The organism is Erwinia sp. AC075, from assembly GCF_979253995.1.
On the sequence record NZ_CEEDEU010000001.1, the window covers coordinates 1,251,123 to 1,366,465 of the forward strand.

At 52.7% G+C, this 115,343-nt stretch carries 102 protein-coding genes and 1 pseudogene (1 of these 103 only partly in view); 34 read left to right on the plus strand and 69 right to left on the minus strand.

Features of this window, described 5'->3' with window-relative positions:
* From AC0IXH_RS05930 to AC0IXH_RS05955, 6 genes are all read right to left on the minus strand, one after another.
* Positions 1-429: the 5' portion of a GMC family oxidoreductase gene (locus tag AC0IXH_RS05930; RefSeq protein WP_471720157.1), read on the minus strand. The gene continues 1,206 nt to the left of window position 1, outside the view; 429 of the gene's 1,635 nt are visible here — the first part of the coding sequence; it begins with the start codon at positions 427-429; the stop codon falls past the left edge of the window.
* Positions 426-962 carry a sugar dehydrogenase complex small subunit gene (locus AC0IXH_RS05935; RefSeq protein WP_471720158.1) on the minus strand — a complete coding sequence of 179 codons (537 nt, stop codon included), beginning with the start codon at positions 960-962 and terminating at the stop codon, positions 426-428. Before AC0IXH_RS05935 ends, AC0IXH_RS05930 begins: the two co-directional genes overlap by 4 nt.
* Positions 946-2,337 (minus strand): cytochrome c, encoded by a 1,392-nt coding sequence (locus AC0IXH_RS05940; RefSeq protein ID WP_471720159.1) that lies wholly within the window; start codon positions 2,335-2,337, stop codon positions 946-948. Before AC0IXH_RS05940 ends, AC0IXH_RS05935 begins: the two co-directional genes overlap by 17 nt.
* Positions 2,338-2,411: 74 nt before the next feature.
* The gene (locus AC0IXH_RS05945) at positions 2,412-3,116 is read right to left on the minus strand and encodes a hypothetical protein (protein ID WP_471720160.1); all 705 of its coding nucleotides are present in this window, start codon (positions 3,114-3,116) and stop codon (positions 2,412-2,414) included.
* A gap of 63 nt (positions 3,117-3,179) precedes the next feature.
* The gene (locus tag AC0IXH_RS05950; protein ID WP_471720161.1) at positions 3,180-4,328 is read right to left on the minus strand and encodes a lactonase family protein; all 1,149 of its coding nucleotides are present in this window, start codon (positions 4,326-4,328) and stop codon (positions 3,180-3,182) included.
* A gap of 56 nt (positions 4,329-4,384) precedes the next feature.
* On the minus strand, positions 4,385-5,698 hold the full coding sequence (locus AC0IXH_RS05955; RefSeq protein ID WP_013202258.1) for an MFS transporter: 1,314 nt from the start codon (positions 5,696-5,698) through the stop codon (positions 4,385-4,387).
* A 237-nt stretch (positions 5,699-5,935) separates the two neighbouring features.
* On the opposite strand from AC0IXH_RS05955, the gene AC0IXH_RS05960 reads away from it, so the two are divergent.
* A complete protein-coding gene (locus AC0IXH_RS05960) occupies positions 5,936-6,973 on the plus strand; it encodes a LacI family DNA-binding transcriptional regulator (protein ID WP_105758922.1) in 1,038 nt (345 codons plus the stop codon).
* A gap of 7 nt (positions 6,974-6,980) precedes the next feature.
* On the opposite strand, the gene AC0IXH_RS05965 is transcribed toward AC0IXH_RS05960, so the two are convergent.
* Entirely contained in the window at positions 6,981-7,682 is a 702-nt protein-coding gene (locus AC0IXH_RS05965; RefSeq protein ID WP_471720162.1) for a molybdate ABC transporter substrate-binding protein, read from the minus strand.
* Positions 7,683-7,700: 18 nt separating this feature from the next.
* The gene (locus AC0IXH_RS05970; protein ID WP_151037398.1) at positions 7,701-8,942 is read right to left on the minus strand and encodes an alpha-hydroxy acid oxidase; all 1,242 of its coding nucleotides are present in this window, start codon (positions 8,940-8,942) and stop codon (positions 7,701-7,703) included.
* Positions 8,943-9,170: 228 nt separating this feature from the next.
* Between AC0IXH_RS05970 and AC0IXH_RS05975 the strand changes: the two genes are divergently transcribed.
* Positions 9,171-9,839: an aspartate/glutamate racemase family protein gene (locus tag AC0IXH_RS05975; protein ID WP_471720163.1), complete on the plus strand. Its 669-nt coding sequence runs from the start codon at positions 9,171-9,173 to the stop codon at positions 9,837-9,839.
* An 11-nt stretch (positions 9,840-9,850) separates the two neighbouring features.
* Here AC0IXH_RS05975 and AC0IXH_RS05980 read toward each other — a convergent pair whose 3' ends face one another.
* Positions 9,851-10,330, minus strand: a complete 480-nt coding sequence (locus tag AC0IXH_RS05980; protein ID WP_013202253.1) for a MarR family winged helix-turn-helix transcriptional regulator — start codon at positions 10,328-10,330, stop codon at positions 9,851-9,853.
* Positions 10,331-10,394: 64 nt separating this feature from the next.
* Here AC0IXH_RS05980 and AC0IXH_RS05985 point away from each other — a divergent pair, with 64 nt between their 5' ends.
* Positions 10,395-11,348 carry a quinone oxidoreductase family protein gene (locus AC0IXH_RS05985; protein ID WP_471720164.1) on the plus strand — a complete coding sequence of 318 codons (954 nt, stop codon included), beginning with the start codon at positions 10,395-10,397 and terminating at the stop codon, positions 11,346-11,348.
* A gap of 73 nt (positions 11,349-11,421) precedes the next feature.
* Here the strand turns inward: AC0IXH_RS05985 and uilS are convergent, their stop codons facing one another.
* From uilS to AC0IXH_RS06005, 4 genes are all read right to left on the minus strand, one after another.
* Positions 11,422-12,282 carry a UilS family quorum-quenching N-acyl-homoserine lactonase gene (gene uilS / locus AC0IXH_RS05990; RefSeq protein WP_471720165.1) on the minus strand — a complete coding sequence of 287 codons (861 nt, stop codon included), beginning with the start codon at positions 12,280-12,282 and terminating at the stop codon, positions 11,422-11,424.
* Between the two features lie 313 nt (positions 12,283-12,595).
* Positions 12,596-13,075 (minus strand): Hcp family type VI secretion system effector, encoded by a 480-nt coding sequence (locus AC0IXH_RS05995; protein ID WP_471720166.1) that lies wholly within the window; start codon positions 13,073-13,075, stop codon positions 12,596-12,598.
* 239 nt (positions 13,076-13,314) lie between these two features.
* Positions 13,315-14,004: a hypothetical protein gene (locus AC0IXH_RS06000; protein ID WP_134824187.1), complete on the minus strand. Its 690-nt coding sequence runs from the start codon at positions 14,002-14,004 to the stop codon at positions 13,315-13,317.
* Between the two features lie 266 nt (positions 14,005-14,270).
* Complete coding sequence (locus tag AC0IXH_RS06005; RefSeq protein WP_471720167.1) at positions 14,271-14,939, minus strand: SDR family oxidoreductase; 669 nt, start codon at positions 14,937-14,939, stop codon at positions 14,271-14,273.
* A gap of 175 nt (positions 14,940-15,114) precedes the next feature.
* On the opposite strand from AC0IXH_RS06005, the gene acuI reads away from it, so the two are divergent.
* The 4 genes from acuI (at position 15,115) to lanM (ending at position 19,874) form a co-directional block, all read left to right on the plus strand.
* Complete coding sequence (gene acuI / locus AC0IXH_RS06010) at positions 15,115-16,098, plus strand: acrylyl-CoA reductase (NADPH) (RefSeq protein WP_471720168.1); 984 nt, start codon at positions 15,115-15,117, stop codon at positions 16,096-16,098.
* A 510-nt stretch (positions 16,099-16,608) separates the two neighbouring features.
* Positions 16,609-16,776: a hypothetical protein gene (locus tag AC0IXH_RS06015; RefSeq protein WP_013202247.1), complete on the plus strand. Its 168-nt coding sequence runs from the start codon at positions 16,609-16,611 to the stop codon at positions 16,774-16,776.
* 93 nt (positions 16,777-16,869) lie between these two features.
* Positions 16,870-17,028: a hypothetical protein gene (locus tag AC0IXH_RS06020; RefSeq protein ID WP_013202246.1), complete on the plus strand. Its 159-nt coding sequence runs from the start codon at positions 16,870-16,872 to the stop codon at positions 17,026-17,028.
* Between the two features lie 62 nt (positions 17,029-17,090).
* Positions 17,091-19,874 (plus strand): type 2 lanthipeptide synthetase LanM, encoded by a 2,784-nt coding sequence (gene lanM / locus AC0IXH_RS06025; RefSeq protein ID WP_471720169.1) that lies wholly within the window; start codon positions 17,091-17,093, stop codon positions 19,872-19,874.
* 100 nt (positions 19,875-19,974) lie between these two features.
* Here lanM and idnD read toward each other — a convergent pair whose 3' ends face one another.
* From idnD to AC0IXH_RS06045, 4 genes are all read right to left on the minus strand, one after another.
* The gene (gene idnD / locus AC0IXH_RS06030) at positions 19,975-21,018 is read right to left on the minus strand and encodes an L-idonate 5-dehydrogenase (RefSeq protein WP_134824183.1); all 1,044 of its coding nucleotides are present in this window, start codon (positions 21,016-21,018) and stop codon (positions 19,975-19,977) included.
* A gap of 9 nt (positions 21,019-21,027) precedes the next feature.
* The gene (locus AC0IXH_RS06035) at positions 21,028-22,389 is read right to left on the minus strand and encodes an MFS transporter (RefSeq protein ID WP_346595234.1); all 1,362 of its coding nucleotides are present in this window, start codon (positions 22,387-22,389) and stop codon (positions 21,028-21,030) included.
* Between the two features lie 22 nt (positions 22,390-22,411).
* Entirely contained in the window at positions 22,412-23,701 is a 1,290-nt protein-coding gene (locus AC0IXH_RS06040) for an MFS transporter (protein WP_346567317.1), read from the minus strand.
* An 86-nt stretch (positions 23,702-23,787) separates the two neighbouring features.
* Positions 23,788-24,555 (minus strand): SDR family oxidoreductase, encoded by a 768-nt coding sequence (locus AC0IXH_RS06045; protein WP_134824181.1) that lies wholly within the window; start codon positions 24,553-24,555, stop codon positions 23,788-23,790.
* 362 nt (positions 24,556-24,917) lie between these two features.
* On the opposite strand from AC0IXH_RS06045, the gene AC0IXH_RS06050 reads away from it, so the two are divergent.
* Together AC0IXH_RS06050 and AC0IXH_RS06055 are read left to right on the plus strand one after the other, a co-directional pair.
* Positions 24,918-25,625: a FadR/GntR family transcriptional regulator gene (locus AC0IXH_RS06050; RefSeq protein ID WP_013202240.1), complete on the plus strand. Its 708-nt coding sequence runs from the start codon at positions 24,918-24,920 to the stop codon at positions 25,623-25,625.
* Positions 25,626-25,709: 84 nt separating this feature from the next.
* Complete coding sequence (locus AC0IXH_RS06055) at positions 25,710-26,963, plus strand: enolase C-terminal domain-like protein (RefSeq protein ID WP_013202239.1); 1,254 nt, start codon at positions 25,710-25,712, stop codon at positions 26,961-26,963.
* 3 nt (positions 26,964-26,966) lie between these two features.
* Here AC0IXH_RS06055 and AC0IXH_RS06060 read toward each other — a convergent pair whose 3' ends face one another.
* Positions 26,967-27,491: a GNAT family N-acetyltransferase gene (locus tag AC0IXH_RS06060; RefSeq protein ID WP_265910530.1), complete on the minus strand. Its 525-nt coding sequence runs from the start codon at positions 27,489-27,491 to the stop codon at positions 26,967-26,969.
* Between the two features lie 343 nt (positions 27,492-27,834).
* On the opposite strand from AC0IXH_RS06060, the gene proX reads away from it, so the two are divergent.
* Positions 27,835-28,833 (plus strand): glycine betaine/L-proline ABC transporter substrate-binding protein ProX, encoded by a 999-nt coding sequence (gene proX, locus AC0IXH_RS06065; RefSeq protein ID WP_346567313.1) that lies wholly within the window; start codon positions 27,835-27,837, stop codon positions 28,831-28,833.
* Positions 28,834-28,903: 70 nt separating this feature from the next.
* Here proX and AC0IXH_RS06070 read toward each other — a convergent pair whose 3' ends face one another.
* The gene (locus tag AC0IXH_RS06070) at positions 28,904-30,373 is read right to left on the minus strand and encodes a catalase (RefSeq protein WP_013202236.1); all 1,470 of its coding nucleotides are present in this window, start codon (positions 30,371-30,373) and stop codon (positions 28,904-28,906) included.
* 100 nt (positions 30,374-30,473) lie between these two features.
* Complete coding sequence (locus AC0IXH_RS06075) at positions 30,474-31,280, minus strand: DUF1460 domain-containing protein (protein ID WP_471720170.1); 807 nt, start codon at positions 31,278-31,280, stop codon at positions 30,474-30,476.
* A gap of 240 nt (positions 31,281-31,520) precedes the next feature.
* Between AC0IXH_RS06075 and AC0IXH_RS06080 the strand changes: the two genes are divergently transcribed.
* Positions 31,521-31,730 (plus strand): DUF2767 family protein, encoded by a 210-nt coding sequence (locus AC0IXH_RS06080; protein ID WP_041692010.1) that lies wholly within the window; start codon positions 31,521-31,523, stop codon positions 31,728-31,730.
* Between the two features lie 101 nt (positions 31,731-31,831).
* Here AC0IXH_RS06080 and AC0IXH_RS06085 read toward each other — a convergent pair whose 3' ends face one another.
* Positions 31,832-32,464, minus strand: a complete 633-nt coding sequence (locus AC0IXH_RS06085) for an HD domain-containing protein (RefSeq protein WP_471720171.1) — start codon at positions 32,462-32,464, stop codon at positions 31,832-31,834.
* Between the two features lie 114 nt (positions 32,465-32,578).
* Here AC0IXH_RS06085 and AC0IXH_RS06090 point away from each other — a divergent pair, with 114 nt between their 5' ends.
* Together AC0IXH_RS06090 and AC0IXH_RS06095 are read left to right on the plus strand one after the other, a co-directional pair.
* A complete protein-coding gene (locus AC0IXH_RS06090) occupies positions 32,579-33,577 on the plus strand; it encodes a GlxA family transcriptional regulator (RefSeq protein WP_471720172.1) in 999 nt (332 codons plus the stop codon).
* A gap of 89 nt (positions 33,578-33,666) precedes the next feature.
* On the plus strand, positions 33,667-34,692 hold the full coding sequence (locus AC0IXH_RS06095) for an LLM class flavin-dependent oxidoreductase (protein WP_471720173.1): 1,026 nt from the start codon (positions 33,667-33,669) through the stop codon (positions 34,690-34,692).
* 88 nt (positions 34,693-34,780) lie between these two features.
* Here the strand turns inward: AC0IXH_RS06095 and AC0IXH_RS06100 are convergent, their stop codons facing one another.
* Positions 34,781-35,749: a hypothetical protein gene (locus AC0IXH_RS06100; protein WP_346594569.1), complete on the minus strand. Its 969-nt coding sequence runs from the start codon at positions 35,747-35,749 to the stop codon at positions 34,781-34,783.
* A 165-nt stretch (positions 35,750-35,914) separates the two neighbouring features.
* Positions 35,915-36,616 carry a GNAT family N-acetyltransferase gene (locus AC0IXH_RS06105; protein WP_471720174.1) on the minus strand — a complete coding sequence of 234 codons (702 nt, stop codon included), beginning with the start codon at positions 36,614-36,616 and terminating at the stop codon, positions 35,915-35,917.
* A gap of 139 nt (positions 36,617-36,755) precedes the next feature.
* Between AC0IXH_RS06105 and AC0IXH_RS06110 the strand changes: the two genes are divergently transcribed.
* Positions 36,756-37,646, plus strand: coding sequence for an SDR family oxidoreductase (locus AC0IXH_RS06110; protein ID WP_471720175.1), 891 nt, complete (start codon positions 36,756-36,758; stop codon positions 37,644-37,646).
* A 72-nt stretch (positions 37,647-37,718) separates the two neighbouring features.
* On the opposite strand, the gene AC0IXH_RS06115 is transcribed toward AC0IXH_RS06110, so the two are convergent.
* From AC0IXH_RS06115 to AC0IXH_RS06125, 3 genes are all read right to left on the minus strand, one after another.
* Positions 37,719-39,191, minus strand: a complete 1,473-nt coding sequence (locus AC0IXH_RS06115; protein WP_134824171.1) for a pyridoxal phosphate-dependent decarboxylase family protein — start codon at positions 39,189-39,191, stop codon at positions 37,719-37,721.
* A 14-nt stretch (positions 39,192-39,205) separates the two neighbouring features.
* Positions 39,206-40,591, minus strand: a complete 1,386-nt coding sequence (locus tag AC0IXH_RS06120) for a diaminobutyrate--2-oxoglutarate transaminase (RefSeq protein ID WP_013202226.1) — start codon at positions 40,589-40,591, stop codon at positions 39,206-39,208.
* Positions 40,592-40,912: 321 nt separating this feature from the next.
* The gene (locus AC0IXH_RS06125) at positions 40,913-42,034 is read right to left on the minus strand and encodes a Fic family protein (protein ID WP_471720176.1); all 1,122 of its coding nucleotides are present in this window, start codon (positions 42,032-42,034) and stop codon (positions 40,913-40,915) included.
* Positions 42,035-42,462: 428 nt separating this feature from the next.
* Between AC0IXH_RS06125 and AC0IXH_RS06130 the strand changes: the two genes are divergently transcribed.
* The gene (locus tag AC0IXH_RS06130) at positions 42,463-43,404 is read left to right on the plus strand and encodes a beta-1,6-N-acetylglucosaminyltransferase (protein WP_241199503.1); all 942 of its coding nucleotides are present in this window, start codon (positions 42,463-42,465) and stop codon (positions 43,402-43,404) included.
* 75 nt (positions 43,405-43,479) lie between these two features.
* Here AC0IXH_RS06130 and AC0IXH_RS06135 read toward each other — a convergent pair whose 3' ends face one another.
* On the minus strand, positions 43,480-44,079 hold the full coding sequence (locus AC0IXH_RS06135; RefSeq protein ID WP_013202223.1) for a pentapeptide repeat-containing protein: 600 nt from the start codon (positions 44,077-44,079) through the stop codon (positions 43,480-43,482).
* Positions 44,080-44,137: 58 nt separating this feature from the next.
* Here AC0IXH_RS06135 and AC0IXH_RS06140 point away from each other — a divergent pair, with 58 nt between their 5' ends.
* Complete coding sequence (locus AC0IXH_RS06140; RefSeq protein ID WP_013202222.1) at positions 44,138-44,557, plus strand: GNAT family N-acetyltransferase; 420 nt, start codon at positions 44,138-44,140, stop codon at positions 44,555-44,557.
* On the opposite strand, the gene AC0IXH_RS06145 is transcribed toward AC0IXH_RS06140, so the two are convergent.
* From AC0IXH_RS06145 to AC0IXH_RS06155, 3 genes are all read right to left on the minus strand, one after another.
* Entirely contained in the window at positions 44,554-45,855 is a 1,302-nt protein-coding gene (locus AC0IXH_RS06145) for a glycoside hydrolase family 10-like protein (protein ID WP_471721124.1), read from the minus strand. The two genes, AC0IXH_RS06140 and AC0IXH_RS06145, sit on opposite strands and share 4 nt — an antisense overlap.
* 117 nt (positions 45,856-45,972) lie before the next feature.
* Positions 45,973-46,377, minus strand: a complete 405-nt coding sequence (locus AC0IXH_RS06150) for a GFA family protein (RefSeq protein WP_134824167.1) — start codon at positions 46,375-46,377, stop codon at positions 45,973-45,975.
* Positions 46,378-46,400: 23 nt separating this feature from the next.
* Positions 46,401-47,435, minus strand: coding sequence for a substrate-binding domain-containing protein (locus AC0IXH_RS06155; RefSeq protein ID WP_206401119.1), 1,035 nt, complete (start codon positions 47,433-47,435; stop codon positions 46,401-46,403).
* A gap of 218 nt (positions 47,436-47,653) precedes the next feature.
* Between AC0IXH_RS06155 and AC0IXH_RS06160 the strand changes: the two genes are divergently transcribed.
* From AC0IXH_RS06160 to AC0IXH_RS06175, 4 genes are all read left to right on the plus strand, one after another.
* A complete protein-coding gene (locus tag AC0IXH_RS06160) occupies positions 47,654-48,682 on the plus strand; it encodes an ABC transporter substrate-binding protein (protein ID WP_471720177.1) in 1,029 nt (342 codons plus the stop codon).
* 95 nt (positions 48,683-48,777) lie between these two features.
* Positions 48,778-51,012, plus strand: coding sequence for an ABC transporter permease (locus AC0IXH_RS06165; protein ID WP_471720178.1), 2,235 nt, complete (start codon positions 48,778-48,780; stop codon positions 51,010-51,012).
* Positions 51,009-52,070: an ABC transporter ATP-binding protein gene (locus AC0IXH_RS06170; RefSeq protein WP_471720179.1), complete on the plus strand. Its 1,062-nt coding sequence runs from the start codon at positions 51,009-51,011 to the stop codon at positions 52,068-52,070. Before AC0IXH_RS06165 ends, AC0IXH_RS06170 begins: the two co-directional genes overlap by 4 nt.
* Before the next feature lie 21 nt (positions 52,071-52,091).
* Entirely contained in the window at positions 52,092-52,895 is an 804-nt protein-coding gene (locus AC0IXH_RS06175; RefSeq protein WP_471720180.1) for an inositol monophosphatase family protein, read from the plus strand.
* A gap of 128 nt (positions 52,896-53,023) precedes the next feature.
* Here the strand turns inward: AC0IXH_RS06175 and AC0IXH_RS06180 are convergent, their stop codons facing one another.
* Entirely contained in the window at positions 53,024-54,310 is a 1,287-nt protein-coding gene (locus AC0IXH_RS06180) for a methyl-accepting chemotaxis protein (RefSeq protein WP_013202214.1), read from the minus strand.
* Between the two features lie 465 nt (positions 54,311-54,775).
* Between AC0IXH_RS06180 and AC0IXH_RS06185 the strand changes: the two genes are divergently transcribed.
* Entirely contained in the window at positions 54,776-55,237 is a 462-nt protein-coding gene (locus AC0IXH_RS06185) for a GNAT family N-acetyltransferase (protein WP_471720181.1), read from the plus strand.
* 146 nt (positions 55,238-55,383) lie between these two features.
* Here the strand turns inward: AC0IXH_RS06185 and AC0IXH_RS06190 are convergent, their stop codons facing one another.
* The 10 genes and pseudogenes from AC0IXH_RS06190 to AC0IXH_RS06235 form a co-directional block, all read right to left on the minus strand.
* Positions 55,384-55,956, minus strand: a complete 573-nt coding sequence (locus tag AC0IXH_RS06190) for a GrpB family protein (protein WP_471720182.1) — start codon at positions 55,954-55,956, stop codon at positions 55,384-55,386.
* Positions 55,957-56,211: 255 nt separating this feature from the next.
* Positions 56,212-56,625 (minus strand): hypothetical protein, encoded by a 414-nt coding sequence (locus AC0IXH_RS06195; RefSeq protein ID WP_346567289.1) that lies wholly within the window; start codon positions 56,623-56,625, stop codon positions 56,212-56,214.
* 339 nt (positions 56,626-56,964) lie between these two features.
* Positions 56,965-57,261 carry a hypothetical protein gene (locus AC0IXH_RS06200; protein WP_346567287.1) on the minus strand — a complete coding sequence of 99 codons (297 nt, stop codon included), beginning with the start codon at positions 57,259-57,261 and terminating at the stop codon, positions 56,965-56,967.
* Between the two features lie 65 nt (positions 57,262-57,326).
* Complete coding sequence (locus AC0IXH_RS06205) at positions 57,327-57,518, minus strand: hypothetical protein (protein WP_471720183.1); 192 nt, start codon at positions 57,516-57,518, stop codon at positions 57,327-57,329.
* Positions 57,519-57,633: 115 nt separating this feature from the next.
* Entirely contained in the window at positions 57,634-58,011 is a 378-nt protein-coding gene (locus AC0IXH_RS06210; RefSeq protein ID WP_471720184.1) for a CDI toxin immunity protein, read from the minus strand.
* 318 nt (positions 58,012-58,329) lie between these two features.
* Entirely contained in the window at positions 58,330-59,187 is an 858-nt protein-coding gene (locus AC0IXH_RS06215; RefSeq protein ID WP_471720185.1) for a polymorphic toxin type 50 domain-containing protein, read from the minus strand.
* Positions 59,188-59,248: 61 nt separating this feature from the next.
* Positions 59,249-59,761, minus strand: a complete 513-nt coding sequence (locus AC0IXH_RS06220; protein WP_471720186.1) for a hypothetical protein — start codon at positions 59,759-59,761, stop codon at positions 59,249-59,251.
* A gap of 196 nt (positions 59,762-59,957) precedes the next feature.
* Entirely contained in the window at positions 59,958-60,197 is a 240-nt protein-coding gene (locus tag AC0IXH_RS06225) for a hypothetical protein (protein WP_013202207.1), read from the minus strand.
* A gap of 4 nt (positions 60,198-60,201) precedes the next feature.
* Positions 60,202-65,103: pseudogene (locus tag AC0IXH_RS06230) on the minus strand (hemagglutinin repeat-containing protein); the annotation flags it as partial.
* Between the two features lie 15 nt (positions 65,104-65,118).
* The gene (locus AC0IXH_RS06235; RefSeq protein ID WP_471720187.1) at positions 65,119-66,051 is read right to left on the minus strand and encodes an NmrA/HSCARG family protein; all 933 of its coding nucleotides are present in this window, start codon (positions 66,049-66,051) and stop codon (positions 65,119-65,121) included.
* A 100-nt stretch (positions 66,052-66,151) separates the two neighbouring features.
* On the opposite strand from AC0IXH_RS06235, the gene AC0IXH_RS06240 reads away from it, so the two are divergent.
* Positions 66,152-66,502: a winged helix-turn-helix transcriptional regulator gene (locus AC0IXH_RS06240; protein ID WP_013202203.1), complete on the plus strand. Its 351-nt coding sequence runs from the start codon at positions 66,152-66,154 to the stop codon at positions 66,500-66,502.
* Between the two features lie 34 nt (positions 66,503-66,536).
* Positions 66,537-67,091, plus strand: a complete 555-nt coding sequence (locus AC0IXH_RS06245; protein WP_013202202.1) for a DUF2867 domain-containing protein — start codon at positions 66,537-66,539, stop codon at positions 67,089-67,091.
* Positions 67,092-67,182: 91 nt separating this feature from the next.
* Here the strand turns inward: AC0IXH_RS06245 and fabF are convergent, their stop codons facing one another.
* From fabF to AC0IXH_RS06305, 12 genes are all read right to left on the minus strand, one after another.
* A complete protein-coding gene (gene fabF, locus AC0IXH_RS06250) occupies positions 67,183-68,472 on the minus strand; it encodes a beta-ketoacyl-ACP synthase II (RefSeq protein ID WP_471720188.1) in 1,290 nt (429 codons plus the stop codon).
* On the minus strand, positions 68,459-71,560 hold the full coding sequence (locus tag AC0IXH_RS06255) for an efflux RND transporter permease subunit (protein ID WP_471720189.1): 3,102 nt from the start codon (positions 71,558-71,560) through the stop codon (positions 68,459-68,461). The genes fabF and AC0IXH_RS06255 overlap by 14 nt, the downstream gene beginning before the upstream one ends.
* Complete coding sequence (locus AC0IXH_RS06260) at positions 71,557-72,663, minus strand: efflux RND transporter periplasmic adaptor subunit (protein WP_471720190.1); 1,107 nt, start codon at positions 72,661-72,663, stop codon at positions 71,557-71,559. Before AC0IXH_RS06260 ends, AC0IXH_RS06255 begins: the two co-directional genes overlap by 4 nt.
* 66 nt (positions 72,664-72,729) lie before the next feature.
* On the minus strand, positions 72,730-73,350 hold the full coding sequence (locus tag AC0IXH_RS06265; protein WP_134824148.1) for a TetR/AcrR family transcriptional regulator: 621 nt from the start codon (positions 73,348-73,350) through the stop codon (positions 72,730-72,732).
* 195 nt (positions 73,351-73,545) lie between these two features.
* Positions 73,546-81,732 carry a two-partner secretion domain-containing protein gene (locus AC0IXH_RS06270; RefSeq protein ID WP_471720191.1) on the minus strand — a complete coding sequence of 2,729 codons (8,187 nt, stop codon included), beginning with the start codon at positions 81,730-81,732 and terminating at the stop codon, positions 73,546-73,548.
* Between the two features lie 21 nt (positions 81,733-81,753).
* Positions 81,754-83,484, minus strand: a complete 1,731-nt coding sequence (locus AC0IXH_RS06275; protein WP_471720192.1) for a ShlB/FhaC/HecB family hemolysin secretion/activation protein — start codon at positions 83,482-83,484, stop codon at positions 81,754-81,756.
* 35 nt (positions 83,485-83,519) lie between these two features.
* Positions 83,520-84,515, minus strand: a complete 996-nt coding sequence (locus tag AC0IXH_RS06280) for a fimbrial protein (RefSeq protein ID WP_471720193.1) — start codon at positions 84,513-84,515, stop codon at positions 83,520-83,522.
* Positions 84,505-87,060, minus strand: coding sequence for a fimbria/pilus outer membrane usher protein (locus tag AC0IXH_RS06285; protein WP_013202194.1), 2,556 nt, complete (start codon positions 87,058-87,060; stop codon positions 84,505-84,507). The genes AC0IXH_RS06280 and AC0IXH_RS06285 overlap by 11 nt, the downstream gene beginning before the upstream one ends.
* A 6-nt stretch (positions 87,061-87,066) precedes the next feature.
* Positions 87,067-87,822, minus strand: a complete 756-nt coding sequence (locus AC0IXH_RS06290) for a fimbrial biogenesis chaperone (protein WP_346567692.1) — start codon at positions 87,820-87,822, stop codon at positions 87,067-87,069.
* Positions 87,823-87,894: 72 nt separating this feature from the next.
* A complete protein-coding gene (locus AC0IXH_RS06295; protein ID WP_013202192.1) occupies positions 87,895-88,458 on the minus strand; it encodes a fimbrial protein in 564 nt (187 codons plus the stop codon).
* Positions 88,459-88,960: 502 nt separating this feature from the next.
* Complete coding sequence (locus tag AC0IXH_RS06300) at positions 88,961-89,377, minus strand: hypothetical protein (protein ID WP_013202191.1); 417 nt, start codon at positions 89,375-89,377, stop codon at positions 88,961-88,963.
* An 8-nt stretch (positions 89,378-89,385) separates the two neighbouring features.
* Positions 89,386-90,105, minus strand: coding sequence for a winged helix-turn-helix domain-containing protein (locus AC0IXH_RS06305; protein ID WP_471720194.1), 720 nt, complete (start codon positions 90,103-90,105; stop codon positions 89,386-89,388).
* Between the two features lie 564 nt (positions 90,106-90,669).
* On the opposite strand from AC0IXH_RS06305, the gene iolE reads away from it, so the two are divergent.
* Genes iolE through AC0IXH_RS06320 form a run of 3 tightly spaced genes read left to right on the plus strand, consistent with a single transcriptional unit; the run spans position 90,670 to position 93,816 of the window.
* Positions 90,670-91,587: a myo-inosose-2 dehydratase gene (gene iolE, locus AC0IXH_RS06310; protein WP_471720195.1), complete on the plus strand. Its 918-nt coding sequence runs from the start codon at positions 90,670-90,672 to the stop codon at positions 91,585-91,587.
* The gene (locus tag AC0IXH_RS06315; RefSeq protein ID WP_471720196.1) at positions 91,584-92,759 is read left to right on the plus strand and encodes a Gfo/Idh/MocA family protein; all 1,176 of its coding nucleotides are present in this window, start codon (positions 91,584-91,586) and stop codon (positions 92,757-92,759) included. Before iolE ends, AC0IXH_RS06315 begins: the two co-directional genes overlap by 4 nt.
* 25 nt (positions 92,760-92,784) lie before the next feature.
* On the plus strand, positions 92,785-93,816 hold the full coding sequence (locus AC0IXH_RS06320) for a Gfo/Idh/MocA family protein (protein ID WP_346567702.1): 1,032 nt from the start codon (positions 92,785-92,787) through the stop codon (positions 93,814-93,816).
* A 69-nt stretch (positions 93,817-93,885) separates the two neighbouring features.
* Here AC0IXH_RS06320 and AC0IXH_RS06325 read toward each other — a convergent pair whose 3' ends face one another.
* Positions 93,886-94,896, minus strand: a complete 1,011-nt coding sequence (locus AC0IXH_RS06325; protein WP_471720197.1) for a Gfo/Idh/MocA family oxidoreductase — start codon at positions 94,894-94,896, stop codon at positions 93,886-93,888.
* Positions 94,897-95,009: 113 nt separating this feature from the next.
* On the opposite strand from AC0IXH_RS06325, the gene AC0IXH_RS06330 reads away from it, so the two are divergent.
* The gene (locus tag AC0IXH_RS06330; RefSeq protein WP_455864512.1) at positions 95,010-96,029 is read left to right on the plus strand and encodes a LacI family DNA-binding transcriptional regulator; all 1,020 of its coding nucleotides are present in this window, start codon (positions 95,010-95,012) and stop codon (positions 96,027-96,029) included.
* A gap of 41 nt (positions 96,030-96,070) precedes the next feature.
* On the opposite strand, the gene AC0IXH_RS06335 is transcribed toward AC0IXH_RS06330, so the two are convergent.
* The 6 genes from AC0IXH_RS06335 to AC0IXH_RS06360 are packed head-to-tail and all read right to left on the minus strand — an operon-like array spanning position 96,071 to position 102,396.
* On the minus strand, positions 96,071-96,949 hold the full coding sequence (locus tag AC0IXH_RS06335) for a ribokinase (protein ID WP_455864511.1): 879 nt from the start codon (positions 96,947-96,949) through the stop codon (positions 96,071-96,073).
* A gap of 2 nt (positions 96,950-96,951) precedes the next feature.
* The gene (locus tag AC0IXH_RS06340) at positions 96,952-97,809 is read right to left on the minus strand and encodes a MurR/RpiR family transcriptional regulator (RefSeq protein WP_013202183.1); all 858 of its coding nucleotides are present in this window, start codon (positions 97,807-97,809) and stop codon (positions 96,952-96,954) included.
* The gene (locus AC0IXH_RS06345; protein ID WP_471720198.1) at positions 97,809-98,780 is read right to left on the minus strand and encodes an ABC transporter permease; all 972 of its coding nucleotides are present in this window, start codon (positions 98,778-98,780) and stop codon (positions 97,809-97,811) included. Before AC0IXH_RS06345 ends, AC0IXH_RS06340 begins: the two co-directional genes overlap by 1 nt.
* 31 nt (positions 98,781-98,811) lie before the next feature.
* Complete coding sequence (locus AC0IXH_RS06350; protein WP_346567708.1) at positions 98,812-100,311, minus strand: sugar ABC transporter ATP-binding protein; 1,500 nt, start codon at positions 100,309-100,311, stop codon at positions 98,812-98,814.
* A 16-nt stretch (positions 100,312-100,327) separates the two neighbouring features.
* Complete coding sequence (locus tag AC0IXH_RS06355; RefSeq protein ID WP_013202180.1) at positions 100,328-101,368, minus strand: sugar ABC transporter substrate-binding protein; 1,041 nt, start codon at positions 101,366-101,368, stop codon at positions 100,328-100,330.
* 44 nt (positions 101,369-101,412) lie between these two features.
* On the minus strand, positions 101,413-102,396 hold the full coding sequence (locus AC0IXH_RS06360; protein WP_471720199.1) for a TIM barrel protein: 984 nt from the start codon (positions 102,394-102,396) through the stop codon (positions 101,413-101,415).
* A 229-nt stretch (positions 102,397-102,625) separates the two neighbouring features.
* Here AC0IXH_RS06360 and AC0IXH_RS06365 point away from each other — a divergent pair, with 229 nt between their 5' ends.
* On the plus strand, positions 102,626-102,961 hold the full coding sequence (locus tag AC0IXH_RS06365) for a hypothetical protein (RefSeq protein WP_013202178.1): 336 nt from the start codon (positions 102,626-102,628) through the stop codon (positions 102,959-102,961).
* 13 nt (positions 102,962-102,974) lie between these two features.
* Here AC0IXH_RS06365 and AC0IXH_RS06370 read toward each other — a convergent pair whose 3' ends face one another.
* Positions 102,975-103,757: a glucose 1-dehydrogenase gene (locus AC0IXH_RS06370; protein WP_471720200.1), complete on the minus strand. Its 783-nt coding sequence runs from the start codon at positions 103,755-103,757 to the stop codon at positions 102,975-102,977.
* Between the two features lie 129 nt (positions 103,758-103,886).
* Between AC0IXH_RS06370 and AC0IXH_RS06375 the strand changes: the two genes are divergently transcribed.
* Positions 103,887-104,801, plus strand: a complete 915-nt coding sequence (locus tag AC0IXH_RS06375) for a LysR family transcriptional regulator (RefSeq protein ID WP_471720201.1) — start codon at positions 103,887-103,889, stop codon at positions 104,799-104,801.
* A 1-nt stretch (position 104,802) separates the two neighbouring features.
* Here the strand turns inward: AC0IXH_RS06375 and bdcA are convergent, their stop codons facing one another.
* Complete coding sequence (gene bdcA, locus AC0IXH_RS06380) at positions 104,803-105,531, minus strand: SDR family oxidoreductase (RefSeq protein ID WP_134824131.1); 729 nt, start codon at positions 105,529-105,531, stop codon at positions 104,803-104,805.
* A gap of 51 nt (positions 105,532-105,582) precedes the next feature.
* Positions 105,583-106,746, minus strand: coding sequence for an MFS transporter (locus tag AC0IXH_RS06385; RefSeq protein ID WP_471721125.1), 1,164 nt, complete (start codon positions 106,744-106,746; stop codon positions 105,583-105,585).
* 175 nt (positions 106,747-106,921) lie between these two features.
* Between AC0IXH_RS06385 and AC0IXH_RS06390 the strand changes: the two genes are divergently transcribed.
* A complete protein-coding gene (locus AC0IXH_RS06390; RefSeq protein ID WP_471720202.1) occupies positions 106,922-107,545 on the plus strand; it encodes a TetR/AcrR family transcriptional regulator in 624 nt (207 codons plus the stop codon).
* On the opposite strand, the gene AC0IXH_RS06395 is transcribed toward AC0IXH_RS06390, so the two are convergent.
* Positions 107,507-108,391, minus strand: coding sequence for an AraC family transcriptional regulator (locus tag AC0IXH_RS06395; protein ID WP_471721126.1), 885 nt, complete (start codon positions 108,389-108,391; stop codon positions 107,507-107,509). The genes AC0IXH_RS06390 and AC0IXH_RS06395 overlap by 39 nt on opposite strands.
* Before the next feature lie 157 nt (positions 108,392-108,548).
* Here AC0IXH_RS06395 and AC0IXH_RS06400 point away from each other — a divergent pair, with 157 nt between their 5' ends.
* Entirely contained in the window at positions 108,549-109,298 is a 750-nt protein-coding gene (locus tag AC0IXH_RS06400; RefSeq protein WP_471720203.1) for a glucose 1-dehydrogenase, read from the plus strand.
* 19 nt (positions 109,299-109,317) lie between these two features.
* On the opposite strand, the gene AC0IXH_RS06405 is transcribed toward AC0IXH_RS06400, so the two are convergent.
* From AC0IXH_RS06405 to AC0IXH_RS06415, 3 genes are all read right to left on the minus strand, one after another.
* Positions 109,318-110,073, minus strand: coding sequence for an SDR family oxidoreductase (locus tag AC0IXH_RS06405; RefSeq protein WP_471721127.1), 756 nt, complete (start codon positions 110,071-110,073; stop codon positions 109,318-109,320).
* Between the two features lie 151 nt (positions 110,074-110,224).
* Entirely contained in the window at positions 110,225-111,133 is a 909-nt protein-coding gene (locus tag AC0IXH_RS06410; protein WP_471720204.1) for a LysR family transcriptional regulator, read from the minus strand.
* A gap of 4 nt (positions 111,134-111,137) precedes the next feature.
* Positions 111,138-112,079, minus strand: coding sequence for an AraC family transcriptional regulator (locus tag AC0IXH_RS06415; RefSeq protein WP_471721128.1), 942 nt, complete (start codon positions 112,077-112,079; stop codon positions 111,138-111,140).
* Between the two features lie 129 nt (positions 112,080-112,208).
* Between AC0IXH_RS06415 and AC0IXH_RS06420 the strand changes: the two genes are divergently transcribed.
* Together AC0IXH_RS06420 and AC0IXH_RS06425 are read left to right on the plus strand one after the other, a co-directional pair.
* Positions 112,209-112,613, plus strand: coding sequence for a VOC family protein (locus AC0IXH_RS06420; protein WP_346567725.1), 405 nt, complete (start codon positions 112,209-112,211; stop codon positions 112,611-112,613).
* Positions 112,610-113,593: a saccharopine dehydrogenase family protein gene (locus AC0IXH_RS06425; protein ID WP_471720205.1), complete on the plus strand. Its 984-nt coding sequence runs from the start codon at positions 112,610-112,612 to the stop codon at positions 113,591-113,593. The genes AC0IXH_RS06420 and AC0IXH_RS06425 overlap by 4 nt, the downstream gene beginning before the upstream one ends.
* A 95-nt stretch (positions 113,594-113,688) precedes the next feature.
* On the opposite strand, the gene AC0IXH_RS06430 is transcribed toward AC0IXH_RS06425, so the two are convergent.
* Positions 113,689-114,426: an SDR family NAD(P)-dependent oxidoreductase gene (locus AC0IXH_RS06430; RefSeq protein ID WP_471720206.1), complete on the minus strand. Its 738-nt coding sequence runs from the start codon at positions 114,424-114,426 to the stop codon at positions 113,689-113,691.
* 81 nt (positions 114,427-114,507) lie between these two features.
* Here AC0IXH_RS06430 and AC0IXH_RS06435 point away from each other — a divergent pair, with 81 nt between their 5' ends.
* Positions 114,508-114,891 (plus strand): winged helix-turn-helix transcriptional regulator, encoded by a 384-nt coding sequence (locus AC0IXH_RS06435; RefSeq protein WP_013202165.1) that lies wholly within the window; start codon positions 114,508-114,510, stop codon positions 114,889-114,891.
* Positions 114,892-114,962: 71 nt separating this feature from the next.
* On the opposite strand, the gene AC0IXH_RS06440 is transcribed toward AC0IXH_RS06435, so the two are convergent.
* Complete coding sequence (locus tag AC0IXH_RS06440; protein WP_013202164.1) at positions 114,963-115,268, minus strand: YdgH/BhsA/McbA family protein; 306 nt, start codon at positions 115,266-115,268, stop codon at positions 114,963-114,965.
* Positions 115,269-115,343: the final 75 nt, after the last annotated feature.

Here is a 115,343-nt window from a genome sequence, read left to right on the forward strand (position 1 = left end):
GCCGTACCAGCTTTCCAGCTCGTCATAACCAAACGGCCAGTCCCGACCGCGGCCATACAGACTTTGCAGCCGGAAGTCGTTAGGGATCATCCGCCACAGGGCGGAACCGAAGTGCCAGGTAGTGCCGCCGACCACCCGCAGGTATTTGGTCGGGTACTTCACCGGACCGGTTTGTTGCAGATACTCGCCATAGGTGGACGGCACATGCGGCAGATCGGGATAGGGCGAACCGACCCCTTGCAGCTTCATATTGGTCAGCGACATTTTGAACGGCGAATTGCGGAAGCGTTCGACAATGTCCTGGCGCTTAATGCGCGGACCGGCCTCAACGATGATCACCGATTTTCCCGCCTTCGCCAGTTGGGTTGCCACCAGACCGCCCATCACGCCGGAGCCAATAATGATCACATCGGCATCGACTTTATTCATGCTGTTGCTCCTTTCTCTGTCTGCGGGTCAACGGGCTTGCTACCCCAGGAATCCGGGCCGCCGCCATAGGTCGGGACCACCAGAATCCCCTGGGTGGGCAGGTACATCATCGCCCCGGAATAGGCGATCAGCTCGCTGTCCGCGCCTTCGCCGACCACGCCGGTATACCAACTGCCGATAATCAATGCCGCCGTTTGGTACAGGGCATCCTCCGGCTTAATCACCTGTAAAAAGTCATCCACATGGGCGAAATTATGCGTTTTCAGGGCGTCCGAAAGCGTAGCCAGCCGTGGCGGGAAGTCAGGATAGTGACGTTGTAACGCTTGATAATAGCGTTGGCTGAGAATTGGGCTGGTTGGGCGGCTGACTAAAAAGGCCGACAGGCCCGCAAAGCCGCTGTCGACGGCCTGTTGTGCTGCGGCCATTTGGGCCGGAAACAGCGAGGCGCAAACCGCGCTGGCAGACAGCACCGCCATTCCTTGCAGCAAGCGGCGACGGCTAATCCCGGCAGGTGTATTACGGTTTGCGGGCATGTTGCCTCCTGTTTCTGATCCAAACACCCATCACGCCGAGCAACAGCACAACTCCCACCGCGCTCCCCAATACCGCAGGGCGCGTCAGCCTGACCAGCAGCGGCGTGTCACCGCCTTCACGCAGGGTTTTCACCCGCGCCTCGGTCACTGTCAGCTGAGGATTGCCGTAATTTTTCAGCACATAATTGCTGACATCGGCAATCTGCCTGTCGCTCAGGCGGGTAGTGAAATCGGCATCCGGTCCAAAGGCCGGCATGGAAATGCCTTCGCCGTTCACCGTCCTGTGCACGCCATACAGGATGGCGGAAACCAGGTTATCCGGATTTTCAGCACCGGTGGCGGTGTTGTGGAACAGCGACGGGTAACGCGCGTTGCCCTGACCATCAGGCTGATGGCAGTTGGCGCAGCTGCCGCTGAACACCGCCCAGCCCGCATCGGCCGTGCCGCTCTGGCCACGAACCTGTTGCTCAGTTTCTGACGGCGCGCCGTAGCTGTCCCTCGGCATCACCGCGCCGTTGCTGACGGCGGGGATCTGGCGCAGATACGCCACCATTGCCTGGATATCGCTGTCAGAGAGGTATTGCAGGCTGTGTTCCACCGCTTCCGCCATTGGACCGGCGGCCTGCGCTTTGCCGGCAACATGCCCGGTTTTCAGGTACTGAGCCAGCTCGGTAGCTGACCAGTTTCCGATCCCGGATTGCGGATCGGGGGTGATATTGGGCGCGTACCAACTGCCAAGGCTGCCACCCGATAAGGCCCGATCGTTTTGCTGACCCATCAGCACATTGCGCGGCGTGTGGCAGGTATCGCAGTGCGCCAGCGCGTTGACCAGATAGTCACCGCGATTGACCTCAGCCGAGGCGCCAGGCGTCGGCGTCCAGGGTTTGTCTCCGGCAAACATCAGGTTCCACACCGCCATCGAACTGCGGATGCTGAACGGGAAAGGCAGCGCAGTGTGGGTTGGGGCGACATCAACCGGTGCCACGCCATGCATAAAATACGCGTACAGCGCGTTGATATCGTCATCGCTGATTTTTGCATAAGAGGGATAGGGCATCGCCGGGTAGAGATGTTGCCCTTGCTTGTTGATCCCTTGCCGCACGGCGCGGGCGAAATCCGCCTCGCTGTACTGGCCGATGCCCTCGCTCAGTGAAGGGGTGATGTTGCTGGCATAAATACTGCCCATTGGGGAGGAGATTGCGACTCCGCCCGCCATCGGTGCACCCTGGTGAGGTGACGTGTGGCAAGCCCCGCAGTCGGCTGCGGTCGCGAGAATTTTTCCTTTCGCTATCAGATCGGGCGACGGCGGCGCAGCAACGCTGGCGGCCGACAGCAGGCTCAGACTGATGGCGAAAGGCAGACATAATCGTCTCACCTGACATGCTCCTTAAAAAAGAAAACGGTTTTTTTATACAGGGTGCAAAGGGCGCCTCTGCGTGCGCCTCTGGGTTAAAGCAGTTCGTAATCGTTAAAAATCAGCGGGGTCTCGCCGCCGTTGGTTAACTCGATTTTGCCAGGCTGGGTCAACATCGCATCACCGCGATGGATCCACTGTTCTTTGTTGCGATTGGGCTGGCCGGGCACGGCGGTTAGCAGGCGGCCTTCGGTGAAGAAGACCCTGACGCCAGGGCCATGCTGGGTATACAACGTGGTGCTTTCACCGGGTTGCAGCGTGACCTTCCAGCCTCTTACCGTTTTCTGATCCAGCACCTGCTGGAATAACGGCAAGGCGGGACGGGTCGCGCCGCCAAAATTCAGCGGACCGGCCTGTTTGATCTCAAAAGAAACCTGATGATTCAGGGTGGTGCCGGTATTGGTGACCTTATCGGTCTCGGATTTACCCTGATGCGCGCCAAACTTGACGTTGCCGCTTTTCATCTCGGTATCTTTGGCCGGTTTGTCCGGGTAGGAGATATTCACCAGGCTGCCGTTAACGTGGGTATTCACATAATCGAGATGCTGTTCATGAAACATCGTCGACTCGCCCGGACGCAGCATCACCCGCATCACGGTGACATATTGGTTCTCAAGGATAACGTGATGGAGCGGCTCAAGATTGGTGGCAATCACCTGTTCGGCGGCCTGGCTGGTTGGGATAGCGCAAAGCGCCAGCGAGCCCGCAGCGAGCAGGGCGGAAAGGGATGAACGTTTCATAATGACTCCAGTTAGTGCAGACGCAGCCCGGCCAAAAACAGCGCGCCGGGCCCCAATGAATGTTTATTGTTCGACCATGGTCACCCAGTTGGCGCCTTTCCCGGTCGGATAGCGCCCGACCAGCGTCAGCTCACCGGTGGTCCCATTGATGGTGTACAGCGAAAGCTGGGTGGATTTCTGACCCGACTCGATCAGGAAACGCCCGGTTTTATCGATGGCAAACCCGCGAGGCTGCTGCTCGGTCTTGATGCTGGTGAGATAGCTCAAATGCCCGTTTTCAGCATCGACGGAGAAGGATGACAGGGTGCTGCTGGTGCGCTCGGTCGAGTAGAGATAGCGGCCATCCGGCGTCAGGTGCAGGTCGGCCTGCCAGATGCGCGGTTTATGCGATGGCGGCAGGTCGTCATCACCGGTTAACGGACGCGCTTCGCCACGCTGCAGCTCTTCTTTTGGTGACACCGAGCTGACGTCTTCCACCGGCGTCGCGGTGCCATCCTTATTCAGCGTCAGGCGGGTGATGTTGCCCGCCATCTCGGTCAGGATGTACATATTCTGCTTACCTTGCCCGTCCCGCTTCGGCGCGAGGACAAAGTGGCGCGGGCCGGTGGCGGCTTCACTCTGAATATTGATAAACGGCGGCGTGTTTGGCGTGACGTGGCCGGTTGCCGCATCAAAATGGTACTGAAGCAGTTGGTCAGCGCCCAACAGCGTGACGTACAGATAATGATTGGTCGGGTCGACCTGAATGGCATGGGCGCGTTTACCGGTATGCACCACCTGCACCGGCTTAGCCTCGACCTGGCCGTTGCTTTGGATGCGGTTGATGCTGAACAGATCGCCACCGTACGAGGCGCTCAGCAGATAGTGCCCGGTTTTATCCATCGACAGATAGGCCATGCTTTCCGGCAGCGGCGACTGTCCCGCTTTGATCAGCTTGCCGTCCGGCTGGATATCGAACACCACCACGCTGTAAGGTTTGCTGCGCACCGAGACATAGAGCTTTTTCTTATCCGGGGAAACCACGGAAGACATCGCTTTACTGCCCACCGGGAAGGTTCCGGTCGGCAGCAGTTTCATCTGCTGTTTATCCAGCTGATAGCCGGTTACCGTGCCGCTGTCGGCATTGGAAACATACAGCAGGCTTTCCGCCTGAGCGCCTGAACTGACCGCCATCATTGAGACCAGTGCGCCTGCGTAAATAGTGCGTTTCATGATCAATCCTTGCCTTTGTAGGGGAGAGCGAAGCCGCCGTCGTTAGAGTTATGGGATCAGGCCTGACGGTCGGCAGGGATAGCGTTAGTCACCTCGGGCTTTTTTTTCAGCTCGAGCGGCTCAACCTTGCCCATGATGAACAGGAAGTTAAAGGCGCCGAACAGGCAAATCCCACCGGCAACCAGCAACGGGATGACAAAGGAGCCGTGGCTCAGCGTCAGCATCAAACCGGTGAAGGACGCGGTGACGATGCCCGCCAGATTACCGGCAAAGTTCTGGATGCCGCCGAGGGTGCCCACGTAACCGGAGCTTGGCGCCACATCGGCCGGTAAGGTCCAGATATTGGCGGCGGTAAAGGCCAGTCCGGCATAGGTCAGCGAGAACAAGGTGAGGATCACCGCAATGCTGTCGGTAAAGGCGGCAAAGGCGATCACCGATGACAGCAACATGCCGGCAATCAGACAGGTTTTACGCGCGGTGGTCAGCGAGTAGCCTTTGCGGTACATCCAGTCGGAGGCCAGCCCACCCAGCAGGCTGCCGGGGATCCCCATCAGGGCCGGGATCGCGCCCAGCGTACCCAGCTCTTTCAGAGAGAAGCCGTGCGCCATGGTCAGATAGGTCGGGAACCAGGTGACGAAGAAGTAGGTGGCGAAGTTCATGCAGAAGAAGCCGATCATCATTCCCCACACCGTTCTGTAACGGAACAGGGCGCCGATGTGCACTTTTTCGCTCTTGTCGACCACATGCACGCTGCGATCTTCCAGCAGATTCTGGCGCTCCTGCTCGTCCAGACCTTTCATCTCTTCCGGTTCGCGGTAGAACGCCAGCCAGACGCCGACCCAAATCAGCCCCAGCGCACCGGTAACGATAAACGAGGTTTCCCAGTTCCAGGTGCTGATCAGCCAGGCCACCAGCGGCAGGGCGATGGCGCTGCCCGCACGCGGACCGGCATCGAAGATCCCGCTGGCGGTGGCGCGTTCCTTTTTAGCAAACCAGGAGTAGACCACTTTTGCGCAGCCCGGATAGCCACCGGATTCACCGAGGCCGAGCATCAGGCGTGAGGCGAAAATTGAGGTGAAGCCTTTACCAAAGGCGGTAAACACGGTGAACAGTGACCACCAGCCCACGGCAATCGCCAGGCCGGTACGGGCACCCACGCGGTCAATCAGACGACCAGCCGGGATTTGCATCAGGGCATAGGTCCAGAAAAAAGCCCCGAGGATCAGACCCATACTGGTGTCATCCAGCCCCAAATCCGCTTTAATGTGAGGTGCCGCGATGGCCAGGTTAATGCGGTCTATATAGTTGATGGCGATGGCGAGGAAACAAAACGCGATCATCAGCCAGCGGACCCGTGGGTATCTACGCATGGTGAATTCCTTTATTATCTCGGTGCTTTTAAGGGCGAGGCCGGTGTCAGAGGAGGGTGCTCCGGCACGGCTCGTTGTTATCATTTGGTGAAACCAGACGCTATATTTGATAATATGATGTTAAAAGTAAGCGATTACAAAAATCAGTCAAGCTAAAAGTAAGCGCTTTCAAAATGAATCTTTGCCTGTCTGCAAACTTTGTGGACGACGTCACTAATTTCAGCCTGGAGTCCGATCATGTCCGATAAGCCTTTACCTCCGTCGAGGGTTTCACTGGAAGATGTTGCGCTGCGTTCGGGGGTTTCCACGGCGACCGTTTCCAGGGTGCTGAACGGCAGTACCACCGTCAGGCAGTCGCGCCGCGAGGCGGTCGAGCAGGCATGTGAAGAGCTGGGCTATGTGATCAACCGGGCCGCACGAACGCTGGCTTCGCGCCGCAGTATGACCATCGGCGCAGTGGTGCCGACGCTGGCCACAGAGACCTTTTCCCGCCCGCTGGCGACTTTTCAGCAGCAGATCCACCAGTCGGGTTATACGATGCTGCTGGCGAATTCTGACTTCGATCCGGACACCGAACTGAAGGAAGTGAACAAGCTGGTGGAGTACGGCATTGATGCGCTGATGCTGGTGGGGAATTCGCACCATCCTAAGTTGTGGGATCGGATCACCCAGCAGAACATTCCCTGTATTCAGACTTTCTCGGTCGACCAGCGCTATCCGAGCGTGGGCTATGATAACGAGCTGGCGGCGGGCGAGCTGACCGCCCATCTTCTGGCGCTGGGGCATAAAAATTTCGGCGTGATTGTCGGTACGCCGCCGTCCAACGACCGCGTTTCCGACCGGATCACCGGCACGCGTCAGGCGCTGGCGGCGGCGGGCCTGAGCCTGGACGATCGCAATCTGTTTAACCGCGCGTTTTCAATGAACGATGCGCGTCAGGCGATGTTCCAGTTGCTGGATGGTCCCAATCCGCCAACGGCGGTGATTTGCGGTAACGATTTGCTGGCGTTTGGCGCGATGCGAGCGGCGGGCGAGCGCTATTTGCGTATCCCCAACGATATTTCGATCACCGGCTTTAATGACTATGAATACTCCGAGCATCTGGAGCATCCGCTGACCACCATGCGGGTGGAGCTGGATGAGATTGGCGTGCGCGCCGCTGAGTTTTTGCTGGCGGAATTAAATGGCGAGACCGGCGTGCGCCAGACGATATTGAAACCGGAATTGATTGTACGCGGCAGCACCGGCTCGGCGCCCCGCGTGGTAAGCAAGTAACGGTCGGCTAGTTACGCCACTGCAGTCCAAAACCTTCAAACGCCTCGCGGGCCGCCCCGGTCCGCAGGCTGTTCAGCAACAGTGCAGCACCCTCTGGATTGGCGGCATCAGTAAACACGCCGCCGGAAAACGACAGCACCTTTTCAGCGCCTGCCGGCAGCGGTCCAATCACCTTAATGCCTTTCACCATCAACAGCTCGCTGATTTGCTGCACGGCGATATCCGCTTTGCCTTCCAGCAACAGGCTGGCGGTAAAGCCTTCCGGTATGGTGGTCGCTTTCGCGTTCACCTGCTGTTCTATTCCCAGGGTTTTCAGCAGCGTCTGGAAATAAAGCCCACTGGCACCGGCCAGCGAATAGCCCACCGAGCGTGCATTCAGCAGCGCCGTTTTTAGCGCCGCAACGCTGCTGATGTCTGGCACCCTGGCTTCGGGCAGCATCGCCAGCCCAACCTGCGAATCCACCAGTTCTACCCGGCTGGCGGGCACAATCCGCCCGTCGGCGATCAGCTTGTCCATCGCCGGTGCGGTCACAATGGTGGCATCGGCCCGTTCGCCGCGGGCCACCTTCTCCTCAATCACCGTGGTCGGGTTCCAGTCAATCAGCAGCGGTTTATCAGGATGCTGTCGTTCCCACTCAGCCTGCAGTTCAACAAAGGGGGCGCGGATCGCCAGCACGTTGAACAGGCGGATCGGAAGTGCAGAAGTCATGGTCAATTTCCTTACAGGTCAGGGCATACGACGGAGGTAGCTGCTGTCCAGCTCGCCAGGGGTGCGCACGCCGATGAGCGCCAGGTCACGGTCAATTTCATCGCGCAGGATATGCATTGCATGTTCGACGCACGCCTGGCCGCCAATCACCGCGCCATACAGGAACGGTCTGCCAAGAAACACAAAGTCTGCACCGAGCGCCATCGCTTTCATCACGTCGGTACCGCGACGAATGCCGCTGTCGATAATCACCTTCATCGCGCCTTTTTTCGCGGCAATTTCTTCCAGCGAATAGAGCGGTGGGAAGGTGTAATCCAGCTGACGCCCGCCGTGGTTCGACAGGATCACCGCATCCGCGCCGAGGTCACGGGCGATAAAGGCATCTTCTGGCGACATCAGGCCCTTAACCACCAGATTACCGCGCCATTTTTTACGGATTGCTTCGACGTTTTTCCAGTTCAGCTTGTCTCGTGCCTGGGTATTTCGCACTTTACTCGACATCATCGGTGGCCCGCGTTCGGCATCGGTATTTTCGAAGTGCGGCGCGCCGTGGCGTAAAAAGGTTTGCGCCACGGTTCCCAGCAGCCAGCGAGGGTTCATGGCGCTTTCGAACGCCACTTTTGGCGTGATTTTAATCGGCATGCTGAAGCCGCTGCGGGTGTTGTGTTCACGGTTGCCCAACATCGGCGTATCACCGGTGACGACCAGCGTTTTATAGCCTGCAGCGGCAACCCGATCGACCAGACGATCGATGCGCGGCTGATCGCCGGCCAGATAGGCCTGGAACCAGGCATCGGGGTTGGCCGCATGAACATCTTCCAGCTTCACCAGCGAAGACGCGCTGAGGATCATCGGCACATTCATCTCGCGGGCGGCTTTCGCTAACGCCACATCCGCCTGATAGGCGACAAACGACGCGCCGCCCAACGGCGCCACGCCAAAAGGGTGCTGATACGTATGGCCGAACAGGGTGGTGCGCTGGTCGCGTCCGGAGACGTCGCGGAACATGCGGGGCAGGAAGGCATAACGCTGATACGCCTCAAAGTTGCCGGCGATGCCCCGGCCAGTTTCCACGCCACCGGCGACATACTGGTAGATCATATTCGGTAAACGGCGGCGGGCGTGGCGCTCAAAGTCATCCAGCGCCAGCAGATCGCGGAAGTGGCGCGGCAGTTTTTTTACCGCCGGGTTGCTGTCAGCCTTTGCCGGACTGGCGGCAGCGACATTGGGTAAAGATGAAGAGTTGGCAGGTGATGTCATAAGGCGTTCTCACACTCCGTCAGTAGCGTCCCGGCAGACAGGAGGAGCCTGCCTTGCCGGAGTGGAATTTATTTTGTAAGCGCTATCAATTCTGGTCAATACTAACTAACATTTCAATAACGCCTTATCGCTAACCGCGTGCTTTTATGTGATCCACTTCACTTTACAGAAACATTTGTAAGCCCTTACATTAGTATCACGCTTACAGATGCCAACCCGGAGTCAGTCATGACCACACGAATTGTATTACTGCATGCCACCCCCGTCGCCATGGAGCCCATCCATACGGCTTTCGGTGAAGAGTGGCCAGAAGCCGAGCTGGTAAACCTGCTCGACGACGGCCTGTCTTTGGATCGTTCCAGAGCGTCGGATCTGAGTGAATCCATGATTGAACGCTTTGTCCGCCTGGGCCAGTACGGCTATGACATGCAGGCCGACGGAATTTTGATTACCTGTTCGGCATTTGGTCCGGCTATCGACAGGCTGGCAGACAGCGTGCCGATCCCGGTGCTGAAGCCCAATGAAGCGATGTTTCATGAAGCGGTGGCGCAGGGGAAAAATATTGGCATGCTGGCCACCTTCGGCCCGTCAGTTGAGACCATGACCGAAGAGTTTAATGACTATGTCGCTGAACATGGTTCATCAGCGACGCTGACCACGCTGCTGGTGGCGGATGCCATCGATCTGATGAAAAAAGGGGATGCGGAAGGGCATAACCGGCTGGTGGCGGCCCGAGCCAACGAGCTGGCTCACTGTGATGTGATTATGCTGGCGCACTTCTCCACATCACGCGCCGCGGCGGACGTCCGTGCACAGGTGACGGTGCCGGTACTGACCGCGCCGCATGCGGCGGTGAAAAGAATGAAGGCCAGCGTGCTGGCGCAACACAACCGGTAAAGGGGGGCCGGTCAGGCAATCTTGCTCTTCAACGCCGTGGCGTACTTGCTCATCAGCCTGACCAGCTGTTCAACATCTTCTTCCTGCCAGCTGGCGAAGATCTCCTTCGCCATTCTTTCCCTCGCCGCATCAACATGATCGGTCATGGTTTTGCCTTTAGGCGTGATAACCGCTTCTCGGACCCGACGATCGGCTTCGCTGGGGCGACGCTCTACCAGTTCACTGTTCTCTAACTTGGCCACCTGGCGACTGACGGTGGTGTAATCGCGCCCAACCCGTTCCGCCAGTTCCACCACGCCAATTGGCCCAAAGCGTTCAATTCCCACCAGTAACGGGAACAGGGCGCGTTCCAGATTGATCCCGGCTTCTTTAATCAGCACCTCATCGCCCTGTGGGCGGTTGATCACCGCGACAATTTCCAGTATCGCCCGATGCAGCTTATGCAACTGCTGGCTGATATGTGTATTTTGCACATTATTGCTTGACGACATACGACCTCCAATTTAATGTGTGCATTATACACCTAATTATTCATGCACCGACAGAGGGAAATTCATGAAAGCAGCCATAGTAACAAAAGCAGGGCAGTTACCGGTTTACGGGGACTTTGCAGAACCGGTCGCCACGGACAATGCTCAAAGGATCGTGGTGAAAGCCGCGGCGTTGAGTCATCTGGTAAAAAATCGCGCGTCAGGCAACCATTACAGCGCCAGCGGGCAATACCCGTTTATCGCCGGTATTGATGGCGTGGGTATTCAGGACGATGGGCAGCGGGTCTATTTTATCAAGCCGGTAGCGCCTTACGGCAGCATGGCAGAGCAGACCTTAGTGCCGGCCGCTCAGTGCATCGCGCTGGCGGATGATCTGGACGACATAACTGCGGCCGCGATTGCCGATCCCGGAATGTCTTCCTGGGCGGCATTAACGGAACGGGCGCAGCTGCAGATCGGCGAAACGGTGCTGATCAATGGCGCAACCGGCATATCGGGCAAGCTGGCGGTGCAGATTGCCCGCTATCTCGGGGCCAAAAAGATTATCGCTACCGGACGCAATCCCGCCGTGTTGGAGCAACTGATGCTGTTAGGGGCAGATGTGGTGATCCCGCTGACGCAGGAAGAGGAAGCGTTAAACGCACAGTTCGGCGAACAGTTTGCGCAGGGTGTCGATGTGGTGATCGATTATCTGTGGGGCAAGTCCGCCGGGCAGTTGCTGACATCCGCCGCAAAAATGGCGGAAGACGGCAAGCCAGTGCGCTTTGTGCAGGTCGGGTCAATGAGCGGCAATGAGATCACCTTATCCAGCGCAATTCTGCGCTCAAAGGCAATCGCCCTGATGGGCAGCGGATTGGGCAGCGTGTCCGATCGGGGATTACTGCGTACGCTGAAAGGATTGCTGAAAGCCGCCGTACCGGCTGGATTCCAGCTCGCCACCAACCCAGTGACGTTGTCACGCGTAGCGGAGGTCTGGGAAGCGGATGACAGCGCTGCACGCACGGTGTTTACGGTTTAACGTTGGGCTTCAAATTGCGATACGTTTTCAACGCGGCGGGTGATGTTCATCCCGCCGTGCGATTTCAGCGGTATTACAGGTGGGTTTTAAACCATGAGGTTTGAACGTCGATTACCTGCTTAAAGTGCTCGCCGGTATAGATGTCGTAATGACGGGCATCGGCTTGCTCATATAACCTTTTTTCTTTAGCACCGACCGCTTCAAACAACGCGCGCCCCTGCTCAGGTGGATTAACCCGGTCCTCGCCGGCGATAACTACCAGCGTCGGGCAGGTGACCTGTGCCGCATTCAGGGCAGGTTTATACAGCAGGGTTTCTCGTACGGTAAGAAAGGGTATTTTGATATCCATCCTGGGATACTGCGACCTGTTTTCTTCAAAGAAAGCTTTTGACTCATCATCACTCAAAACGCGGTTAACGCTAACAAACATCTCTTTTCCGGTAATCTTCTGCTTTTCAGCCATCTTATTCAGGGTTAACAGAAACGCCTCTTTATCTGAGTCATTCATTTTTCCTGTAACGATCTCTTCTCCATCCGCAAAGGCCATCTGGCTGACAATGCATTTTATGGCCGGTTCTCTGGCTGCGGCGCCAAATACATGACAGCCACCAAATGATGTTCCCCACAGGCCAATACGCTGTGCGTCCAGCGAGGGCTGCGCTTTGGCCCAATTCACAACAGCAATAATATCGTCAATCTGCATGGCGGGTACCAGACGTCCGCGTTCACCATCGCTATCGCCGAAACCGCGATAGTCGAAGGTAATGGTCGCGAATCCGGCGCGGGTAAATGCTTCTGCAAAATCAGGCAGTAAAATATCCCTGATACCGCAGAAGCCATGGCACAGAATAATCACCGGAGTGTTGTGGCTGTTCGCAGGAGAGCGAAGCGTCAGGACAATGCCGTCAGAAAGCGTGTGTGTAGAAGTTTCCATTACAAACTATCCTTATAGAATTAACGTGAGCGAAGCGCCAGGAAGAAATTAGCCGTCCTGCCAGAGCGAATTTATTTATTGGATAATAAAATCTGCCATAATGATTACCAATATAATTAATACACCGACAATGGCAATAGTCAGTGTATAAAAGTAGTATCCAATAAATAGCGCTATGAAAACTATTAACAATATTGGTGCAAGAATACAACTTAAAAATACCATTTTTTCTAAAAACCACTTTAAGTCGATTTTAGTCATATTTATTTAATTCGACTGTAATTTTAATTATACCGAACAGCCTGAGGTGTTCTCATGCACAGACACGCTGGTTCCAGGTGTCACGATAGATGATATTGGAGTCCGTGTACTTCCAGGTAATCGCTTCATAACGAAGTTCGAGCGTTTCCTGATGAGTGCTGCTCATGCCGCCGGGAGCCAGGTAAGGTGAAACCGTGGTGATTTTGACATTTTCCAGAATGATATTGAAATATTCAGCCTCAATACCCGACTCAAGGATTCGATACATCCTGATCGTGGCCTTTTTCAGCGTGCGTCCCTCACATACTGCGCGATATAGAATTGGCGTTGCCTGGTCAAATTCTTTCACAATTTCAATAGCCCGATGGACGCGTGTGCCGGTGAGTTTTCCCCAGTTTGGATCGACAGGAATGGTGACGCCGTGAGAGAAAGACTTTAGCTCAATAGAGCCTGAACGCAACGGCATTAAACAACCGCCAATGATTGGCGAACCATTTTCATCTTCAAGCCATAAATGCGCAGGAGTAGACATGTTATATCCTTATAAAGTTAATTTAATGTTATGCTGAACGTTAGAACCTTACCCTTTCACGTTTCGGGTGAAAACATATACCATCACCAGGAAGAAAATGGGTATCAGCCAGAGTGGGCTATTAGGAAATAAAAACTCCTTAACTAGTGCAAATATGATTGTCAGCACGGAGGGGCCATAATCAGTAAGTAGTGACCTTGATATCCGAAAAAATAGTCTTTTGATTAGATTATTCATGGTTATCGAATCATCCTGATGATGAGGTTTGCAATCTCTTCATCTGACGCTGATTGCCAGTAAGCATTTGCCCGTTCGAACAAGGGTTCGATCAGGAAGTACATCATTTCCAAATTTTGAGAGTAAAGTGATGCGTAATAAGCAGGGTGGGTATAATGAAGTTTATTGGCACTCTCCGCCGCTTTCTGAACGACGCCATACATCCCAACGCCTTCCAGTAAACCCGCCATCCTGTAACCGGTTAAGGCGCTGACATTGAAACTTAATTTTGTACCGACGGCGACAATTGAGGCAACCGCAAATGCGAATCCTGCCTTTGTAAGTGAGTTTGCAGCTATGTGCACATTTACTGCCATTAACCTTTTTTTTATACGTTCTAATTGATCAGATGTTTTATCTCTAAATATTATTTCAAAATATATTTCCAGCATTGCATAGATCACATCACCATGCAGTATAAGGTAAAAAACAGCTTTATTAAATCGGATATCTTCGGTCATCTGACGCTGACAAACATCTTGATACTCCTCAGTAAAACAAGATGTATAGAACAAGGCACGTTTCGCACCTGCCCCTATCAAATGAATCTTATTTGATACGGCACTACCAACACCTGACATTGCGTGGTCCAGCTTTAATGCGAGAATATTATTAGACTGCAAATAACGTATAACTTCATCTCTGTAGTACATCACTAAATCCCTCAGTTAATGACTCCATCACTCGGTAGAATACACTCCTTTTCTACCGGCAGTCAGCTCCGCTGACCTGACCGTTTCCAGTCATTAATCACATCAAACTTAAATAACTGTGCACATCCCAGCTTAAGACCCAGGAAAAATCCAGGAGTTCAAATTAAACGTGATGGTTTGTAATGCCGAAGTTATTAAACTTCGGCATTACAAACTAATAACATTACGAATAGAAAGAAAGACGATTATTCAGAAAACGTCATTGGCTACCAGCTAAGCTGTTTGCCGGCGTAATCAATATAATGATGGCCGCCTTTTCCTGACCAGAGTTGCAGCTGATCGACGATACCGCTGGTGCTCTCGTTAACGGTCAGGGTAGCGTTTTCACCGCCCATATCCGTTTGCACCCAGCCCGGATGAACATTTAACAGCGTCTGACCGGTACTCAGTTTGGCCGCTAACGTGCGGGACAGCATATTCAGCGCCATCTTGCTGGCGGAATAGAGCGGGTAGGTCGCGCTGGTATTTTCGTTCAGGCTGGCTAGCTGAGAGGTCATCAACGCCAGTACGCCGGTTGAAGAGAGCAGCGGCTGTAATTCCATACCGCAGCGCACCGGGGAGATGGCGTTAGTCAGGAACAGTGCGGCCAGCTCATCATCTTTGGCCTGTTCGATATCCTGATGATCCGGCCCAAATACACCGGCGTTGACGAAGATCAGGTCAAAGCTTTGCTCTTCAATGGCATTCTTCAGCGTCTGCCGTTGGGTGGGCTCGTTGATATCAGCGGTCAGCCAGTAGATGCCTGAATCGGAAAGGGGTGCGTTATTTCGGGTGGTGGCCGTCACTCTCCAGCCGCGCTGCGCCAGGGTGTTGGCCAGACCCAGCCCAATGCCGCGTGAAGCACCGATAATCAGCGCCTGTTTTGAGGTTTCCATATGCTTTCCCTTTAGTGAAGAAAAAAACCGGTGCCCCAACTGTAGCAGATCGGGGTAGCATTCAGTGACTGGCAGCAGATAATGCAGAACTGTCTTGTTTATTCATCACTTTCTGGCAGGCCTGGCCTGCTGAGTTTTCTGATTAAAACAGACCCACGGTCTGAAAGGAGTCAGTATGTTTAAAGCACTTATGGTCCGTAAAGATGACAAAGGCTATCGGGCGCGCATCGAAAACCTTGAGCTGTCGGCCTTTCCGGCGGGTGACGTGGTGGTTGACGTTGAATACTCCTCGCTGAATTACAAAGACGCGTTAGCCATCACCGGGCGCGGCCCAATCCTTAAATCCTTCCCGATGGTGCCGGGTATTGATCTTGCCGGCACGGTTAGTGAAAGCGACAGCGCGGATTTCAAACCGGGCGATAAGGTGCTGCTGACCGGCTGGGGCGTCGGCGAAAGCAGCTGGGGTGGCCTGGCGCAGAAAGCAAAAGTCGCCAGCCAGCATCTGGTGCTGCTGCCATCTTCTTTATCGACGCAACAGGCGATGTCGATTGGCACCGCAGGTTTCACTGCCATGCTGTGTGTGGAGGCGCTGGAAGCCTGTGGCATCACTCCCGAGCAAGGTCCGGTGCTGGTAACCGGCGCGTTGGGTGGCGTGGGCAGTTTTGCCATCAGCCTGCTTGCGGCGCTGGGCTACACCGTTGAAGCCTCGACCGGGCGTGTTGAGGAAAATGACTGGCTGCTGAAATCGCTGGGGGCCTCTGCGGTCATCAACCGCGATGAGCTGAACGCGCCCGGCAAGCCGCTGCAAAAATCCCGCTGGAACGCGGCGGTGGACACCGTTGGCAGCCATACGCTGAGTAACGTTTGTGCCAGCCTGAATTACGGCGGCGCGGTTGCCGCCTGCGGCATGGCTCAGGGGATGGATCTGCCTGCCAGCGTTGCGCCCTTTATTCTGCGTGCCGTGACGTTGAAAGGCGTCGACAGCGTGCGTTATCCGGCTGAGCGTCGCGCAGCCGTCTGGCAAAGGCTGGCGTCTTTACTGTCACCACAACAGCTGGCCGGTCTTGCCGGTGTTTGTAGGCTGGACGAGGTGGCGGAGAGAGCCGTTGAGCTGCTGGACGGAAAGGTGCGCGGCAGACTGGTGGTGGATTGCCGCTAAAAAAATAAGGCAACATATATAAAAATGCCCTGGATGGCGATCCCGGGCAGATATCAATAATCTATGGGCAATTAGCCTTTAACTTCCATTTTTCTCGACATCCAAATCCTCCGAGTGAATCGCCGTATATAGCTGACTGGCTAATCTCCCCCCTTTATCCTGCCCGATCGTAATCTGAGTAATTATCTTTTACCAAAATAATGGATGAAATAAGCCAGATCATCACCCGTTAAATCAAAATGAGTTATCTCCAAGTCGGCGACCGAAAGAAACACCTCAGGGATGTGGTTAGGGCGGGAGAAGATAACTTATTGATTTTAGGTGCATTGTTCTCATGAAATTTTCATGAAACTCTCATAAAAAAATCATTCGGATTTTAAATATCATAAATTTCTCATTAATGGATTTTGCCATGGATTTTTTCATTTGAGTACATTAAATTCTCTACAAGAAATGAGTTCGCTACTGATTAATCATCAGTCCAAATTGATAAAATTAGAGGATAGCAATATGAACCCTATCTATTTCATAACGGCTCAAACGTGCACCATCATCAGCCGGTTAGCGCCGAAGGTTAATGAGAATGATCAACGGTTGTCTGAACTTTTAGAAAAAAACTTCGATGATGTATATGCGGTTATCGAGAAAAAACTTACTGAAAAGCTGAATGCAAAATAAAGGAGGTATTACTTTCATTTTTTACATGATGAGGTTAATAGAAGCCTTTAAATAACCACGTTTTTTAAAAACCAACCACTACTGGAGATTATTATGGAACAAATTAACGCAGAGACCAATGAGATTTTAGAGTGCAATCTTGAAGAATTCGGTAATGTAGAAGACTCATTAGAGTCAGTCAAGCATCATCAGGAAAACTTCATGTGTACCGAACTGGGTTGTTGTAGCATCATTACTTCAACGCTTTATTAATTGTTGAAATTAAATGGGGTTGATTAATCCAACCCCATTTTTATAAAATGGCGCCTGAAAATATGAATGCATATACGAAAACATTAGAAGCCATCCTCAAAAAATATCCTGAAGCCAAAGATATTTATAGTGAGGTAGTAGGGGGGGTATTTGAATGCGAAGAGACTATTCACCCTGAGACTTCATTTGTTAAAGCCAATAGAGAAAGAATTCGCGATCGATTTTATCATTATGATCTTTCTCTAAATAATGCTAATGATTTCTTATGTGTTTTTAAAGATACTTTAACAAACGCAATAGCCGATGAGGTAAAATCTTTTCTTTATCAATTTAGGGATGTTTGCCATAATTTAGATGCGTTAGAAAATGATTTTTATAATCAGATTAAAATTAAATTGCCTGAGGATATTCGGCAGTTGTGCCTTTTCATCTCTAAAATGAATGCATCAACTAAAAATAAGATGGATAGCTGGGATAAGTTATTTACTACCTATCCTTCACTGCTTGATAAAGTCACATCTTATGCTGGGCATATGATGTATTCTTTTACCGATGTTTTGCATAACCTTGCTTCTGATAAAGAAATCGTTGCCAGAAATTTTGATATGGCAGATTACAGAGTATCAAAAATCGACATTTCAATGGGTGATTACCATTCTTTTGGCCAATGCGTCTCAAAGATAGTGTTTACTAACTCACTTGAGATTATTTATAAACCACGGACTGCAAAAAATGAACTCATTGTTTGTGAGCTTTTGGATTTATTAAAGCATGATTTAGGATATTTGAAAATTGGCATTCCTAAATGCATTGATAGTGTTACACATAGTTGGCATGAAAAGATAACCTTTAAAGACAGTTTGTCATCTGAAGAAATTTCACGTTTTTATGAAAACATTGGTGCAGCCGTAGGGCTATTCCATATGCTTAATGCAGGTGACTTTCATTTCGAAAACATTATATGTTCAAATGATATTCCCTTCTTTGTAGATTTAGAGTGTATTTTTTCTGGCGTAATAAAGACCAGTGATTTCTCAAATTCAGTCCTTACTACCTGCATTCTTCCAGGCCTTTCTGGAAGTACAGTTGATCGCTTCACTTGCGGTATCGGTGAAAGAGATCTCAATGGTGAGGTTGAAAAACAGGTTTTGTACATTGATGAAGATAATGAAATCATCAAGGGCAAGCAAACTGTTAAGATCCCCAACTTCCATAACAGGCCTGTAAGATATCGGTCTGACATATCAAATTGTGAGTTAAGAAAATCCGTTGCCAAAGGATTTGAGTGCATGATGAATGCTTTTAGTAAAAACATAAAAATTATAAGCATTCTAATCAATAAAAAAGAGTTACCTGGACGTCTCCTTTTGAGATCGAGCAAATACTACGGTGATGTGATTAATTTTTCAAGTCATCCCAGATACACGCTTTTCCCTAAACTTAGATCGCTCTTTATAGCATGTGCAGTGTATGATAAAACAAAGCCCATAGAGATTATTAAATATGAGTTTCAGTCTATTTATCAAAATATAATTCCAATTTTCTATTATGACATACTTAATGGCGAGTTTTTCCTTGGGGACAAAACGAAAATTGAACTTGATGAAAATTCGGAATTTTTCAAAAAACTATATACCTTCAAAGAACTTAATGAAAAACATCTTAATAATGAAGCCTCCACTCATGCAATGTTGTATCAGCGGCATCTTTTGAATATGTCCTTATGGTCACTGCTACCATCAGTAAAGCCTCTGAATACAAATAGTAACGATAATCAGGAATATATCAACTTCCTTAAGGGGAGTGCAGTCAAACATAACGGCAATGATGTATGGCTGGGTGTTAAAAAAGACTACTTTGGCGCAACAACGATCCTTAAAAGGAATGATGATCTTTATGACGGCCTTGCTGGCCCAATGATAATTCAGTTGTGTGATTTTATAGAATCCCCAACGCTTTTGAAAGAAAATGCTTTATTCAATCTTTATGAGAAAGTGGATGCGCAAAGGGAAGGCGATACTTATGGTATCTTCGAGTCCAATGGAGGGCTTTTATACATTGACTATCTGTTTGTAAAAAACTTTGGCACGGAACACGTTGAACGCTTTATGAAAAGATTAGAAAATGTCATTTCATTGTTTAATAGGAATAAAAAGTTTGATGTTATTAGTGGTGCTTCTGGGATCCTAATATTATGTTGTAGAGTATATTCTAAATTCCCTAATAACAAATTGCTTTCCATTATATCATATTTAGCAGGGCAAATATTAAGTAGTTCAAAAAAAATTGATGATGAATGCATTACATGGGGGAAGAAATGGACGGGTTTCTCGCATGGTAATTCAGGCATTGCTTATTCGCTTGTACTTGCAAATAACATGTTGAATCGCAAGGACATAAACACGTTAATTCTTAAGTCTCTTAATTATGAAAAATGCTTCAAAATAAAATCGGGTTGGAAAGGGGTTGAGTTTCATGATAATGATACTGACTTCAATGCTTGGTGTAATGGGGCCCCAGGAATATACATGTCCCGCCAGGCAATAAGAGCAGAAGGCCTGAATATTTCAGGTGAAATTATGGATATTTTAGAATCTGATATTAGTCATTATTTTAAAACTGCCGACGCCCGAGGTGTTAATAGTGCTAAATCCTTATGTCATGGGATTTATGGAAATACTATAATACAACGAGAAGATTTCTCGTCTCGGTTCCCTGTTGACCTGGACTTGAATAACCTTAGCGAAGAGAAGTCCTTAATGACCGGTGCTATTGGTGCAGTTTATGCTAATTTCATGCTTAAAAATAATCACTGCGACATGCCAAATATTTTACTTTTAAAATAAAATGATATATCGAGAATTTCAAACATAGTTAGAATTCTGTGAGAACGCGTATTTCATGCCTGCAGAGAGTGCCCGGGATGGCGATCCCGGGCAGTCAGCATTAACTAAAGGTCAGCTGGACTTTGGCGGCCTGGCTTTTATCGCTGGCCATCTCCAGCGCTTTCACCACGTCCTGCTGCGGGAACACCGCAGAAAGCAGTGGCAGAGGATTAATGCGACCACTCTCCAGCCAGCGCACGGCAATGTCGAACTCATTGATAAAGCGGAATGAACCGACCAGCTCAATCTCTTTCACCAGCATCAACCCCAGCGGGAAGTCAACCGTCGCGGCACCCATGCCGAGCTGAACAATCCGACCTTTCGGACGGGTAAAGCCCACGGTGGAAGCAATGGCCGCCGGCGCGCCAGATGCCTCAAAGCAGACGTCAAAATAGCCGCTGTTTTCCTGCCATTTACCGGTGACCTCGCCATCGGTGGGATCGGCCGCTTTCGAGGCGCCCATTTCTAACGCCAGCGCACGGCAACGATCGCTCATATCGGTGGCGATAATCTCTGAAGCGCCTGCCGCAAAGGCTGCCGCAATCACCAGACAGCCAATCGGCCCGGAACCGGTCACCAGCACTTTTTTGCCGACCAGGTCACCCGCCTGATGTACCGCATGAATTGCCACGGCCAACGGTTCGGCAAAGGCGATCACCTTTGCATCGGCCTTATCGGAATAGGGCACACATTGCGCCGGGCTGACCGCGACAAAGCTGGCAAAGCCGCCCTGAACGTGCGGGAAGAACTGCGCGCTGCCCATAAATTTCATGGTGCGACACAGGTTCTGCTTACCCGACAGGCAAAATTCACAGGCGTTACAGGGTTGGGATGGATTCACCGCCACGCGCTGACCGACCTTCAGCCCGCTGTCTGCCGGGGCTTCCGCAATGCGACCAACAAATTCGTGGCCCAGCGTCATTGGCTCTTTCAGCACTGACATCCCCGCACGGCCATGCTGGAAATAGTGAATATCCGAGCCACAAATCCCGCCGCGTTCAACCTGTACCAGCACCTGGTCATCCGCGCATTCAATGGTGCGCGACTGGTTGCTGACGTCATGCGCGGCACTGACCACGCTGGCAACTATCTCTTTCTGCTTCATAACAAATCCTCAGGCTTTGGACGGGTTTTTGAACGGTTTCTGCGGCTCTTTTTCTTGCCCCCGATCGTCCGGTAGCGAAATCACCTCAATTTTACCCACCAGTAATAAGTAGGCGAGAAAACCGATCAGCGCCACGGCGGCGATATACCACATGGCGTACTGGAAGTTTTGCGTGCGTTGCAGGATCACGCCAATCACGATCGGGCTGATAATCCCGGAAAGGTTACCGAAAATGTTGAGAAATCCACCGATGGTGCCAATCAAATGACGGGGGATCACATCACTGCATACCACCCAACCCAGATTGGAAAACGCATTGGCAAAGAAGGCCACCGACAGGATGGCAATAGCGATGGTCGGGCTGTGCTGGAAGAAATTCACCAGCGCGATCGACGTCGTCACCAGCAAACCGGCCATCACCGGCAGCTTGCGGGCAAAGGTGCGGCTGTGGCCTTTTTTCAGCAGCATATCGCTCAGGGTTCCACCGCACAGCACCCCAGCCATCGCCATCAGGTAAGGAAACATCGCGCCGATACCGGCTTTGGCAATCGATAAGCCCAGTCCTTTCTCCAGATAGACAATAAACCACGTCAGGAAGAAATAGAGTGTGGAGGAGGCCGCAAACTGGGCAATAAACAGTCCCCAGACGGTGCGCTGACGCAGAATGTGCTTCACGCTGGCCCAGTTTACTTTGCCATTCCCCCCTTGCTGATTGGCCGAGCCGTAACCGCCACCGTCACGTATGTAGGCCAGCTCGGCGTCGTTAACCTTTTTACTGTCCTGCGGATCGCGGTAGGCAATCAGCCAGTAGATGCCAAAAATAATTCCCACGCCGCCCGACAGATAGAACGAGGCTTCCCAGCCGTATTCGGCCACGATAAACGACAGTAACGGCGTCAATAAGGCCAGGCCAATGTACTGCGCGCTGGAGTAAAACGCCGTGGCGCGCGCCCGTTCATGGTCCGGGAACCAGCTGGCAATGATCTTAGTATTGGACGGGAACGAGGGCGCTTCCGCCACGCCAATTAACGCCCTGCAGACCAGCAGCATCGCAAAGGATGCGGTCGCGGTGGCGAAGATATGGTGAGACGCAAAGCCCATCACAAAGGTGAAGACGCTCCACAGCACGATAGCGCTGCCATACAGGATCCGGGAGCCTACCCGGTCGAGAATATAGCCCACCGGGATCTGGCTCATGGCATAAAACCAGGTAAACATCGAGAACAGCAGTCCGAGCTGCGTCGGGGACAGCTCAAATTGTCCCTGAATATGGGAACCGGCCACCGAGAGATTGGCGCGGTCCATATAATTTATCGCGGTCACCACAAACAGCATCATCAAAATGCTCAGGCGTGAACGGGTCGGTTTCATGATCATTTTTACCTCCCTGTGGTCAGTAAGCTGACGTGGTTTTCGCCACGACCGGCGTCTGACTGCTGAACCGGGTCAGAGCGGTCAGCAGCACTGCAAACACCAGCGATCCGCCCATAAAGACATAAGACGCATCCGGGCTGCCGGTGACGCCATTCAGATAACCGACAATCCACGCGCCGACGAAGGAACCCAGCGCACCAAAGCACACCACAAAGGACATGGCGCCAGCGACCACGTTGCGCGGGATCATTTCAGGGATGGCGGCAAAAAACGGACCGTACGGCGTGTACATTGCGCCGCCGGCAATCACCAGCAGTGCCCAGGAGAGCCAGAAGTGCGACGCACCAATGCTGAACGAGGCGATAAAGCAGACGGCGCCCAGCCCCAGGAACAGCACCACGATCAATTTACGTTGCTGGAATTTATCGGAGAACCAGGATGCGGCGAGCATCAGCGGAATGGCAAGCACATAAGGGGCGGCAGAAAGCCAGCCGGTAGCGACGATGCCGAGGCCGGACGCGGATTTGAGCATCGACGGCAGCCACATAATGAAACCGTACATGCCGATATTCCAGAAAAAGTGGATAAAGGCCAGCGCCAGCACTTTCGGTGAACGAAACGCTTCACGGTAGTTTTTAACCGGTTTGATATTTTCCTGCTCAGCCGCCAGCGCTTCTTCAATGGATCGCTTTTCGCTGTCGTTCAGCCATTTAGCATCGCGCGGCCGGTCGGCGTACACCGCCCACCAGATAAAGGCCCAGAGGATAGCGGGCACCCCTTCGATAATAAACATTCCGCGCCAGCCAAAGGCATTAACCAGGTAACCGGAGAGGATCGACATCCACAACACGGTAATCGGGTTGCCGAGGAACAAAAAGGTGTTGGCTTTGGAGCGTTCCGCGCGGGTAAACCAGTGGCTGAGGAAGATCAGCATCGCCGGCATCACCACGCTTTCCGCCACACCCAGCAGGAAGCGGATGGCCGCCAGCAGGGCGATGTTGTGTACCATGCCGGTGGCCGCAGCCAGTATCCCCCAGAGGATCAGGCTCCAGAAAATCAGACGCTTTGCCGAATGCTTTTCCGCATAAATCCCGCCAGGCACCTGAAAGAAGAAGTAGCCGAGGAAGAACAGGGCGCCCAGCAGGGAAGAAATGCCTGGGGTGATATTCAAATCTTCTGCCAGTCCGGCCGCCGCACCAAAGCCATAATTGGCGCGGTCCAGATAGGCAAGACTGTAAGTGATAAAGGCGATGGGGATCAGTTTCCCCCAGCGGCTGGCGGGCAATGTCCCTGCACGGGTCTGGTTCATGGTAGTACCTCGGCGTTTTCGAACGGTAGGGCACGAGGCCAGGTCTTATTGCCTGGCGGGATTATTATGTTGTGCTCGTGAGACGGTTACAGCGTGGCCAGCCAGCCACCATCGACATAGATGATCTGGCCGTTGACGTAATTAGAGGCGTCAGACGCCAGGTACACGGCGGTGCCAATCAGTTCATCGGGTTTTCCCCAGCGGCCGGAGGGGTTGCTGTTGCGCACCCATTGATCGAACTCAACGTTATCGACCAGCGCCTGGTTCATATCGGTAAGGATGTAGCCGGGACCAATTGCATTACTCTGGATGTTGTACTGTGCCCATTCAGCGGCCATTGATTTGGTCAGCAGCTTGATGCCGCCTTTCGCCGCGGTATAAGGCGCCACCGTGGCGCGGGCGGCCTCGCTGGTCAGCGATCCGATATTGATAATTTTGCCGCCGGTTTTGCGGGATACCATACGTCGGGCGGCGGTTCGGCCGATCAGAAAGGCGCTGGTCAGGTTTACGTCCAGCACGCGCTGCCAGTCACTTAACGCCAGCTCAAGCATCGGCTGACGGAACTGAATGCCGGCGTTGTTGATCACGATATCGACATGAATATCCCGATCGTCGAGCTCCTTAAACACCGCTTCGACCGCGTCTTCATCCGCCACGTTGAACAGGAAGCCATGCGCATTGGCGCCCTGTTCCTTCAACGTGGCCAGCGCCGTCTGCATATGGCTTTCCTGCGTGCCGTTCAGAATGACCGTTGCACCGGCAGCGGCCAGTCCCTGTGCGTAGGCCAGTCCCAGACCGCGAGTTGAACCGGTAATCAGCGCGGTTTTGCCGCTGAGAGAGAACAGTGAAGACATAATCACTCCTGAAAAACTTCATGTAACATGACTAACAAGTTGTGTTTTTAGATCTACGTGAGGCGAGGTAGTTGAGCAATCTACAGGTTAAGAAATTGTAGCCCCGATCACAATAATCTGTGGTGTGGCCACTTTATGCCTTGAATATAGCCTGTAAAAACAGGGTGATGAGGCGGTTTTGTGATTCACTTCACAGTCTGGCACAGTGAAAAACTATTCCTTGCCAGAGAGATATTGGGAGTGCTAAAAAGAGATTCGGACTTGTAGGACAAGCTGATGGTCGACGTCAATCATGCTGTTTTGCTGGTATCAGCAAGCCAGCAGAATAGAATGGCGACATTAACCAGCAACAGGGGAAAGACGTGACACTGGAAAGCGTGCAGAAGCATAACGTGGTGAACGTTATCTACGAGCAAATGAAAAAGAATATCCAGGACGGCGTCTGGGAGCCCGGCTGCAAGCTGCCTTCCGAGTCAGAGCTGACGCAGACCTTTAACGTCAGCCGCGTCAGCGTTCGCAGTGCCGTGCAGAAGCTGCGCGATCTGGGCGTGGTGATCACCCATCAGGGCAAGGGCACCTACGTCACCCGTGAGATCGCCCGCTATGGCGCGTTCAGTGACAACCAGCCGATCCTGCACCTGTCGCAGGAAGAGTTTGATGATATGCGGGTGTTTCGTCAGACCGTGGAATTCCGCTGTATGGACCTGGCGGTAGAGAAGGCGACGGATGAGGACATCCGCCAGCTGGAGCAGGCCTTAAACCGCATGCTGGTCAGCAAAGACGACTATAAGAAATATTCGCAGGCCGACTATGATTTCCACCTGGCAATCGTTAAGGCGTCGCATAACAAGGTCTTCATCCATGTGATGGAGTCGCTGAAGAACATTTATATCCATTACCTTGAAGAGTTAAACCGGGTACTGGGGATCACGCTGGAAAGTGTTGAAGCACATATCAAAGTGTTTATGGCACTGAAGAATCGCGACGCGACCACCGCCAGCGAGACGTTAAACAATGCCATGGCCCACAACGTGGACGCGATTACAGAAGTGAAGCTGACAGAGAAATAACCTTAAGAAAACCTCGTCATGAGGTTTTTATTTACCTCTAACATGTAGGACATCATACATCATTGCGGTGATCCGGAGAGACTTATGGAAACGTTGAAAATTACCAACATTAAAACGCTGCTGACCGCCCCGGGTGGTATCGACCTGGTGGTGGTGAAAGTGGAAACCAATCAGCCGGGATTGTACGGCCTCGGCTGCGCCACCTTTACCCAGCGCATTTTTGCCGTGGAAGCCGCAATTGAAAACTATATGAAGCCGTTCCTGATTGGTAAGGATCCGCTGCGCAATGAAGATATCTGGCAGTCGGCGGCGGTCAGCGGTTACTGGCGCAGCGGCCCGGTGATGAACAATGCGCTTTCGGGCGTGGATATGGCGCTGTGGGATATCAAAGGGAAAGTGGCAGGCCTGCCGGTGTACCAGTTGCTGGGCGGACGTTGCCGCGACGGCATTCCGCTCTACCGCCACTGCGATGGTGCCGATGAAGTCGAAGTGGAAGATAACATTCGCGCCAGAATGGAAGAGGGTTATCAGTATGTTCGTTGCCAGATGGGCATGTACGGCGGTGCCGGCACAGACGATCTCAAGCTTATCGCCGGCAAACTGGCGAAGGCGCGCAATATTCAGCCGAAGGTCTCACCGCGTTCGCAGACGCCGGGCATTTATTTCGATCCGGATGCTTACGCCCGCGCGGTTCCGCGTCTGTTCGACCATCTGCGCAACAAGCTTGGCTTTGGCGTCGAGTTTATCCACGATGTGCATGAACGCATCACGCCGGTCGCGTCAGTGCAGCTGGCCAAGAGCCTGGAGCCCTATCAGCTGTTCTTCCTCGAAGATCCGGTTGCGCCGGAAAATATCGACTGGCTGAAAATGATCCGCGCACAGAGCAGCACGCCGATCTCGATGGGTGAGCTGTTTACCCACGTCAACGAGTGGAAACCGTTGATTCAGCAACAGCTGATTGATTATATCCGTTGCCACGTCAGCACCATTGGCGGCATTACCCCGGCGAAAAAACTGGCCACCTATGCCGAGATCCACGGCGTGCGCACGGCCTGGCACGGACCGGGCGATATCTCGCCGGTGGGCGTGGCAGCCAATTTGCATCTGGATATGAGCGTCACCAACTTCGGTATTCAGGAATATACGCCGGTGAATGATGCGCTGATGGAGGTGTTCCCGGGTTGTCCTGAAATCGATCGCGGCTATGCCTACCTGAGCGATCGTCCGGGACTGGGCGTTGATATTGATGAAGAGAAGGCGAAACGCTTCCCGGTGACCGGTGGCTTGCCGGACTGGACTAACGCACGTTTGCCGGACGGCACCGCCGCCCGACCATAACGCTTAGCGATCCTGAGGTATCGTGGTGTCGCCTTCACCCAGCGTGCATTGCATCATCACGGTATCTACCCAGCGGCCATGCTTAAAGCCCACGGATTTCAGTACGCCGGTCAGCTCAAAACCCAGCGAGCGGTGCAGGGCCAGTGAAGCCACATTTTCACTGTTGCCGACGACGGTCATCACCTGCCGGAATCCGGCTTCCTGCGCCTGGCGCAGGCCTTCACCGAGCAACGCGCGGCCAATACCGCGTCCGGCGCAGTCAGGATCGAGATAGATCGAATCCTCCAGCGTAAAGCGATAAGCATAACGCGGGCGATAGGGCGCCAGGTAGCAGTAGCCGACAACCCGGTGCTCTTCTAATGCCACCAGCCAGAATCCTCCGCTTTCCTGTACTTTCGCAAGCCTTGCCAGCATCTCTTCAGCAGTAGGCGGTTCGGTCTCAAAAGTGGCCAGTCCATTAAGGACGTGCCACGCATAAATCTGCTGTATTCCTGCAACATGAGCGGCTTGCGCCGTAACAATTTCCATGAGTTTCTCGTCGGTTGGCTGGTCTGCTGACTATCGTAACGCTGATCGGTTTTTTCCGGCAGAGGTGGCATTCATAGGAAATTCTTATGACGTGGATCGGGCTAAAGACCGGGGTCCGAGAGCCGGACATTTCCGGTTGCCTCAGAATTTCACTGTGGTAGGGTATACCCCGTTAAATATATTGCGGCACTCCCTGATACGTTATTCATGAAATAACCCTCACTCAGCGCAGCAAATATTTACCCAAAAACTGCCAGAGTGGCTGTTGTTATTTGTAAGAGAGTGGCGTGATTTTTTCTTCTATTTTTAGTGTTAACACCTAAAAAAATAAAAAGGACTCATCATGCGAACCAGCGGAATTTTGACGTTAGCCATTACAACCCTTGCCAGTGCATCCCCAGCGTTCTCGGCAACGTTACCAGGCAAAGGTGTAGTGGTTAACGCCGTACAGAGTAGCTTGCCGGAAGAAACCTTCCAGACCGAGCTGGTTAACCGGGCCTTACAGGCGTTAGGTTACGACGTTCAACCGATCAAAGAAGTGGATTACAACGTAGCCTACACGGCGATTGCCAGCGGTGACGCCACCTATATGGCGGTCAACTGGGATCCGCTGCAAAAGGACATGTACGCCTCAGCAGGTGGCGACAATAAATTCTATCGTCAGGGCACCTATATTTCCGGTGCAGCGCAGGGCTATCTGATCGATAAAAAGACCGCAGATAAATATCACCTTCACGATATTTCGCAGCTAAAAGATCCCAACATCGCCAAATTATTTGATGCCGATGGCGATGGCAAAGCTGACCTTGCCGGCTGTAATCCAGGCTGGGTATGTGGCTCGGTAATCAGCACCCAGATTGAAGCGTATGGCTTGAGTAATACGGTGGTGCAGAACCAGGGAAATTATTCCGCTATTATCGCCGATACGCTCACCCGATTTAAGGCAGGCAAGCCGGTCCTTTATTACACCTGGACGCCATACTGGGTCAGCGATGAACTTAAGCCTGGGAAAGATGTGGTGTGGTTAACGGTGCCGCATTCTGCCAATCCGGGTAGCCAGAAAGATCTGGATACCACTTTACCGAACGGCAAGAATTACGGCTTCCCGGTGAATAACGAACATATCGTCGCCAACAAGGCCTGGGCCCAGGCGAATCCGGCCGCAGCGAAGCTGTTTGCGGTGATGAAGCTGCCGCTGGCGGACGTGAATGCGCAAAACCTGCGGATGCATGAAGGACAGGGCAGTTCCGACGATATCGACCGTCATGTGGATGGCTGGATTGCCTCCCATCAGGCGACATTCGATGGCTGGGTGAAACAGGCTGCTGCTGCTGCCAAATAACGCCGTTTCGCGTGCGTTAAGACAAAAAAAATGGCCTTCATTGCGAAGGCCATTTTGTTATTTAAGACGATTAGCTGCGTTTCGCCCGTTCGTCAGTGACCTGCTGGGCAATGCGGTCGCCGATGGTCTGGTCGATATTGCGCCAGTATTCAAAGGCGCGCGACAACACCGGTTCCTCAACGCCATTCAGCAGATGGCCGGTAACGTTACTCACCAGACGATCGCGTCCCGCTTGATCCATCACCTTATTGATCAACGTATTGGCCTGGCCAAAATCGTCATCATCGCGGCGCAGGGTGTATGGCGCGCGCACCATCTCGCCGCTCGACGGCCAGGTCGAGTCAGTCGGATAACGATCGCCATCCGCCACCGGGCCACCTTTGGAGTTAGGCGCATAGACCGGATCGGACACCGGATTCATGCGCATGGCGCCATCTTTGCTGTAGCTGTTCACCGGCGAGTGTGGCGCATTGACCGGGATCTGCTTGTAATTGACGCCCAGACGCGCACGGTGCGCATCAGCATAAGAGAATACGCGGCCAATCAGCATTTTATCCGGGCTCAGTCCAATGCCGGGCACCAGGTTGTTGGGCTCAAAGGCAGCCTGTTCAATCTGCGCATGGTTATCCGTTGGGTTACGGTTAAGGGTTAATTTGCCCACCGGGATCAGCGGATAATCGCTGTGCGGCCAGATCTTGGTCAGGTCAAACGGGTTAAAGCGGTAGGTTTCCGCTTCGGCAAACGGCATGATTTGCATATGCAGCGTCCAGCTTGGGAACTGGCCGTTTTTGATCGACATGAACAGATCGCGGGTATGGTAATCACCGTCTTCACCCGCCAGCTTATCGGCTTCTTCCTGAGTCAGGTTCTCAATACCCTGATCGGTATGGAAATGGTATTTCACCCAGAACTTCTCGCCCGCCGCATTCACCCACATATAGGTATGGCTGGAGTAGCCGTTCATATGGCGCCAGTTTTTCGGAATGCCGCGATCGCCCATCAGATAGGTCACCTGATGCGCTGACTCGGGTGACAGCGACCAGAAATCCCACTGCATATCGTTATCGCGCAGGTTGTTATCCGCCCGACGCTTTTGCGAGCGAATAAAGTGCTGGAACTTCATCGGGTCACGAATAAAGAACACCGGCGTGTTGTTGCCCACCATGTCGTAGTTGCCTTCGGTGGTATAGAACTTGATCGAGAAACCACGCGGATCGCGCCAGGTATCCGGGCTGCCGCGTTCACCGGCAACGGTAGAGAATCGCATCACCAGATCGGTTTTGGTTCCCGGCTGGAAAACGGCGGCCTTGGTGTACTGGCTGACATCATGGGTCACTTCAAAGTGGCCAAAGGCACCGCTGCCTTTCGCATGCGGCTGGCGTTCCGGAATGCGTTCACGGTTAAAGTTCGCCATCTGTTCAATCAGATAGTGATCGTGCAGCAGGACCGGGCCATCCGGCCCGACTGATAATGAGTATTCATCGCTGGCAACCGGGATGCCAGCATCAGTGGTGGTAGGTTTACGTGGATCATTGCTCATTGTTGTCTCTCCGACTTATCGTTTCATCTTGCAGATAAAGATAGAAGAGATAAACAGGAATGCACATCCACAGACTGATTAAGGGCATTCGCTGCGCAAATCAGTCAGACCGCAGCACAACGATTCCCGGTTTCGACTGCATATATTCGATAAAAGGCGAATCCACGACTTTTCTGTTTGCGGCCAGCGAAGAGGCATTTCTGAACCACACCTTACCGTCGTGGCGAACCACAATCCCGACATGTGAAACATCCAGTCCGCTGAGTCGGGAGAAGACACCGACATAATCGCCGGGTTTCAGCCGGTTGAGCAGGTGTTCATTAATGGCCTTGCCGGGAACATAGTTGATTTTACGTGGATGAACGCCAAGGCCGGCAATGTATTCGCCACCGTCGGCTTTGCGGTTAAGTTGCTTGTTAGCGACGAGAAAGTCCGGGCTGATCTCGGGCGTGACGTCGCGGGCATTGCGTGGGACGGTAGCGAACCAATCAGTAAAGAAGTGCCGGCGGCTGAGGTAGTCGACGTGCCCCCCGGCATAGCGGATTTTGACAAGGTTATTCAGGAAGGATTTTTGGTCGCGGCTTCGGGTCAGGGCTTCCACGTAGTCGATCAGGGTAAAGCAGTCTACATGGTTGAAATTGGCGACAAGCACTTCCGGGGTATCAGCTCCGCCAATCAGCGTGTCGGCCTGATAGGGCGTGCCGAGAAAGGCTGATGATACCCGGCTGATGACTTCACCGTGGCTTTCACCGGTTGAGGGAATAACGTCTGATTGGAGTATCCGCTGCATGTTTTCAGACGTGACGTTATCGATGAGGGTAGGATATTTTGCTGTTTCTGAGCCGGCACAAGCGGTCAGGAATAATGATATAACGAGAACTGCCCCTGTATTTATCTTCATTTTCATGTCCTTGAAAAGTAAAAAACGCCTTACCTTCACAGCAAATGCTTTGCGTGGCGAAAGAAAAACAACACTGGTTGAGTTTTCGTTGATAAATCACGGCACTGATGCTGAAAAATGCGATGTTCATCACCTGGCGAGACTGCATTAAGTTTTTACAAAGTATGTCTCAACTTGTTTTGCATCTGATTGTTTGCCAGGTTTAAGCCATTAAGTTCTAACCGAACCAGCGACAGGAAATGAATGATGAAACGCGATGTGCTGAGTGAAGAGTATTACGATGAAGTGTGCCGGGTGATTGGCGATGCGGTGATTGTGCTGGCAGAAGGGGGTTTCGACACCGATCGTAAGGTGTTGTCGAATCTGCTGTTAAAGACCCGGCAGGGCCGATCGGATGCCGACCGTGATGAACAGAAGGTGCTGGAACACGCTATCCGGCTGGTGAAGCCGGACTGATCACCGCCCGCCGAGACTGACCTGCCCTCTGCTGCAAGACAACGTTTACGTGAAATCCCCCTTTTGACTGAAAGCGACTTCACGTAGCGAGCGCCGTGCCGTTAACCTCTCCAGCGCGACTGGCGGATCACCTGACAGAAATTCCCCGGCGTAAAGCCTGCTTCCTTATCTTTAATCACGTCCGCTTTCACGTTGCCGAAGGTGGTTTGCGGCTTGTGCTTAATGCCGTCATAAAAGGCCTGAATGATCGCTTCTTTAAAGGCCTCAGGGCGCGGATGCAACGCGGTGACCGCCGCAATTTCCTGCTCGCTGTAATTCTCATATCCCATCCCCAGCACATCCATCTCCACGCCGGCAGTGACCAGTGCGATCTCCGGCGCCATAAATTCCGGGATACCTGGCGTGGTGTGCAGGGCAATCGCCGTCCAGACCTTATCAATATCGGCCTGTTCAATGCCGTGGCGCTGCAGGAAGTCCCGCGCTGCGTTAGCACCGTCCACTTCAAAACGTTTGTCGCAGCTACAGTGATCGTGAGTTAACCCCACATCGTGGAACATGCAGCCGACGTACAGCAGCTCGATGTCGACCTTTAGCCCGCGCTGTTGTCCCGCCAGCGCGCCCCAGTAGTAAACGCGGCTGGAATGGTGAAACAACAGTTCGGATTCGGTATCGCGCACCAATTCGGTGACTTCTTTCGCCATCTGACTGTCTGGAACGTTAATTGACTGGTTCATGATTTTCTCGCCTTGGGATTGTGTTTAAGCAGTATGCTGTGCATCATAAATGACTTAAAGCGACTGATTAAGACGATACGGGACATTCCGGCAAACCCGGACACCGGAGGAATAATGAACAGTGACATTGCCATTCTCGCCGTGCCTGGCGTACAGATGCTGGATGTCTGCGGCCCGCTGGACGTGTTTGCCGAAGCGAACCGCATTCTGCAACGCCAGGTGTATACGCCGGTAGTGATGTCATTTTCCACGCCGGTGCTGCGTTCCTCTTCCAGCGTCCGCCTGACCGCCGATCGGCTGCTCAGTGAATCCGCGGATTACTCGCCGCAGACCTTCTTAGTGGCTGGCGCACCCGGTATCACCGACATCATTGCCGAGCCTCAACAGCTGGACGCGATTAGCGGGCTGTGCCGGCGAAGTCAGCGATTTGGTTCGGTGTGCAGCGGGGCATTATTGCTGGCACAAACGGGTCTGTTGCAGGGCAAGCGGGTGACCACGCACTGGGCCTGCGCCAGCGAGCTGGCCAGCCGTTTCCCGCAGATCAGCGTCGATGCTGATGCGCTGTATGTTGCCGATGGCCCGATCCGCACCGCAGCGGGCGTCACTTCAGGTCTCGATCTGGCGCTAAGGCTGGTGGAGGAAGATTTGGGGCGGGACGTCGCGCTGGAGATCGCCAGTAACCTGGTGATGTTCTTCCGCCGACCGGTGAGTCAGAATCATTTTATGCGCGGTGACAATGTCACTCTTTCCGGCCGTTCATCCTTTCAGGAGCTGCTGCGTTGGAGCGCCAGCCATCTCGATAAGGTGAAAAATGTCGCGGTGATGGCAGAGCATATGAACGTCAGCGAGCGCCACCTTTCCCGGTTGTTTCGTCAGACGTTGGCCGTTTCCCCGGCGCAATGGCTGGAAAGGGAGCGCGTGGCAAGAGCGAAACAGCTGCTGGAGCAGGGGATGGCGAGCAAAACCCTGGCCGGAGAGTGCGGCTTCGCCAGCGTCGATGTTTTGCGCCGAGCCTTTGTCAGAGTCACCGGCATGACGCCGGGTGTCTATGGACGGTTGTTTACGCGGGCTGAGGCCCAGGTGCACGAGAATGGTTACCCGATAAAAGATTGATACAGTCAAAAGCTTGCAAGCTAAGGGTATTCAGCTTCATTCTGTCGGACGCATTACCACTTTTAACTCTGAAACAAGGCACTCCGGTCATGAAAAAAATTGGATTTCTGTCATTTGGACACTGGACGCCATCACCGCAGTCGGCGACGCGATCCGCTGCTGATGCGCTGTTGCAATCCATCGATCTGGCGGTGGCAGCAGAAGAATTAGGCGCTGACGGTGCCTATTTCCGCGTTCACCATTTTGCCCGCCAGCTCAGCGCACCGTTCCCGCTGCTGGCTGCGGTCGGCGCGAAAACCAAACGTATTGAGATTGGTACCGGCGTCATTGATATGCGCTACGAAAATCCGCTGTATATGGCCGAAGATGCCGGCGTGGCGGATCTGATCAGCGGCGGCCGTCTGCAGTTAGGTATCAGTCGTGGATCGCCGGAACAGGTAATTGAAGGCTGGCGCCATTTTGGCTATGCGCCGCAGGAAGGGGAAAGCGATGCGGATATGGGGCGTCGTCATACCGAGCGTTTGCTGGAAGTGCTGAGCGGCGAAGGCTTTGCGAAACCTAATCCACAGCCAATGTTTCCTAATCCGCCTGGCCTGTTACGGCCGGAGCCCTTCTCCGAAGGACTGCGTGAACGCATCTGGTGGGGATCCGGTTCTAACGCCACCTCGGTATGGGCGGCGAAGCTGGGTATGAACCTGCAAAGCTCGACGCTGAAAGATGATGAAACCGGCGAGCCGTTCCATATTCAGCAGGCCAGACAGATCCGCGCCTATCGCGCCGCCTGGCAGGAAGCAGGGCACACGCGTGAGCCACGCGTTTCCGTCAGCCGCAGCATCTTCGCCTTGATGAATGCGACAGATCGCGCCTACTTTGGTGCCAGCTGCGAAGGTGGCGATCAAATCGGTTATCTGGATGAGAAAACCCGCGCCATCTTTGGCCGTAGCTATTCAGCCGAGCCGGAAGCGCTGATTGCGCAGTTAGCGAAAGATGAGGCGATTGCGGAAGCGGATACGCTGCTGTTGACCATCCCGAACCAGCTGGGCGTCGACTATTGTGCGCATGTGATGGAGTCGATTCTGAAACATGTCGCGCCCGCGTTGGGCTGGCGCGACTAGTTCGAACAAATCAGAGAAAGGGTGCGTGCTGAAGGCCATCGCCTTCAGCGAGCCTTGCCGGATCAACAATACCGACACCGTGACCGAATTATCCGTTAGTAGAGGACTCAGTGGTCTCGACTGGCGTGGTGGTTGAGCTGCCAGAGCTTTGCGCGTTTTCCGTATTGCTGGTCGCTGAATGCGTTGTCTCGCTATCAGTACTCTTCGACGTTTCGGTGGTGGTCGTTGCCGGTTTGGCTGACGATTCCGTTGCGCTTTGCGTGGTGGTGGTTGTCGTGGTCGCAGGCTGACTGGTTGTTGCCGCATTCTGCGTGGTGGTGGTCGACGTGGTTGCGGGCGCCGTGGCTGTCGTACTCTGCGTGGTGTCAGTTGAGGTCGCAGCCGGTGTTGCCGCCGAACTCTGACTGGCCGTTGCAGGTGTAGTGGTACTTTCAGTGGTTGTTGCAGGCGTTGACGTGCTCTGAACGGTAGCAGCTGGTGTGGTCGTCGCCGCGGTGGTGCTTTGCGTCGCTTGGGTACCTGTCGTGACTGGCACCGCAGCGGGTGGCGTGGCGGCAACCGTTGGGATGGTGGCTGAGGTTGCTGTTGCCGCAGTCTGGTCGGTCTGCGCTGGCGCAGCCTGTTCTGCCGGCGCTGCAGCCGGCGCCGCAACCGGTTTAGGCGGCAGCTTGGTGACACCTTCTTTCGCAAACACCGGTTTGTCGCGGGTGACCGAATAGGCCAGCTGCGTCACTTCTCCCGGTTTGGTTGTCACATCGACAGACTGAATCGTCACGCGCCCCAGGCCAAGCAGCGTCTGAGCATAACCCCCGACTTTGTGCTTACCGGCCGGAATATGCAGCTCGGTGTTTTTCCCGGCAACCAGTGGGCCCGCGTCATTACCGTCAACCGTCAGGAAAATGGCGGAACCATCGTCCGCACGGGTCACAACATGCGACACATTGATTTGGGTCGGGCCATTGAAGAAATCTTCTGGCGCGCCGGGCTTCTGTTGTTTGGCGCAACCGGTGAGCGTTATGGCGGCCGTTACTGCGGCCAGGGTGAAACGATAAGACATTATACCTCGCTATCCAGCGTTGCTTTAAGACGGCCATTTTAACGCTACTGGCCGGAGTAATACAGCAGCGTAGCGTTAGGGTTCGTCTCAAAAATTAACAGCAAGTATGTCAAGCGGGCGATCTTTGTTCGCAATCCACGCGTCCTGAAAACTCAGCTCGCGCATTTATCCGTTTTTGAAAAAAGCCGATAACGGCAGTCTCTGCTGGCCATCAGCAGTGAAGTTTGCGACTGAGAGCCAGCCAGACAGTGCGGCCGCGATCGCCGGCCATTCGCCATCGATGATCGACAACCAGTCGGTGTCACGGTTGCGCTGCTTGCGGGTCATCGCCTGACGGAAACAGCCCTCGAAGGTAAAGCCGATCCGCTCAGCCGCGCGGCGTGAGGCGAGATTGGTGGAATCACAGCGCCAGGCCACGCGGCGATAGCCGAGGGAAAAGGCCTGGGTCAGCAGCAGCAGCAGGGCGTCGGTGCCGAGTACCGTGCGCTTCATAAGCTGCGACCAGGTAACGTGACCGATTTCGCAGGCGCCGTTGACCGCATCGATATTGGCGAAGCACACCGCGCCAACGGCTTGCCGGGTGCTGTTATCGACCACGGCATAGCTCACCAGCCCCTGATCCAGGCATTTATGCGTTACCCACGCGATCATCTCCGACAGTGAGGCCGGTTTTTGCGCTCCCAGCCAGGTCCAGTCGCGATCGTCTTCCGCCAGCGAAAAGGCCTGAAACAGGGCGTCGCTGTGCTGCGGATCAAGCGGTTCGAGCGTGCAATACCGTCCGGATAGCGAACCGCGCGGAAAAGGGCGCGCGGGCTGCCAGTCGGGTAACGCCACGCCCACCTGTTGACCGTAATGATTGATATTCACCTGCCTCTCTCCTGTTATCGTCAGCGCGTTGCGGTGTTCTGAATCGAACCTGTTAGTTTCTATACTACGATAAAGTCACTACTTTTCTGCGTTGAGCTTAAGCGCAACACTGGTGCTCACACAACCAGGAGGCTATCTGATGCTTGTATTTCTCACTGGCGCGACAGGGTTTATCGGCTCGCGCATTGTTTCCGAATTGCTGGCTGCCGGACATCAGGTCCTTGGCGTCACCCGCTCTGACGCCGGGGCGGAAGCGTTAACCGCAGCGGGCGTGGAAGCGTATCGCGGCACGCTGGAAGATCCGGACAGCCTGCGTGCCGGGGCGGCCCGTGCGGATGCGGTGATCCATACCGCGTTCGATCATAACTTCGATAACTTTGTCGCCAACTGCGAAAAGGATCGCCGGGTGATCGAAGCGTTGGGGGATGCGCTGAAAGGCTCTGACCGCCCGCTGATCATTACCTCGGGCACCGGTATCGGCGATGCCGGCGACGGTCAGCCGGCGTCTGAATCGGTATTTAATCCTCAGCACGCCAACCCGCGCATTATGTCCGAATTAACCGGCAATACGCTGCTGGACGCGGGCGTGAATGTGCAGGTGGTCAGGCTGCCACAGGTGCACGATACGGTGAAGCAGGGACTGATCACGCCGTATATCGCCATCAGCCGGGAGAAGGGCGTGGCGGCATATGTCGGCGAGGGCACTAACAGCTGGCCGGCGGCGCACGTGCTGGACGTGGCGAAGCTCTATCTGCTGGTGCTGGAAAAGGGCGAGAAAGGCCAGCGCTATCATGCGGTGGCTGAAGAGGGCGTGTCTGCCAAAGAGATCACCGACGTCGTCGCCGCCGGTCTGGGTGTTCCGGTGGTGTCGTTGCCGCCGGAAGAGGCAGCGGCGCACTTTGGCTGGTTTGCGATGTTCGCCAGCATGGATCTGCGTGCCTCAGGCAAATGGACGCAGCAACAGCTGGGTTGGCAGCCCAGGGAACGGGGATTGATCGCCGACTTGCAGGCGATGGATTACCGCCAGTAAAACTGCCATCCATGACGCAATAAAAAAGCCGGTAACATCACTGTTACCGGCTTTTCTGTTAATGCTGCGAAATTACGCGGCGATTAACGTCTGTGCCGTGCTCTCAACCAGCGCCAGCAGGATTTTGATGTCCTCAAGCGTTACGGTCGGGTTCAGCAAGGTCATTTTCAGACAGGTGACGCCATTCGACTCGGTCACACCGACGTTGGCGCGGCCTGAATCCAGCAGCGCATCACCAATCTTCTGGTTCAGCAGCGCAATGGCCGCATCCGTGGCGAACGCAGACTGCTGCGGACGATAACGGAACAGCACGCTTGCCAGCTGTGGCTTCATCACCAGCTCCAGCGCAGGCTGCTCAGCAACGTAGCTTGCCACCTGTTGCGCCAGCGTCACGCCGTGATCGATGATCTCCGCGTACTGCTTCTGTCCTAATGCTTCCAGACCCATCCACAGTTTCAGCGCATCGAAACGGCGGGTGGTTTGCAGCGATTTGGACACCAGATTTGGCACGCCCTGAGCTTCATCGAACTCGGAGTTCAGGTAAGCCGCCTGATAGCGCATCAGCTCATAGTGACGCGCCTCTTTCAGCAGGAAGGCGCCGCAGCTGATGGTCTGGAAGAACTGCTTGTGGAAGTCCAGGGTAATGGAATCCACCAGCTCAATGCCGTCCAGATAATCGCGATACTTCTCAGACAGCAGCAGCGCACCGCCCCAGGCCGCATCAACGTGCACCCAGATCTGCTCTTCAGCGGCAAGCTTCGCAATCGCGCGCAGCGGATCGATAGCACCGGCATCGGTGGTGCCAGCGGTGGCGACAATCGCCAGCACCTGCTCACCGTTGGCTTTCGCCGCCGCCAGCTTCTCAGTTAAATCGGCCAAATCCATACGGGCAAATTCGTCGGTTTTCACCAGGGTAACGGACTGATAACCCAGACCCAGCAACGCCATGTTCTTCTGCACCGAGAAGTGCGCATGCTCAGAACAGAACACTTTGATCTTCTTCAGGTTGCCAACCAGGCCATCCTGCTGAATTGAGTGTCCCTGACGGGCAAAGAAGGCATCACGCGCCAGCATCAGGCCCATCAGATTGCTCTGGGTACCGCCGCTGGTGAACACGCCCGCATCGCCAGCCTGATAGCCAACCTGAGTACGCAGCCATTCAATCAGCTTCATCTCGATGATGGTGGCTGACGGGCTTTGATCCCAGGAGTCCATGCTCTGGTTGGTGGCATTGATCAAGACTTCCGCCGCCTGGCTCACCACCAGGCTCGGGCAGTGCAGGTGCGCCACACACTGTGGGTGATGCACCGACAGGCTGTCTTTTAAGAAGAACTCAATCGCACGCTCAATAGCGGCCTGGTTACCCAGGCCCTGAGGATTAAAATCCAGCGTAATGCGTTCGCGAAGCTCAGCAACAGTTTTCCCCTGATACATCTCAGGTTGTTGCAGCCATTGCACAACGGCCTGGCTGCTCTGCTCGATCGCCTGCTTATATGCTTCTGTGCTCTGCGCAGAAGCCGCCAGAATAGGGTTTAATCCGGACATCAACTTCACTCCACTCAGACGGGTTTTACGCCAGCAGCTAACAGGGCGTTTTCAAATTTATCCAGGAACACGGTCAGCTCTTCCTGAGAAATCAACAGGGAAGGCAGCAGACGCAGCACGCAACCGTTACGCCCGCCGCGCTCCAGGATCAGACCCGCCTGGAAGCATTTCTTCTGCAGCAGTGCAGAAAGTTCCGGATCGGCAGGGTAGCAACCCATATGATCCTGTGCTTCGCCTGGCTTCACGATCTCAATACCGATCATCAGGCCCAGACCGCGAATGTTACCGATCACCGGGAAACGTTTCTGCATCTCAGCCAGCTGGCCTTTCAGCCATTCGCCCTGTGCAGCCACTTTCCCGGCAATGTTGTTTTCGGTCAGGTGCTTCAGCGTGGTCAGGCCGGTCGCCATCGCCAGCTGGTTGCCACGGAAGGTGCCGGTGTGGTGACCCGGTTCCCAGGCATCAAATTCTTTCTTAATACCGAGCACCGCCAGTGGCAGACCGCCACCCACAGCTTTAGACATCACGATGATGTCTGGCTCAATACCCGCGTGTTCGAAGGCGAACAGCTTGCCGGTACGGCAGAAGCCAGCCTGAACTTCATCGATGATCAGCAGGATGCCGTGCTCTTTGGTGACTTTACGGATGCGCTGCAACCACTCAGCCGGCGCCGGGTTAACGCCGCCTTCGCCCTGAACGGCTTCGAGGATCACCGCCGCAGGTTTGCGCACGCCGCTTTCCACGTCGTTGATCAGGTTTTCGAAGTAGTAGGTCAACGCTTTCACGCCAGCTTCACCGCCAATACCCAGCGGGCAGCGGTAGAGGTGCGGATACGGCATAAACTGCACTTCAGGCATCATGCCGTTGACGGCTTCTTTCGGCGACAGGTTACCTGTTACCGCCAGCGCGCCATGGGTCATGCCGTGATAGCCGCCGGAGAAGCTGATCACGCCAGTACGACCGGTGTGTTTTTTCGCCAGTTTCAACGCCGCTTCGACGGCATCCGCGCCAGAAGGGCCGGTGAACTGCAGGCAGTACTCTTTACCCTGACCAGGCAGTAAAGAGAGAAGATAAGCAGAGAACTCATCTTTTAATGGCGTGGTCAGGTCCAGTGTATGTAACGGCAAGCCGCTGGTAATGACACTTTGTATGCTTTGCAGGACGTCAGGGTGGTTGTGGCCAAGAGCCAGGGTTCCCGCGCCAGCCAGGCAGTCAAGATAGTGATTATTCTCAACGTCGGTAATCCAGACGCCCTGTGCTTTTGCTATAGCAAACGGCAACTTGCGTGGATAACTCCTGACATTTGATTCAAATTCAGCTTGTCTCGCCAAATAGGTTTCATTGTTTGCATGTGAAGACTTTGCACCTAAAGTATCAATACGGACTTTATCCGTCATCATATCTCTCCTACAACCGGGGGCATCGTTGGCACCCTGATTGAAACTGGTTAAAAAAGTAGCGACTCTGTATAAAAGCGCGCCCAATATAGGGCTTTTCCCCCCCGAGCTCAATGATTAATTTTGTTAAGATTTGTTTACTATTTTTCTTTATGAATCATACCGTTGCAGTGTCCTTTTACTGTGTGTGGTTATCATACAAATGTGACGTTTTTGTTAAACAGCACAAAAGGGAGTTTGAGACCGGCTGAGAAGAGGGTTGTTTAAGCATAAAGCGGCCAAAAGATACGCAAACGCTTACCTCGCGTAACATGTGTTTAACGTTCATTTATTCACTAACACCTGATAACGGGTGCTGCGTCCGCCGCCCGGCAGTTTTTCAATGCAGCCTTTGTCCAGCAGGTCCGCTAAATGGCGGGTTGCGGTGGCCTTACTGACTTTGGCCACCTTTTGGTACTGTCTGGCGCTGATGCCCGCTTCAAAGCCCTGATCGCCGCCATCCAGCAGGCGGTTCAGCACTTTAATTTGTTCCTTGCTTAGCGCGTCATGGTGATGGCGCTGCCAGAAGCGGGCTTTGATCTGCGTGCGCTCAACGCTGTTAATGGCTTCGCGGATACTTTCCTGCAACGTGTCCAGAAACCAGCTGAGCCAGTCGGTGATATCCAGGCCGCCTTTCTGCGTCTGTTCCAGTATCTGGTAATAACTTGCGCGCCTTGCCAGGATTGCCGGTGACATGGCATACAGCCGGATGGTCTGGCTGTCCGCCTGCGATAACGCCAGGTCGGTTAATGCGCGGGTGATACGTCCGTTGCCATCATCAAAGGGATGCAGGGTGATAAACCACAGATGGCTGATGGCCGCACGCAGCAGAGGATCCAGCAGCGCATCTTTCTCACTGGCAATAAACCAGTCAATAAACTCGGCCAGTTGCGCTTCCAGCCCCTCGCGAGGCGGGGCGATAAAGTGGATCACCGGTTTATCGATACGTCCGGACACCACCTGCATCGGCTCATTGCCGCGTAATTTGCCCACCCCAAGCGAATGGATGGAAAGCCCCTCCTGCGGGAAGATCCACTGATGCCACTGACACAGGCGCTCGACGCTCAGCAGATGCTGCCGGTTATCGATGGCATCCAGCATCATCGCCGCCAGGCCTTCAGAACGATCGGAAACCGGCCAGGGATGCTCTTCCGTTACGCCCAGCCGGCGTGCCAGCGACGACCGCACCGACTGCACATTGATCGGCTCTTCTTCAATGGCGGAAGAGGAGAGGATATTGGCCAGCAGAGTATCAAGGGTTTGCACTTCATCATCGGGCAGCATTCCCGCGCGCCCGAGCAACAGCCCACGTTGCTGCTGAATATCGCGCAGACGTGGCAATAATGCCGCCTCATCCCAGCGAAAGTGGGGCCAGTCCGGCTGTTGCCAAATCCAATCTGAAGTCATATTTTTGCCCGCCTTAATCAAGTGGTGAGCCGATTAATCTGACTATTCGGCTCACTGGATGAGCCGAATATAGCAAACAATCGGCTCACGGGCGAATGTGACCACACTTCCAAACACCCAAGAGAGAGCGACGCCAACGGTGCAAAAGCCGGCAACGACACGGCTGGCATTCGCTGGCCGGTTTGGTCTGACTGAGAAGAATAAATATCGTTAAGAGGGGTTGAAATGGAAGGGAGATAATTTTTAATTGCCCGTTAAAATTTAAGCCTCTCATTGTTTACGTATTCAACTGGTTAGACCTTTTTTGTTGCTGAGTTTTTGTCATTAATCGGCAAGTTTGAAAAGTATAAAAATGAAACGGCAGTAAGCGTGTTATACTCGATCTATTACCACTTTCTCTCATTTGGTTTTAACGAAGATCCCTTCGTTTGTTACCTCATTATTTCCATGAGGATTATTTTATAATAATCAAGAAAGGAAATTCAATGATCGCTTATTTTATTCTTGCACACCGTTACCCTCACCAGTTTAAACGTCTGTTTAAATCTATCTATCATGCGGACAATCATTACCTGATCCATATCGATAAAGGTGCAGAGGCTGAAACGGTTGATGACATCACCCTGTTTTTAAAAGACTATGACAATGCGTCGATATTAGAAAGCAAAGATGCGATCTGGGGCGGCTATAGTCTGGTGGATGCAGCATTACGCGGCATTAAAAAACTGGTCAATATGGACGTTAAATGGGAATATTTTATCAACCTCAGCGGGCAGGACTTCCCGTTAAAAAGTCAGGCAGAGATACTGAGCTTCCTGAATCTGCATAAAGGCGTTGAATTTATTAAGGTTGCCGATCAGGCCAAAATCCGTCCGGAAACCCTGCACCGCATTAAAGACTATGTGCAGGAAGTGGGGGATAAATTAGAAATCGATCCGCTTGCCAACCGGATGTTTTTAAAAGGTGTGACGCCCTATATTGGCAATCAATGGATGATCCTCAGCCGGGCATTCTGTGAGTTCATTACCTACAGTCCTGAACTGAAAAAGTTTGAAGACTTCTACCGAAATACGCTGATCGCAGATGAAGGTTTTTTCCAGACGGTATTGATGAATACCACCTTTAAATCAGTGATCGTCTCCGACGATAAACGTGAAATTGACTGGGTCGCCAGTGACGATATTAAGCTGCGTCCGCGTGATTTTGTCCGAAAAGATTCAGTGGTTTTGCTTAACAGTAAAAATCTATTCGCTAGAAAGTTCGATGAACAGGTCGATAGCGCCATTCTGGGTATCCTAGAAGACAGCCTGACCAGCCTGCCGGTAAAAGAAAGAAGTGCCGCAACAGCTAAATTCCATCTGGTTAATTAGTTAATCGTGTAACCTAAATCGGCTTTACGTCATCTGGTGTTTCTTTATTCATCAACCAGATGACGAATATTCTGTTTAATCGACTAATTCAATCCCCAATCCTGCCAGCAAATTCACCGCTTCCAGCCGCGAAAATTTCGCCCGCGCGACGGTATTGTGCATCACGTCGATGGTGAAGTTCCACGAGTCGGTAAAATCCGCCGCCCGCAGATTGGTGTTGTTAAATAAACTGCCTGCCAGGTCGCAGCCGGTGATCGTTGCGTTGGCCAAATCACACTCGCGGAAGTCCACCTCATGCAGCTTGCACTCGTCCAGCCTCAAACCATTTAACTTCAATCCCTGAAACGACGCGTTGGTTAACAGGCATTGAGTAAACTGCAGCTCAGGATCGAGATTGAAGGTTGGCCACTGCGCGCGCGTCCAGTCTATGCCGCTCAGCTTGCACTCATTGAACGCCACCTCATAAAACGTCGACCAGCTGATGCCCGTCACGCTGAGGTTACAGTGGTTGAAGGTACATTGGGTGAACTTACAGCGGGTCAGTTGCGCCGAGGTAAAGTTGCAGTTATTGAACACGCACTCTTCAAATCGCGCGCTTTCCAGACTGGCTGAAATAAGATCCAGCTTATCGAAGGTTTGCTGAAAATAGTCTTGATTGCTGACCGGATGTTCCATGATGATGCTCCTTGAGTCTTGATACTATCGATCGCCATCATCAGCAGGAGAGTCTGGCATGTCAGAGGCAGAGATCGGCTACAAAATTAATGAACCTATCACCGAAACGCAGTTTATCAACTTACTGAAAGAGACCTCGCTTGGCGAGAGAAGGCCAATTGCCGATCGGGATCGCATCGCCGATATGCTGAAACACAGCAACCTGCTGGTGACCGCCTGGATTGGCGACCGGCTGGTGGGCGTGGCGCGATCGCTGACCGATTTCAGCTTTTGTTGCTATCTGTCCGACCTCGCGGTGTCCGAGACGGTGCAAAAGTCCGGGCTGGGTAAAAAGCTGATATCAGTCACCGCCGCGCAGCTTCATCCAAAATGCCGCGTTATCCTGCTGGCCGCGCCGCTGGCGGTGGAATACTACCCAAAAATCGGTTTTGAACAGCATCCCAGCGCCTGGAATTTATTGGCCGAACAGGTTGATTAGCGTCCCCAGCGTGAGCGCAGATAATCGACCGCTTTCTGCGTCTGCGGTTGATTAAGGTAGTTCTCCCTGAAGAGGATCGTGCCGTCAATCTGCGGCACGGCATCGTTCAGATCGAGCTGCTTTTTCAACTCGGGCACGCCGCCTTCAATCATCCAGTCCGGCTCCATCTTCGACGGTTCGCCAATTTTATACAGCGCCACGCCGATATAGAGTTTGGTCGGGGTGTTTTTCACCACGTTCGCCCACCAGTTTGCCAGCACATCATAGCGCGCCGCATCGCGCGCGAAAGGCCAGTACAGCTGCGGCGCAATATAATCCAGCAGGCCCTGTTGCACCCAGCGACGCGTATCGGCATAGGATTCGTCATAGGCGGCGGCTCCACGAGTCGCTGAACCAGCCGGATCGTGCGAAATATTCCGCCAGACGCCGGCCGGGCTGACACCAAACTGCACATCCGGTTTCAGCTGCTTAATGGTGCGCGACACCTGCTCGATCAGCAGCTGGGTGTTATGTCGGCGCCAGTCCGCTTTTGAGGCAAACCCCTGACCATAGCGGCTGTAGGTTTGATTGTCGTTCAGGGCAGAGCCGGGCGATTCGGTGTAGAAGTAATCATCAAACTGCACGCCGTCTATCGGGTAACGGGCAACCACTTCGGAGACGATGCTGGTGATCCAGTCCCGCGCTTCCGGAATGCCCGGATCGAGGACAAAGCGATCGCCTGAGGTACGGATCCAGTCGGGATGCAGCACAAACACGCTGGCGGGATGTAGCGACACGGTGCGGTTTAACTCGGCAACCGTCGACGCTTTGGTGTTGACCGACACGCGATAGGGGTTAAACCAGGCATGCACCTTAATGCCGCGCTTGTGCGCTTCATCGAGCATAAACTGCAGTGGATCGTAACCCGGATCCTGGCCAATTTTGCCGGTCAGCATATCTGACCACGGCAGGATTTTGGAGGGCCACAGCGCGGTGGCATCCGGTTTAACCTGGAAGAAGACGGTATTGATGCCGAGGCTTTTCAGCTTATCCAGCTTGTCCTTCAGCGCCTGTTGCTGCTGGCTGATACGCAGCGCCGCACTGCTAACGTTCACCGACGAGACCGGTGGCCAGTCCAGCCGCGAAACGGTGGTCAGCCAGACGCCGCGCATCGGCTGCGCGGTAAGTGACGGTGTCACAGGGACCGGTTGCTTAGTCACCGGTGGAAAGGGCGTTACCAGCGATTTGGGTGGCTGTGAGGCGCAGCTGGCAAGCAGCAACGCGGTGCCAACCAGCGCCAGCGCGCTGAATTTTTTCAGATTGGTGGCCGGGAAAAAGCGGCGAGAAAGGGCGATGATAGCCTCCGTGCTGACGTAAAAAGTTGCGGTATCTTACCCTAATCAGGCGTCTCAGAGACACCTGATTACCGACGGTGATTACTTCGGTGTGTAAGAGATATAACCGGCGATGCCGCCCGCGCCGCCGTCTTTGGGGTGATTAAGGCCATCGGAGACCGGGACCGGGGAAAAGTCGAAAGGCGTAACGCCCTCAATGCAGGCGACGTTAATGCCGTAAAATTCCGGATTCGAACGCCGTTGGTGGAAGGTATAGACACCGCAGGTTTTGCAGAAGAAATGCGCGGCTTCGCCTGAATTAAAGCGGTACTCGGTCAGCATATCCTGCCCGTTGATCACCTCAACCCGTTTACCCATCGCCATCACCGCGCCACGCTTCGCGCACAGGGAACAGTTGCAGCGAAGCACGCCGTTAAAGCCATCAATAAGCTCGACGTTAAACACGACGGAACCACAATGGCACTGTGCTGACTTAATGTCTGACATGACGACCTCTGAATAGTGTTGGTTTATCCCCCACGGACCGAGCCACGCCACACCACGCTGGCTTCATACAGGCATTTGTCGCTGGGCCGATCGACGCGAGGATCCAGTTCATGGCTGCTTTTTTCCTGAGCAACCAGCCACTGTACCGCCTCGCGGGAAAAGGTTTCCATCGGCGGGGCGAAGGTGGTGAGGTTGTAGGATGACCAGCCGCTTTGCGCAATATTGTCGTAGCCCACGATACACAAATCTTCCGGGATGCGTAAGCTGAAACGAGTTCGCGCTTCGTCCATAAAACCACAGGCCACCAGATCGGTAACGCAAAATACCGCATCGGGCCGCTTCTGCCGGGTCAGCAGGCGATGCGCCAGTATCTGTCCGCTTTCATACGAGGTGGTGCCGAAGCGCTCAACGTCCACCGTCAGGCCGGCGCGTTCGGCCGCGCCCAGAAAATCTGTTTCTCGTTTCATCAGGCTGGGGGTACCGGCCAGCGAATTGGCAAAGGCCAGATGGCGACAGCCTGCGCGCACAAAGGCGCTGATGGCGGTATCGGCCGCCTTGCGGGAATCCAGGTTGATGCTTAGCGAACCGGGCAGGGATTCGTCACGGTTAATCAGAATCAGGTGCTGACCGTGCTGATAGCAAAGCTGAGTGATGCCGCTGTCCGGCATGCCTGAAAGAATAATCGAGGCATCGGCGCGGAAGTTGATCGCCTGCTGCAGGGCCGCCGAGACGCTGTTATCGGAAAGATCGGTGTTAATGATCATCGCTACCTTGCCGGCTTCCTGCAAAAAATGCGTCAGCCAACTGACCAGGCTGGCACGGTAGGGCGTGGCGACATCGGAGACGATCAGGCACACGATGCCGCTGCGGTTACTGACCAGGCTACGGGCCAGATGATTAACGTGATAGCCCAGCTCTTCTGCCGCTTTCATCACCCGGTTGCGGGTACTTTCAGACACGCTGGCACCCGGTGTAAAGGTGCGCGACACCGCCGATCGGGACACGCCGGCACGCTGCGCGACGTCATACGCATTAATCCCCGTTTTACCCTGGCTCACATTTTCTCTCCTGCTGGCAACCACACCTGAATGACTATTCCACCTTTTGCACAAGTGTGCAAAATAATGCGCCGTGATTATGTTGCAATTTTGTGACACTGCCAGTCAATTCGGCACCAAGGTGATTGACGGGCGAAATTATGTACTCTATTACTTTGCACACATGTGCAAGATGCTTGTTTTATCAGCAACACAAATAACAATCAAGGAGAATACCCATGCGTCACACCTTGTTGATCACTGCCCTGACACTTTGCGGATCCAGCCTGCCGCTTATGGCCAGCGCCGCCGGGAACCTCAATATGATCTGTTCAGCGGATGTGGTGGTCTGCGAACAAATGACCGACATCTTCAGCAAATCGCATCCGGACATTAAAGTCAGCATGGTCCGGCTCTCCGCCGGAGAAGCCTATGCCCGTTTACGCAGCGAAGCGCGTAACCCGCGCACCGACATCTGGTGGGCAGGCACCGGCGATCCGCATATGCAGGCCGCATCAGAAGGGCTGACCCAGGTGTACAAATCGCCGCTGTTGCCGCAGCAGCAAGACTGGGCACAGAAGCAGGCCGAGATTTCCGGTTATCGCACCGTTGGCATCTACGCCGGTGCGCTGGGCTGGGGCTATAACACCAAGCTACTCGCCGAGAAGAAGATCAAAGCGCCAGCCTGTTGGGCGGACCTGCTTGACCCGGCCTTCAAGGGCGAAATCCAAATCGCTAACCCGAATTCCTCCGGCACCGCCTATAACGCCTTAGCCACGCTGGTGCAGATCATGGGGGAAGATAAGGCATTCGATTACCTGAAAAAGCTCAATGCCAATATCTCGCAGTACACCAAATCCGGCTCTGCGCCGGTGAAAGCGGCGGCGCGCGGTGAAACCACCGTCGGCATCGTCTTTATGCATGATTCGGTGGCGATGGAAGTCGATGGCTTCCCGGTGAAAACGGTCGCGCCTTGTGAAGGCACCGGCTACGAGATTGGGTCGATGTCGATTGTGAAGGGCGCACGCAACCTGGCCAGTGCCAAGGTCTGGTATGACTGGGCGTTGAGCGCAGAAGCCCAGTCGCATATGAAAGAAGCCAAATCCTTCCAGCTGCCGTCCAATACCAAAGCTGAAATCTCTGAATACGCGCCGCGCTTCGAAAATATCAAACTGATTGATTACGATTTCAAAACCTATGGCGATACCGCGAAGCGCAAAGCGCTGCTGGGCCGTTGGGATAAAGAAATCGGCGCAAGCGCTCAGTAATCTCGCACTGCCGGGATCGCCCGGTAGCTTTACCGAACAGCGGTGGCTCACGCCTGACGTCCGCTTCAGCCTGCCCGTTCAGGTCGAGGTGTTGTATGAATACAAATAACCGGCGGTTAGTCGGCGCGCTGGGTCTGGGCGCGGTCGCATTAACGCTGCTGCCCTGGTACAGCCTGGAAGCGGGGTTCTTCCAGTTCTCCTGGCTCACCACGCTGTGGGGCGATGAGGCGACCGCGCCTGGCCTGTGGCAGATGCTGTCCCATTTGCATCCGTGGTTGATGGCGATCGTCAGTTTGTTTGGGCTGGCGGCACTCAGTGGCTTAATCAAACACAGCGGCACGCGGAGTGCCTTATTACTGGCGGTCAGCGCGCTGGGCATCGTGTTTATGGTGGTTGAAGGCCACGCGATTGGCTACAGCGGCTGGAACTGGGTGTGGCTGGAAAATATCTTCGGGCCGCTGGCACAGGGCCAACCCGCGTTTGGCGCCGGCGCAATTCTGATGCTTACCACCTTTCTGCTGCTGTTCTCCTTTGCGCTGGCAGAGCGTGGAGTGTTGAAAGGCGATGCCTTTGTGGTCGCGTCGATTGTGATGCTGGTCGCGCTGGTCAGCACCTTTGTGCTGTATCCGGTGCTGAGCCTGTTTGTCGCATCGGTGCAGGATGTCGACGGTAGCTTTAAGCCGGACGGACTGATTAGCAATATTCAGGACCCGGCCATCTGGAGCCTGTCCTGCCTGACCGGCGGAAGTTGCGGCACCGCCTGGCGCACGCTGATGCTGGCGCTGATGACCGCCACCGGATCAACGTTGCTGGGACTGGCTTTTGCGCTGGCGGTATCGCGTACCGGCTTGCCGTGTAAAAAAGCGCTGCGGATGCTGACCATCCTGCCAATCATCACGCCGCCGTTTGTGATCGGGCTGGCCCTGATCCTGCTGTTTGGCCGTTCGGGTGTGGTCACCACGCAGCTCGCCGCGCTGTTTGGCATTGAACCGGGACGTTGGCTGTATGGCATGACCGGCATCTGGATTGCCCAGGTACTGTCGTTTACGCCGGTGGCCTTTATGGTGTTGATTGGCGTGGTGGAAGGCATCAGCCCGTCACTGGAAGAAGCATCTCAAACGTTGCGCGGCAACCGCTGGCACACCTTTTCGCGGGTTTCGCTGCCGTTAATGGCGCCGGGACTGGCCAACGCCTTCCTGATCAGCTTTATCGAAAGCATGGCGGATTTCGGCAACCCGATGGTGCTGGGCGGCAGTCACGGCGTGCTTTCTACCGAGATTTTCTTCTCGGTGGTCGGTGCGCAGAACGATCCGAGCCGGGCAGCGGTGCTGGCAATGATCCTGCTGTGCTTTACCTTATGCGCCTTTATAATTCAACGCGTGTGGCTCTCCGGTAAAAGCTTCGCCACCGTGACCGGCAAGGGGGATGGCGGCCGCCATGCGCAGTTACCGAAACCGATGCGGCTTGGCGTGTATGGGTTGGTGATCCCGTGGGGACTGTTCACCCTGGTGATCTACGGCATGATTATGATCGGCGGTTTCGTGCAGTCGTGGGGACTGAACAATAACCTGACGCTGGAACATTATATTCGCGCCTTTAGCATCACGCTGCAGGATGGGCATCTGCTGTGGACCGGCGTCGCCTGGAACTCGTTCTGGACCACGCTGGAAATCTCGCTGATCGCCGCACCTCTGACGGCCATCGTCGGCCTGTTAACCGCCTGGCTGATCGTCCGGCAGAAGTTTGCCGGTCGTCAGGCGTTTGAGTTTGCGCTAATGCTGAGTTTTGCCATTCCCGGCACGGTGATCGGCGTCAGCTATGTGATGGCCTACAACCTGCCGCCGCTGGAAATCACCGGCACCGCGTTGATCCTGATCGTCTGCTTTGTTTTCCGCAATATGCCGGTCGGCGTGCGCGGGGGTATCGCGGCGATGAGTCAGCTCGACCAGAGTCTTGATGAAGCCTCCTTAACCCTTGGAGCCAACAGCTTCCGCACGTTGAGAAAAGTGGTGCTGCCGTTGTTGAAACCGGCGATCAGCGCCGCGCTGGTGTATGCCTTTGTCCGGGCGATCACCTCAATCAGTGCGGTGATTTTCCTGGTCAGCGCGCAGTACAACATGGCGACCTCGTACATTGTTGGGCTGGTCGAAAACGGCGAGTACGGTGTGGCCATCGCCTATTCTTCGGTGCTGATCGTCGTGATGCTGGCGATCATTGCCGTATTCCAGTTGCTGGTCGGCGAACGTCGCCTGGGCCGGGCAAGTAAAACCACCCAGGTGGCGACGATAGCACCGTCTGCCGCTGCCTTAACCCAGGAGAATGCCGTATGAGCGCGTTAAAAGCCGGAACCGTTGTGTTTGAACATGTCTCAAAGCGCTTTGCCGGATTCACCGCCGTTCCCGACCTGTCGCTGACGGTTGAGGCGGGCACGCTGGTGACGCTGCTGGGGCCTTCGGGCTGCGGCAAAACCACCACGCTGCGTTTACTGGCCGGACTGGAACATCCCACGTCCGGCACCATTCGCATCAGCGGCAAAGATGTGACCAATCTGCCGGCCAATGAGCGTGACGTGGCGATGGTGTTTCAGTCCTACGCGCTGTTCCCGCATATGTCGGCTCTGCACAACGTGATGTACGGCTTGCAGGCCGGCGGCATGAACAAGAAGGAGTCGCAGGATCGCGCCAGAGAAGGGCTGAAGATGATCGGTCTGGAGCATCAGGGCAACCGGCTGCCTTCGGAACTCTCCGGCGGACAGCAGCAGCGTATTGCCGTTGCTCGCGCGCTGGTACTGGAACCGCAGGTGCTGCTGCTGGATGAGCCGCTGTCTAACCTCGATGAACGCCTGCGCCGTCGGGTGCGGACGGATATCCGCGATCTGCAACAGCGCCTGGGCTTCACCGCCGTGTATGTCACCCACGATCAGGAAGAGGCGCTGGCCGTTTCCGATAAAATCATCGTGATGCAGGAGGGGAATATTGCCCAGCAGGGTGCGCCGGAAACCCTGTACCGCTCGCCGAACTCGGTGTTTATCGCCGATTTTATGGGTGAAGCGAACATCCTGCCGTGTGAAGTTGAAACATTGGAAGGGGATAATGCCCTGATCCGCCTCGGCAGCCAGCGTTATCGGGTGCAGGGGAACGGCGCGCAACCGGGTAAGGCTCAGCTCTCGGTGCGTCCGCAGTTCATCACCGTCTGCCCGTCTGGCGAAGGCGCGCTCGACGGTGAAATTATGCATACCACCTGGCTTGGCGATCATATTGAATATGAAGTGAAAACTGACCTTGGCGCGCTGTTTATCGTTGATACGCAGATGGAACAGCGGCTGCCGCCTAATGCTCGGGTGAAGCTGGATTTTAAACCGCAAGGCCTGGCGCTGATTGCCCCTTAACCCTGGATGTAAGGAACAACTATGACTGAGTTAGATAACGGCGCGCTGATGGAGCGTCTGGCGCTGGCCGAAAAAGCCGCCAGAACCGGCGGCGCGCTGGCCCTGAAGTGGTTCAATCAGCGTGAGCGTTTAGTGATTGAAACCAAGAAAGATCTGCAGGATGTGGTCTCGATTGCCGATCGCGAAGTCGAACAGCATATCGACGATTTGATCCGTACGCAGTTCGCCAACGACGGTTTCCTGGGTGAAGAAACCGGGTTACAAACCGGCACCTCAGGCTTCACCTGGGTGGTCGATCCGATTGATGGCACCAGCCCGTTTCTTAACGGCATGCAAAACTGGTGCGTCTCCGTCGCGGTGCTGTATGCCGGTGAGCCGGTGATTGGAGTGATTTACGCGCCTTGTTTTGATGAGTGCTACATTGCCGCCAGCGGCAAGGGCGCAACCTTAAACGGCGTCACGTTGAAGGTCGATCCGGCCAGAACCTTGCAAAACCATGTGGTCGGTTTTGGTGCCAACAGCTACGTGACGCCAAAAGAAGTCGGCGAGTTGTTGAGCGCCGTGCTGGAAGCGGGCGGCAACTTTATCCGCATCGGATCGGGCGCATTGATGCTGGCGTGGGTCGCTGCCGGTCGCGTGGTCGGATATTTCGAACCCTATATGCATGCCTGGGATTGCCTGGCCGGATACTGCCTGGTGAAAGAAGCGGGCGGCTGGTATTTACCGTTTAACACCGAAGGCGATCGCATAACCAAAGGCGCTAAGGTTCTGGCGGTTGCACCGGGTGCGGAAGAAGAGCTTAAGCGGATCGCCGGCGTTAAGTAGTTGCCGAACCCGGTAAAAAAGCAGAAGAAAAGGGCGCAAATAACTAATTTGCGTCCTCTTTTTGGTGTTGCTACGTGAATTCTGCAAGGCCAGTGCCTTGATAGATTGGCAGAATTCACGTAGCGCGATCACACGTCAAGTCGGTGGATAACGCTGACAAACTGGCTGACGCCGCTGTTGATTTCCTTCAGGCTGCGCGACAGGTCGGTGATTTTATCCTGTTCAGAGGTGACGAACTGTTTCACCGCATCGAGCTGCTTATACATCTGCTGGATCAGGTCTGAGTTCAGCTCCACCACGGTGGTGATTTTTTGCGTGGCGCTGGCGGTTGATGCCGCCAGCCGGCGCACCTCCGCCGCAACCACGCTGAATCCGCGTCCGGCTTCACCCGCGCGGGCGGATTCAATGGCGGCATTCAGCGCCAGAATGTTGGTCTGCGCGGCAATCACGTTAATGGTATCCACCACTTCGCTGATGCTTTTGGCCGAAGCACTGAGCTGTGCACCAATCTCTGTCGCCGCATTCACCTGAACGGCAACCAGCCCGGAGTTGCGCACCGTTTCATCCAGCACTTCGTTGGCATTGTGGGTGATCTGCGAGGTTTGCTCGGAGGTGGTGACGGCAATGTCGGCCACGCGTTTAGCTGCTTCCACACGGGCGGTGATGTCCGAGGCGATCTTGATCACCTTGTACACATGGCCATCGGCGTCATACACCGGGTTGTAGCTGGCTTCCAGCCAAATGCGTTCACCGCTGGCGGTTTTGCGCTCGAAGCGTCCGACAAAGTGCTGGCCTTTGCCAATTTTCTGCCAGAAATCAGGGTTTTCCCGATAGAAGCTTTCAAAGCAGAAGATGCGATGATGCTGCCCGACGATATCAGACAGGCTGTAGCCCATATGGGTGAGAAAGTTGCTGTTGGCCGTCAGGATTTTGCCATCCGGCGTGAACTCAATCACTGCCATTGACAGATCCAGCGCGGTGATCACCGCTTCTTTTTGTTCCAGTTCCTGATGGCGGGCGGTGATATCACTCGCCACTTTGATCACTTTATAAACCTGGCCTTTATCATCGCTGACCGGGAAGTAGGTCGCGCTGAGATAGAAACGCTGGCGCAGTTTACTGAAGCGTTCAAAGATGCCGGTAACGGACTCGCCGCTGGCTAAAGTTTGCCAGAAGGCGGCATAAGCGGATGAGCGGCTGAAGTCTGGCTTACAAAAAATTCGGTGGTGCTTGCCCTGAATCTCACTGAGCGTGTAGCCGGTAACGTCGAGGAACTGCTGATTGGCGCTGAGGATCTCTCCATCGGGCAAAAACTCAATCCATGCCACATGCTGTTTGATCGCATCGATATCCCTTGCGATGCTATTACTTTTGGACGAGGGCAGAGAAAAAACCGATTTTTTCACACCAAACATAGAACACCTCAGGAAGTTAGCAATAGCGCAATGATCCCGTTGCGGGCGCGGCGTCTGGCCACGTCCATCACAACGAAATTCTGTTCGGCAAGCGGCCGCGTAATTTTCCCTGCTGGACACTTGATCCAACGCCTTAAGGCGACGGACGTATCTCTTTACGCACGTTGGTGCGCATGCTGGGATGAAATGGGAGTCATTTTCCTGATGTTCTGTAAAAAGTAACGGGCACGCAAATGCCTGTCTTAAGTGGTATCGGCAGCGGTGAGAAAAGGATGAGGGGAACATGCAAATCATTTACGTGTTTTGTGCGCTGGATGGGGTTGTGGATGAAGTGAAAGGTAAGGTTAAGAGGCGAGGGAGCCTGGCGGGTCTGTGGTGGGCAGATTGTGAAACGTGGGAGCCGTTGATGTCAGCCTGCAATTTTACTAATGTTGCGTGGGGTTTTCGTTTATTCAGAGGCATGCAATGGTCATCATAACCAGGTTGTACCGGCCAGAAGATTTGGATGCAGCGATTGCCGTGTTCCAATGCGCGGTGCGTGGCATCGCCAGCAAGGATTATGATCAACAGCAGATTATGGCGTGGAGTCAGGTCGATCGTCAGCGCTGGCAGCAGCGGTTAAATGACAGCAAGGTTTGGCTGGCGGAAATCGATCGGCGCATTGTCGGCATCATCAGTCTGGAAGCAGTTGGTCATCTGGATTTGTTGTTTACCGATGCGGAGTATCAGCGACGCGGCGTAGCGACAGCGCTGTACAACACGGTTGAACAATGGGCGAGGGAGAACGGCGTGACGTCGATGGTGACTGAAGCAAGCATCACGGCAAAACCGTTTTTCATTCACCAGGGTTTCGATGTGAACGAACAACAGCTGGTGCAGGTGCGGGGGCAAGCGTTTATCAATTTCAAAATGCAGAAGATGTTGTGACGATCCAGTGGCGTCCCAGATTGATGGCCAGCAGAGAGATTGGCAATGACTAGCCGCCAGATGAGTAATAGAGGGAAGGTATGGGATTTATCAATGGGCGATTCGCGGGTTAATATGCAATTTAACATAATATACATTATGCGAACCTAGGTATCGTTACGGGGATTCTGTGCTTTTGAGCCGCCAGTGGCTTTGGTAGCCTTTTGCCGAGCTTCTGGCTCTTCCATGGCAAGCTTCAGATAATGAATGATGAAATCCGTCTTCATCTGCTGATACCGCTTTATGTCATTCCTACAAACTGCGGCCGCGTTCTGTTTCAGCTCCGCGTAAGCTTCTGCCACTTGCGGGTTCTCAATCAGATAATCTCTGAACGCAAGATGTTTAACGACTTGTTCATCACCCACCTCAAACGCATGCACCTGATGACTCCGACGATCTCCGCCTTTGGTGAAGTATCTTCTGCCGGCAATGCCGTTTTCACCCCGCGCATCAAAACCTGACGCAGCCATGGCCACGTTGCATTTATCCAACTCGCTCAGGTCTGTGACTTCCAGCAAAATGTCTATCACCGGCTTCGCCACCAATCCCAGTACTGATGTGCTGCCGATATGATGACTGGACACCATCACTGACTTCAGCACAGCCTCCAACCTGGCGCGTTCTGCTTGATACTGCACTGGCCACTGCTGATCGTATGGCGCTACGACGACAATGCGCATTGGTATGTCCTCCGTTTTATCGTTTTTCGATGGCGTCGCTACGTGAATTCTTTTATGACGTGGCACCCCTTGCCTTGCAGATTTCACGTAGCGATATCATTTTTGAATGTCCGCGCTGTGGATCTCAAGCTTCGCCACCTCACCGCGCCTGATCCCCATTGACCATAACTGGAGTTTACCTGGGTGATCACCGCAAAGATTGGGTAGCTGACCGTTAAAGTAAAAATCCCGGCACGAAGGCCGGGATTACTTATTTTAACGTAGCCAAAATGGAATATCACCAGACGATAATGCATCATATTCTTCTACCGCTCGATCTCGATGCCCCATAAAATCTGGCATATCAGTCACGACTATTTTTACTGGCTTATAAACATTCCAGTCTTCATAAAACCCCTCCGCAGATTTTATGCAATGCTCAATACCATTGAAATACTCTAAAAACCTTTCCTCAACGTCTTTTGGTAAAAATACTCGTAATTTTTTTATTAATGAATGAGTTTTATCCAAGTCCTCAAGATGAACATATCTGAGATAAAGCTGCTCAAGTAAACACTCATCTTCCTTATCATTAATATTTTCATTCAAAATATAAATAAACTCAACCATATCTGAAGGATAGCCAAGTTCAACGATTGAACTACCACCATAAAACCCTATGTGTTTCATCCTAGTTACCTTTTGAATTCAATGTTACCCGCGCCTCCGCCAGAACCGGAGATCATGAAGACGCTGAAGAAGGTCTGTAAGCTTTCGGGACGTAAAAGGCAGGCTGTTATTTTCAACCACCGCTACAGCATGGCGGTAATGACAAAATGTGGCCGGGATCTTTTATGTCATTAATGACAAAAGTTTTTTCATGCTAATACATTTTTTTCGATTCAGGTTGTAAGTTGCTTTCAATTTCTTTCCAAAGCTCTGTATTTTCATCAGAAGCAGTAACTAATGATTCAACTAAGCCTTTTGTTTTGTGACCGCCATCATTACATGAACCTGTAGCGTGGTTTATTAATACTCAGAGTGATAAATAACTTTATAGAGATCTCCAAGTTCTTCCTGAAGAAGGCGAGCCAGTTTATAACCATCGTCAATAAATCGTTTTTCTTCCTCTTCATTTCTAAAACCAGACGAAGCCGGATCGTTTATATTGAGTGTCGCATCATACCGCTCAGCCCATTCTCTAAGCCTATCTTTTAATTCTGAAGTTATCAGTAACTCTTCAGGAGATATGTCCCCGTAGTTTTCTGGAGAAACATCCCATAATGGATGGCACTGATAATCAGCCATTAATTTTATAATTTTCATTTACTGAGCCTCGCAAGTAGCTCCCACTATATATCCGTTATTTCCGACAGTAACAGCAATGTTATTTATTCATTAACTTCCAAAATCCATATAAGATTTTCTACCGCTTTTTGTTGTTCTAATTCATCGGGGCTTAACAATAGATTAATTAATTGAGCATCTAAAGCACTGTCATAGACATCAATGCTCACCCAGCCTTTAGACCAAATGTCAACAGTCCCGAGCTTATCTCCCCTCTCAAACTCAACACGTTCCAAGTCACCAAAATCACCATTTCTAAAAGAACTGGTTGATCACCAGGCTGGCTGAGGAATGATCGGCGGGTAAAAAGATCCCGGCTCGGTGGCCGGGATTAATTTTTCAGATTATCTTTTATTTAGATCTTATTCCCAAACGGAAAATTTCAGTTGGGAATAAAGGTTGCAGTATGATTTCATTATTAAAAATAAATAACTTCGGTGATAAGGCTGTTACATCATAAATATTTTCAGCGATTAAACTAAAATTTGCCCTGAAAATAGGAACATTGGCATCATCAACAAGAACAAATACATCAGATTTTTTCATGAAACTTATATTCAATAAATCATCAATATCTTCATAATCAGAATATTCAATTTCCGGCCAAGAAATGGCTCCCGTTACAAAGGGGTATTTATTAAAAATATCAAGAGCTTCTTTCTTTTCTTGCCCTTCGACAATACTAAAATCAGCACTAAGTGCTTCTTGACACTCTTCAAATAAAGTCATGTTCTCTACCTGTTTAGCTGCTTCAATATCGTTTCAAAAGCTTTTTCGTTACCCTCAAATGGTATGACCTGCTTAACCGCTTTTCCTGGTCCCTTACCTTGAGAATAATCCCATAAGTTAATATGTGTGCCTTTGTCTGGATCATAATCAACACGCCAACCTTTATTAGAATCGATTACAGCCTTGTAAAGCCTGCAAAAAGCTGTCGGCCCATAAACAGCGGGAGATGGCGGCGTTTATTGAATTGGTTGCCACACCGCAGAAGCGGCCACGTAAGATCCCGGAAGGGATGGTTGAATGGCGGTCAATCTGAGGTAACTAGCTGGTTATAAAATAAAATCCCAGCCGTAAGGGCTGGGAGGTAGTCGGTGTGGAGACGCCCGTTTGAGGATCTATATAGTTCCCAATGACTTTACCATAGTTAATTCTTTCCTTAGAACCGGGTGTTCCAATAGCTGTATTACCGACCAGTTGACCTGTCCCTAATTTTGAAAGCAATGAATCAGGCTGAACTGTGAGTACACTTTTATTTAATCCAGCTTCAGACGCTATTTTGTATTCATTAGTTCCTGGGACATGTTTATTCTGCTGGCCTTGATTAATCGAAGGTTTAGCTGTGCTGCTTGCAGAGCTACCAGAACCTTTACCAGCCTTACTCACCCCACCCAGCGCACTTAACGCCACACCCGCAATAATATCGGCCTGAACCTGATCAAGGCCGTATTTCGCCATGATCTGCTCTGACACTTTATTGCTGGCAACGATCCCGTCTGCATCCATCTGGTGTGCCCAGGTCGCGGTCAGATCGTAGACCATCTTGATCGGGATGTCTTCGCCCATCGCCCGATCCAGCGCCTGCTTAACTGCCATGCTGTCGGCCAGTACATCGCCGTATTTCTGCTGGCAGGCTGCCGGACTGGTTGCGCAGTCGCTGATAAGCTGCTTCTGCTGGGCGGTGCTCAGTTCTTCATACTTAGTGACAATGCCGCCGCAGTCGCCGCCGCCAGCCTTGCACTGCTTCATTTCTGCGGACCAGGCATCTATCTGTTTGCTGCTCAGATAGTTATTCTCAACCTCAGTCCTGCCTGCAGATGCCCCGCTTCCAATTCCTGCACTGCCATCCACTGCTCCGCCTGTCGCTGCGCCTGCCAGCGTTACAATATTGGCGATAAGCATTTTTTCATCAGCAGACAGCTCTGAAGGCTCCCTGCCAAACAACAATTTACTGAGCGCGTCGTTATAACAAGCCTGCAGTTAACCCGCCCGCAGCGCCTCCAGCCACGCTACCGCCCTGAGCTTTGGCAATAAGCCCCGATGCCAGGGTGTGCAACAGAATTCGCAACGGCTCATTGTCTTGCGAAACCTGCTTCACCATCTGTGCCAGCAGTGGAGCCGCACCGGCTGCGACAGCCCCGCCTACGTTCCCGCCCGCAAGGCCGGCAAACACGCCGCTGATGGCCTGCGCGGCAATCTGCATTTTTGAGCCAATACCATATTTATCTTCGGCTGCCTTATCCAGCACTTTTTCTTTTTCAACGTCAGTCAGCTTGTTGAATTCACTGTCGTTCTCAAGCTTTTTCTTCTGCTCTTGCTTCTCCTGTTCCTTCAGATAATCGAACGTCTGCGTAATGACCTGCTGTGCCAGTGCGGCCATCTCGCGCTGTGCGGTGAGGCTGTTCTGCACTTTTTCCGCATCGAAGCTGTCCATTAGCGCATTCTCTGCGGACGCCGTGTCCCGACTGAGTTGCAAGACATCCTGCTGCTGATCGTCCGGGTTTCGTATCTCGATAGTACCCGGCGAGATGGCGCTGTAGGTGGTTGAACCCGCACACCGCAGAAGCGGCCACGGAAGATCCCGGAAGGGACGATTGAGTGTCGGCAGACCTAAGGTAGCTCGCTGGTTATAAAGTAAAATCCCAGCTGTAAGGGCTGGGATTCCATCTTGGTTAGGATACTTTCAATTCTTCCATTGCTTCCTCTAATATCTGCAAAAAGCTGCTCAGACTAAATTTCATTGCATTCTGTTCAGCTAACATTCTGGCATCTGAGAAGAATTCGATCTCAATATTATCAGGACCTTTATCTTTGTTTAATTGGCAAACTATTTGATCCTTATAAGAGATCTCTGCTGTGATTTTTTCGTATTTAGAATCACTGAAGAACGTTATTTCAAAATTGTTATCCATATTTTTATCTCGGCATTTTAGGATCTAAGAAACCAGAAAATGAACCATCAGAGTTATATCGCACCCCTCTACCGTCAGGAAGTCTGTATTCTACGCCCCCTCTGGACAGGTCTGTTTTTACAGTGTTTTTATTGTTCAAAACTTCGTTTACAAACTGATTAGCTGCTTCGCTTTTTTGTGCGGGATTACCTTTTAATGGTTCAAAAACACCGCCAGGTCTACCTGCATGTTTTTCCCACGCTCTGGCCGCTGCTGATAATCCTTGCTCATTAATTGGCTCATTGGCCGAAGAGACAAGATCATCTTTTTTGAAACGATCAAAATTATTATTCTGTTTATTCTCATTATTCCGCGCATTCTCCTCATCCTGAGGCTCCCAGCCGCCCGGTGTTCCGGATCCGGATCCACTCAGTTCAGCCTTCTCTGCATCGGTCAGATCCTTTCCAATATTAGGCTGATTTGCGCTGCTTTCGCCAGTATCTTCAGAACAGGCCCGCCCGAATGAACACTGTGTGGCTTTATCTATGGCTTCACCAAAATCTTTCAGCGAACCGTCCAGGCCGGAAGCTATCTGCTTATCCGCATCCTGTTTGACCTGATCGCCGGGGCCAACGGGCACGCCCGGTACAGGCACTGGTGCAGGCAGAATAAGATTGTTGTTTTCGAGCGACGTTTTACCCGCCTGCGCCCCCGCAACCGCATCCGCCGTGCTGTCACCAACAACGCCACCGGCAAGTCCTGCCGCCAGTGTCCCCAGCGCGCTTATCGTCTGGCGCTGCTCTTCCGTCAGGTCTTTACGGTCAACGCCCGGATACATCTGCTGGGCTATGTATTCACCCATTACCGCGCCGGAGGCCCCTGCTAATGCGCTGTTGCCCGCAGCCCAGGAAGTTACTGCACCAACCACGGCATGAGCCATCACGTTGGCTTGTGTGTTCACCACATCCTTACCGTCAGGGCCTTTTGTGGTGGTCATATTATGAATTTGCTCAGCGAGGTAAGGCGCCGCCGCGCCGCTGACTGCCTGAGCGATATTCCCACCCGCCAGACCCTGCACCGCCGCAGTCGCCGCCTGGATACCCTGCTGGATGGCGCTGCCGGTTCCCCATTGCTGTTGGGCCGTTTTATAGCCGGAGGTTTCCGTCAGGGCTTTATTCCAGGCGGCACGTTCTTCCTTCGTGGCATTCTCACCCGGTTCTTTAACGCCTTTCGCAGCCAGCTCTGCCTTACCGGCTTTTGTGGCTTCTATCTGGCCCTGCGTCCTGGCAATATCCATTGCTTGCACGCCGATCTCACCTATCAACTGCGCTGTCTGCAGACGTTTTTGTTCTTTCTCTTTGTTAAAGATCGGACTGATACTGTCGTTAGCATGCTCGGTATCACGGCTCAAGTCATCCACATTCTGCTGTTGATTGGCTTTATCACGAACAATGATTGTGCCCTGTGCCAAAGCAGACTGGGTGGTTCCTTCTGCATGCCCGGAACCCCCTGCGCCTGCCAGCAGTGTATTTGCCATATTGCCCGCAAACTGCCCCCCCATGCTCGCACCAGAACTAATACCAATTCCCGCATGTTCGGTTTTATAATCTGCTTCATTATGAATATCGGTATAACCCAGGGTACCGGTATCAAGACGATTTTTATCAGCGTCCGCCTGGCTGGCAATTACGGCGCCGTTCAATTGCGTGTGATTACCGACCGTAATGTCGAAACCGCCCTTACCCGCATAAATCCCGCTCTGGTCAGTCACACTGTCATAATTGCTGTGCATCTTGTCCTGACTGACGTTGACGTAACCAGAGCCCGTCATGGAACCAAAGGTGAAACTGCCTCCTGCCCCAAAACTGGTTTGTTTCGAATCGTAATTGTCGCTGTCCTGAAGGCTGGCCATCGTCAGGTCACGCCCAATATCAGCTTTGACGCTGTTGCCATTCACCTGCGCACCGCTGAGCGTGGTATCACGGCCGCTAGTAATAGATACATCTCCACCGCTATCCAGAGTGGTCTCACTCCAGACAGTACCATTGCCTTTTTCATGACCTTTAGCGCCATTGACGCTGGCAAAGATACTAAGCCCTGCACTGCCCGACCCTACGCCAAAGCTGATCCCAACTCCGCCACCGCTGCTGCTGTTCTTTCCGGTGGTCTGTTGCGTGTTAGACGCCGCGGCCAGTGTGATGTCGTTTGCTGCATGTAAGGAGGTATCGCCAGCAGCTTTCAGCTGACTGCCGGCAATCAGCAGGTCACCGCTATTAACACCGTTTCCTTTACCGGTCGCATCAATACTGAGATTTTTTCCGGCATTGATCGTTGAGCCGCTAACCGTGTCTGATTGTTGGTGTTGTTGTGATTTCGATTGTTGAGTAGTCAGTGACAGACTGATGCCAATGCCGTTGTTGGGATCGCCATTTGCCTGTGCGAGCTGACTTCCCTGATTAGCTTGCACACCGGAGAGTACCGCTTTTGTCGCCTGTAATGCGGCAAGTCGTCCGTCACTCTCCTGCTTTGCAGACTGCGCTGCGGCAATAGCACTATTGACTGCTTCAGCCACTGCACCGGAGAGCGCAAGAGTAAGGCCACTCGTGCGTTGTTCAAACCGTTCATCACGCGTCCGCACGTCATGGCCCGGAGTGATTGCCACGCTATCGCCCTGGAGTGCCATGTTACCACCGGCAATAAGATCGGCACCGTTGACCTGAAGTTGCTTACCAGCCGTAATTGAAACATCCCCGGCGGTGCTACCCACCGTGCTAATGCTTTGACTTTGCGTAGTCCCTTTCTGCTTCATCTCGTGAAGAGATTTACTGCTACCAATGCTAATCCCTAGCCCACCGGTACCCATCAAACCGCTTTTTTTGGTTTCCGAGAAACGCCAGGCCGAATCCATGTTGGTTGCGGCTGCGATCTCAACGTTATTACCTGCGTTTAGGTCAACTTTTCCGTCACCAACCACTTGAGAACCCTTAACCAGCAGGTCATTTCCAGCAGAAACGGAGACATTATTCCCGCTTAGCAGAGTGCCTTTTTCATTGGTTGCACTGTCTTCCTGAATGGTATGCGTCGTCTTCTTGCTGAGCAGACCTTTTTTGGTTTTTGTTTCTTCTTTGTAGTAATAATCGCTCTCTGTCGCAGTACCCAGATCTACGTTATTACCGGCGCGCAATGTAATGTCCTGTTGAGCCGTTATATCACTCGCCTGACTGTTGATGTCATGACCAGCTATTAACGAAGTATTGCCACCGCTGGCTATTTCAGTGCCCTGCTGACGCACGGTTTCATTGATCACCGTTTTCTTGCTGCCGCGCTCGCTGTTGCCGGATGTTGTCGCTTCCGCATCAAGATAGATATCACGTCCCGCCTGAAGACCAATATCACCCTCTGCTGCCAGCGCTGCCGCCTGACTGGTTATATCCTGCCCGGCTCTTAACGTCAGATCGCCGCCGCTGGAAAGCGTTGTGCGCTCGGCACCTGAGCTATGCGTTTCTTTGTTGCCTATTTTGCGGCTTTCGCTGGTCGCGATGCTGTTGAGACTGAGGTCGTGCCCGGCATTGAGCAGCAGATCGCCACCAGCATTGAGTGAGGCACCAGTGATATTTATATCGTTGCCGGACTTCAGACTGAGCGCATCTTGTGACGTAATCGCCGCCTTCTGGCCAATCAGCGTCTTGCTTGCCTGCACCGGTCCGTTGCCGCCTATCGTCCACATTGAGCTGGCGGTGATGTTATTGATGTCACCGTTAATGCTCTCCAGAGCAACTTTTTTACCACTGATGGTTGAGCTGACGTTGTTGATATTGTTTAACGCGCCTAGCTGAAGGTCACTGCCCGCTTTAATGAGACCGGCGTTGAGATTGTCGATGTTATTCTGACTGTCTATCGCTACGGCGTTCTGCGCAGTAATGCTGCTGCCACTGTTGGTGATATTGCCACCTGACAGCGTGACGTTATTACCTGCAATAACGCTGCCGTCATTCATCGCTGCGTCTTTGGATGACAGGTAAACTTTAGGGACCAGTACTGTCTGGCCATTCACTGAAGCGGACTCCCACCAGATAATGCTCTTATCCAGTGACGCGATCTGTTCTGCCGTCAGAGATATACCAAACTGCAGCCCGAGTGATTGCTGTGCCGCTGCCGCGTTATCCATCATGTACTGCATCTGATCCAACTCGGATCCAATCCCATTCAGATAGCGGCTACCGGTCTGATTAAGCACGGTATTGCTGACGTAACGCGTATCAAACGCCGCATCGCCGAGGAAGCGGTAATCGCTTTCAGGTTTCAGGTTGAGGCGATCAAGCAGATAGGCCGAACCGAGGAAGGTGTTTACATCGGTATATTGCTGACGCGTTTCCTGCAACGCACTACCCGGCTGTTTCCCCAACAGCGCATTGAGATCGCCAAACAGACTGCTATCGAGTTGCCCCAATCCATTGAGTTTTGGGTTGAGGGTGATCAGGTACGGACTTTTGCTGTCTCCTGTAACGAAGTAGCCATTTTCACTGGAGGGTAGCGGATAGGCGCTGGTGTCGACGTTTGCGGCGGCGTAATGGTGAAGCGATGCGGGCAGCACACTGGTGCCACTGGCGGCATTATGTGCCTTTTCAACGTCAGTGAGATTTTTTGTCGCTTCTGACCGATCCACCAGCGTCGCGCCGCCGTTAACCTGCTGCAGCGCATTTTGCAGTTGATCGCGCCATTCTGGCGAGTTGATCGCCACATTCTCACTGCCCGTCAACTGCTGGCGTGATAATGATGTCGCCTTGTTTATGCCTGACAGACCGCTGAGGGCTGGTGCGGCCAGCGTATTACCGCTCCATCCGGCATTTGCCGTGGTCGAGGTGTTGCTGATGTCACCGCTGAAGCTGGCATTTATGCTGCCTCCCGCCTGGATCACGGCCCGAATGTTAATCGCTTAGGATTACCGCAACGCGATATCGGCACTCTCATTGACTAACGCCGCGGCAAGCGCCTCTTTGCCTGGCCCTGCCAGCCATTCCTGCAGTCGGGTTAAATGACCAAACTCCTGGTTCAGCGCCGGCAAATCCGCATGACCGGCGCAGCGACCGTCGTCTATCACGGCAGCCAGACGCTTGAGAAAATCATTCTCATTGAGCAGCGTCTCGGAGAAACGCTGATAGTGGATAGGTTTACCGGCCGCCTGGCTGAGCAAAGCCTGCAAATCATTCCCGGTAACCCGATCGCCGGCGATCTCGAGGGTTCGTCCCGCAAACTGTTGCGGCTTGCTAAAAATTTCAACCACAATTTTGCCGATGTCCTGCACGGCGATAAGCTGAAAAGCCTGCTCCGGGCGAGCAAAGAAGGTGAATTTATCCTGATCCAGCCCCATGCCAGGCAGCAGCAGCAGTTCCATAAAGGCCGCTGGTCGGATAATCGTATAGCGAATTTCCATCTGCCGTATATGGTTCTCAATCTCGGTCTTGCTGTCAAAATGCCCCAGCCCGGTGGGGCCCTGACCTGCGGCGTTCACCGAGGTGTAAACCAGATGCTGAACCCGTTGCTCGACGGCGAAATCGGCGATCGTCTTGCCGTAACGAATTTCCTGCTCATCCGTCACGCCGTAGGCTTCACCCTGCCCTGAACTTGGCTGGATGCTGAATACGCCATAGACGCCGCGCAGTGCTTCGCGGATAGATTCACCGTCGTTGAAGTCGCCCTTTACCAACTGCGCGCCAGCGGCCGCCAGACTCATGGAGGCGGGGCTGGTCAGATCGCGAACGAATGCCCTGACCGGTAGGCCACGGGATAATAATGCAGAAGCCACGGCTCCACCTTGCTGACCGGTGCTGCCAAAGACCAAAATGGGGCGATTGTGCGGATGATTAAGCGTCATAGTGCTCTCCTTGTTATCAGAGATCTTATTAGTATACTATTTATACCTGATTGCAATTAGGTACCTGAATGCCACCAGGTAGCCTGGAGTATCCTTCCTTATGTCTTCATCAACGCCTCAACAGCTGGAATCAAGTCGGGTGATTCTGGAAGAGTTAACCAGTAAATGGACGCTGCTGGTCCTTAATGAACTCTGTCATGGACCCGTGCGCTTTAATGCGCTGCGCCGTGCGATGCCGGACATCACCCAAAAAGCGCTGACGCAGACGCTGAGGAGACTGGAAGCTAATGGATTTATCACCCGCACGGTACTGACCCAGTCGCCGGTGGCGGTGATCTATGAAATCTCCGCCCTTGGACGCTCGTTAGAACCGCATCTACAGGCGATTTTGCTGTGGGTTGAGCAGAATAAGGGGGAAATTGAGGCGGCTAAACGTAACTGGGTCGGTTAATATCCTAAACAATCTCTTTAAAAGGAAGGCCTGCATGGAAATGCATAAAGCATCAAAAGGCGTCTTTGTTACACCTCCGCCATTACGGGCGAAAAACCACTTTAGTTCGCCTGACCTGATTGATTGTTACGGGGTTATTTTGCCTGCGGGCACCCGGGCAGATGCCTACTGGCTTGCTCAGATTGCCTTTTCAAAGCCGCCGGCCCTGTTTCGTGGCCTGATGAAATTGCGGGATATGATAGTCTCGCCTTTTTGCGTCAAAACCTCCGAAGAGATTAAGCATCACGACAGCAACGTCGATCATATCGCCTTCTTCCCGGTGATCCACTCCTCACCTGACGAAGTAGAGCTGGGAATGTTGGACAGCCATCTGGATTTCAGGGCCTGGTTTACGCTTGATGCTACCGACGCCGGGATGATGCTGCGTTCAACAACCAGCGTAAAGGTGAACAGCTGGTTTGGCAGAATTTATCTTTTTGTCATTACCCCGTTCCACGTCGCGGTGGTGCGATCCGCTCTGCGCCGGGTTGTCTCGCGATCGGGAGATCCGGACTGGCAGCCTGGGGCTAAAAATTTGACCACGATTTAAAAAGACAACTTTCCCGGCAAGACGAGTGTGTTATTGCGATCGTCGCTAAACGATCGCAATAACTCGCGGTTAGTTCAGTGGATCAGAGTGATTAACTGACGTCTTCCCAGCGGCGAAAGAGAACGCTGGCATTGACGCCGCCGAAACCGAAGCCGTTTGATAATGCATAGGTGATGGCCGTTGGACAGGCTTTTAATGCCACAAAATTCAGTCCTTTTCCGGCCTCATCAGGATGATGCAAATTCAGCGTCGGTGGAATCACCTGGTCACGCAGTGCCAGCAGGGTAAAGATGGCTTCAATCCCGCCCGCTGCGCCCAGCAAATGGCCGGTCGCAGACTTTGTCGAGCTGATGGCCACATCAGATTCTGTGCCAAACACCGACTTAATGGCCGCCAGTTCGCCCCGATCACCCACCGGGGTTGAGGTGGCATGGGCATTGATATGCTGAATGTCGTCAGCCTTAACCCCCGCCTGACCTAACGCCAGTTCCATTGCCCGCCGGGCACCGCTGCCGTCTTCCGGTCCTGCCGTCAGATGCCAGGCATCGGCACTGGTGCCATACCCTACCAGTTCGGCAAGCGGGGTCGCGCCGCGCGCCAGCGCATGCTCAAGCGATTCGATCACCAAAAGTCCGGCGCCCTCTGCCATCACAAAACCATTGCGATCGCAGTCAAAGGGCCGTGATGCCTGTTCCGGTGCATCTGCAAATCCGGTTGAGAGCGCGCGCGCAGCGGCAAAACAGCCCAATGTGACGCGATCGATGGCTGCCTCGGTGCCGCCGCAAAGGGCAATATCCGCTTCACCACATCGAATTAGCCGGGCCGCATCGCCAATCGCCTGAACGCCTGCAGCACAGGCGGTGATCGGTGCGCCGAGCGGTCCCCGGAAACCATAGCGGATCGAGACATGGCCAGCCGCCATATTGGCAAGGAATGAGGGCGCAGTGAACGGTGATAGCCTGCGCGGACCTCGGGTATCTGTCGTCCTCACCGCATCCGCGATGGCACCAAACCCGCCCACGCCGGAGGCGATAATGGTGGCGGTTCGTTGCTGCTGATGGTCATCCTCAGGATGCCAGCCGGCCTGCGTCAGCGCTTCTTCGGCCGCAACGAGGGCAAATTCGATGAAACGGTCCATTTTCTTGCGTTCTTTGGCGGCGATAAACCGATCCGGATCGTAGCCTGCCTCAGGGTCTTCTGACAGAGAAGGAACCTGGCCTGCGACGGTAACGCCGGTTCCTTCACTGATTTCAGGCGACAGGCGGGTAATCCCCGAGCGCCCTTCCAGCAGCCTTTGCCAGACTTTCTCCGTGCCGCATCCCAGAGGGCTGACCAGGCCGCAGCCGGTCACGACGATGCGCGTGTTGTTATGACTGTTCATGGAGGACTACCTCTTTATCGTCAGGCGTTGATGTGCGGGGGCGAATTTTGAACCAGATTGCGTACATCGCCGGCAAGAACACCAGCGTGATGATGGTGCCGCCGAATGTCCCGCCAATCAGGGTATAAGCCAGGGTTCCCCAGAATACGGAGTGTGTCAGGGGAATAAAGGCCAGAATCGCGGCCATCGCGGTCAGCAATACCGGCCGGGCGCGTTGTACCGTCGCTTCCACCACCGCATCAAATGGCGCAAGTCCTTCACGTTGGTTGTGATCGATCTGCCCTATCAGGATCAGCGTATTACGCATCAGAATCCCCGACAGCGCGATGAGGCCGACCAGCGCATTGATACCAAACGGCTGGTGGAAGAGCAGCAGCGTGGGCACTACCCCTACCAACCCCAGTGGCGCGGTGAGGAATACCATCACCATCGCCGACATCGAGCGGACCTGCAGGATAATGATCAACAGCGTCATGGCGATCATAATCGGGAACAGCGGCGCCATCGCTTTGGTGGCTTTGCCGGATTCTTCGATCGATCCCGCCTGTTCGATGCGGTATCCGGCCGGAAGCTGGGCGATGATCGGCTGCAAAGCGGTCATGATTGCCGTGGAGACATCCGGCGGCTGCAGGTGCTCGGCAATATCGCCGCGCACGGTAATCGTCGGGGTGCGATCGCGACGACGCAGAAGCGGATCTTCCATCCGCACGTCAACCGCCCCGATTTGAGAAAGCGGAATGCGCTGGCCGGCGGAACCCACCAGGGTGAAACCGGCAATTTTTGCCGGATCGAGCCGGATATCGCCTGCCGCGCGTGCCATAACCTGCACCGAACGAATGTCTTCACGCACGGAGGTCAGCGGAACGCCTGACAGCAGGAACTGAAGCTGTTGCGCCACCGCATTGGAGGTCAGTCCCACCGCCTGCAGGCGATGCTGATCAAGTGTGAAATGCAGCGTCGGCACGCGTGGGCCCCAGTCAGTATTGACGGTCCTCATCATCGGGCTGGCCTGCATCACGGCTTCCACCTTGCCGGCGATGGCGCGCACGGTGTCGGGATCCGGTCCCATCACGCGATAGGCCACCGGATACGGGGAATACGGACCAAACACCAGCTGCGTCACCCGCACGCGCGCTTCGGGCGCCAGCCCCGCTGCTACGGCGTCACGAAGCCGAAACTTAAGCTTTTCACGCGCGTCCTGACTGTCGGTCAGCACCACAATCTTGGCAAATGACGGATCCGGTAGTTCTGGCGCCATGGCCAGATAAAAACGCGGCGGCCCCTGTCCGATGTAAGACGTGGTGATTTGTGCCTCTTTCTGCTTTCTAAGCCAGCTTTCGATTTTCGCGGTTGTGGCGCTGGTCTGCTCAATCGAGGTGCCATAAGGCATCTGCACTTCTACCAGTACTTCCGGGCGATCGGAGGTCGGGAAAAATTGTTTATTCACCACGCCCATGCCGACTATCGCAACAGCGAAGAGCGCAATGACGCTGCCGGCCACCATCCACTTGCGTGCAATGACGCGGGTCAGTAAGCGACGAAAGCGGTTGTAATGGCGGGTGTTGTAAATGGCCGCATGTCCCCCTTCCACCTTTTTGATGTCCGGCAGCATTTTTACGCCCAGATAGGGCGTAAATACCACCGCCACCACCCAGGAGGCGATCAGCGCAATCCCGACGATCCAGAACATATTGCTGGTGTATTCACCGGCGGTGGACTGAGCAAACCCGTTGGGCATAAAACCGACGGCGGTGACCAGCGTGCCAGCCAGCATTGGTGCAGCCGTGTGAGACCAGGCATAGGCGGAAGCTTTAATTCGGTCGTAGCCCTCCTCCATTTTCACCACCATCATTTCGATGGCGATAATGGCATCATCGACCAGCAGACCCAGCGCCAGAATCAGCGAACCCAGCGTAATCCGGTCGAAGTTTTTCCCGGATGCCTCCATCACCACAAAGACGATGGCCAGGGTCAGCGGCACCGCGGCAGCCACCACTACCCCCACGCGCCACCCCATACTGACAAAACACACCACCATCACCACAAGCAGCGCGACGAAAAACTTGATCATAAACTCGTCAACGGCGGAGCTGATGTTGACGGACTGATCGGTGACCTTGGTCAGACTCATTCCCAGCGGCATGCCGTGGTTGATTTTTGCCGTCTCCGCATCCAGCGCTTTACCCAGATCCAGGCCGTTCCAGCCATCCCGCATAACGATGCCCAGCAACAGCGCCGGCTCGCCCTGATTGCGGATCAGGAAGGTGGCAGGATCCTGATAACCACGCGCAACGGTTGCCACGTCAGAAAGTTGCAGGGTCCGGCCTCCGGCGACGATCGGCGTTTCACGGATTTTGTCCAGCTTGTCGAATGCGCCATCGAGACGGATAAAGACCTGCGGTCCCTGGGTATCAATCGACCCGGCAGGCGTGAGCAGATTCTGACTGTTGAGGGCGGAGAAAATATCTTCAGGGGCAATGCCCAGCGTGGCCAGTCGGTCATGGGAGAAGGAAACAAAGATACGTTCGGCCTGTTCGCCGATGATATTGACCTTTTTTACGCCCGGCACATGCAGAAGCTGCTGGCGCAGCGATTCGGCATCACGGGCCAGCAGCCGCTGCGGTTCGCCTTTTGCCTTTAAGGCAAAAAGCGCAAAGGTCACGTCGGAGAATTCATCATTGATCATCGGCCCGGTAACGCCAGCCGGCAGGTTACCGGCCTCATCACCCAGCTTCTTACGTGCCTGATAAAATTCTTCCTGCACCTGTGAAGGCGGCGTGCTGTCCTGCAGTGACAGCAGGGTAAAAGCCAGACCGGGGCGGGTGTAGGTTTCACTGCGGTCGTACCACTTCAGTTCCTGCAACCGCTTTTCAAGCGGTTCGGCCACCTGGTCCTGCATTTCCTGTGCGGTGGCACCTGGCCAGGCCGTAATAATCGTCATTTGCTTGACGGTGAAAGGCGGATCCTCAGCGCGCCCCAGTTCAAAGAACGACAGAATGCCGGCCACGGTAATCAATATAATCAGAAACAGTGTGATTGAGCGCTCGCGAACGGCCAGCGCTGAAAGATTGAATCGCCCTTCCCTCATGGCCGGCTCCCGGCAATGCTGCCCTCGTTCTGTGCAATGCGCACGGCTTCACCCTCATGCAACAGATGAGCGCCCAGCGCGACCACCTGCTCACCCGGCTTAAGCGAACCGGTCACGCTTGCCGCATCGTCACCCAATACCACGACTGAAACCGGCCGCCATGACACTTTTGCCGGCGAGCCCGAAATCGTCCAGACTCCCGGCCCTTTTCCCGGATCATAGAGTGCGGCCAAAGGAACCTGCATCATCTGCTGCGGTAACGGATTGTCGCTGATATGCAGCGTGACGGTGGATCCCAGCGGGGCTGCCGCCAGCGTCCCCTCAAGCACATATCGCGCTTCGAAGGTACGGGTGACCGGATCGGCCGCATCGGAAAGGAGCCGCAGTTTCGCAGGAACGGCCTGTTGGTCGGCACCGTACAGCGTTGCTGCGGCCTCGCTGCCGGGAGCCGGTCGTAGCGTCTCGGGCAGTTGCACCACCGCCTCCCGCTGCCCTGCTCTGGCCAGACGGACAACCGGCTGCCCGGCGCTGACAACCTGACCGGGTTCAGCCAACGTTTCCATCACCACGCCGTCAGCATCGGCCAGCAGTACGGCATAGCCGGTGGCGTTTTGTGCCACATTCGCCTGTGCCTGAGCCGCACTGAGTTCAGCTTTGGCCGACTCTGCCGCCGCTTTGATGCCATCGTAGGCCGAGGCTGACACAGCGCCCGTTTTGACCAGGCCACGATAGCGCCCCTCATCATCAGTCGCTTGTTTTGCCCGCGCCCGTGCGGCAGCAACGGTCTGTTGCTGAGCCTGTGCCTGCAGGCGTAAGTCAACCGGATCCAGACGCATCAATGGCTGACCGCGCTTAACGTTCTGGCCGGTATCGACCAGGCGTTCGAGGATCTTCCCTTCAACGCGAAAGCCGAGGTCGCTTTGCACACGGGCAACCACAACGCCGGTGAAGGCGCGTGAGGCATCGACCGCACTGACGACGGTTGCCGTTCTTATCAGAGGGGGCTGAGTCCGGGGATCGTCAGCAACGGAAGCGTCACCGCAGGCCACCAGGGCAAGCGGCAACAGGTAAACAGCAAAACGGGCAGGATGTAGCCTGAGCATCGGTTCCCTTACACTTTAACAGGAGAGTAACCGCATTCTCAGACTAGTGACCAATATTGTCAATAGTCACCAGTCGGGTGAAAGACTTCTCAGTATCAACGAAGACAGGAGTGTTGCCGCAGCCGGCGCGGTTTCCAAATTGAATTGCAGTTGTACTGGACTGATGTAAGGCAGCATGACCAGATATATTGCCTGGGTTGCCTCATCCAGCGGCGTTTTACCTTCAAACTCCCCGGCCTGACGCCCTTCGACAATGATCTGTTCGATCAGCTGGCGCACCCGACCTTTATACGCTTCTGCTGAGGGCCAGCTATCACGCGACGCGACGGCAGCAATGTCATAAAGCTTGCGGTCGTGAAAAAACAGATCGCTGCCTGCTTCAGTTATGGCACTGAATAAACGCCGTATTTTTTCAGAGGCAGACGGCGCATCGGCAATGGCAGCATTGACTATCACCATAATCATCGCCAGTCGGTTGCTGCAAATCACCTCGCCGATGGCCTGCTTGGAATCGAAAAATTTGTAGATGTAAGACTTAGAAAAACCAATGGCTTTCGCCAGTTCCGACACGGTGGTTTTCTCATAGCCATAATGTCCAAAATGCTCGGTGGCAGCTTCGACAACCTGATCGCGGACACTGTGATCCGACGGCCCCCGCGGGGGGAGTTTATTTATTTGTTTCGTCATTTTGCCAGCTTAGCGTAATGCGTTCTGATTGACAACGCGTGACCATATCGTAATTAAGTCACTTGCTGATGTCAGGTTTAGGGTGGATTTCTGGCCCGTTGTTGTCGTAGTCAACGTCGCAAAAATCGTGCCGCGCCCGATTAGCAATATCGGGCGCGACGGGACGCTAGCGAGGGAGTTATCTACTCCATCACCTTAATCTTCATTGCGTTTTTCATACTCTTTTTTCCATTTCTCCATGATGGAATCCAGTTTTGGGCCATTTTTAATGGTACCGACATTGCTGCCGCCCTTGAGATTGCCCTGCGGACTCAATGCCCAGACTTTACGCTTAGGTTTTGACTGTTCGATCGCATCGCCCAATGAGGGATCCGTTGCGGATGAAAGGCCAGTATCCGGGACAGTTGTCGGAGATTCATGGGCCGTATCGGTATTTGATGGCGTTTTTTCAGTTGAGTTTCCTGTTGAAGGATCCTTCGCTGAGGAATGGCCAACATCCGGTACCTTTATTGGCGTCTCATGTACCTGGTCAGGCTTCGTTGTAGATTTATCCGTGCTGTTACCTGGCGATTTCTCTGTCGAATGGCCCGTAGAAGGATCCTTCGCCGAGGCATGTCCGGTATCTGGGACATTTGACGGCGAGTCGTGTACAGGATGTGAAGATGAGGAGTTGCTACCAGACTGACTGCCAGTATCCGGCGTTGCAGACGCGGCATTATTGCCGTTCTCAGTCTTGGACTTAGTTTTGCCCTTAACTTTTGCGTTTCCACCAATGGTAAACGAAATATCGCTCCCTGCCGTGTAACTGTCTTTAGTCACTTCGCTCATATTACTGCTGTCTTGATTCACCTCTCCGTTAACGTTACCGCCAGCGTTAATATTGCCTGCGGAGATCGTCGCTTTTTGATCTTCCTTATAATGAATTTCATCCACCGTTGTGACATATCCACTGCCCATCACATTGCCCTTTTTATCGAGTCCACCACTCCCGCCGGCATATAATCCGTCCTGCTCAATCGAATCGACCAGCGTGGTGGCATTAATGTCGCCTTCAACGTTCAAACTGCTGCCTGCTGAGTCAGAGAGAATATGGCCACCGGTCAGGTTGAGGTCCTTGCCTACTTTGATTTTCAACTCTCCCGTGCTGATGATGCCACTTTGCTCACCAACAAGGGCTGAATCGTGATATTCACTTCCCTGGCCATATCCCGCATTTCCGGTTGGAATAATTCCCGAGGTTGAAAGTGCCGCGCCGACAGAGGCACTTGCCTGGCTGCTTGATGCCGTGGTGTTAACCGTATCCTGGGCACTGGTAATGTTAAGATCGCCACCAACATTGAGATCAGCCTTATCGGCAACGATGTTCGCCCCTTCAAGGGTCATATTCCCGCCGGTGGTAATGTTGACGTTGCCGGCATTCATCTGGGAATTCGTGTGTGTAGTAGATGATGCTGAGGACTTCTCGTCATATTGAGCATAATCAAGACTGGCACCAACACCTGCGCCGGTTGCACCCGCCGAAGCACCAACACTGAGACCGCCGCTTTTGGTGCTGGAATAGGTATCGGACTGCGAATAGGTTTTCGCAGATTCCATGGTAAAATCGCCTCCCGCCTCAACGGTGACATTTTCTGCATTAATATCCACACCACTCAGCACGGTGTTATTATTAGATTTAAGATTCAAACTGCCCACATTAATGTTGTTAATGTTTTCCTGCGCGTTATAGGTTTTTTCTCCAGAGGTCGTAGTCTGATAGCCAAAACTGACCGATCCTCCCGCCAGGTCATTAAATATCAGGTTTGTCGCGTCACCAACGGCAGAAGCCGTCGTTTCACCGATATTGACATCGTTCCCCTCTTGAGCTAATGCAGCATATTTGTTGGTAACATCCGCAACGACACTATGCCCTTCAGCGTTAATGCCGGTGAAAGTCTGTTTTGTTTCAGTGGTAGTCTTGGATTCATCCAGATATTTGGTTGACGCAATATTATTTGCCTCAACATTCATTTCCTCCATGGCGAAATCACCGCCGCCGATATCGACAGTTTCTTCGGCAGAAAACGTACCGGAATTTGAAAAATCGAATTGCGCATTGGCGTTTTTCACCGAAGACTTTTCTGTGGTTGTGGTGGTGCTTTGCATACCCGCTTTGAAACCGGCGGTCGGTGTCACTCCTGCTGCGCCATTACTTTTGCCACGACCGGTGGTCTCGCCACCATACTGGTTCACGCTATCATATCCATTGGACGTACCCGTTTCTAAACCATCCACGCTTGAAGCCTCCATATCAGCGGAAGATCCGCCGCCTGAAGCGCTTGCACCAAACACGAGCTCATTTTTAGTGGTGGTTTCTTTTTCCCAAGTAACATCTTGCGCAGTGGAGATATTGACATCATTTCCTGCAACAAAACTGCCATTCTCGGCGGAGAAAGACGCCCCCTCGATATTGATATCATTGGCTGATTTCACCTTCAGATTCCCCCCGGACGTAACGCTGCTGGTGACGGCCGTGGCGGTAATACTCTGCTTATCGACGGAGGTATCGGAGAACAAACCGTCATTGCTGTAATCGATGCTGCGTTCAGAGACAATCTCGCTAAGTGCATTGAACTCAACGTCGCCCGTCGTCGCGGTGATTTCCGCATCGCCACCGGCGACCACATCGGTCGCGTTGAAAATGACGTTTTCGCCGGTGACTTTCAGATTACCGCCTGCCTGAATACTGTCATCAATAGTGTGAAGCTTTTTATTCCCATCATATTTGGTGCCAATACTGGCGGTAAAGGTCGTATCGCCCTTTTCAGCCGTGATACTCATATCCTCACCACTGCGCAGGTAGGAACCGCTAACGTTGATGTCCCCTTCCTCAGAGGTAATAGCCAGGTTACCACCCGCTGCAATGCCGCCTGCCACATCACTAGAGGCAATGGAAATATCGCCTTCAGAGGATAGATTTGCATCCTTTCCTGCGGAAATAAGCCCGTTAACGCTGGTTATTGAGCTGGCATCGATATTGATGTCCTGGTTTGCATGCACCACGGAACTTGGAACGCCTTCGTTGAGCTGCTTCTGCGTGGTTTTAGATAAATAGATGGTCGGTACCAGTACCATATAGTCGTCAACCTGCTGCTCGACATACCAAATAATATCTTCATCAATATTCTTACGCTGATCTTCAGTCAACGCCACACCAACTTCTAATCCCATATCGTCGGCAACCAGTGCAGCATTATCCATCAGATGTTTAACCAGTTCTGTCCCGGCAAGGCTGTTGCGGTAACTGAAGAATGAACCCAATGTCGTTTCAATCTGGCGATTGATCAATTCGGTGAGATAGTAACTATCGCCGACCACGGTTACCGGCTTATCGGAGGTATAGTTAATCTGTTTGAAGAAGTAATCAGAGCCGTAAAGCGAACTCTTATCAATCATCGTCAGGGTTGTTTCATACAAAGGGATGATCGTCAGGGTGTGGTCTCCCACGGCAGTGGTGGCATCCACTGTCCCGGTGACACTGCCCGTGGAAATATATTTTTTAAACGCGGTCGAATGCGTAAACATACCCGGAATACGGTTAAGCTCGCCAACCGTCGGTAAGGTACTGATACCCATGAAAATCTCAGCCAACACCTTCTGATTCACAAGGATTTGAGCATTGGATTCAAGTGTTTGAACTGTTTTATCACCCACCTCAACATCTACAACGGTATTGGTTTTGACGATATCGTCACTTATGCCATTATTGAATGAACCGCCGGTATGGGTGAAGTTCCTGCCCGCTGTAATCGCGCCCTGATCCATCGGTAAGAAATACACCATCTGCTGTTTGATCAGTTGGTCCTGTGAAGAGATGGCAGAAGACCACAAGGTTTGCATCTCATCCCAGGATTTATTCCTCCAGGTTTCGCCAAACAGGCGGGTCATGACTTCTTCAAACGGGTTGCTTGATTTAGAGACATTGATAAGGCTGGAGTGAAAACCCTTTGAAACATCCAGCGTTGAAGGTGATTTACCTTCTCCGAAAACATAGTCCAGCATGGCGTACAATGTAGAGAATTGCACTTTCTGGTGTTTAGTCGAAATCGCTTTGTAATAGTCATGTTGTAATATAACGTTGAACGGCGTGTTCATATATTCAAATAGCGACATGGACGCATATTCTGGTTCATTATAAAGATCGCCGTTAATAAAAACATCCTGCGAGGCTGCAAGTAAACCGCCGGTATTGGTCACTTTTGGATTACTGAAAACCCCGCGACTGTTTATTTTCAAATCTCTCCCGGACTTGATTGCCGCTTTCTGGTCGATGTAGATATCTGATTGCCAGGTGGGTAACGTCATAAAGACATAGTCTTCGTTAACATAAATCTTTGAGGTTTTGTATTGATGCATACCAGAAAGTTCATTACTTTGCCCTAACGACCACTTAACCTCATTATAGGATCTTCTATTTATCAACTCGTTAGCATCAATTAACAAATCGCCACCAGATTGAATGTGACCAGCATAATTGAACAGGTTCAGGGCTATCAATGACATCGATTTATTGCTGTAAATATTGCCTTGGGAGTGATTTGTAAAATCGCCAGCGCCGACATTAACTGCGAAATCGCCAAGAGACCAAAGCAGCGTGTTGCTCTCATTAATAAAGTTTTTTGCTGTGATAATCAGATTCTTTGCGGTAACTAACGAACCGCCACTGTAATTGATAAAGTCTTTTTTAGCATGAAGAATGAAGCTGGCATAATTCTCTTCATTTTTATCATTGGTGATATTTCCCGCAGAGTTTATAGTGATATTGTCATTTGCGAGGATGCTTCTGTTGCCGAAAGCGAAGTCATCTCTAATATCTATAATGATGTCTTTCGACGAAGAAATTCGCCCATCACTATGGTCCAATCTGTTAACAATAAAATGATTGAGGGTTTTGGCATAGAGTGAACCATCATCTTTGTTCTCTAACAAATCTGCGGTAATCGCGATCTTATCAGCATTCATGGTCCCCGCTGAGTTCGTCACCGTGCCTTTGTCCACGTGAACATTAAGGGCATTGGCGGCTGAAATCACCGCATTATCGTTAATTAACCGACCGGTGGTTACATCAATACTGCCATTTTCACTGAACAGATACGCTTCATCACTGTTGGTAATTTTATCGGCAGTGACCGTTAAATCATCCATAGCATAGAAAATAGATGTTTCGTCTATCCTGTCGACCAGCTTGCCTTCATCATTGTAAACATCCTCATAATAACTTCCGGTGTTCTCTATGCTTTTCGCACTGACGGTGACTGTACCATTCTGGCTGATCACGCTGGCAGCAGCGCTATTGAGGAGGGTGCCAATTTTATCTAATACCAGTCCCATATCACCACTGATGATCGCGCGTTTGCTGTTAGCAATATTTGCCACATCAACAATGTTAAGCAGGCCAAAGCTATTAATAACGGCTGTGTCACCGGCATTGATCAGGTTAGTGATGTTTTTTATCACCATGCCTGCATCGGCAATTATTTGTGCTTCACTACCCGATTTGCTGTCACTTGAATTGATTAAATCAATGAGGTCCTGAAGAGTGATATTTTTAGCGGAATAGAGTAAGCCACTGTTGGTTAATTTGTTGACCTGTTTAAATTCAAGATCCAACTCAGCGGCGATAGAATATGTATTGTCGAGGGTGTTGATGTTATCAATCTTAACATTTCCAGAGGTAATTTCACCGCTGTTGATTAACTCACCGCTGTTCGAAATCGTTACGCTGCTGCCACTGGAAACCGTTCCGGAGTTATTAATCGTATTAATGGAGTCAGTAGATATGGTATCTTCTGCGGAAATTTTTGACGTGTTATCCAGGCTTTTAATGTTATTTAACGCCAGCTTGTCATTTGCAAAAATCAATCCTGCATTAGTGATGTTGCTCACATCTGAAATGACAACGTCCCTGCCCTGAATCTTGGCTTCATCGAGACTGTTTTTGATCGACTCAACATTTTTGATTATCAGATTAGCGGTACTGCCGATAACGCTTGAGCTGTTGATCAGGTTTGCAACGTTTTCAATAATCAACGCAGCGGCACTGATTTCAGCGCCATTAGAATTGCTGATATTTAACGTTTTCTCGTTGGCATTCCCGATAATATTCAGCGTGCCGCCTGCCATGATGTTGGAAGCATCATTTTCCAGCGCTGAGCTAAGGTTGAGGTTGAGATCGTTGCTTGCAGCAATAGTAGCACCCTCCTTGTTTGTCAGGCTGGCAGCGCTAAGCGTCATGCCACCCTTTGATTGCACCGTTCCGCTATTATCCAGAGTGCCCGTTGTGAGGGTGAGCGTGTTCTCAGCCTGCAACGTACTGCTGTTCATGACGGACTTTGACACGATCAAGAGCGTATCGGTCGCGATTAACTGCCCGTCATTACTCAGTTTCTCATTGCCGGTTAAGGTGATATATGCGGCCTGAATCAGCCCACCGTTCGATAGCGCCTGCAGGCGACTCATGCTTAAGCGGTCGGCGATCAAAATCTGCGCCTGGTCGGTATTATCCAGCGTACTGCTGCCATTGAGAGACAGGTTGTTTGCCTGTATCTGGGCGGCGCCCTCATTTTTCACCGCAACGACCGTGTTATCGAGGGTATTCACCACAATGTCATTGTCGCTGATGATTTCACCGGCCCCCTTGTTGGAAAGTGATTTTTTAAGGTTGAAATTGATGGTGTCGGCGGCGTGAATCTTGCCCTGGTTAATACTGTCTGTAGCGGTGATATCAATAGCAGTATCACTCGCGATCAAACCAGAATTGTTCACTGAGTTAGCGCTGGTCAGTGACACCCGCTTTTTACCCTTAATTGCGCCCGCGTTAGTCAAATCGTTGACATTGATACTGACCGCAGCCGAACTGTACGCCAGTCCGTTGTTTAACAGCGAGTTGGAGACCAGCACCAGATTGCCGGTTGACTGGATAATGCCGTTACTGGAAATGACATCCTGTACGTTGAAGGTCAGCTTCCCGACGTCTGCACTCAGGCTTCCCCCCTGATTGCTTACGCCTTTGGCATTGATGTTGACGTTTCCGTTTTTGGCGTTCAGGGCGACATCGGAGACAATCGTAGAATAAGCGACCTTATTACCCTTTACCGTGACGACATAACTGCCATCCTGCAGGGTAATAACCGCATTGCTGATAATGTTATTATTGCTGTCCAGTGCCTGGATTTGGCCAGTGAGCGTGTAATCGCCGCTCAGATTAATATCAATGGAAGTGATATCGGTACGCAGGCCTTTAGACTGAATTTTCGCTGCCTTTTGCAAAAGTGAATCAGCGACGATTCTGATTATCCCGCTATTTGACACCATATCCGCACCGACATTGAGCTTATTCAGTGCGGATATAAAGATGTCTCTTTCTGCATTGAAACCGCCAATACTGCCCGAAGACGTGGTGGAGATATTTTCACCTGTCACGGTAATATCTCGCTCAGATTTCAGTGCGGCCAGAGAAATATCGCCCGAGGCTGAGATTTCAATATCGCTGGCACTGATGATACTGCCGTCATGTTTCACCCCCGCACCGCTCTCGGTACTGATCAGCTGTATCCTGCTGCCGTACATGGAGCCCACGCTTGAACCCGAGATGGCGATAGCTGGCGTGTTTTCGCCCTTCGCTGCGCGAACAGCATGCTCACGGCTCGACAGGTCATAGTCGTTATTACCGGTCAACACCTTTATTGCCGCCGGGCCGGATATACTGCCCTGCAGGGTGGCGCTTCGGCTGACAATATCGAAGTAGTCCAGCCCCTCGGTTGAGACGCCAGCCGAATCAATCAGCACGTTGCCCTTATCAACAGAAAGGAGGTAATGGCCATCATCTTGCTGCTGTGCTTTACCCGTCGACAAGGTGAGAGATTGGCTGTTGATGGTCGATATGCCATTCACCACAATGCCATTTTCATTAGCGATGATTAAATCCGCTTTGCTGCCTAAAACCTCCAACGTGCCCTGGAGATGGGACGATTTCGAGCCGGTGACTTCGGTAATAATGGCAGAGGACTCTTTACTCAGGTTACTGTTCTTAAGCGCATAGCCTCCAATCTGACTCACCCCATCGGTCATGCTGTTATTGAACACCACACCGGGGTTACTGGCATTGAACTCAGTGAATTTGTTGTGTGAAATCCCCTTGTTGTTAGGATCAGCGATGTCGATCAAGGGTGTACCGTTGGCGGTTGCATTAATACCGGGACCATTAATTTGCGTTGGATCAACGACAATGTTACCCGCGTAACTCTGAGATAAAGGGAGAAGCCCCATTAAGCTGATAAATACCGGGCTTAATTTGAATTTTCTGGCCGTTCTGTAGGACTTTTTTTTGGCATTGCTTTTCATGATGTACACGCTCCATATGTATTAAAAATTAACGTTCATATTGTAATAAACAACGTTTCTGTCGATTTTATTTCTCTTCAAATCGTCAGGTATATTGACTGGCCATGCGGATGTTAATGCTGCAGAGAAATGGTTGTTTGAAGCTTTGATACCGACAGCTGCACCTGAAAGGGTTTTAGTATTACACCTGGTGTCACAATTATCTTTCGCCACAGAAATATCGTAACCAACAAAAGGCGTCAGGGTATTAAAAGAGTAGGCATTAATAGCAACAGGGAAATTAATGTTATTGGATAGCACAGCACCTGATGCCGCGCGGATATAGTCATTTTTAAAGCCCCTGACCGAATATTCATCCCCTACCGTTATCTGCTCGCTGCTGACCACGGTATCATTGGTGTACTGGAATGTTGTCGTACCTTCATACTGCAAGCCGATACGTTTGATGCTGGCAATATTTTTCTTCCATGTCATATAGCCGACGTATTTCACAAAATCGATGTCATAGCCTTTAAGGTCCGGATCGTCTGTCCAGCTCGCGTTAAACCACGGGGTGCCGGCCACCACCGACAAATCGCCATAGAACCAACCGTCAAGCACGTTTCCGACATAGTTAATGCCGGTAGAAACGTTGCTGTAGTTTTTTGAACTGACCGCTATTTTGTAATTTTCAATGAAGTTAGTGCTGTAGCGCTTCTCAACTTTCGCCCAGGCGCTAAATTTACCGCTGGCATCGCGCCCAATAAGCCGACTCACTTTGGCTGATAAGCGGCGTGAGGTGCCCTCACCATGGTAACGACCATAGGTACCCCCGACATAGTTTTCATAATTCGAATACAGATAGCTTAAATCGAGATTCCAGTAGCGATACGGCAGGTTGAGTGAACCATAAGCCGTATACTGATGCTCTTTATCATCCTTCATGTTGTACCAGGAGTACCTGCCGGATAAGGAGTCATTTACGCCAAGAATATTTCTGCCTGTTGCCGTCAGATAGTATTGGTGATCGCCTTGAGGCTCTGTACCGGAATTATTTAACCCGGCGCCAAATGAAAAATAGCGAACGTCCAAATCGCTATAATCGACAACGGAATAGCCGGGCTTCTCGGTTGCTTTGACTTTAATGGCGGTTTTTGGCGATACCTTCAACATATTTTCCAGCCCCTGATCCAGCGCTTGTATGTTGAGTTTTCCGTCCCGGGCAACAGGGACCGCGGCAAACAGCTGCAGCCGGTCCCTCCAGCCATAATCACTTTTACCGTTTATGGTGATGCTTTCGATCTTGCCCCAGAGCACGGTGAGTTTGAGAATGCCACTGTTGAGATTGGTTCTCTCCAGGCTGACCAGGGACGTTGAATATCCCTTTCCGATATAGAAATTGGTTAATTCGCGGATGAGCTTTATAATATCCGCCCTTCCCATCTTCGTGCCCTGATATGATGAGATAATCTGATTTCTTTCTTTCGACGTGGCGAAGAGATCATCATTGGTGACTTCTATTTTTGAAATAAGATATTTTGGGCCAGCATTTTTATCTGCCATCAGATGGTTTTCTGTCTGTTGGCGGTTCTCCTCTTGCGCGGAATGAATTTTCTTCTCGTCTTCAATTGCATCCTGGCTTTCAGTGACGTTCTGTTCACGTAAAAATTGATCGATATCACGTTCGGCGAGGGATGCCGCATAGGAATGACACTGGAAAAGGAACAGGGTCATCGCGCATAAGCATTTTAAGGTTATTTTTTTTGTAAACATGGTATGTAAGCCATTTATAATTTAAGTGTTGGGATTTAATCAATGCTAATGGTGTAAAGTAACGTGCCCGAGACTTTACCTGGTGTGATGTTGGCTCTTTCTGAATCTTTGACGTATAAGTGCGCAGACATATTAATGTTCTTTTCAACGACATTTGGGAATAGATATTTTTTTCCCATTTGCACATATGAATACCTGGTGCTTTTTTCGTTTATTTTCACTTTGACCGATATATTTTTAGCGTACCCCTCACCGCTGATAACGCCAATTTCACCGGTTTCAGCACCAAACAAATAATTATCAGAATTGAAGGTTAATCCGATTGATGATGCCGTTGGACAACTAACATGAAAGTTCCATTTCACTTCTTCGCCTTGCTTAGTAGATTTCGAAAAATAGGCAGAATCATAGGTGCCCAGATTAATAAAGGTAGATGAGGGGACGACCGCACAGCTCTTCGGTTTAATGACAATATTTGAACCCAAGTTGACATGCATCAGCGCCACTTCGCCGCTGTCGGTGGGGATATAGGCTTTGGCAATTTCTCCTGCAGAAATAATGTGTTCCCCTTCTGCAACAGAACCAATATGCACCAATTCAACCAATACGTTGTCCGCTGGAATGGTGCAGACTTCTATGCAGTTCAATGACTTACCGGGAACATAATAAGCGTCTGAAAAGGATGCTGGCCACTTCATTCTTATGCCGATACCAGCCACTTCTGTAATATAAATGTTTGAATAAACACTTTTGGCATAAGACCTTGAGTATGCTGATTGCCAGTTAACCGTCGCGCCGTTTTCACAGGTGTATGAAATGGCTGAAACAGGAAACTGGCGTGAGTAAAGCACCGTTTCCGTCGGCGATGTTGATTTAGAGGGATTCAAGGTGATTGATTCACCGATGTTAAGATTTATCACTCCTCCTGAAGTGATAGTGCACTTTGCGGCATGCGCGGGTGTTGCAAGAACAAACTGAATTACGAGCGCAAGACAGGATGAAAACAGTAATATCGTCGATTTAGCCTTCATTTTCATTTCCCTCTGACAAACAATGCACATCCTGGTGTGATAATCCTTCTGGCGTCTTTACTGATTCCGGGACTGGCGAAATGGTTAAACTGCAGTGATGGACGGATTTGTCTTTCTGCCATGCGATTGAGTAACGGGACGTTTGATTATTTTGAGGTAACATGACGCGTCCGCCCTGTCCCACCAGGCCTACAACCTGACCTTCATTGTCCTTAACCGCAGTACCAAAAGGTATATTCAATCCACTACTGTGGCTGATGCGATATAACTTCATTGGCTCGTTTGTCGACTCGATATCAAGTAACAGAATGGCACCGCGGGTAGGAATGATTTTTTTATGGACGTCTTCTGTCTCCAGCTCAAAGGAACTTCCTTCGGGATCGAGGTATAACTCGTTATATTGATAGGGTATGAGATTTCGGACAATGCCGTAGCCATTGCTTTGTATTCTGGCCAGGTTATCTGGGTAAATCCTTGCACCTTCAGCACCTTGAGAATTCACGATGGCAATACTGTCACCCATCCCCTGAGAGTAATTCACCCCCCCTGAATGAATGATCACCCCGCTGGATAAGCCGATTGCGGCAGAAACCGCATGAGATGTTTTACTTATACTCGCCGTCGTTGCAGCCAGATCGGTATTTCGGGAGAAACTCACCCCGCTGTTCTGGATGACTTTTTCACGGGTGTTTACATAGGCGTTAAAGTTATTTTCTCTTTCCTCGCCGGTGGTTCCCGTTACCGCGGTTCTCAGGGAGGCGCTGTTTGAATTGTACCCCCCTGATGCAACCAGATTCACGGTGTCTGTTGCAGAGCGGTGTAATGGCACTGAGAAATTGACGTAAATCTGCCGGTCATCATAACCTTTGCTGTCATGATATTGCGTCAGGGAAATTGAATAGTTGAAATTGCGATAGGCATTACGATATGAAACCTGGTAGCTTTTATTATAATTACTGTCGTCTTTATGCCATGTTCGTCCCATGTACCCACTTAAATACAGGCTTCCCCAGTAATCAGGTAACTGTTGCGAAAGGGTCACGTCGACTCTGTCACGCGATCGTTCTACACGTTCGAACTCCTTTTCATATAACGCGTCCGACAATGTATAATAATCATCTTTCATCGCCCGTCGGAATGACAGATTGATCGCCGTATCACTTTGATTGACGTATTTGGAGTAATTTAATTGTATGGCTGCGTTGCAAGTCCAGCTGCAATGCTCTTTCTTACCATCTTTGAAATCGGTATATGACCAGGTAATATCGCTGCTGATTGCGCCCACAGGCGTGTTGAATGCCACGCCGGTTTTAAGCGCTTTGTATGCGAAATCTGTTTGCTGTACACCACTGTAGAGCGTGGTATTACTGGCTATTCCATACTGGAGCATGCCCTCAAACAGCATTGGTGAGGCAGACACGCCGGAGAGCTGTATCTGCCCGACAGTAGAGGAATAACGCAGATACCCCTGGCGGAGAAGCTGAGGGACATTGGCATAGGGTACGGTGAAGCTTTGGACGCGACCATCCGACTCCTTGATGTTGACCACGATATCCCCGCCATAACTTGCAGGGTAAAATTCCCGAAGCTCAAACTCGCCAGGTGGCACATTGGTTTCATAGATCACATTATTATTCTGGACTAACGTGACCGTCGCATTGGTGTCCGCAATACCCCGCACTGACGGCAGGTAGTTTCTCATCGACATGGGCAGCATGGGGTCCCAGGTGCTAAGAGAAGCGCCCCTGATACTTAAGCTCTCGAAAAATTCGCCGGACGTCGAGATATCACCGACTAAAAATCTCGACTGCAGGCTTCTGACCGCGGTCTCAGCATAGGCATCACCATGTACCAGCGTACGGTTATAACTGGATTTCCCATTAGTAAAATAGAGATTGTCATTTGTATTAAAACGCCAGGAACCCAGATTGAAGCTTGTACTGGCTCCCACGTATAAACTGTTGACGGCATTCTTCCCTTTTTCCATATAACTGGCGACATTCGCATTGCCAGACATTTTTAATGCATTGACACCGTCGTCCCACAGGGCGGGATTGATATAATCATCGGAAGCGCGATTGAGGTAGATTTGTGGGATGGTGATATTCAGTGCGCTTTCACTCTTCTCGAACACCACCACCGAGCCAGGGATTAACGATTCCAGCTTTCTACAACCGTCTAAGATGTTTTCAACAGAGTAATATTGACTGTCTATCTTAAACGCAACCAGCAATTCTCGGGTTATGCAGGGAGTCAATTGGCCATCGACAGTGTCGAATGTTATTTTTTCGCCACCCAGCTTTCTGTCATTAACCGTCAGGTCGACGTAGTTGATCCCTGGGGTTATTTTTTCCTTTGTTAAATAATCCAAATCGACATTACTATCATACTGTTTCATAAAGTCAGTATTAAACGTAAAGCGTTCGGACTTTTTTTCTATAACTTCCCCCTGTTTCTCGTCCGTGGCAAAAGTTTGCTTTGGAGAGATAATAATCAGTCCAAGCAATGCTAAAGAAAACTTCATCGCGAGCGTTTTTGTGTTCATAACACTTTATTTCAATGGTTTATTTATTGTTATCGTCGCTCCGAGGTCGGTGATGTAGCGATATTCTATCGTGTTACGCACCCCCGGATTAATGCCATCAAAAGTGAATGTTTTGGTGCTGAAAGGCGCGATCATGCTTGCCTCACCCTCTTTTTTTACTGCGCCATTATCAAAAGAGACTTTATTTACCGACACATGATAGGGATGATCATTCGTCACCTTAACCTGTGTTTTATTACCTGATGATGCGTAGGTAAAACTGAGGTTTTCGGCTGCCAAAATGGGTGTCCCCTTCAAACCAGCAGGACGATAGAAAAATTTGATGATAGTTCTGAAAACCATTTCAATGCCATTTTTATCCTGGTCACTTTCTTTCTGGGGCGGAATATCCATGACGTTAAACCACAAGACGGTTTCTCTGTCCTGCAATAGTGTGCTTTCAGCGTCATCTAACTTGAGGAAACGAAAGACCTTTGCCTCGCCGGCATCGATCAGTGATGCAGGTGGGCTGATAAAGAAAGGCAGCCGATCGTTGCCTCCCTCTAATCCTTTTGTTTCGGCATCGCTAAGCCAAACTTTTGTCAAAGAAGGCGCTGACCCGATGTTATTAATACGTACGCTGGCATCTTTTTTGTTTCCCGCGATGATAATGCGGGTAGTGTTGATCTGTAGCGTTGCGTACAGATTTGTACTGTTGAGCAACAGCCCGATACCCATGGCGATTAACCTTGACGTAAACATTGCAACTTCCCTCTTACCCATCGGCCCTTCCATGTGGGCATGTTTTAAAAGCTATCTCTTACCTTTAGGACAGGTAAGAAATAGCTTAATTTATTAATTATAAGTTATTGAATATAAGGCTTGCGACTGTACTAAACCTGCAGTTACTATACCTGTGGCATAATATTGCGCCCAATATTCGAACAAGGCTTTATTACTAGCAATAGTTACTGACTGATGCGATCCGCTGTTGTTCAAATTGATGTCGGTTTTATCATTATTCAATATGGCAATCTGAACATTTTCACTACCCCCACTAGCTTTTTTTATTTGATTAATGAGTTTACCTGTCGTCGCATCAATGGTGGATTGCGCTTTTTCAAAGACAACGTCAGCTACTTTACCATCTTGACAGTCAGCGCCCGAAAGCTGTATATAAAACCGTGTGTCTCCGGCTCTTTGACCTGATTTCTTCAATGCTGACGTGCTGACGTTAGGCAAAGTTATGGTAAAATCTGCTTTTCCATCTAATGAGCCGGGAGTTGTTCCGCCTGAAATTACACAGGTGACATCCTGAATCTTTCCATCGAAGGTGATAGTACCATCACTCGCGCCAGCACTACTTGCCACGCCACCGCCAGAAACCGCAATCACACTAGCGAGTATCGTCATTCTCATCGAATACTTACTTTTAAACCCCATCATTTTTCACCTCATATAAAATAGTCGACATTAATCCCAACGTTTATTTATCAAAATTGGTTGGTCTATTTAAAAAGCACACGCTACATGTAAGATGCTCTCTTCTCTCTGTGTAGAAACAAGATTGAGACGTATCTTAGTTATTTTAACTTTCACTTCTATATTATTCAGCAAAACAGAACCAAAATCTGCTTAGTTTGGTTACGGATTTTATCTATTTTTTTTAATTAGAATATACTGCCGAAAATTAGATGTCTATTTATAGGCTCATAACCTACTGATTAAATTGAATTTATCTGATTTATATGAGCTAAATATGGAGAATGCTTTACTGCGGTACTCTGTAAAGAGCGGGATGATAAAACGATGGAATGTGGTGTAGTACTGCTTAAAATTGAGTGTCAGTTCTTTCGGATTACGCCCCTGCCGAAATACCTTACCGGAATATTAGACGAGGCGTAACGCTACAATGTACTCATCAAAAGCAAAAGAACATCGGTTCTGCAGACCAACTCATGATATGTGAATTTTGATGCCTTTTTATCGAAAATGCGGTTGATTTATCCTGCTGCCAAAAAAAATCGGGATAGAAATTAATGAGCGAGCTCACTTCGTTGATTGACTCTGAAGGGTTGGTTTTTATTTTTTTCGCGGTGAACACATAACCTGTATCGCTAATTCTTTCAGCCGTTAAGAAAATTTGCCTGCTAATCATTTTCTTATCATCATCTCCTTCAAATCTTGCATCTATGTTGAACACCCCCTTGTTATCTTTAATGTTGATCTTATAGGTGGCATAGACCTTTCCTGCCGTGTTTTCTATCACATGCAAAGCCGTACAGTGCATATCGGCAGCGCCAGCCGAAGTGGATATCAGCATAAGGGCCAGCGTCATTTTTATTCTCATTTATTCACCCGTGAGTCAGTGTATGACATACAATGCATCGTCGGCGGGCAATCAAAGATGGTGGTTCTGATCGATCCCAGATAAACAAATATCTTGTGTTTGTTTTTGCATGATGAGGCTCTTGTTTCTAAAATTTCAACAACACGACGCGTTGACACCCCTTCCGGACTCCCTTTATAGACATAGACGCAGTCAGGTAAACCAGAGATTTTGATATAGCGTTCATCGCCAAAAAGTTCACTGCCATCGTGACTTTGCAGAGCGTATAATGAATATATTGCTATAATAGACATTACCATGAAAGACAGGATTGATTGTTTCTTAGATAACTTCCACCCTCGTCCCTTCTCTTCCATTTCAATACAGGCTGATGGCGTATATTCGGTAATGGCTATGTCTTCGTTTATTATTACGCCTTCTTTATGGATAGTTTTAATTAACTCCCCATCATAACCGATATACTTTAAGGCTTTCCTCAGGTTCACAAAGCACTGGTAATAGGTGGCGCTTGAGACCTTCTTTAACGCATCATCTCCCCATGCTGCTTTGTAAAGATCGGCTTGTGAAACCAGTTCTCTTCTTTCAATAAGAAGTAAAAGACACTTTGCTGCGGGAGAATGAATAGAGAGCGATTTCTGTGTCGCTAACGATCTCAACACTTTGTCTTTTGGAATAAAAACAACATCATCATCAATGATATAATTTCGAGAGCTCATGGGCTCACCTTATTTCGTTTTCAACATCCTGCTGAAATATACTATGGCATCTTCCAGCGCCTGTTACGCAATCGCGATCCTAATTTTTCTATCCTTGTAACGTTTAGTACGGGCCAATATTATCGATTGCTCGTACCAAAAAGCCCCAAAAATTTTAGGGGAGCCATTGTAGTGATTACCCGGTTGTTCTGTCTACCTTGATTCCTGTAAATTTTGCTAAATATCTCGCGATTGATCACAGTATTTTATAAATTATTCTTTTCTAACATCGAAAGAATTAATTATTTAATCACATCAATCAAATCCCCCTACATCGCTTAAACATTTGATTAACAGGAATGACTGTAAAGCTGTAATAGTCGTGGCGTTATTTTATTGACCAGCCGTAAGCCATCCATTTTGTTAACGCCGTGCCCCGTGGGAAACCTCGTTTTGATCACACTTTTTACAGCTGAACCCGCCCTCCAACCCAAATGATGGTTTTCCATCATTGAACGGGTAACGTTCCTGTAATTGCTCTCTTTATAGTGTCTTCAGTTTAAGCCGTCAGGAGCCTGTATCCCCATGAATTCCCGCATTCAGTTAGGTGTCAGCCCACTCAGTTGGACCAATGATGTCCTGCTCGATTTGGGCGACAATATCCCGCTTGAAACCTGTCTGCACCAGGCGGCATCTGCCGGTTATCAGGGTATTGAACTGGGCAGGAAGTTTCCGCGTAATGCCGCGGAATTAGCGCCATTACTGAAAGAGGTGAATCTGCGGCTGGCGTCCGGCTGGCACAGCGGATTCCTTGCCGACCGCAGTGTGGCGGAAGAAGTCGCTGCCGTTCAGCCCCATGCCGCCTTGCTTAAAGCGCTGGGGGCAAACGTGATGGTGTATGGCGAATGCGGCAAAATGCCGGGCAGCAATCCGCTGAACGAACCGCTTTCCCTTTCGCCGGTGTTGAGCTGCGTGAATATTGATGACTATGCCCGCAAGGTGAGCGAGTTTGCCAACATTCTGCTGCGCGAGTTTGGCCTGAAGCTGGCCTATCACCACCATCTGATGATGCTGGTTGAACAGCATGATGAGCTGCAGGAGTTTCTGGCGAAAAGCTCCGACCACGTTGGCCTGGTGCTCGACTCCGGTCACGCCTTCGCGGGCGGCGTCAATCTGGCCCAGACGATCGAACGGTTTGGCCATCGCGTGGTGCATATTCATCTGAAAGATGTCCGCCCGGACGTGCTGCGCCAGGTGCAGCAGGACGATCTCAGCTTTAATGATGCGGTTCGCGCCGGGCTGTTCACCGTGCCGGGTGAAGGCTGCATCGACTATGCCCCGCTGATTGAGTTTGTAGCTACTTCGGGTTACCACGGCTGGCTGATTGTTGAAGCCGAACAGGACCCGCAAAAAGAAGAGCCGTTTGCTGCCGTTTCCCGCGCGTTTCGCTGGGCACAAAACACCTTCCAACTTTCCGCAGATGTTGAGGAAACCACACAATGAAAGAGACGCTGAATATAGGCCTGATCGGCTCTGGCTTTATGGGACAGGCGCATGCCGATGCCTACCGTCGTGCGGCAATGATCTATCCCGACCTGCCGAAACGCCCACACCTGTATGCGCTGGCCGATCAGAACCAGACCCTGGCCGATGAAAATGCCGCACGCTTTGGCGCAGAAAAAGCCTACGGCAACTGGCGTGATTTGGTGGCCGACCCGCATGTCGACGTGGTGGATATCACCTCGCCGAATCACCTGCATTTCGAGATGGCGCTGGCGGCGATTGCGGCAGGCAAGCATGTCTATTGTGAAAAGCCGCTGGCGGTCAGCACTGAGGAAGCGCTGGAAATGACGCAGGCCGCAGAAAAGGCGGGCGTGAAAACCATGGTGGCGTTCAACAACATCAAAACCCCCGCGGCCCTGCTGGCAAAGCAGATTATCGAACGTGGCGATATCGGCACGCCAATCCGTTTTCGCGGCACCTTTGATCAGGGCTTTTATAACGATCCGGAACTGCCATGGTCATGGCGTTGTTCCAAAAAACTGGGCGGCAGCGGTTCGCTGGGCGACCTGGGCGCACATACGCTCTCCGTAGCGCAGTTTCTGATGGGCGGTATCAGCGAGGTCACCGCCAGTGCGCAGACCTATCTGCGTCAGCGCCCGGTTCCCCAGGTGGATGCCGGCTATGCCAGCCGCACCGATGAAAACGCCGAACGCCGCGAAGTCGAGAATGATGACCAGGTTCAGTGCCTGGTGAGCTTCGCCAGCGGCGCCAGCGGCGTGATTGAAGCGTCGCGCATTGCCGCAGGACGTATTTTTGGTGTGTTCTGGGAAGTCTCCGGCACCGAAGGCACGATTTATATGGACGGTGAGCGTTTTAACGAGCTGCAGGTTTATCGCTTCAACGACGACAAACACGATCGCGGATTTAAGACCCTGTACGCAGGCAGCCAGATCCCGGCCTATGCAGGCTTCTTCGGCTTTGATTTTGGCGGCGGCGGACTCGGCTATTTTGATGTGAAGGTCATTGAAGTCCACGACCTGGTGCAAGGCATTTGCAGCGACGAGGATTGTTATCCGAATTTTGCGTTTGGTTTACAAAATCAACAGATCCTGACCGCTATCGAGCAGTCCATGGACTCCCATCAATGGGTTAACGTGGCGAATAACCGCTGAACCGGCATCGCAACAAGGAGTTAGTATGTTTCCCTCTTCTTTACCTGTCCCACGGCTGCCGTCAGCGCAGTCAATTCCCGTCCTGCGCTGGGGCATTATCGGCCCCGGCTGGATCGCCGATCATTTTGCCCGCGCGCTAAAAGAACACACCGGGCAACAGCTGGTTGCGGTAGCCGCTCGTAATGGTGATAAGGCTCGGGCATTCGCCGATCGTTGGGCGATCCCGGCGGCATTCAGCAACGTTGACGAGATGCTGGCGATGAACGATCTGGACGCGGTGTATATTGCCACGCCACACAATCATCATTTCCCGGATGGTTTGCGCGTGTTGAAAGCGGGCAAGCACGTGCTGATTGAAAAGCCGCTGGCGTTGAATGCCAAAGAAGGCGCGGCGTTACAGGCGGAAGCGCAGCGTCAGGGCGTGCTCTGTATGGAAGGCATGTGGTGCGACTTTGCGCCAAAATATGATGTCCTGAGGCAGCTGTTGGCGGATGGCGCATTGGGCGACCTGCATACCCTGATTGCCGATCACGGTGAGTTTTTCACTCAGGATCACCGCATATTTAATGCCGATCTGGCCGGTGGCCCGATGATGGATTTAGGCAGCTATCTGATTTCACTGAGCGTGATGGTGGCCGGCGCGCCCGAGCGTATTCAGTCCAGCGGTCAGCAGGCTGAAGGGAATATCAACGGTCAGGCATCGATGCTGTTTGAACATGCTAACGGCATGCATTCGGTGTTGAACACCACGTTATTCAGCAATACTCCGGGCAAAGCGATTATTGCCGGCCGCGATGCCACGCTGGTGTTGGACGGTCAATTTTACGCGCCGGGCGGCTTTGTATTGACCTCAAGCCAGGGCAATAAATCATTACGCTGGGAAGAACCGCTGAACCGCTACACGCAGCTTAACCATGAGATCCAACATTTTGCCTGGTGTGTCGGTCAGGGATTAACGGATTCACCGGTTCGCCCGCTTGCCACGGCATTAATGACCCTATCCACCATGGATACCGTGCGCGGACAGCTGGGAATTGTGTTTAACGAAGAGCGCTAAACCGCGCGGTTCTGCCGTTAACGCCAACCCGGTCAACATCCTCAGCGCTGATGACCGGGTTGTTTTTTTCTACCGCATCAACCCTACCGGGCAGAATGTCCGGGTTGCCAGAGATTTCACCGCCGCTTCTGCAATGGCCTGCGCCTGAATGCCATCCAGTAAACCTGGCAAGTCGGCGACTGCTTCCCCATGCAGATAACGAACAAACGCATCCAGATGCTGATAGTACGTTGCCTGTACCCGGCTGAACCAGTCCGGGTAAAGCCCCGGTTTGGCAATGGTGTTGCCCTGATACAACGTCATCCCCTGCGGACTCTGTGCGCCGGACTCTGCCAGCCCTTTTTCACCCATAACGCTGATGCGTTCATCGTAGCCATACCCGGTGCGGCGGGTGTTATCCAGCTGCGCTAATCCGCCCTGACGCATCTGCATGATCAGCACCGAGGTATCGACATCACCAAATTCACCGATGGCCGGCATCGCCAGCGCCGCGCCCATCGCCCCAATCGAAACCACCTCATCGTCGGTCAGCCAGCGCAGCAGATCGAAGAAGTGGATGGCCTGGTCCCGCATCTGCCCGCCGGAAGACTGCAGGTAGCTCAACGGCGGCAATTCAGACGCGCGGCAGACCATCTGAATCAGTTCAGGACGTCCAAGGGTGCCCAGCTGCAGCTGGCGTTTTAACTGCTGATGGCTGCTGTCAAAACGGCGGTTGAAGCCTACGGTGATTTTTGCATTCAGGGGCAGCACTTTCTCTACCACGCGGTTGGCCCGTTCCAGCGATAAATCGATCGGCTTTTCGCAATAGACTGCTTTACCGGCCCGAGCGGCGGCTTCCAGCAGCTCCGCATGGGACGGCGTTGCGCTGGCGATCAGCACCGCGTCAATATTGTCGCTATTGATGGCGGCACTGACCTCGCCCGCCTGGCTGTGAAATTGTTTGGCGATTGCGCGGGCGCGGGCGCGGTCCACATCGGCTACCATCGCCAGCTCAATGCCCGGATGGGTCGCAAGGTTCGCAGCGTGTACCTGGCCGATAAAGCCACAGCCAATCAGGGCAAAACGTTTTTTCTCAGTCATGGTGTATTCCTGTCTGCAGGTCAAAGTTCAGCAATAAAGTCGTTGCCAAAATAGCCTGCTGGCTTACCCTGAGGAACGCGTGTTTTGATGGAATTCCCTCAACAGGAACGGCAATGAAAACAATCACTCTGGAGACGCTGGCTGAACTGGCAGGTGTCGGCGTGGCAACGGTCGATCGCGTGCTTAATGAGCGTGGCGGCGTCTCGCCGCGCACCACGCAAAAGGTGTTACAGGCGGCGCGTGAGGCCGGACTGAAGCGCATTCTGCCGGAGGAGCACCGGCATGCCTGGCAGATAGAGGTGTTATTAAGCGGTAACGACTCGTTTTTCTTTAAACAGCTGGCCATCGACTTTGCCGCCATCGCCACCCGTTTGGGTTATCGACGCATTGTGCTGCACCGCACGTTTGTGCCCGAATCGCGTCCGGACAGGCTGGCGACGCTGATTGGTGAGCGCAGCAAAACCCGCGACGGGTTGATTGTCTTTGCGCATGAACATCCGGCGATTTATGAAGCCCTGCAACTCTGCAAACAGCGCGACGTGCCGGTGATCACCATCGTCACCGATCTGCCCGGCGCGGAAAGGCTGTGTCACGTTGGCATTAACCAGTTGCAGGCCGGCCGCACCGCCGGATTGATGATGGGCAGCATGATCAAACAGCAAGGTGAGGTGATTGTCGTCAGCGGACGCTTTGAGTATCGCGCGCATCAGCAGCGCATTCAGGGCTTTCGCGATGTTCTTGAGGAGCGCTTCCCGCAGATCGCCTTACGGGAGGTGCTGGCCGGTCAGGAGAGCCGCATCACCATCAGCAAGCTGCTGGAGAAGCAGCTGGCGCAGTCTGCCAATGTGGTGGGCCTGTACAATACCGGGCTGGGTAACACCGAGATCAGCCAGGCGCTAGCGCGGCATCGCCTCACCGATTCCTGCACCTTAATCACCCATGAACTTTATTCCACCACCAAAGCGCTGTTCGCCAAAAAAGCGCTGGCGCTGACGCTGGATCAGAATACCGTTCGCCACGCCCAGCTGGCGGTGGATATTCTGCTGGGCTACCTCGAACAAGGGGACGTGCCTGAAGATTTCGATCGCGGGAAGGTGACCTTTATGGTCTATACCCAGGAAAACTATGCCTAGGAAGACCGGAGAGGTTCCGGTCTTGCTGACTGGAATCGCCATTAAACCGGACTGAGTTCAACCGCCACTTTGGAGACATGCGCTGCAGCCGCCTCATTGGCGCTGACAACCGCGTCACCTAAGGGTTTACCGTTGGCCAGCGCCGAGCACAACACACCGGTGAAGCAGTCGCCCGCGCCATGGGTGCTGACCAGGGTAATCTTCTTCGCCGCCATTGACTGACTCTCTTCCGCCTGCACGCACCAGGCAACGCCATGCTCACCGGCCGTCACCACCACCTGAGAATAGGTTGCTGAAAGCACTTCAGCCGCCTGCTTTGCCGAAGCCAGATCGCTGACCACAACCGCACACATATCGCGGGCTTCGATGGCGTTAACGATCAGCACATCGATGTTTTCCTGCAACTGCGGACTCAGCAGACGGGCTGGCGCGGCGTTAATGCACACGGTGATGCCGCGCTTTTTCGCTTGCTGCGCGGCATGGACGTTGAGGGCTTCGGCGACTTCATTTTGTAAAATCAGCAGCGACACATCCTGCCAGAAAGCATCCCGATCAAATACCGTCTGGGGAATATGCAGATTGGCATTGGAGACCACCACCGCACCGTAATCGCCTTCCGCATCGGTAATGGCGACGCTCATCCCAGACGGCACGGATGCTATCACCGCCACCGCGTCGGTATTCACGCCCGCGCCCTGCAGCGTCTTGAGCAGAAAAGTGCCCTGCTCGTCGTTTCCCACCGCGCCGGCGAAGATCACGTTTGAGCCAGCCAGCGCGGCCGCGATCGCCTGATTGCCGCCCTTGCCACCAAACTTATAGCGGCACGCCGACCCCATCACGGTTTCGCCTTTTTCCGGGCGATGATGGGCATCCAGCATAATGTCGTAGTGCAGGCTGCCGGTAACAACGATCTTGTTCATGGTTAGAATTCCCGAAGGTTCTGAACCGCATGCTGCGTTTTAGTCAGGTTTTTCTCTGCCCGCTTCAAGTCTTTCTTGGCGATGGCCACAAACAGTGCATCCAGGATATTCAGCTGGGCAATGCGTGACGCGGCATTTTCCCCTAACAGATGCGATCCCTGAGAGGTTGAATTGAGCACGACATGCGCACTTCGCGCAATGGGCGACTCGGCATAGTTAGTAATGGCAATCACCTTGGCCCCATTGCGCGCCGCCAGTTTGACGGGGTCATTAACGGCACGCGTGGCACCCGAATGGCTGATAGCAATCACCACATCATCGTCAGATAACACCGCCGCCGACATCAACATAATATGCGCATCGTCATAGGCCGACGATTTAATACCGATCTTAAGCATCTTATGCGAGAGATCGCGCGCGACAGCGGCGGATCCCCCGACAGCATAAAGATCGATATGGCGCGCCTTAAATATAATGTCCGCGGCGCGGTTGAATTCAGAAATATCCAGAATAGACAGCGTTTCTTCTATCGCCTGAATGGAGGTTCTGAATACTTTTGCCAGTAATTGTTCCGACGAGTCATCCGGCTCTATTTCCGCATGCAAACTTGCCACTTCAGACTGATTATAATAAACCAGGCTGCTTCTGAAGTTTCTGAAGCCCGTAAAGCTGAGCTTTTTGGTGATTTTAACAATCATCGCCTCGGAGACGTTATTTTCCAGCGCAATCTCTTTTAAAGAGGTTTGTTCGGTAATATCCGTCCTCGCCGTAATTGATTCAACCACACGGCGTTCTAAAGGCGTCAGTTGCGGCAAACGCATACGAATTTGAGCACCAATGGCTCGTGGATCTTGCTTCATTACTTGCCTCGGGTCGCTCGGTCAATCAACATCGCTATGATAATAATAAGGCCTGTGGCAAGCAACTGATAAAAAGCCTGAATATTTAGCAAGGTCAAGCCGTTACGTAATGCCCCTAAAATAATGACCCCGATGATGGTGCCAAACACGCTGCCCTTACCGCCCATCAATGACGCGCCGCCAATGGCTGCTGCCGCGATAGCATCCAGCTCCCACAGGTTACCGATGGTCGGTTCGGCCGCGCCCAGTCGGCCAATCAGAATCAGCGACGCCAGCGAGGCTAAGGTTCCAGAAATCACGTAGACCGTGACCTTGGTGCGTTTCACCGGCACGCCGGCCACGCGCGCGGCCTCCTCATTGCCGCCAATGGCGAGGATAAACTCACCCAGCGGCGTTTTGTTCATCACCGTCCACAGCACGACCGCAATCACCGCCACAATGATAATCGGCGTGGGAATGCTGAAAATCGAACTGTTGATGATGCTACGAAACTCAGAAGGAATGCCGAACACGGGGTTGCCGCCGGTATAGATCAACGCAATGGCGCGGAACAGAGAAAGCCCGCCTAGCGTGACGATAAACGGTTGCAGTCCGGCATAGGCGATTAACGATCCGCTAAATACGCCACAGACCGCACCCACGCCCAGCGTGGCGATAATGGCCAGTGGTACCGGAACGCCAGAGACCATCAAGGTGGCGCCTAATACCGCTGAAAGCGCGGCGGTTGGCCCGACGGACAGGTCAATACCACCGGATATAATCACCAGCGTCATGCCCATCGCAATCAATGCGTTTATGGAAGACTGTTGTAAAATATTCAGCAAATTTGGCAGGGTAAAAAATACCGGTGACAAAAATGAGAAGGTGATCACAATAATAAGTAATCCGATCAGAGTTCCTGCATCGCGCACATTGAATTTAATCAACGATGAAGCAGGCGTAAACGGTCGACTTGTTGGTTGAATCATCATTTTAGGGCCTTTATAAAATCAGGTTTAAACGCTAAACGGTTTCAGTGTCTTTAATCGCATAACGGGCAATATTCTCTTCCGTTATAGCTTCACCGCTGAGTTCCTTGGTGATCTTCCCTTCTCTCATTACCAGTACGCGGTCAGATATCCGAATGATCTCGGTCATTTCTGAAGAGACGACCACGATGGCTTTGCCGGCCTTAGCTAATTTTTCGATTAAATTGTAGATTTCGGACTTGGCGCCAATATCGATTCCCCGGGTTGGCTCATCAAATAAAAACACTTTGGCATCGGCTGCCACCCAGCGACCGATAATCACCTTTTGCTGATTACCGCCGCTGAGCGTGCCAATGGTTTTTTCAATATCCAGCGGCCGAAGATTTAATTCGCTCATCACTTCATGGGCGACAAGGTCGAGTTTATTTCGGCGGATAATACCTGCTTTGGTGAATTTAAACATTGAGGGCAACGCCATATTCATTTTCACCGCACGTTCTTTAATAATGCCCTCTTTCTTACGATCTTCCGGGACCAGCCCGATCCCCGCACGAATGGCGGCGGTGACGTTATGATTGCTTACCGGGCTACCGTTGACCATCACGCTGCCGCTGCTGCGCTTATCAATGCCGGCAATAAGTTTCAGCAGTTCGGTCCGCCCTGCGCCCACCAGCCCGGCAATGCCCAGCACTTCGCCGGCGCGGACGCTAAAGTTGGTGGCTTTGATCTCGGTGCCGCGCGTGACGTTTTCCACCTGCAGCACCACACGCTCGGTGACATACGCGTTGTGATCCAGCTTCTCAATTTTGCGGCCCACCATTTTGGCGACAATAGTTTCCTCGGTTTCGTCGCAAAGGTTAACCACGCCAACCTGCTGACCATCACGCATGATGGTGGCGCGATCGCAGACCCGGAAAATCTCGTTCATCTTGTGGGAGACGTAAATCAGCGACACGCCCATCGACTTCAGATCGCTAATCAACTCCGCCAGCCGATCGAATTCCGTTGGCGTCAGGCTGGACGTCGGCTCATCCATGGCGATGATTTTGGCGTCATCCAGCATGGCGCGGGCAATCTCAACAATCTGCTGTTGCGACACCTTCAGATTTTTGATCGGTTCATTAGGATCAATCGTCGGATCCAGCGTTCTTAAAATGAAGGTGGCCCGCGCAACCTGCGCTTTTTTATCAATCCACATGCCGTTCGCTTTGGTCAGCGGGCGACCGAGAAACATATTCTGCGCGACGGAAAGTTCAGGAACATGCTGTAACTCCTGATGGATCATGGCGATGCCGGCATGGCGGGCACTGAGCGGATTTTTCATCTGCACCGGCACCCCGTTCACGCTGATCTCACCACTGTCGGCGTTGCGCACGCCAGAAAGAATGTTCAACAGCGTCGATTTGCCCGCACCATTTTCACCAATCAGCGCATGCACTTCGCCTGGCCTGACAGTAAAGTCCACATTTTGTAACGCAGCGGCACTGCCGTAGGTCTTGCTGATGCCGCGCATCGTTAAGCGATACTGTTCCATACACTCTCCGCCTGACTTATTGCTGCGCTAACAGCTGACGTAATTTCACGTTATCTTTGGTGGAGAACGCGTCGGCATTTTCTTTGGTGATCAGCGCCTGTGGCGTTGAAATCACCCGGGACAGTTTCTGTCCACCAATCAGGCGCACCATCACATCCATCGCCACTTCGCCGGTCAGCACCGGGAAGCTGTCCACCGTACCGGTCAGCTCGCCGCGTTTAATCGAGGCGTAAGCATCTGAAATACCATCGGTGCCGAAGACGGCGGTCTGTTTGGCTTTATCCAGTGAACGCACCGCTTCAACCACTCCCAGCGCCATGGTGTCGTTGTTGGCGTAAAAGCCAATCAAATCAGGATGCTGCTGTAAGATGGTCGATGCCGCGTTGTAGGCCGTTTCACGGCTCCAGTTAGCCGGCACGCTGGCCACGATGGTAAATTTACCGTTAGCCTGTAAGGTTTCTTTGAAGCCGCTGGTGCGCTGGCCTGCCGCATACACGCCCGGCTGACCTTCTATAATGGCGACGTTACCGCCCTGCGGATGGTGCTGAATAAACCATTTTGCTACCCGCACACCGTTGTCTTTCTGCACGTTCCCGACGTAATACTGGGCATTGGGCATCACGGCATCGTTAACGTTAACCACCGGGATCTTTTTACTGTTGGCACTTTCCAGCGCCGGTTCCAGGTTGATATCGGTCTGCGGCGAAACCAGCAGGCCCTTAAATCCCTGGGAGATCATGGTTTCCGCTATCGACAGCTGACCCATCTGATCGTCTTCGTTGGCCGCCGCCTGATAGGCCACGGTAAAGCCGTATTTCTTCGCACCGTTCTGATAACCCTGACCCAGCGAGCGCCAGTATTCATTGGTCAGCGTTTTCGAGACGCCGCCAATCATCAGATTGCCTTCAACCTTCGGTATTGCGCCGTATTTGCTGTCGAGCTGGGTCCAGTCGGTACGATCGGGTTCGGTGTCGGACTTCAGCGGGGCAAGTTCGGCCGCATAGACGGTGGAACAAAGCAATGAGGATGCGAGTACAGAGAGCAGGAATTTTTTCATCTTCTGAGCCTTTTTTATTATTGTCGCAGGGTAAGAAACGGGGACTACTCTTTAGCCAGCATAATGTCGTTGACAATCTGTTGTGAGCTGACCGCATCCTGGCGGCTGATGGCGTCCAGCAGCGCCGGATTGTCGTGAAGCTTGTCGCATAACTTCAGCAGGCGCTTCACGGTAAGCACATTGGTTTCTGCTTCACGGACCGGATCCAGGCCACTGGCATCCGGGAAGGTATCGAAATAGTAAGCGCCCTTATAGCCATCGCGCTGCATCTGCCAGAGGAACTCCAGCGTCGCCCGTGGGTTTACCGAACCGGCCATCAGGCCATCGTCACGTTTCCCCCAGCCATCATTGAGATCCAGCCCTAACAGGCGCGAGCGGCGGGCAACCATCGCCGCTGCATACGCCGGGATTTCGTTGGCGAATAACACGTGGGCGAAGTCCAGCGTAATGCCGAGGTTTGGGCTTCCCGCTTCTTCCACTGCCAGCAGGCAAGAGGTGACGTTGGGGAAAATGCTGTAGGCACGCGGCTCATTTGGTTTGTACTCAATGCTGACATCGACATCCGGCGCATAGTCCGCAACTTCACGAACGGCGCTGACGGCGTCTTCCCAAATCTTCTTATAGTCCGCCTGGAAACAGTAATCAAAACCATCCTGCCCCATCCATAAGGTCATCAGCGTCGAGCCGAATTCACGGCCGGCATCGATGCCGCGCTTGGTCAGTTCAATGGCTTCACGACGAATTTTTGCATCCGGATTGGTGAAGGCACCGATCTTAAATTGCGGCGCATCCCAACGCATTTGCATGCCGTTTACCGCCAGTCCGGCATCGGCGATAGCTTGACGCATGGTGCTGATATTGCTGGTGATATGCTGAGGATAGTTAAGATCGAGATGGGTTAAGCCTTTCGCCGTGCCGGCACGGGCAATCATCTGCAGAACTGAAGGTTTGCCCTGGAGATCGGGCCAGTACAGATGCGCTCCCGATGAAAAAGAGTTGAGACGTGTAGCGAATTTCAGTTCTGACATAGGAAGGCCCTTAATGAGGTTGTAATGTACTTTCCATATTCACGTTTATTTGTGAAGTTGTGTAATATATACACCCCGCAATTTAATAAACAAGCGGTATCAATTGAAAAGGATCAGATCTGAGAGGGAGTTCACGAAGTGAGTTGATTGGCTGGGATGATTTGCAGAGAAATCTGCCGGACTATACTGGCAATAGCCTGCCCTCAGCCCGTGTAGCGGAGTCATTGCCATGTCCAAAGAGAGTGAGAATGCCGAAGTCGAAAAAGATATTTGCGTGCATATATTTACCGCCTCCGCCGGGATGGTCGGCGTTTGCATCACGGTAATCGGGATATTTCAGGTGGTGACTACCCTGAGAAAGGAAGGAACGCTGGGGGATGATATGTTGGCGATCAATGCTTTCCTGTATTTGATCACCACTATCCTGTCTTACTGGGGGCTGCGCTCTAAAGGGGTGAAGCACAGCCCAACGCTGGATAAATGGATCGACATTTTGTTCCTGATCGCCCTGACCTTCACCACCTGTATTGCTGGTATGATCACCTGGGCGATGACCTTTACTTAACAGCCCTTTAACCTCAAATCTGGGTCATGCCACCATCGACAACCAGTTCGATGCCGGTGATATAGCTGGCATCGTCCGAGGCCAGAAACGACATGGCTTTTGCCATCTCATCGGCGCTGGCAGCACGTCCCAGCGGGGTTTTCTCGGCCACCTGTTGCAGATATCCCTCGATGTCCTCATCGCTCATGCCTAATTCGGATTTATAGGCCGGGGTGATCACCACGCCTGGGGCGATGGCATTAATGCGGATATGACGACCTTTGAGATCGGAGGCTGCAGTGCGCACAAAAGAGCGCAGTGCGGCTTTGGTCGCAGCATACACGCCAAAAGCGGGCATCCCCTGGTTAGCGGCGATTGAACCGGTAACCACGATAGCGCTTCCCTCGCCCATCAGCGGCAGCGTTTTCTGGATGGTGAATAGCGAGCCCTTAACGTTAATGTTGAAGTACTTGTCGAACTGCGCCTCGCTGATGGATTCCAGCGGCGCAAATTCGCCACCACCTGCGTTGGCAAACAGCAAATCCAGACGACCGTGTGCCTCGCGGAGACTCGCAACAATGCGATCCACGTCTGCGGCGACGGAGATATCGCCCTGAATCGCGGTAGCGCCAGATCCTATCTGCGCAATCGCGCTGTCCAGTTCAGCCTGCCGACGACCGGTGATGACCACCGTGGCACCCTCGCGGGCCAGACGCATGGCGGTCGCCAGGCCGATACCCGAACTGCCGCCGGTAACAAGCGCAATTTTTCCCTGATGTTTGCTGCTGTGGATATTACTGAGGTCGGTAATTTTCATGGTCATTCTCCGCGAGTGATTGGGTTATCAGTACGGGAATGAATATAGAACTGGCGGATTCAGGAATAAATAGCGTAAATTCGAAATCTTTATTCCCCCACAGAGATAATCAGCCGGGAGCGGTTTGCCATGGATCAACTTCAAGCCATACGGGCCTTTGCGCGGGTCGTCGAAACCGGCGGGTTTTCTAAAGCCGCGCAATCGCTGCAAATGCCCAATGCTACCCTGAGCAAATCGATTCAGGCGCTGGAAAAGCATCTCGGGGTAAAACTGCTGGAGCGCAGCACCCGGCGGGTCAGCGTCACCCGCGACGGCACGGCGTATTATGAACGGACCAAACATCTGCTCAGCGAGCTTGAGGATATTGATGCCACGCTGGGTCGATCGCAGGCAACGCCCAAAGGACGGTTACGTATCGAAACCGGTGGAACCGTCGCCAGCCTGCTGTTGATCCCGGCACTGCCGGACTTTTGTGCCCGTTATCCGGATATTGAGCTGCAGGTCGGCGTGTCCGACCGCACGGCCGATGTGATTGGCGAAAACATTGATGGCGCCATTCGTATCAGTGCCGCTGATGGCGCATTGATCTCGCGTAAAATCGGCGCGTTCGGCTGGACCACCTGCGCCAGCAAAGCGTATCTGCAACGCTATGGCGTCCCCGAGCATCCGCAGCAAATTCTGGATGGCAATTTCCCGGTGGCCGGCTATTTTTCGTCACAAACCGGCATTTTGTTACCGATGAAATTTTGCAAACAGGGGCAATCGCTGGAGATCACCCCGGCCTGCAAGGTGATGGTCAATGAGAGTAATGCCCACCTGGCCACTGCGCTGGCCGGTATTGGCTTAATTCATACGCTGGATTTTATGATTCACCCGTCAATCAAGGCAGGCAAGCTGGTGCCCGTCCTTGAGGACTGGCGGGCACCGCCGGTGGACATCTATTTCAGCTATGCGCCCAGCCGCCAACTCAGCACCAAAGTCAGGGTGTTTGCCGACTGGGTCACCGGGTTGATTGCGCGAAACTCGGTGACGGCTGACGATTAACTCAGGCGCCAAATCCGCCATCAATGGTCAGGGCCGTGCCGGTTACCATGCCCGCTTCACTGCTGGCAATCCATAACACCATCGACGCGACTTCGCTGGCGTGCGCATGGCGTTTAATCGCCATAAAGCTGTGCATCATTTCATTCATTGGTCCGTCAGACGGGTTCATATCGGTGTCGGTCGGACCGGGTTGCACCACGTTGACGGTGATACCGCGCGGGCCAAAATCTCTGGCCAGCCCACGGGCCATGCCCTGAACGGCAGATTTACTGGCACCATAGGCGGTAAGGCCTTCAACCGGAACGCGGTCGGCATTGACCGAACCGATGATGATAATACGCCCGCCGTCCTTCATTTTGCGGGCGGCTTCCACGGCGGCGAAGTAAGGGGCATGGATGTTGATCACAAACAGCCGTTCAATTTCGTCGGCATCGATCTCCAGCGGATCGCCTGCGGCCAGCACCCCGGCATTAAACACCAGCACATCCAGTTCGCCTGCCTGCGCGATGGCTTCAACCAGCTCGGCACGGTTCGACACGTCCAGCTTGATCATCTGGCTGTGTGTCTCCTGCGCGATGACTTCGGCTTTCTGCTGGGAGCTGGCGTACGTGAACACCACGTCATCGCCCTGCTCAGCAAAGCGACGGACGATCGCCTCGCCAATGCCGCGGCTGCCGCCCAGGATCAAAACCTTTCTGCCTGTATCGGGTTTATCGGTGTAATCAGTCATGGTCATTCCTCGTCATCTATTGATAAAAAATCAGAATTGACCAGCCCACTGTCACGAGCTGGCGATTGAACAAACGGGTCTGCCTGCTTTACTGAAACCGTGTTTGCTGGCGCGGGACGCGATGGCAAAGCTCAGCAGCAAAAGTATAAGCATTACCCAGGGAAACGCGGTGACGCCGGCCTGTTGTAATAACATGCCTCCGCTGAGGCCACCGGCGGCGATGGCGCTGTTCCACACCACCACATTCATCGACAGCGCAATGTCGGCCCCTTCACCGGCAGCATCCGCCAGCGCGGTTTGCAGCAAGGTGGCAGCCCCGCCAAAGCTGAGGCCCCACACCGCCACGCCAGCATAGATGACCGCAGGCGACGTTGACGCGACGGCGAAAATCAGTGAGATAAGCGCGAACACCGCCAGCGAAATTAAGACGGCCAGACGAAGATGGCGATCGACAATCCGCCCGGTGATAACGATGCCCACCAGCGCCGCCAGACCAAAAATCAGCAAAATCAGGCTGACCTTATTTTCCAGTCCGGCCGGTGCCACAAACGGGGCGATATAGGTGTAAAGAATGTTGTGGGCCAGCATCCAGGTGAACACCACGCCGAGCACCGGGCGCACGCCAGGCGTGGTAAAGACTTTCTTCAGCGCCATTTTTTGCTGCCCGCTTTGCCCGGCAAAATCAGGCACGGCCAGCACAACCCAGACCACCAGCAGCACCGATAAGCCCGACATCACGGCAAACGTCAGCCGCCATCCCAGCAAATTTCCCAGCCAGGTGCCCAACGGCACACCCAGCGACAGGGCAATCGGCGTGCCGACCATCGCCAGCGCCATCGCCTTTCCCTGCAATGAAACCGGCACCATTCTGCGGGCGTAGCCTGCCAGCAGGCTCCAGGCTAATCCGGCGGATGCCCCCGCCAGGAAACGCGCGGCCAGCGTCAGCACCACGTTGGTCGACAGCGCGGTCAGGGTGTTGAACAGCAAAAACCCGACAATTGTGATCAGCAAAACGCTGCGACGCCGCCAGGTTCGGGTGGCGATGGTCAACGGGATGGCGGCAATCAGCGATCCGGCGGCGTACGCCGTCACCATCTGGCCGGCAAGCGACAGTGAAATCGTCAGTCCGGCGCTGATTTGCGGCAGCAGACCGGCTGGGATGGTTTCCGTGACGATGCAGATAAAGCCGGTCATCGCCAGTGCCAGCAGCGCCATTACCGGTAGTCGGTCTTGTTGGGTCGCCTTCGCGACCGGAGAAATATCAGCCAAACTGCCCTCTCTTAGGTATCCAGTTAGTTATGTATCGTTTGGTATAGATATCCCGAGCGCGTAGCATTGTCAAATATTTATGTATCGATTAGTATATAACTTGGTTGAAAGGAGAAACCGAATGAGAACGGGCAGACCACGGCAGTTTGATCGCGATGAAGCGGTGCGACAGGCAATGCACCTGTTCTGGGATCGCGGCTTTGACTCGACCTCGCTGAGTCAGTTGAAAAGTGCGATCGGCAACGGCATTACCGCGCCGAGCTTTTATGCGGCGTTTGGCTCAAAAGAGAAGTTGTTCCAGGAAGCGGTTGCCTGCTATTTGCAGACACACGGGCGCGTGACCGAAGCCTTATGGCAGGATGAGCTGCCGCCGCGCGACGCCATTGAATCCACCCTGCTACGTTCGGCACGCATGCAGTGTGAAGACGATCATCCCAAAGGCTGCATGGTCACGCTGGGCCTGATGTCGGTGAGTACCGATGAGCACAAATACCTGCTCAGCCCGCTGGAGCAATCGAGAAAAAAGACCTGCGACGGCTTTATTCACTGCGTCAATCGCGGCCTGTTAAGCGGCGAGCTGCCCGCCGGGACGTCCGCGAAAACCCTGGGCCTCACCTTTAACAGTTTCCTCACCGGGGTATCTACGCTGGCACGCGATGGCGTGCCCTTTGACGATATTGAACGGTCAATCGGGCAGGTTATGCGCTTATGGGACGGCCTGGTGGGCGATCGGAAGAGTGGGTAAAGACCTGAAACGCGCTGCATCGCGTGCCGGAGGTCGCCCAAAAAGGCGGGCATATTCACGACTGAATTGTGAAGCACTTTCATAACCCACCGAAAAGGCAACGATCGCCACATCGCTGGGTTCAAATATCAGCAGCCACCGTGCGCGGATCAGGCGTAATTGCTTCTGGTACTGGATCGGGGTCATATGGGTGATAGTTTTGAAATGGCGATAATAGGCCGCGACGCTCATGTTCGCGATGCCAGCTAACGCCTCTGCGCGCAGGGGTTCCGCATAATGATCGCGTATCCAGTTAATCGAACGGCGAATCTGCGACAAATGGCCATCCGGGCAGGCAATATTACGCAGAACGTCACCAGACGGCCCTTGTAACACTCTGAACAAAATTTCACGCTCAATCATCGGCGCCAGCACGGTCGCGTCACCTGGCCGCGCCAGCAATCGCATCATTCGCAGCCAGGCATCAAGCAGTTCCGGTGAAGTGGCTACCGGAGCATAGCTATCGTTCGCAGATCTGACAGCAATGTCACTGTTTGCGGCCAACAGCGAAGCGATGATGTGCGCATCTAACGTTAAGCTGACCGCCTGAAAAGGCTTGTCTGGACCGTCCGCGAAAATTTCCCCGGTGGCCGGCATATCGACTGGCACCACGAAATACGTCCCCGCAGTGTAGCGATACATCTGCCCACCAATGGACAGTGTTTTCTCTCCCTGCAGGACAAAATGCAGCATAGGCTGGTAGATCTGATTGGCACAGGCTTCCGCGTTGACCATCGAGACGCGAGGAAGATCCGTTGCTGTCCACTTATTATCAGCAGGCAACACGTAGCTGCGCAGTTCATTCATCACTGTATTCATCCCGTCGAGCATAGGCCTGATATTTCCGCCGAACAAGTGCGTTGAGAAGAACAGGCAATTATCCGGGAAGATTGGGCACGCGCTTATTGCCCTTCAGACCCGATACTGTTTACCGACAACTTCTCACTCATCTAAAGGTCATCAAATGAAATTATCAGGCAAAACAGCCGTCGTAACCGGCGCGTCTAAAGGGATCGGTGCCGGTATTGCTAAAGCACTTGCAGCGGCAGGCGCTACGGTCATCGTCAACTATGCATCAAGTCAACGCGATGCGGAAAAGGTGGTGTCGCACATCCGTGACGCAGGTGGAAAAGCATCGGCCATCCAAGCGGATATGAGTCAGTCTGCGGATATTACGCGGATGTTTGATACGATCAGGCAGGAATTCGGCACCGTGGATATTCTGGTCAATAATGCCGGCGTGGCGGTGTTTGAAATGATTGAAGATCTGACCGAAGAGGCCTTTCATAAGCAGTTTAATCTGAATGTGCTGGGTTACCTGTTGGCCACGCGTGAGGCGCTAAAGCAATTCAGCCCGTCTGGCAGCATTATCAACATCAGTTCGATTCTGAGTACCGACCCGTATCTGGCTTCAAGCGTTTACTCCGCCACCAAAGGCGCGGTCGATACGCTCACGTTTGCCCTTGCCAGAGAGTTGGGGGCAAAAGGGATCAGGGTAAATTCGATCCTGCCGGGGCATACCAACACCCCAGGTACGGACGGGAATTTTGCCGGTGAGCTGGGTGAAAAGCTGCTGGCCGGAACACCTCTGGGCCGTTTTGGCGAACCAGAGGATATTGGCCCCGTTGCGGTATTCCTGGCCTCTGATGATGCACACTGGGTCACGGGCGAATCATTGAGAGCCTCCGGTGGCGTCCGGGGCGTCGGTTACTGAACGTCTTTTCAGTAAAGGCTCAAACCTGAGCCTGTCCGCCGTCGGCGAAAAGCTCAGTGCCGTTCACGAAACTCGAATCCGTTGAGGCAAGAAACAGGGCCACTTTGGCGATCTCTTCCGGCTCGCCAATCCCACCCAGCGGAATACGGGTATTAAGATAATCGAGCATGGCCTGTTGATGTGCCGGATCGTCGCCGGCAAAATCGAGCAGAAACGGCGTTCGTATCGGCCCCGGGCTGAGCACATTTACTCGCGTCCCGGTGCCCTTAAGATCAAGTACCCAGCTCCGCGCAAGGTTGCGCACCGCCGCTTTCGAGGCGGAGTAAACGCTGAAGGCGGCAGTGCCTTCAATACTGGCACTGGACCCCGCAAGGATAATTGAAGCGCCTTGGCGCAGCAGAGGTAAAGCTTTCTGAACGGTGAAAATCAACGATTTCACATTTTGGCCAAAAATCTGGTCAACATGCTCTTCCGTGATCTGCCCTAAAGGCAACATGGATCCCCCACCCGCATTGGCAAATACCACATCAAGTCCACCCGCTTCCGCTTCTATTTGACGGTACAAACGATCAAGATCTGGGCCGTGGGTTGAATCAACCTCAATACAGGTTACCGAACTGCCCAATTCGTCCTGCACCGTCTTAAGCGCCGCTTTGTTGCGGCCGGTGATATAGACATGGGCACCCTCAGCCAGAAAAGTCCGGGCGGTTGCCAGGCCAATGCCACTGGTAGCGCCGGTGATTAACGCAATTTTACCGTCAAGTTTGTAGGTCATCATTAGTTTCCTCAGTCAGGAGTGGCCAATCTGAAGAAGTCAGACCGGCATCCTGAACCGAGTATATTTAGCGGGCTGTGATGGCAGAAGCCCGTGCAGGTGGAGACTTAATTCAGCCTCATGGATAGCAGATTATTAGCCAAAAACCTTATTACGGGCTGGCAAACTCCCTTGCAAAGAGTTCCAACGCCCAGTCGACGAATGCCCGCAGTTTAGCACTTTGATGACGGTTGGCCGGATAAACCAACTGCACAGGCAGCGAAGGTTGCTTCCATTCCTCCAGTAGCGGAATTAAACGACCGCATAGGAAATGATGCTCAGCACTAAAGCGAAAAATCTGTCCAATACCCATTCCCGTCAACAAGGCTTCCGTCAGTGCCGTGCTCTCACTGATATTGACCACCGTGTTACCGTGAATTTCAAACTCGTCCGTTCCGTTGCTGAACTGTAAAGGCAATGATTTCCCCGAGTGCGGAAAGAAATACCGTACAGTCTGGTGGTTATCCTCAATATCTTGCGGATGCACAGGCGTGCCATGAGCCGAAAGATACCCCGATGTGGCACAGGTGACATAATCAAGGGTGCAGAGCTGTCTGCCAATCATTGAGCTGTCAGGAAGTACTCCCCCACGTATGACGCAATCAACCCCCTCGCCTATCAGGTCAGCCGGACGATCGTTGACGCCAAGCAATAATTCAAGCTGCGGATAACGGGCATGAAACTCGGGCAGTGCAGGAATGATGATCTCATTAGCCAGTGATGAACCAACATCAACGCGCAGTTTTCCCTGAGGATTTACCTTTGCGTACCTTGCGGCGGTATCCATTTCATCAAGTTGAGCCAGTATTTCACGCGTCTGCTCCCGGTAACGTTCACCCATCGGGGTAATGGTGAAAGATCGGGTACTGCGTTCGATGAGTTTAGTGCCCAGATGCTGCTCAAGATCCTGTAAGAGCTTGCTGACGGAGGATCGGGGGAGGTTGAGCGAATCAGCCGCTTTTGCCAGCGAACGGGCATCGGTGATACGAATGAACACCCGCATAGCCAGAAGTTGGTCCATATAATTACCCCTGCCCGTCGCGCACGTTGATCGCCTTGCGCAGCTGCGTGACGTCCTTCAGCGGCGGGAGACCGAAGACGCGGGCATAATCGCGGTTAAACTGCGGCACGCTTTTATAGCCGACTTCCTGAGCCACAAAGGTGACGCTCTGTTGCCTGCCGAGCAGCATGCGGCGGGCATGCAGAAGCCGCACCCGCTTTTGATACTGGACAGGACTCATCGCGGTGACGGCTTTGAAGTGGCGATGAAACGCGGAAACGCTCATTGCCTCCCGCTCTGCCAGCGCCCCGACAATAAACTCTTCGGCAAAATTGTGCCGCAACCAGTGAATCGCATTACCAATCCTCGCCAGCATCGTCCCCGGCGAGGCAATATCCCTCAGCATCCAGCCGTGCGGACCTTTTAACACATGGTAGAGGATCTCTCGTTCGTATCCCGGTGCCAGCGCCGCAATATCCTCAGGGGCTTTCATCAGGCGCAGCATCCTGATCCAGGCATCCAGCAGTTCAGGCGTCACCGAGGCAACTGAAAATGCCCCACCGTCCGGTCGATCCTGCATCGCAGACGGCGGCAGATCCTCGATCATCGCCGCAACACGCTGTGGGTCGATGGTCAGGCTGACAGCTAAATACGGCTCACCACGCTCTGTGGGATGCACCGAGCCTACGGCAGGCAAATCCACCGACATGACAAAGTACGAGGCGGGATCGTAATTGAAGACTCTGTCTCCCACGGTCATCGACTTACTGCCGCGCAGGATCAGGTTAATCATCGGTTCATACACGGCGGCGAGCGCCTCAGCCGGCACATTGCCCTGCACCATTGCCACACGGGGGATGCCGGTTTCAGTTCGCCAGTTTCTGGCATGGGCCGCCAGGTCGCGCAATTCATCAAGCTGCAGGTTAAACACCTTTTCATCCTTCCGCGAAACAACGTAAGGCAGCATAAAGCAGAAAAAGGCAAGAATCGAGCAGGAACACGGAATCCGCATCCGGCCGTTTTCCCTACTCTGAATGTCTTGCACGTCATCCAGAGTCACTGGCCACTATCAAATTTAATCCAGTAAGGGGATTCTATGCTCGATCATATTTTTCTGGCGGTTAACGATACCGACCATTCCGTCGCGTTTTATACTCAAACACTGGCACCACTCGGCATCACCGTCCGTCTGGACTACGACGGCAAGGACGGACCGCCGGGCCATCCCGACCTGAAGGGGTTTGGTGCACATGGCCGGATTTTCTTCTGGCTGCGCACGGGTCTACCCGGCGGAAGCGCTACCCATGTTGGCTTTGTGGCGAACAGCGAAAGCCAGGTAGATGCTGCCTATGCCGCGGCGATAGCGGCGGGTGCCACAGACCATGGTGCGCCTGGCGCACGCCTGTATTATGACCCACGCTATTACGCCGCCGGGGTGATCGATCCCGACGGTCATACGCTTGAATTCGTCTATAAAAGCTGGCAGCACACGCCATCATGAAAACATTACTGATTTACGGCGCGACGGGTTACACCGGGCGCATGATTGCCGAACAGGCAACCTCAGCCGGACTAAATGTCATTCTCGCCGGAAGGAACCCGGTTAAGCTGCACGAGTTGGCGAGCGAGCTGAAACTTCAGGCATCAGTCTTCACGTTAGATGACGCGGACAGGCTTGCGCAGAAATTGCAGGGCGTGAGTGTGGTCCTCAACTGTGCTGGCCCGTTTGCCCAGACGGCTGAGCCACTGATGAAAGCCTGTATTCAGCTCGGGATCCATTATCTTGATATCACTGCTGAGATTAACGTCTACCGTCTGGCCGAATCGTTGAATGAGTCGGCGTTGTCGTCGGGAAGTATGTTGATGGCTGGCGTGGGCTGGGATGTGGTGCCGACTGATAGTCTGTCGGTCATGCTGGCACAACAGGTTAATACACCGGTAAGGCTAAGAATTGCGCTGCAGGTAGCCGGATCGATGTCGCGGGGATCAGCGATAAGTGCAGGAGAAATTATCAGTGCAGGTTTGCTTGCACGGGTAAACGGGGTATTGACGACCAAAGCGAACAGCGCAACCGAGTGGTTTGATTTTGGTGAAGGCAAAGTTGAGTGCTTCCCGCTCTCTTTTGGTGACCTTGTGACTGCCTGGCATTCAACCCACATCCCCAATATTGAAATGTATGTTCACCTGAGCGGCGAAGCGTTTCCCTCAGGTGATTTATCCCAGTTACCTGATGGCCCTACGCCGGAAGAACGTGCGAAAAGTATCGCGCGCGCGTTGGTAGAAATCACCGCAGCCAATGGAGAGATTCACGATGCAGTGATTGAAACGGTGAATGGATACTCTTATACCCCCCTCGCCGCCATAGCGGCTGTATCCCGCGTACTCAACGGTGAACATCAACCGGGTTTTCAAACTCCCGCAAAAATCTTCGGGCCTGATTTCGCCTTAACTATTCCGGGAACGCGGATTATCACCCGCTAAAAAATCGCCTTTCTTAGCTTGGGCGGACAGAATATTTCTCACTCATTATCCAGCGTAATTAGCCGCGATGGTTTACCCATCGCGGCCTGACAGAGTCAGGTCAGGTTATTCGCCATGCCGCCATCCACCAGCAGTTCCACGCCGGTAATAAAGCGGGCATCCTCACTTAACAGGAAGGACGCCGCAGCGGCCACTTCCTGCGGATGCGCCATACGCCCTAATGGGATCGGCGCGATCAGCGTCTGGCGAACGGCTTCCGGCACGGCGGCCATCATATCGGTATCGGTTGGGCCCGGCGCCACCACATTGACACGAATGCCGCGCGGTGCCAGTTCCAGACTCCAGGTGCGGGCATATGAACGCAGCGCGGCTTTGGTGGCGCTGTAGGTGCCATAACCCGCCACGCCTAGTCCGCTGGCGACAGAGCCAATCAACACCACCGAGGCCTTGTCATTGAGCGAACTCAGCGCGGCCTGAAATGACGTGACGTGACTTTGCACATTGACGCTAAACAGTTGATTGACGTGCCCGGCCGTTTCTTCCGCCAACGATGCGGGCGTGCTCATGCCGGCGTTAAGTACCAGCAGGTCAATCTTGCCTTTGCGTTGCGTAATGGTGGCAATCGCCTGCTGAATATCACTCTGTATTCCGGCATCGGCTACCAAACCGGTCACGCTCGCGCCCAACTGCGTAACCGCAGCGTTCACTTCCTCTTCACGCCTGCCCGTCAGGAACACCACCGCGCCTTCTGCGGTCAGCCGTTCAGCAATGGCAAGACCGATGCCTTTGGCACCCCCCACGATCAGGGCAACTTTATCCGTCATTTTGCTCATCATTCTCTCCTCATTAGCGTAGAGAATGGATGATATACTTCTTATATCTGATATCAATAACGCACCTGAAGGATACAAGATATGGTTGAGTATACCGAGCTGGACAGGCTGTTTGAGAAAAGCCGCGCCGATATGGAGTTGGTTCGTCCGGTGCTGAATAAAATCGCCGATAAATGGACGATCATGATCCTGACCGTGATTTGCCCGCAGCCTGCCCGCTTTAACGAAATTAAAAAACGGCTGAATATCACCCATAAAGCGCTGGCTGATGCGTTGAAACGGCTGGAAAAAAATGGTCTGGTGACGCGCACCGTGTTACCGACAACGCCGATTGGCGTGGAATATGCCATTACGCCGCTGGGGCATTCATTACGCGGCCCCTTTGAGGCGCTGTGTCAGTGGGCGATGGAACATGGCGACAGTATTGATGAAGCCAATCTTAGCTATGACAGTCGCGCTATTTAAGGCGAAAAAAAACACCGCATTCGGTTACGAGCTGCGGTGTTTATTTATTCTGTTGTTGTCAGATAAAAACATCAGCCATTAGCCGCTTTTTCAGCAACATAATACAGCGTGGCTTTGGCGGCCAGCACATGTTGGTCATCGTTTCCCGGCTTGTGAGACTCCACATCGGTAATGTGATAACCCGCGGCTCCCGCTTCCATCGCTTTTTTCACAAAGGCATCGTTAAGCTCTTCCATGGAGGTCACCCAACTGACCTGTGTTACGCCAACTGGATGCATGGAGGCAATCTCGCGATGTGTTAACCCTGCACGGATCAGGACAGGCTTAACGCTTTGTGGTGAAAAGATGGATAAAACATCGTTAACGAGATCTTTCATGTTGTGACTCCTGAGTATTCCAGTTCAAAACCGATAAGGCGGCATTATTATTGCTGTCAGGTCGACGGGAATGTT

What these genes read in the sequence shown, in the direction of transcription:
- AC0IXH_RS05960 (WP_105758922.1), top strand. Translation starts at nt 5,936, where the DNA reads ATGTCCGATAAGCCTTTACCTCCGTCGAGGGTTTCACTGGAAGATGTT.
- AC0IXH_RS06140 (WP_013202222.1), top strand. Translation starts at nt 44,138, where the DNA reads ATGTCAGAGGCAGAGATCGGCTACAAAATTAATGAACCTATCACCGAA.
- AC0IXH_RS06290 (WP_346567692.1), bottom strand. Translation starts at nt 87,822, where the DNA reads ATGGGTAAGAGGGAAGTTGCAATGTTTACGTCAAGGTTAATCGCCATG.
- AC0IXH_RS06300 (WP_013202191.1), bottom strand. Translation starts at nt 89,377, where the DNA reads ATGACGCTGGCCCTTATGCTGATATCCACTTCGGCTGGCGCTGCCGAT.
- AC0IXH_RS06405 (WP_471721127.1), bottom strand. Translation starts at nt 110,073, where the DNA reads ATGACCTACAAACTTGACGGTAAAATTGCGTTAATCACCGGCGCTACC.
- AC0IXH_RS06390 (WP_471720202.1), top strand. Translation starts at nt 106,922, where the DNA reads ATGAGAACGGGCAGACCACGGCAGTTTGATCGCGATGAAGCGGTGCGA.
- AC0IXH_RS06125 (WP_471720176.1), bottom strand. Translation starts at nt 42,034, where the DNA reads ATGACTTCAGATTGGATTTGGCAACAGCCGGACTGGCCCCACTTTCGC.
- AC0IXH_RS06255 (WP_471720189.1), bottom strand. Translation starts at nt 71,560, where the DNA reads ATGAGGGAAGGGCGATTCAATCTTTCAGCGCTGGCCGTTCGCGAGCGC.
- AC0IXH_RS05935 (WP_471720158.1), bottom strand. Translation starts at nt 962, where the DNA reads ATGCCCGCAAACCGTAATACACCTGCCGGGATTAGCCGTCGCCGCTTG.
- AC0IXH_RS06295 (WP_013202192.1), bottom strand. Translation starts at nt 88,458, where the DNA reads ATGAGAATGACGATACTCGCTAGTGTGATTGCGGTTTCTGGCGGTGGC.
- AC0IXH_RS06000 (WP_134824187.1), bottom strand. Translation starts at nt 14,004, where the DNA reads ATGTACTACAGAGATGAAGTTATACGTTATTTGCAGTCTAATAATATT.
- AC0IXH_RS05980 (WP_013202253.1), bottom strand. Translation starts at nt 10,330, where the DNA reads ATGTCGTCAAGCAATAATGTGCAAAATACACATATCAGCCAGCAGTTG.
- AC0IXH_RS06365 (WP_013202178.1), top strand. Translation starts at nt 102,626, where the DNA reads ATGTCCAAAGAGAGTGAGAATGCCGAAGTCGAAAAAGATATTTGCGTG.
- AC0IXH_RS06210 (WP_471720184.1), bottom strand. Translation starts at nt 58,011, where the DNA reads ATGACTTTATTTGAAGAGTGTCAAGAAGCACTTAGTGCTGATTTTAGT.
- AC0IXH_RS06285 (WP_013202194.1), bottom strand. Translation starts at nt 87,060, where the DNA reads ATGAACACAAAAACGCTCGCGATGAAGTTTTCTTTAGCATTGCTTGGA.
- AC0IXH_RS06215 (WP_471720185.1), bottom strand. Translation starts at nt 59,187, where the DNA reads ATGCTTATCGCCAATATTGTAACGCTGGCAGGCGCAGCGACAGGCGGA.
- uilS (WP_471720165.1), bottom strand. Translation starts at nt 12,282, where the DNA reads ATGGAAACTTCTACACACACGCTTTCTGACGGCATTGTCCTGACGCTT.
- AC0IXH_RS05985 (WP_471720164.1), top strand. Translation starts at nt 10,395, where the DNA reads ATGAAAGCAGCCATAGTAACAAAAGCAGGGCAGTTACCGGTTTACGGG.
- AC0IXH_RS06335 (WP_455864511.1), bottom strand. Translation starts at nt 96,949, where the DNA reads ATGAACAAGATCGTTGTTACCGGCAGCCTGCACTACGACATTATGCTG.
- AC0IXH_RS06110 (WP_471720175.1), top strand. Translation starts at nt 36,756, where the DNA reads ATGCTTGTATTTCTCACTGGCGCGACAGGGTTTATCGGCTCGCGCATT.
- AC0IXH_RS06430 (WP_471720206.1), bottom strand. Translation starts at nt 114,426, where the DNA reads ATGAGCAAAATGACGGATAAAGTTGCCCTGATCGTGGGGGGTGCCAAA.
- AC0IXH_RS06440 (WP_013202164.1), bottom strand. Translation starts at nt 115,268, where the DNA reads ATGAAAGATCTCGTTAACGATGTTTTATCCATCTTTTCACCACAAAGC.
- AC0IXH_RS06385 (WP_471721125.1), bottom strand. Translation starts at nt 106,746, where the DNA reads ATGGCGCTGCTGGCACTGGCGATGACCGGCTTTATCTGCATCGTCACG.
- AC0IXH_RS06245 (WP_013202202.1), top strand. Translation starts at nt 66,537, where the DNA reads ATGGAAATGCATAAAGCATCAAAAGGCGTCTTTGTTACACCTCCGCCA.
- AC0IXH_RS06035 (WP_346595234.1), bottom strand. Translation starts at nt 22,389, where the DNA reads ATGAAACCGACCCGTTCACGCCTGAGCATTTTGATGATGCTGTTTGTG.
- AC0IXH_RS06315 (WP_471720196.1), top strand. Translation starts at nt 91,584, where the DNA reads ATGAAAGAGACGCTGAATATAGGCCTGATCGGCTCTGGCTTTATGGGA.
- AC0IXH_RS06075 (WP_471720170.1), bottom strand. Translation starts at nt 31,280, where the DNA reads ATGAAAATGAAGATAAATACAGGGGCAGTTCTCGTTATATCATTATTC.
- AC0IXH_RS06350 (WP_346567708.1), bottom strand. Translation starts at nt 100,311, where the DNA reads ATGGAACAGTATCGCTTAACGATGCGCGGCATCAGCAAGACCTACGGC.
- AC0IXH_RS06435 (WP_013202165.1), top strand. Translation starts at nt 114,508, where the DNA reads ATGGTTGAGTATACCGAGCTGGACAGGCTGTTTGAGAAAAGCCGCGCC.
- AC0IXH_RS06305 (WP_471720194.1), bottom strand. Translation starts at nt 90,105, where the DNA reads ATGAGCTCTCGAAATTATATCATTGATGATGATGTTGTTTTTATTCCA.
- AC0IXH_RS06085 (WP_471720171.1), bottom strand. Translation starts at nt 32,464, where the DNA reads ATGAACCAGTCAATTAACGTTCCAGACAGTCAGATGGCGAAAGAAGTC.
- AC0IXH_RS06345 (WP_471720198.1), bottom strand. Translation starts at nt 98,780, where the DNA reads ATGATGATTCAACCAACAAGTCGACCGTTTACGCCTGCTTCATCGTTG.
- AC0IXH_RS06395 (WP_471721126.1), bottom strand. Translation starts at nt 108,391, where the DNA reads ATGAATGAACTGCGCAGCTACGTGTTGCCTGCTGATAATAAGTGGACA.
- AC0IXH_RS06115 (WP_134824171.1), bottom strand. Translation starts at nt 39,191, where the DNA reads ATGTCCGGATTAAACCCTATTCTGGCGGCTTCTGCGCAGAGCACAGAA.
- AC0IXH_RS05965 (WP_471720162.1), bottom strand. Translation starts at nt 7,682, where the DNA reads ATGACTTCTGCACTTCCGATCCGCCTGTTCAACGTGCTGGCGATCCGC.
- AC0IXH_RS06275 (WP_471720192.1), bottom strand. Translation starts at nt 83,484, where the DNA reads ATGTTTACAAAAAAAATAACCTTAAAATGCTTATGCGCGATGACCCTG.
- AC0IXH_RS06400 (WP_471720203.1), top strand. Translation starts at nt 108,549, where the DNA reads ATGAAATTATCAGGCAAAACAGCCGTCGTAACCGGCGCGTCTAAAGGG.
- AC0IXH_RS06340 (WP_013202183.1), bottom strand. Translation starts at nt 97,809, where the DNA reads ATGAAGCAAGATCCACGAGCCATTGGTGCTCAAATTCGTATGCGTTTG.
- AC0IXH_RS06180 (WP_013202214.1), bottom strand. Translation starts at nt 54,310, where the DNA reads ATGTTTGGTGTGAAAAAATCGGTTTTTTCTCTGCCCTCGTCCAAAAGT.
- idnD (WP_134824183.1), bottom strand. Translation starts at nt 21,018, where the DNA reads ATGAAGCAGAAAGAGATAGTTGCCAGCGTGGTCAGTGCCGCGCATGAC.
- AC0IXH_RS06095 (WP_471720173.1), top strand. Translation starts at nt 33,667, where the DNA reads ATGAAAAAAATTGGATTTCTGTCATTTGGACACTGGACGCCATCACCG.
- AC0IXH_RS05970 (WP_151037398.1), bottom strand. Translation starts at nt 8,942, where the DNA reads ATGACATCACCTGCCAACTCTTCATCTTTACCCAATGTCGCTGCCGCC.
- proX (WP_346567313.1), top strand. Translation starts at nt 27,835, where the DNA reads ATGCGAACCAGCGGAATTTTGACGTTAGCCATTACAACCCTTGCCAGT.
- iolE (WP_471720195.1), top strand. Translation starts at nt 90,670, where the DNA reads ATGAATTCCCGCATTCAGTTAGGTGTCAGCCCACTCAGTTGGACCAAT.
- AC0IXH_RS06175 (WP_471720180.1), top strand. Translation starts at nt 52,092, where the DNA reads ATGACTGAGTTAGATAACGGCGCGCTGATGGAGCGTCTGGCGCTGGCC.
- AC0IXH_RS06060 (WP_265910530.1), bottom strand. Translation starts at nt 27,491, where the DNA reads ATGGAAATTGTTACGGCGCAAGCCGCTCATGTTGCAGGAATACAGCAG.
- AC0IXH_RS06280 (WP_471720193.1), bottom strand. Translation starts at nt 84,515, where the DNA reads ATGAAGGCTAAATCGACGATATTACTGTTTTCATCCTGTCTTGCGCTC.
- AC0IXH_RS06410 (WP_471720204.1), bottom strand. Translation starts at nt 111,133, where the DNA reads ATGGACCAACTTCTGGCTATGCGGGTGTTCATTCGTATCACCGATGCC.
- AC0IXH_RS06015 (WP_013202247.1), top strand. Translation starts at nt 16,609, where the DNA reads ATGAACCCTATCTATTTCATAACGGCTCAAACGTGCACCATCATCAGC.
- AC0IXH_RS05995 (WP_471720166.1), bottom strand. Translation starts at nt 13,075, where the DNA reads ATGTCTACTCCTGCGCATTTATGGCTTGAAGATGAAAATGGTTCGCCA.
- AC0IXH_RS06080 (WP_041692010.1), top strand. Translation starts at nt 31,521, where the DNA reads ATGAAACGCGATGTGCTGAGTGAAGAGTATTACGATGAAGTGTGCCGG.
- AC0IXH_RS06355 (WP_013202180.1), bottom strand. Translation starts at nt 101,368, where the DNA reads ATGAAAAAATTCCTGCTCTCTGTACTCGCATCCTCATTGCTTTGTTCC.
- AC0IXH_RS06150 (WP_134824167.1), bottom strand. Translation starts at nt 46,377, where the DNA reads ATGTCAGACATTAAGTCAGCACAGTGCCATTGTGGTTCCGTCGTGTTT.
- AC0IXH_RS06100 (WP_346594569.1), bottom strand. Translation starts at nt 35,749, where the DNA reads ATGTCTTATCGTTTCACCCTGGCCGCAGTAACGGCCGCCATAACGCTC.
- AC0IXH_RS06265 (WP_134824148.1), bottom strand. Translation starts at nt 73,350, where the DNA reads ATGACGAAACAAATAAATAAACTCCCCCCGCGGGGGCCGTCGGATCAC.
- AC0IXH_RS06020 (WP_013202246.1), top strand. Translation starts at nt 16,870, where the DNA reads ATGGAACAAATTAACGCAGAGACCAATGAGATTTTAGAGTGCAATCTT.
- AC0IXH_RS06370 (WP_471720200.1), bottom strand. Translation starts at nt 103,757, where the DNA reads ATGAAAATTACCGACCTCAGTAATATCCACAGCAGCAAACATCAGGGA.
- AC0IXH_RS06135 (WP_013202223.1), bottom strand. Translation starts at nt 44,079, where the DNA reads ATGGAACATCCGGTCAGCAATCAAGACTATTTTCAGCAAACCTTCGAT.
- AC0IXH_RS05955 (WP_013202258.1), bottom strand. Translation starts at nt 5,698, where the DNA reads ATGCGTAGATACCCACGGGTCCGCTGGCTGATGATCGCGTTTTGTTTC.
- AC0IXH_RS06070 (WP_013202236.1), bottom strand. Translation starts at nt 30,373, where the DNA reads ATGAGCAATGATCCACGTAAACCTACCACCACTGATGCTGGCATCCCG.
- AC0IXH_RS06415 (WP_471721128.1), bottom strand. Translation starts at nt 112,079, where the DNA reads ATGCTGCCTTACGTTGTTTCGCGGAAGGATGAAAAGGTGTTTAACCTG.
- AC0IXH_RS06120 (WP_013202226.1), bottom strand. Translation starts at nt 40,591, where the DNA reads ATGATGACGGATAAAGTCCGTATTGATACTTTAGGTGCAAAGTCTTCA.
- AC0IXH_RS06260 (WP_471720190.1), bottom strand. Translation starts at nt 72,663, where the DNA reads ATGCTCAGGCTACATCCTGCCCGTTTTGCTGTTTACCTGTTGCCGCTT.
- AC0IXH_RS06005 (WP_471720167.1), bottom strand. Translation starts at nt 14,939, where the DNA reads ATGGAAACCTCAAAACAGGCGCTGATTATCGGTGCTTCACGCGGCATT.
- lanM (WP_471720169.1), top strand. Translation starts at nt 17,091, where the DNA reads ATGAATGCATATACGAAAACATTAGAAGCCATCCTCAAAAAATATCCT.
- AC0IXH_RS06235 (WP_471720187.1), bottom strand. Translation starts at nt 66,051, where the DNA reads ATGACGCTTAATCATCCGCACAATCGCCCCATTTTGGTCTTTGGCAGC.
- AC0IXH_RS06040 (WP_346567317.1), bottom strand. Translation starts at nt 23,701, where the DNA reads ATGAACCAGACCCGTGCAGGGACATTGCCCGCCAGCCGCTGGGGGAAA.
- AC0IXH_RS05945 (WP_471720160.1), bottom strand. Translation starts at nt 3,116, where the DNA reads ATGAAACGTTCATCCCTTTCCGCCCTGCTCGCTGCGGGCTCGCTGGCG.
- AC0IXH_RS06200 (WP_346567287.1), bottom strand. Translation starts at nt 57,261, where the DNA reads ATGAAAATTATAAAATTAATGGCTGATTATCAGTGCCATCCATTATGG.
- AC0IXH_RS06165 (WP_471720178.1), top strand. Translation starts at nt 48,778, where the DNA reads ATGAATACAAATAACCGGCGGTTAGTCGGCGCGCTGGGTCTGGGCGCG.
- AC0IXH_RS06420 (WP_346567725.1), top strand. Translation starts at nt 112,209, where the DNA reads ATGCTCGATCATATTTTTCTGGCGGTTAACGATACCGACCATTCCGTC.
- AC0IXH_RS06045 (WP_134824181.1), bottom strand. Translation starts at nt 24,555, where the DNA reads ATGTCTTCACTGTTCTCTCTCAGCGGCAAAACCGCGCTGATTACCGGT.
- AC0IXH_RS06190 (WP_471720182.1), bottom strand. Translation starts at nt 55,956, where the DNA reads ATGCGCATTGTCGTCGTAGCGCCATACGATCAGCAGTGGCCAGTGCAG.
- AC0IXH_RS06320 (WP_346567702.1), top strand. Translation starts at nt 92,785, where the DNA reads ATGTTTCCCTCTTCTTTACCTGTCCCACGGCTGCCGTCAGCGCAGTCA.
- fabF (WP_471720188.1), bottom strand. Translation starts at nt 68,472, where the DNA reads ATGAACAGTCATAACAACACGCGCATCGTCGTGACCGGCTGCGGCCTG.
- AC0IXH_RS06185 (WP_471720181.1), top strand. Translation starts at nt 54,776, where the DNA reads ATGGTCATCATAACCAGGTTGTACCGGCCAGAAGATTTGGATGCAGCG.
- AC0IXH_RS06360 (WP_471720199.1), bottom strand. Translation starts at nt 102,396, where the DNA reads ATGTCAGAACTGAAATTCGCTACACGTCTCAACTCTTTTTCATCGGGA.
- AC0IXH_RS06055 (WP_013202239.1), top strand. Translation starts at nt 25,710, where the DNA reads ATGGAAACGTTGAAAATTACCAACATTAAAACGCTGCTGACCGCCCCG.
- AC0IXH_RS06195 (WP_346567289.1), bottom strand. Translation starts at nt 56,625, where the DNA reads ATGAAACACATAGGGTTTTATGGTGGTAGTTCAATCGTTGAACTTGGC.
- acuI (WP_471720168.1), top strand. Translation starts at nt 15,115, where the DNA reads ATGTTTAAAGCACTTATGGTCCGTAAAGATGACAAAGGCTATCGGGCG.
- AC0IXH_RS06330 (WP_455864512.1), top strand. Translation starts at nt 95,010, where the DNA reads ATGAAAACAATCACTCTGGAGACGCTGGCTGAACTGGCAGGTGTCGGC.
- AC0IXH_RS06325 (WP_471720197.1), bottom strand. Translation starts at nt 94,896, where the DNA reads ATGACTGAGAAAAAACGTTTTGCCCTGATTGGCTGTGGCTTTATCGGC.
- AC0IXH_RS06090 (WP_471720172.1), top strand. Translation starts at nt 32,579, where the DNA reads ATGAACAGTGACATTGCCATTCTCGCCGTGCCTGGCGTACAGATGCTG.
- AC0IXH_RS06170 (WP_471720179.1), top strand. Translation starts at nt 51,009, where the DNA reads ATGAGCGCGTTAAAAGCCGGAACCGTTGTGTTTGAACATGTCTCAAAG.
- bdcA (WP_134824131.1), bottom strand. Translation starts at nt 105,531, where the DNA reads ATGACTGATTACACCGATAAACCCGATACAGGCAGAAAGGTTTTGATC.
- AC0IXH_RS06240 (WP_013202203.1), top strand. Translation starts at nt 66,152, where the DNA reads ATGTCTTCATCAACGCCTCAACAGCTGGAATCAAGTCGGGTGATTCTG.
- AC0IXH_RS06160 (WP_471720177.1), top strand. Translation starts at nt 47,654, where the DNA reads ATGCGTCACACCTTGTTGATCACTGCCCTGACACTTTGCGGATCCAGC.
- AC0IXH_RS05950 (WP_471720161.1), bottom strand. Translation starts at nt 4,328, where the DNA reads ATGAAACGCACTATTTACGCAGGCGCACTGGTCTCAATGATGGCGGTC.
- AC0IXH_RS06425 (WP_471720205.1), top strand. Translation starts at nt 112,610, where the DNA reads ATGAAAACATTACTGATTTACGGCGCGACGGGTTACACCGGGCGCATG.
- AC0IXH_RS06225 (WP_013202207.1), bottom strand. Translation starts at nt 60,197, where the DNA reads ATGGATAACAATTTTGAAATAACGTTCTTCAGTGATTCTAAATACGAA.
- AC0IXH_RS06375 (WP_471720201.1), top strand. Translation starts at nt 103,887, where the DNA reads ATGGATCAACTTCAAGCCATACGGGCCTTTGCGCGGGTCGTCGAAACC.
- AC0IXH_RS06270 (WP_471720191.1), bottom strand. Translation starts at nt 81,732, where the DNA reads ATGAAAAGCAATGCCAAAAAAAAGTCCTACAGAACGGCCAGAAAATTC.
- AC0IXH_RS05975 (WP_471720163.1), top strand. Translation starts at nt 9,171, where the DNA reads ATGACCACACGAATTGTATTACTGCATGCCACCCCCGTCGCCATGGAG.